110 protein-coding genes and 1 riboswitch (2 of these 111 running past the window's edge) are annotated in these 112,893 nt (G+C 60.7%); of the genes, 50 read left to right on the top strand and 60 right to left on the bottom strand.

The window, feature by feature from the left end; genetic code table 11:
• The 3 genes from BLL36_RS09620 to BLL36_RS09610 all read left to right on the top strand — a co-directional run.
• Nucleotides 1–946, top strand: partial view of a 2-hydroxyacid dehydrogenase gene (locus BLL36_RS09620; RefSeq protein ID WP_076951211.1) — the 3' portion only. The gene continues 20 nt to the left of window position 1, outside the view; only the last 946 of its 966 coding nucleotides appear in the window; its start codon lies off the left edge, out of view; its stop codon occupies nt 944–946.
• A gap of 30 nt (nt 947–976) precedes the next feature.
• Nucleotides 977–1,975 (top strand): class I SAM-dependent methyltransferase, encoded by a 999-nt coding sequence (locus tag BLL36_RS09615; RefSeq protein ID WP_076951210.1) that lies wholly within the window; start codon nt 977–979, stop codon nt 1,973–1,975.
• A gap of 50 nt (nt 1,976–2,025) precedes the next feature.
• Nucleotides 2,026–2,147: riboswitch (yybP-ykoY riboswitch) on the top strand.
• Nucleotides 2,148–2,235: 88 nt separating this feature from the next.
• Complete coding sequence (locus BLL36_RS09610) at nt 2,236–2,820, top strand: TMEM165/GDT1 family protein (RefSeq protein WP_076951209.1); 585 nt, start codon at nt 2,236–2,238, stop codon at nt 2,818–2,820.
• 94 nt (nt 2,821–2,914) lie between these two features.
• Here BLL36_RS09610 and BLL36_RS09605 read toward each other — a convergent pair whose 3' ends face one another.
• From BLL36_RS09605 to BLL36_RS09590, 4 genes are all read right to left on the bottom strand, one after another.
• Complete coding sequence (locus BLL36_RS09605; protein ID WP_076951208.1) at nt 2,915–3,733, bottom strand: M48 family metallopeptidase; 819 nt, start codon at nt 3,731–3,733, stop codon at nt 2,915–2,917.
• A gap of 489 nt (nt 3,734–4,222) precedes the next feature.
• A complete protein-coding gene (locus BLL36_RS09600) occupies nt 4,223–4,843 on the bottom strand; it encodes an SOS response-associated peptidase (RefSeq protein WP_076951207.1) in 621 nt (206 codons plus the stop codon).
• Between the two features lie 36 nt (nt 4,844–4,879).
• Nucleotides 4,880–5,140, bottom strand: coding sequence for a putative signal transducing protein (locus tag BLL36_RS09595; RefSeq protein ID WP_076951206.1), 261 nt, complete (start codon nt 5,138–5,140; stop codon nt 4,880–4,882).
• An 11-nt stretch (nt 5,141–5,151) separates the two neighbouring features.
• Complete coding sequence (locus BLL36_RS09590) at nt 5,152–5,334, bottom strand: CPXCG motif-containing cysteine-rich protein (RefSeq protein WP_076951205.1); 183 nt, start codon at nt 5,332–5,334, stop codon at nt 5,152–5,154.
• A gap of 133 nt (nt 5,335–5,467) precedes the next feature.
• Between BLL36_RS09590 and BLL36_RS09585 the strand changes: the two genes are divergently transcribed.
• Nucleotides 5,468–6,631: a 1-acyl-sn-glycerol-3-phosphate acyltransferase gene (locus tag BLL36_RS09585; protein ID WP_197678446.1), complete on the top strand. Its 1,164-nt coding sequence runs from the start codon at nt 5,468–5,470 to the stop codon at nt 6,629–6,631.
• 151 nt (nt 6,632–6,782) lie between these two features.
• Here the strand turns inward: BLL36_RS09585 and BLL36_RS09580 are convergent, their stop codons facing one another.
• The gene (locus tag BLL36_RS09580; RefSeq protein WP_076951203.1) at nt 6,783–7,040 is read right to left on the bottom strand and encodes a hypothetical protein; all 258 of its coding nucleotides are present in this window, start codon (nt 7,038–7,040) and stop codon (nt 6,783–6,785) included.
• A 183-nt stretch (nt 7,041–7,223) separates the two neighbouring features.
• Here BLL36_RS09580 and BLL36_RS09575 point away from each other — a divergent pair, with 183 nt between their 5' ends.
• The gene (locus BLL36_RS09575) at nt 7,224–7,433 is read left to right on the top strand and encodes a hypothetical protein (protein ID WP_076951202.1); all 210 of its coding nucleotides are present in this window, start codon (nt 7,224–7,226) and stop codon (nt 7,431–7,433) included.
• 57 nt (nt 7,434–7,490) lie between these two features.
• On the opposite strand, the gene BLL36_RS09570 is transcribed toward BLL36_RS09575, so the two are convergent.
• Nucleotides 7,491–8,078 carry a YajG family lipoprotein gene (locus tag BLL36_RS09570; protein ID WP_076951201.1) on the bottom strand — a complete coding sequence of 196 codons (588 nt, stop codon included), beginning with the start codon at nt 8,076–8,078 and terminating at the stop codon, nt 7,491–7,493.
• Nucleotides 8,079–8,272: 194 nt separating this feature from the next.
• Between BLL36_RS09570 and BLL36_RS09565 the strand changes: the two genes are divergently transcribed.
• Both BLL36_RS09565 and mqo read left to right on the top strand, forming a co-directional pair.
• Nucleotides 8,273–8,506, top strand: a complete 234-nt coding sequence (locus BLL36_RS09565) for a hypothetical protein (protein ID WP_076951200.1) — start codon at nt 8,273–8,275, stop codon at nt 8,504–8,506.
• 724 nt (nt 8,507–9,230) lie between these two features.
• Entirely contained in the window at nt 9,231–10,760 is a 1,530-nt protein-coding gene (mqo, locus tag BLL36_RS09560) for a malate dehydrogenase (quinone) (RefSeq protein WP_076951199.1), read from the top strand.
• 100 nt (nt 10,761–10,860) lie between these two features.
• On the opposite strand, the gene BLL36_RS09555 is transcribed toward mqo, so the two are convergent.
• From BLL36_RS09555 to BLL36_RS09540, 4 genes are all read right to left on the bottom strand, one after another.
• The gene (locus tag BLL36_RS09555; RefSeq protein WP_076951198.1) at nt 10,861–11,148 is read right to left on the bottom strand and encodes a PA4642 family protein; all 288 of its coding nucleotides are present in this window, start codon (nt 11,146–11,148) and stop codon (nt 10,861–10,863) included.
• A gap of 190 nt (nt 11,149–11,338) precedes the next feature.
• Nucleotides 11,339–11,827, bottom strand: a complete 489-nt coding sequence (locus BLL36_RS09550; protein WP_076951197.1) for a hypothetical protein — start codon at nt 11,825–11,827, stop codon at nt 11,339–11,341.
• A gap of 35 nt (nt 11,828–11,862) precedes the next feature.
• Entirely contained in the window at nt 11,863–12,330 is a 468-nt protein-coding gene (locus BLL36_RS09545; RefSeq protein ID WP_076951196.1) for a WbuC family cupin fold metalloprotein, read from the bottom strand.
• Nucleotides 12,331–12,333: 3 nt separating this feature from the next.
• Entirely contained in the window at nt 12,334–12,891 is a 558-nt protein-coding gene (locus BLL36_RS09540) for a hypoxanthine-guanine phosphoribosyltransferase (RefSeq protein ID WP_034102221.1), read from the bottom strand.
• 163 nt (nt 12,892–13,054) lie between these two features.
• Between BLL36_RS09540 and upp the strand changes: the two genes are divergently transcribed.
• On the top strand, nt 13,055–13,693 hold the full coding sequence (gene upp, locus BLL36_RS09535; protein ID WP_076951195.1) for a uracil phosphoribosyltransferase: 639 nt from the start codon (nt 13,055–13,057) through the stop codon (nt 13,691–13,693).
• Nucleotides 13,694–13,695: 2 nt separating this feature from the next.
• A complete protein-coding gene (locus BLL36_RS09530) occupies nt 13,696–14,970 on the top strand; it encodes a uracil-xanthine permease family protein (protein ID WP_076951194.1) in 1,275 nt (424 codons plus the stop codon).
• A gap of 126 nt (nt 14,971–15,096) precedes the next feature.
• On the opposite strand, the gene hisC is transcribed toward BLL36_RS09530, so the two are convergent.
• The 10 genes from hisC to BLL36_RS09480 all read right to left on the bottom strand — a co-directional run bounded on the left by hisC (nt 15,097) and on the right by BLL36_RS09480 (nt 23,135).
• Nucleotides 15,097–16,149 (bottom strand): histidinol-phosphate transaminase, encoded by a 1,053-nt coding sequence (hisC, locus tag BLL36_RS09525; protein ID WP_076951193.1) that lies wholly within the window; start codon nt 16,147–16,149, stop codon nt 15,097–15,099.
• 3 nt (nt 16,150–16,152) lie between these two features.
• Nucleotides 16,153–17,472, bottom strand: a complete 1,320-nt coding sequence (hisD, locus tag BLL36_RS09520) for a histidinol dehydrogenase (RefSeq protein ID WP_076951192.1) — start codon at nt 17,470–17,472, stop codon at nt 16,153–16,155.
• Nucleotides 17,473–17,598: 126 nt separating this feature from the next.
• Nucleotides 17,599–18,234: an ATP phosphoribosyltransferase gene (gene hisG / locus BLL36_RS09515; RefSeq protein WP_076951191.1), complete on the bottom strand. Its 636-nt coding sequence runs from the start codon at nt 18,232–18,234 to the stop codon at nt 17,599–17,601.
• 222 nt (nt 18,235–18,456) lie between these two features.
• On the bottom strand, nt 18,457–19,722 hold the full coding sequence (gene murA / locus BLL36_RS09510) for a UDP-N-acetylglucosamine 1-carboxyvinyltransferase (RefSeq protein ID WP_076951190.1): 1,266 nt from the start codon (nt 19,720–19,722) through the stop codon (nt 18,457–18,459).
• A 24-nt stretch (nt 19,723–19,746) separates the two neighbouring features.
• A complete protein-coding gene (locus tag BLL36_RS09505) occupies nt 19,747–19,986 on the bottom strand; it encodes a BolA family protein (protein WP_003188597.1) in 240 nt (79 codons plus the stop codon).
• A gap of 114 nt (nt 19,987–20,100) precedes the next feature.
• Nucleotides 20,101–20,406 (bottom strand): STAS domain-containing protein, encoded by a 306-nt coding sequence (locus tag BLL36_RS09500; RefSeq protein WP_076951189.1) that lies wholly within the window; start codon nt 20,404–20,406, stop codon nt 20,101–20,103.
• Nucleotides 20,403–21,050, bottom strand: coding sequence for an MlaC/ttg2D family ABC transporter substrate-binding protein (locus BLL36_RS09495; RefSeq protein WP_076951188.1), 648 nt, complete (start codon nt 21,048–21,050; stop codon nt 20,403–20,405). The genes BLL36_RS09500 and BLL36_RS09495 overlap by 4 nt, the downstream gene beginning before the upstream one ends.
• Before the next feature lie 11 nt (nt 21,051–21,061).
• Nucleotides 21,062–21,529 (bottom strand): outer membrane lipid asymmetry maintenance protein MlaD, encoded by a 468-nt coding sequence (gene mlaD / locus BLL36_RS09490; protein ID WP_076951187.1) that lies wholly within the window; start codon nt 21,527–21,529, stop codon nt 21,062–21,064.
• Complete coding sequence (gene mlaE, locus BLL36_RS09485; RefSeq protein WP_076951186.1) at nt 21,529–22,326, bottom strand: lipid asymmetry maintenance ABC transporter permease subunit MlaE; 798 nt, start codon at nt 22,324–22,326, stop codon at nt 21,529–21,531. The genes mlaD and mlaE overlap by 1 nt, the downstream gene beginning before the upstream one ends.
• Nucleotides 22,326–23,135, bottom strand: coding sequence for an ATP-binding cassette domain-containing protein (locus BLL36_RS09480; protein WP_076951185.1), 810 nt, complete (start codon nt 23,133–23,135; stop codon nt 22,326–22,328). The genes mlaE and BLL36_RS09480 overlap by 1 nt, the downstream gene beginning before the upstream one ends.
• A gap of 308 nt (nt 23,136–23,443) precedes the next feature.
• On the opposite strand from BLL36_RS09480, the gene BLL36_RS09475 reads away from it, so the two are divergent.
• The 10 genes from BLL36_RS09475 to BLL36_RS09430 all read left to right on the top strand — a co-directional run bounded on the left by BLL36_RS09475 (nt 23,444) and on the right by BLL36_RS09430 (nt 30,467).
• On the top strand, nt 23,444–24,418 hold the full coding sequence (locus BLL36_RS09475) for a KpsF/GutQ family sugar-phosphate isomerase (RefSeq protein ID WP_076951184.1): 975 nt from the start codon (nt 23,444–23,446) through the stop codon (nt 24,416–24,418).
• The gene (locus BLL36_RS09470; RefSeq protein ID WP_076951183.1) at nt 24,419–24,943 is read left to right on the top strand and encodes a KdsC family phosphatase; all 525 of its coding nucleotides are present in this window, start codon (nt 24,419–24,421) and stop codon (nt 24,941–24,943) included.
• Nucleotides 24,944–24,951: 8 nt separating this feature from the next.
• Entirely contained in the window at nt 24,952–25,524 is a 573-nt protein-coding gene (gene lptC, locus BLL36_RS09465) for an LPS export ABC transporter periplasmic protein LptC (RefSeq protein WP_076951182.1), read from the top strand.
• Nucleotides 25,511–26,044, top strand: coding sequence for a lipopolysaccharide transport periplasmic protein LptA (gene lptA / locus BLL36_RS09460; RefSeq protein WP_076951181.1), 534 nt, complete (start codon nt 25,511–25,513; stop codon nt 26,042–26,044). Before lptC ends, lptA begins: the two co-directional genes overlap by 14 nt.
• Nucleotides 26,044–26,769 (top strand): LPS export ABC transporter ATP-binding protein, encoded by a 726-nt coding sequence (lptB, locus tag BLL36_RS09455; protein ID WP_003171806.1) that lies wholly within the window; start codon nt 26,044–26,046, stop codon nt 26,767–26,769. Before lptA ends, lptB begins: the two co-directional genes overlap by 1 nt.
• A gap of 198 nt (nt 26,770–26,967) precedes the next feature.
• A complete protein-coding gene (locus BLL36_RS09450) occupies nt 26,968–28,461 on the top strand; it encodes an RNA polymerase factor sigma-54 (RefSeq protein ID WP_076951180.1) in 1,494 nt (497 codons plus the stop codon).
• 76 nt (nt 28,462–28,537) lie between these two features.
• On the top strand, nt 28,538–28,843 hold the full coding sequence (gene hpf / locus BLL36_RS09445) for a ribosome hibernation-promoting factor, HPF/YfiA family (RefSeq protein ID WP_057724572.1): 306 nt from the start codon (nt 28,538–28,540) through the stop codon (nt 28,841–28,843).
• A gap of 10 nt (nt 28,844–28,853) precedes the next feature.
• Entirely contained in the window at nt 28,854–29,318 is a 465-nt protein-coding gene (ptsN, locus tag BLL36_RS09440) for a PTS IIA-like nitrogen regulatory protein PtsN (RefSeq protein ID WP_076951179.1), read from the top strand.
• 2 nt (nt 29,319–29,320) lie between these two features.
• Nucleotides 29,321–30,178: an RNase adapter RapZ gene (gene rapZ, locus BLL36_RS09435; protein ID WP_076951178.1), complete on the top strand. Its 858-nt coding sequence runs from the start codon at nt 29,321–29,323 to the stop codon at nt 30,176–30,178.
• Nucleotides 30,179–30,194: 16 nt separating this feature from the next.
• Entirely contained in the window at nt 30,195–30,467 is a 273-nt protein-coding gene (locus BLL36_RS09430) for an HPr family phosphocarrier protein (protein ID WP_076951177.1), read from the top strand.
• 119 nt (nt 30,468–30,586) lie between these two features.
• Here BLL36_RS09430 and BLL36_RS09425 read toward each other — a convergent pair whose 3' ends face one another.
• The 6 genes from BLL36_RS09425 to pmbA all read right to left on the bottom strand — a co-directional run bounded on the left by BLL36_RS09425 (nt 30,587) and on the right by pmbA (nt 35,840).
• Nucleotides 30,587–31,480, bottom strand: coding sequence for a ZIP family metal transporter (locus BLL36_RS09425; protein WP_076951176.1), 894 nt, complete (start codon nt 31,478–31,480; stop codon nt 30,587–30,589).
• A 32-nt stretch (nt 31,481–31,512) separates the two neighbouring features.
• A complete protein-coding gene (locus tag BLL36_RS09420) occupies nt 31,513–32,124 on the bottom strand; it encodes a superoxide dismutase (RefSeq protein ID WP_076951175.1) in 612 nt (203 codons plus the stop codon).
• A 1-nt stretch (nt 32,125) separates the two neighbouring features.
• Complete coding sequence (locus BLL36_RS09415; RefSeq protein WP_076951174.1) at nt 32,126–32,554, bottom strand: hypothetical protein; 429 nt, start codon at nt 32,552–32,554, stop codon at nt 32,126–32,128.
• 27 nt (nt 32,555–32,581) lie between these two features.
• Nucleotides 32,582–33,958, bottom strand: a complete 1,377-nt coding sequence (locus BLL36_RS09410; RefSeq protein WP_076951173.1) for a class II fumarate hydratase — start codon at nt 33,956–33,958, stop codon at nt 32,582–32,584.
• Nucleotides 33,951–34,346 (bottom strand): FagA protein, encoded by a 396-nt coding sequence (locus tag BLL36_RS09405; RefSeq protein WP_076951172.1) that lies wholly within the window; start codon nt 34,344–34,346, stop codon nt 33,951–33,953. The genes BLL36_RS09410 and BLL36_RS09405 overlap by 8 nt, the downstream gene beginning before the upstream one ends.
• A 147-nt stretch (nt 34,347–34,493) precedes the next feature.
• Entirely contained in the window at nt 34,494–35,840 is a 1,347-nt protein-coding gene (gene pmbA / locus BLL36_RS09400) for a metalloprotease PmbA (protein ID WP_076951171.1), read from the bottom strand.
• Nucleotides 35,841–35,948: 108 nt separating this feature from the next.
• Here pmbA and yjgA point away from each other — a divergent pair, with 108 nt between their 5' ends.
• Entirely contained in the window at nt 35,949–36,470 is a 522-nt protein-coding gene (gene yjgA, locus BLL36_RS09395) for a ribosome biogenesis factor YjgA (RefSeq protein WP_076951170.1), read from the top strand.
• 45 nt (nt 36,471–36,515) lie between these two features.
• On the opposite strand, the gene tldD is transcribed toward yjgA, so the two are convergent.
• From tldD to mreB, 8 genes are all read right to left on the bottom strand, one after another.
• Nucleotides 36,516–37,958, bottom strand: a complete 1,443-nt coding sequence (gene tldD / locus BLL36_RS09390; protein ID WP_076951169.1) for a metalloprotease TldD — start codon at nt 37,956–37,958, stop codon at nt 36,516–36,518.
• A gap of 16 nt (nt 37,959–37,974) precedes the next feature.
• Nucleotides 37,975–38,823: a carbon-nitrogen hydrolase family protein gene (locus BLL36_RS09385; RefSeq protein ID WP_076951168.1), complete on the bottom strand. Its 849-nt coding sequence runs from the start codon at nt 38,821–38,823 to the stop codon at nt 37,975–37,977.
• A gap of 48 nt (nt 38,824–38,871) precedes the next feature.
• Nucleotides 38,872–42,687 carry a YhdP family protein gene (locus BLL36_RS09380; RefSeq protein WP_076951167.1) on the bottom strand — a complete coding sequence of 1,272 codons (3,816 nt, stop codon included), beginning with the start codon at nt 42,685–42,687 and terminating at the stop codon, nt 38,872–38,874.
• A gap of 76 nt (nt 42,688–42,763) precedes the next feature.
• Nucleotides 42,764–44,221: a ribonuclease G gene (gene rng, locus BLL36_RS09375; protein ID WP_076951166.1), complete on the bottom strand. Its 1,458-nt coding sequence runs from the start codon at nt 44,219–44,221 to the stop codon at nt 42,764–42,766.
• Nucleotides 44,222–44,292: 71 nt separating this feature from the next.
• Nucleotides 44,293–44,889, bottom strand: coding sequence for a Maf family protein (locus BLL36_RS09370; protein ID WP_076951165.1), 597 nt, complete (start codon nt 44,887–44,889; stop codon nt 44,293–44,295).
• 51 nt (nt 44,890–44,940) lie between these two features.
• Nucleotides 44,941–45,429, bottom strand: coding sequence for a rod shape-determining protein MreD (gene mreD, locus BLL36_RS09365; protein ID WP_076951164.1), 489 nt, complete (start codon nt 45,427–45,429; stop codon nt 44,941–44,943).
• Nucleotides 45,429–46,565 carry a rod shape-determining protein MreC gene (gene mreC, locus BLL36_RS09360; RefSeq protein WP_076951163.1) on the bottom strand — a complete coding sequence of 379 codons (1,137 nt, stop codon included), beginning with the start codon at nt 46,563–46,565 and terminating at the stop codon, nt 45,429–45,431. The genes mreD and mreC overlap by 1 nt, the downstream gene beginning before the upstream one ends.
• Nucleotides 46,566–46,705: 140 nt before the next feature.
• Complete coding sequence (mreB, locus tag BLL36_RS09355) at nt 46,706–47,743, bottom strand: rod shape-determining protein MreB (RefSeq protein ID WP_002555108.1); 1,038 nt, start codon at nt 47,741–47,743, stop codon at nt 46,706–46,708.
• Nucleotides 47,744–47,953: 210 nt separating this feature from the next.
• Here mreB and gatC point away from each other — a divergent pair, with 210 nt between their 5' ends.
• From gatC to BLL36_RS09320, 6 genes are all read left to right on the top strand, one after another.
• The gene (gatC, locus tag BLL36_RS09350) at nt 47,954–48,241 is read left to right on the top strand and encodes an Asp-tRNA(Asn)/Glu-tRNA(Gln) amidotransferase subunit GatC (protein WP_010213142.1); all 288 of its coding nucleotides are present in this window, start codon (nt 47,954–47,956) and stop codon (nt 48,239–48,241) included.
• A gap of 16 nt (nt 48,242–48,257) precedes the next feature.
• Nucleotides 48,258–49,709 carry an Asp-tRNA(Asn)/Glu-tRNA(Gln) amidotransferase subunit GatA gene (gene gatA / locus BLL36_RS09345; RefSeq protein ID WP_076951162.1) on the top strand — a complete coding sequence of 484 codons (1,452 nt, stop codon included), beginning with the start codon at nt 48,258–48,260 and terminating at the stop codon, nt 49,707–49,709.
• Nucleotides 49,710–49,719: 10 nt separating this feature from the next.
• A complete protein-coding gene (gene gatB, locus BLL36_RS09340; protein ID WP_076951161.1) occupies nt 49,720–51,165 on the top strand; it encodes an Asp-tRNA(Asn)/Glu-tRNA(Gln) amidotransferase subunit GatB in 1,446 nt (481 codons plus the stop codon).
• Between the two features lie 157 nt (nt 51,166–51,322).
• On the top strand, nt 51,323–51,694 hold the full coding sequence (locus BLL36_RS09330; protein ID WP_076951160.1) for a septal ring lytic transglycosylase RlpA family protein: 372 nt from the start codon (nt 51,323–51,325) through the stop codon (nt 51,692–51,694).
• Between the two features lie 58 nt (nt 51,695–51,752).
• Nucleotides 51,753–52,799: a calcium/sodium antiporter gene (locus BLL36_RS09325; protein ID WP_197678474.1), complete on the top strand. Its 1,047-nt coding sequence runs from the start codon at nt 51,753–51,755 to the stop codon at nt 52,797–52,799.
• A complete protein-coding gene (locus BLL36_RS09320; RefSeq protein WP_076951158.1) occupies nt 52,796–53,179 on the top strand; it encodes a carboxymuconolactone decarboxylase family protein in 384 nt (127 codons plus the stop codon). Before BLL36_RS09325 ends, BLL36_RS09320 begins: the two co-directional genes overlap by 4 nt.
• A 109-nt stretch (nt 53,180–53,288) precedes the next feature.
• Here the strand turns inward: BLL36_RS09320 and BLL36_RS09315 are convergent, their stop codons facing one another.
• A complete protein-coding gene (locus BLL36_RS09315; protein WP_076951157.1) occupies nt 53,289–54,230 on the bottom strand; it encodes an AEC family transporter in 942 nt (313 codons plus the stop codon).
• Between the two features lie 306 nt (nt 54,231–54,536).
• Here BLL36_RS09315 and BLL36_RS09310 point away from each other — a divergent pair, with 306 nt between their 5' ends.
• From BLL36_RS09310 to BLL36_RS09300, 3 genes are all read left to right on the top strand, one after another.
• Nucleotides 54,537–55,136 (top strand): GNAT family N-acetyltransferase, encoded by a 600-nt coding sequence (locus BLL36_RS09310; protein ID WP_076951156.1) that lies wholly within the window; start codon nt 54,537–54,539, stop codon nt 55,134–55,136.
• A 127-nt stretch (nt 55,137–55,263) separates the two neighbouring features.
• Complete coding sequence (locus BLL36_RS09305) at nt 55,264–56,028, top strand: 1-acyl-sn-glycerol-3-phosphate acyltransferase (RefSeq protein ID WP_076951155.1); 765 nt, start codon at nt 55,264–55,266, stop codon at nt 56,026–56,028.
• On the top strand, nt 56,025–56,750 hold the full coding sequence (locus BLL36_RS09300; protein ID WP_076951154.1) for an HAD-IB family phosphatase: 726 nt from the start codon (nt 56,025–56,027) through the stop codon (nt 56,748–56,750). The genes BLL36_RS09305 and BLL36_RS09300 overlap by 4 nt, the downstream gene beginning before the upstream one ends.
• Here the strand turns inward: BLL36_RS09300 and garD are convergent.
• The 4 genes from garD to kdgD form a co-directional block, all read right to left on the bottom strand.
• Nucleotides 56,743–58,296, bottom strand: coding sequence for a galactarate dehydratase (gene garD / locus BLL36_RS09295; RefSeq protein ID WP_076951153.1), 1,554 nt, complete (start codon nt 58,294–58,296; stop codon nt 56,743–56,745). The two genes, BLL36_RS09300 and garD, sit on opposite strands and share 8 nt — an antisense overlap.
• An 11-nt stretch (nt 58,297–58,307) precedes the next feature.
• Nucleotides 58,308–59,672, bottom strand: a complete 1,365-nt coding sequence (locus tag BLL36_RS09290) for an MFS transporter (protein ID WP_076951152.1) — start codon at nt 59,670–59,672, stop codon at nt 58,308–58,310.
• 178 nt (nt 59,673–59,850) lie between these two features.
• Entirely contained in the window at nt 59,851–61,296 is a 1,446-nt protein-coding gene (locus tag BLL36_RS09285; protein ID WP_076951151.1) for an aldehyde dehydrogenase family protein, read from the bottom strand.
• Nucleotides 61,297–61,349: 53 nt separating this feature from the next.
• The gene (gene kdgD, locus BLL36_RS09280) at nt 61,350–62,261 is read right to left on the bottom strand and encodes a 5-dehydro-4-deoxyglucarate dehydratase (RefSeq protein ID WP_076951150.1); all 912 of its coding nucleotides are present in this window, start codon (nt 62,259–62,261) and stop codon (nt 61,350–61,352) included.
• Between the two features lie 319 nt (nt 62,262–62,580).
• Here kdgD and BLL36_RS09275 point away from each other — a divergent pair, with 319 nt between their 5' ends.
• On the top strand, nt 62,581–62,772 hold the full coding sequence (locus tag BLL36_RS09275) for a hypothetical protein (protein ID WP_076951149.1): 192 nt from the start codon (nt 62,581–62,583) through the stop codon (nt 62,770–62,772).
• 9 nt (nt 62,773–62,781) lie between these two features.
• Here BLL36_RS09275 and BLL36_RS09270 read toward each other — a convergent pair whose 3' ends face one another.
• The 8 genes from BLL36_RS09270 to rplM form a co-directional block, all read right to left on the bottom strand.
• Nucleotides 62,782–63,531 (bottom strand): FadR/GntR family transcriptional regulator, encoded by a 750-nt coding sequence (locus BLL36_RS09270; RefSeq protein WP_076951457.1) that lies wholly within the window; start codon nt 63,529–63,531, stop codon nt 62,782–62,784.
• Nucleotides 63,532–63,689: 158 nt separating this feature from the next.
• Nucleotides 63,690–64,109 (bottom strand): ClpXP protease specificity-enhancing factor, encoded by a 420-nt coding sequence (locus BLL36_RS09265; protein WP_076951148.1) that lies wholly within the window; start codon nt 64,107–64,109, stop codon nt 63,690–63,692.
• A 17-nt stretch (nt 64,110–64,126) separates the two neighbouring features.
• Nucleotides 64,127–64,744, bottom strand: coding sequence for a glutathione S-transferase N-terminal domain-containing protein (locus BLL36_RS09260; protein WP_027604841.1), 618 nt, complete (start codon nt 64,742–64,744; stop codon nt 64,127–64,129).
• 149 nt (nt 64,745–64,893) lie between these two features.
• Nucleotides 64,894–65,670 (bottom strand): cytochrome c1, encoded by a 777-nt coding sequence (locus tag BLL36_RS09255; RefSeq protein ID WP_076951147.1) that lies wholly within the window; start codon nt 65,668–65,670, stop codon nt 64,894–64,896.
• The gene (locus BLL36_RS09250; protein ID WP_003171746.1) at nt 65,670–66,881 is read right to left on the bottom strand and encodes a cytochrome b; all 1,212 of its coding nucleotides are present in this window, start codon (nt 66,879–66,881) and stop codon (nt 65,670–65,672) included. The genes BLL36_RS09255 and BLL36_RS09250 overlap by 1 nt, the downstream gene beginning before the upstream one ends.
• Nucleotides 66,881–67,474, bottom strand: a complete 594-nt coding sequence (gene petA / locus BLL36_RS09245; protein WP_076951146.1) for a ubiquinol-cytochrome c reductase iron-sulfur subunit — start codon at nt 67,472–67,474, stop codon at nt 66,881–66,883. The genes BLL36_RS09250 and petA overlap by 1 nt, the downstream gene beginning before the upstream one ends.
• 266 nt (nt 67,475–67,740) lie before the next feature.
• On the bottom strand, nt 67,741–68,133 hold the full coding sequence (gene rpsI, locus BLL36_RS09240) for a 30S ribosomal protein S9 (RefSeq protein WP_003171743.1): 393 nt from the start codon (nt 68,131–68,133) through the stop codon (nt 67,741–67,743).
• A gap of 14 nt (nt 68,134–68,147) precedes the next feature.
• On the bottom strand, nt 68,148–68,576 hold the full coding sequence (rplM, locus tag BLL36_RS09235) for a 50S ribosomal protein L13 (protein ID WP_003171742.1): 429 nt from the start codon (nt 68,574–68,576) through the stop codon (nt 68,148–68,150).
• Between the two features lie 249 nt (nt 68,577–68,825).
• On the opposite strand from rplM, the gene BLL36_RS09230 reads away from it, so the two are divergent.
• On the top strand, nt 68,826–69,866 hold the full coding sequence (locus tag BLL36_RS09230) for an NADP(H)-dependent aldo-keto reductase (RefSeq protein ID WP_076951145.1): 1,041 nt from the start codon (nt 68,826–68,828) through the stop codon (nt 69,864–69,866).
• Between the two features lie 113 nt (nt 69,867–69,979).
• Here the strand turns inward: BLL36_RS09230 and BLL36_RS09225 are convergent, their stop codons facing one another.
• Complete coding sequence (locus BLL36_RS09225; protein WP_076951144.1) at nt 69,980–71,116, bottom strand: acyl-CoA dehydrogenase family protein; 1,137 nt, start codon at nt 71,114–71,116, stop codon at nt 69,980–69,982.
• 220 nt (nt 71,117–71,336) lie between these two features.
• Here BLL36_RS09225 and BLL36_RS09220 point away from each other — a divergent pair, with 220 nt between their 5' ends.
• A complete protein-coding gene (locus tag BLL36_RS09220) occupies nt 71,337–72,257 on the top strand; it encodes a GlxA family transcriptional regulator (RefSeq protein ID WP_178114970.1) in 921 nt (306 codons plus the stop codon).
• Nucleotides 72,258–72,396: 139 nt separating this feature from the next.
• Here the strand turns inward: BLL36_RS09220 and zapE are convergent, their stop codons facing one another.
• From zapE to BLL36_RS09205, 3 genes are all read right to left on the bottom strand, one after another.
• The gene (gene zapE, locus BLL36_RS09215; RefSeq protein WP_076951142.1) at nt 72,397–73,491 is read right to left on the bottom strand and encodes a cell division protein ZapE; all 1,095 of its coding nucleotides are present in this window, start codon (nt 73,489–73,491) and stop codon (nt 72,397–72,399) included.
• A gap of 79 nt (nt 73,492–73,570) precedes the next feature.
• The gene (locus BLL36_RS09210; protein WP_076951141.1) at nt 73,571–74,923 is read right to left on the bottom strand and encodes a tryptophan--tRNA ligase; all 1,353 of its coding nucleotides are present in this window, start codon (nt 74,921–74,923) and stop codon (nt 73,571–73,573) included.
• 24 nt (nt 74,924–74,947) lie between these two features.
• Entirely contained in the window at nt 74,948–75,577 is a 630-nt protein-coding gene (locus BLL36_RS09205) for an alpha/beta hydrolase (RefSeq protein ID WP_076951140.1), read from the bottom strand.
• 147 nt (nt 75,578–75,724) lie between these two features.
• Between BLL36_RS09205 and BLL36_RS09200 the strand changes: the two genes are divergently transcribed.
• Nucleotides 75,725–76,162, top strand: coding sequence for a YhcB family protein (locus tag BLL36_RS09200; protein WP_017138275.1), 438 nt, complete (start codon nt 75,725–75,727; stop codon nt 76,160–76,162).
• 194 nt (nt 76,163–76,356) lie between these two features.
• On the opposite strand, the gene BLL36_RS09195 is transcribed toward BLL36_RS09200, so the two are convergent.
• The 3 genes from BLL36_RS09195 to BLL36_RS09185 all read right to left on the bottom strand — a co-directional run bounded on the left by BLL36_RS09195 (nt 76,357) and on the right by BLL36_RS09185 (nt 79,995).
• Nucleotides 76,357–78,081: an ABC transporter ATP-binding protein/permease gene (locus BLL36_RS09195; protein WP_076951139.1), complete on the bottom strand. Its 1,725-nt coding sequence runs from the start codon at nt 78,079–78,081 to the stop codon at nt 76,357–76,359.
• Between the two features lie 98 nt (nt 78,082–78,179).
• Complete coding sequence (locus BLL36_RS09190) at nt 78,180–78,740, bottom strand: response regulator transcription factor (RefSeq protein ID WP_003171731.1); 561 nt, start codon at nt 78,738–78,740, stop codon at nt 78,180–78,182.
• Nucleotides 78,733–79,995 carry an ATP-binding protein gene (locus tag BLL36_RS09185; RefSeq protein ID WP_076951138.1) on the bottom strand — a complete coding sequence of 421 codons (1,263 nt, stop codon included), beginning with the start codon at nt 79,993–79,995 and terminating at the stop codon, nt 78,733–78,735. The genes BLL36_RS09190 and BLL36_RS09185 overlap by 8 nt, the downstream gene beginning before the upstream one ends.
• A gap of 205 nt (nt 79,996–80,200) precedes the next feature.
• Between BLL36_RS09185 and BLL36_RS09180 the strand changes: the two genes are divergently transcribed.
• The 10 genes from BLL36_RS09180 to BLL36_RS09135 all read left to right on the top strand — a co-directional run bounded on the left by BLL36_RS09180 (nt 80,201) and on the right by BLL36_RS09135 (nt 93,610).
• Complete coding sequence (locus BLL36_RS09180; RefSeq protein WP_076951137.1) at nt 80,201–80,914, top strand: SIMPL domain-containing protein; 714 nt, start codon at nt 80,201–80,203, stop codon at nt 80,912–80,914.
• Between the two features lie 90 nt (nt 80,915–81,004).
• The gene (locus BLL36_RS09175; protein WP_076951136.1) at nt 81,005–82,606 is read left to right on the top strand and encodes an ABC transporter substrate-binding protein; all 1,602 of its coding nucleotides are present in this window, start codon (nt 81,005–81,007) and stop codon (nt 82,604–82,606) included.
• 258 nt (nt 82,607–82,864) lie between these two features.
• Nucleotides 82,865–84,493 (top strand): ABC transporter substrate-binding protein, encoded by a 1,629-nt coding sequence (locus BLL36_RS09170; RefSeq protein ID WP_076951135.1) that lies wholly within the window; start codon nt 82,865–82,867, stop codon nt 84,491–84,493.
• A gap of 364 nt (nt 84,494–84,857) precedes the next feature.
• Nucleotides 84,858–86,402: an ABC transporter substrate-binding protein gene (locus BLL36_RS09165; RefSeq protein ID WP_394329481.1), complete on the top strand. Its 1,545-nt coding sequence runs from the start codon at nt 84,858–84,860 to the stop codon at nt 86,400–86,402.
• A 171-nt stretch (nt 86,403–86,573) separates the two neighbouring features.
• Nucleotides 86,574–87,971: an OprD family outer membrane porin gene (locus tag BLL36_RS09160; RefSeq protein ID WP_076951133.1), complete on the top strand. Its 1,398-nt coding sequence runs from the start codon at nt 86,574–86,576 to the stop codon at nt 87,969–87,971.
• An 81-nt stretch (nt 87,972–88,052) separates the two neighbouring features.
• Nucleotides 88,053–89,651, top strand: coding sequence for an ABC transporter substrate-binding protein (locus tag BLL36_RS09155; RefSeq protein ID WP_076951132.1), 1,599 nt, complete (start codon nt 88,053–88,055; stop codon nt 89,649–89,651).
• Between the two features lie 76 nt (nt 89,652–89,727).
• A complete protein-coding gene (locus tag BLL36_RS09150) occupies nt 89,728–90,738 on the top strand; it encodes an ABC transporter permease subunit (RefSeq protein ID WP_003171721.1) in 1,011 nt (336 codons plus the stop codon).
• Nucleotides 90,739–90,748: 10 nt separating this feature from the next.
• Complete coding sequence (locus BLL36_RS09145) at nt 90,749–91,660, top strand: ABC transporter permease subunit (RefSeq protein ID WP_076951131.1); 912 nt, start codon at nt 90,749–90,751, stop codon at nt 91,658–91,660.
• A 10-nt stretch (nt 91,661–91,670) separates the two neighbouring features.
• On the top strand, nt 91,671–92,639 hold the full coding sequence (locus BLL36_RS09140) for an ABC transporter ATP-binding protein (protein WP_076951130.1): 969 nt from the start codon (nt 91,671–91,673) through the stop codon (nt 92,637–92,639).
• Entirely contained in the window at nt 92,639–93,610 is a 972-nt protein-coding gene (locus BLL36_RS09135) for a peptide ABC transporter ATP-binding protein (protein ID WP_076951129.1), read from the top strand. Before BLL36_RS09140 ends, BLL36_RS09135 begins: the two co-directional genes overlap by 1 nt.
• Nucleotides 93,611–93,806: 196 nt before the next feature.
• On the opposite strand, the gene BLL36_RS09130 is transcribed toward BLL36_RS09135, so the two are convergent.
• Together BLL36_RS09130 and BLL36_RS09125 are read right to left on the bottom strand one after the other, a co-directional pair.
• Nucleotides 93,807–94,052 carry a hypothetical protein gene (locus tag BLL36_RS09130; protein ID WP_090219927.1) on the bottom strand — a complete coding sequence of 82 codons (246 nt, stop codon included), beginning with the start codon at nt 94,050–94,052 and terminating at the stop codon, nt 93,807–93,809.
• Nucleotides 94,053–94,497: 445 nt separating this feature from the next.
• Nucleotides 94,498–96,081 (bottom strand): peptide chain release factor 3, encoded by a 1,584-nt coding sequence (locus BLL36_RS09125; protein WP_076951128.1) that lies wholly within the window; start codon nt 96,079–96,081, stop codon nt 94,498–94,500.
• 359 nt (nt 96,082–96,440) lie between these two features.
• On the opposite strand from BLL36_RS09125, the gene BLL36_RS09120 reads away from it, so the two are divergent.
• From BLL36_RS09120 to BLL36_RS09095, 6 genes are all read left to right on the top strand, one after another.
• Nucleotides 96,441–97,130: an ABC transporter permease gene (locus BLL36_RS09120; protein ID WP_178114967.1), complete on the top strand. Its 690-nt coding sequence runs from the start codon at nt 96,441–96,443 to the stop codon at nt 97,128–97,130.
• Between the two features lie 19 nt (nt 97,131–97,149).
• Nucleotides 97,150–98,046, top strand: coding sequence for a glycine betaine ABC transporter substrate-binding protein (locus BLL36_RS09115; RefSeq protein ID WP_076951126.1), 897 nt, complete (start codon nt 97,150–97,152; stop codon nt 98,044–98,046).
• Between the two features lie 11 nt (nt 98,047–98,057).
• Complete coding sequence (locus BLL36_RS09110) at nt 98,058–98,711, top strand: ABC transporter permease (RefSeq protein WP_076951125.1); 654 nt, start codon at nt 98,058–98,060, stop codon at nt 98,709–98,711.
• Entirely contained in the window at nt 98,708–99,865 is a 1,158-nt protein-coding gene (locus BLL36_RS09105; RefSeq protein WP_076951124.1) for an osmoprotectant ABC transporter ATP-binding protein OsmV, read from the top strand. The genes BLL36_RS09110 and BLL36_RS09105 overlap by 4 nt, the downstream gene beginning before the upstream one ends.
• A gap of 447 nt (nt 99,866–100,312) precedes the next feature.
• Nucleotides 100,313–101,476, top strand: coding sequence for a type III PLP-dependent enzyme (locus tag BLL36_RS09100; RefSeq protein WP_049710035.1), 1,164 nt, complete (start codon nt 100,313–100,315; stop codon nt 101,474–101,476).
• Between the two features lie 127 nt (nt 101,477–101,603).
• Nucleotides 101,604–104,129 (top strand): PepSY domain-containing protein, encoded by a 2,526-nt coding sequence (locus BLL36_RS09095; RefSeq protein ID WP_076951123.1) that lies wholly within the window; start codon nt 101,604–101,606, stop codon nt 104,127–104,129.
• Nucleotides 104,130–104,263: 134 nt separating this feature from the next.
• Here the strand turns inward: BLL36_RS09095 and BLL36_RS09090 are convergent, their stop codons facing one another.
• The 4 genes from BLL36_RS09090 to ptsP form a co-directional block, all read right to left on the bottom strand.
• On the bottom strand, nt 104,264–105,805 hold the full coding sequence (locus tag BLL36_RS09090) for an alkaline phosphatase D family protein (protein ID WP_076951122.1): 1,542 nt from the start codon (nt 105,803–105,805) through the stop codon (nt 104,264–104,266).
• Nucleotides 105,806–106,186: 381 nt separating this feature from the next.
• A complete protein-coding gene (locus BLL36_RS09085) occupies nt 106,187–107,893 on the bottom strand; it encodes a PTS fructose-like transporter subunit IIB (protein WP_076951121.1) in 1,707 nt (568 codons plus the stop codon).
• A gap of 11 nt (nt 107,894–107,904) precedes the next feature.
• Complete coding sequence (gene pfkB, locus BLL36_RS09080; RefSeq protein ID WP_076951120.1) at nt 107,905–108,825, bottom strand: 1-phosphofructokinase; 921 nt, start codon at nt 108,823–108,825, stop codon at nt 107,905–107,907.
• Nucleotides 108,826–111,684 carry a phosphoenolpyruvate--protein phosphotransferase gene (gene ptsP / locus BLL36_RS09075; protein ID WP_076951119.1) on the bottom strand — a complete coding sequence of 953 codons (2,859 nt, stop codon included), beginning with the start codon at nt 111,682–111,684 and terminating at the stop codon, nt 108,826–108,828. It abuts the gene before it with no gap.
• 292 nt (nt 111,685–111,976) lie between these two features.
• Between ptsP and cra the strand changes: the two genes are divergently transcribed.
• Nucleotides 111,977–112,893, top strand: the 5' portion of a protein-coding gene (gene cra / locus BLL36_RS09070; protein ID WP_076951118.1) for a catabolite repressor/activator. Its footprint extends 79 nt past the window's final position; the window shows 917 of its 996 coding nt (coding positions 1–917); the start codon lies at nt 111,977–111,979; its stop codon lies beyond the right edge, outside the window.

Here is a 112,893-nt window from a genome sequence, read left to right as displayed (position 1 = left end):
CGTCTTCCTTGATCACCCGTCCCTGGACCTGGGGGACCTTGACCTCAGCGAGCTGCGCGACAGCCTCGGCGAGCTGCAGTTGTTTTCGGACACCACCGCGCAGAACGTGGCCGAACGCCTTCAAGGCGCCCAAGTGGTCATCAGCAACAAAATCCCGCTCACCGCTGAAACCCTGGCGGCCTGCCCGGCACTCAAGCTGATCCTGGTGTCGGCCACCGGCACCAACAACATCGACCTCGACGCCGCCCGCGCCCATGGCATCACCGTGAGCAACTGCCAAGGCTACGGCACGCCCTCGGTGGCACAGCACACGATCATGCTGTTGCTCAACCTGGCAACGCGCTTGCAGGATTATCAACGGGATGTGAACGCCGGCAAGTGGCAGCAGGCGAAGCAGTTCTGCCTGCTGGACCACCCGATTGTCGAGCTGGAGGGCAAAACCCTCGGCCTGCTCGGCCACGGTGAGCTGGGCAGCGCCGTGGCGCGCCTGGCCGAAGCCTTTGGCATGCGCGTGCTGCTCGGCGCGATCCCCGGGCGCCCTGCCCGCGCTGATCGCGTGCCGCTGGATGAACTGCTGGCGCAGGTCGACGCGCTGACCTTGCACTGCCCGCTCAACGAACACACCCGCGGCTTTATCGGCGCCCGTGAACTGGCGCTGCTCAAGCCTGGCGCGTTTGTGGTCAACACCGCACGCGGCGGCTTGATCGACGAGCAAGCCCTGGCGGATGCGTTGCGCAGCGGCCACTTGGGCGGCGCGGCGACCGATGTATTGAGCGTGGAGCCACCAGTCAACGGCAACCCGCTGCTGGCCGGCGATATCCCACGGCTGATCGTCACCCCGCACAGCGCCTGGGGCAGCCGTGAAGCGCGCCAGCGCATCGTCGGCCAACTGGCCGAAAACGCCCGAGGCTTTTTCAGCGGCGCCCCGCTGCGCGTCGTGAGTTGATAAACTGCGCCCCTTTTCAAGGAGCAGACCATGGATCCGCGCAGTGAAGTACTGCTTCGCCAGGCCGAACTTTTTCAGGGCAAGCTGCTGCTGGTGGGTTTGCCTGCCGACGACTTGCTGGGGCGCTTGCCCAACGCTCGCGGCTGGTGCTGGCATGCCGGCGACCAGGCGGCGCTCGACGCCCGCTTCCCGGAGCGCAGCCAGTTCGGCGTGAATGTGCCCGAGCGCGAGTTTGACGCGGCGGTGATCTTCCTGCCCAAGTCCAAGGACCTCACCGACTACCTGCTCAATGCCGTGGCCGCGCGCCTGCCCGGCGCCGAGCTGTTCCTGGTGGGCGAGAAAAAAGCCGGCATCGAAAGCGCCGCCAAGCAGATGAGCCCGCTGGGTAAACCGCGCAAGCTCGACAGCGCGCGGCATTGCCAGCTGTGGCAGACTACCGTGGCCAACGCTCCGCAGGCGGTCGAGCTGGAGAGCCTGGCACAGGTCTTCGAAGTGCCCCTGGCCGAAGGCCCTTTGAAAGTCGTGAGCTTGCCGGGCGTGTTCAGCCACGGCCGTCTGGATCGCGGCACCGAGTTGTTGCTGCAGCATCTGGACAAGCTGCCCAGCGGCCATCTGCTGGACTTCGGTTGCGGTGCCGGCGTGCTGGGGGCTGCGGTCAAGCGGCGCTACCCGCACAACACCGTCACGATGCTGGATGTGGATGCGTTCGCCGTCGCCAGCAGCCGCCTGACCCTGGCCGCCAACGGTCTGGAAGCCGAAGTGCTGACCGGTGATGGCATTGACGCAGCACCGCAGGGTCTGAATGCGATTCTGACCAACCCACCGTTCCATGTGGGCGTGCACACCGACTATTTCGCCACAGAGAATCTTCTGCGAAAAGCCGGCAAACACCTGGCAAAAGGCGGCGAACTGCGCTTGGTCGCGAACAGTTTCCTCAAGTACCAGCCCTTGATCGAGGAGCACTTGGGCATCTGCGCAATCAAGGCAGAAGGCAACGGTTTTCGCATCTACCGGGCCAAACGCGGCTGAGGCCCGTTTGAAAAAGAACGCTTGCCGAACGGGTTTTGCCTAGGCAGAATCCGCTCCGTCCTAGGGGAGTAGTCTCCCACGAGCGCCACGCTCGTCCGGCATACGTCAACATACTTGGTCAACAGACCATGGCGTATGCGACCCAGGAGTCCGCACAGACGGACCGGGGTTTGACAAGACCTATGACACGCACACCTTACCCGGGGCGGGAAGGCTGTACGTGTCATAGCCGTGTCGACCCGCCCCTGGAAACCTACCTGATGCTGGATTCACTGCTCGTTCCCACCGCAATCGTTGCCTTGGCCGAAATCGGCGACAAGACGCAATTGCTCGCGCTCATCCTGGCTGCTCGCTTTCGCAAACCCTGGCCTATCATCGCCGGCATCGTTGCCGCGACCCTGGCCAACCATGCGGCCGCCGGTGCCGTGGGGGCCTGGTTCGGAAGCTTCTTCTCGGATGCGGTGTTGCATTGGATCCTCGCAGCCAGCTTCTGCGCCACGGCGCTGTGGACCCTGGTGCCGGACAAACTCGACGAGGATGAAGCCAGTACCAGCCGCAAATTCGGGCCGTTCCTGACCACGTTGATCGCGTTTTTCCTCGCCGAAATCGGTGATAAGACGCAGATTGCCACCGTGATGCTGGCGGCGCAGTACCCAGAGCTGTGGCTGGTGATTATCGGGACGACCGTGGGCATGTTGATTGCCAACGTGCCGGTGGTATTGGCGGGGAATTTTGCGGCGGAGAAATTGCCGTTGACCTTGATCCGTAGACTCGCGGCGACCGCGTTTTTCATTCTGGCGGTTGTAGCGGTGTACAAGGCCATGCAAAGCAGCGGGTGGATCTAAGGCGCTCATGAGCACAGTTCTGTAGTGAGCGGGCTTGCCCCGCGCGAGGCAAGCTCGCTCACTACAAAAATCCAGCCATGTGCTTATCGGTGGATCAGGATTTTTTGGCCTGCTGGTACAGCGGCATCACTTTAGGAATCGCCGCCTGCAACGAGGCAATCCGGCTGTCGGACGCCGGGTGCGTGCTCATGAACTCCGGTGGCGAACCTTCCGAAGCCTTGGCCATCTTGTTCCACAGCGTGATCGCCGCGTTCGGGTTGTAGCCGGCGCGGGCCGACAGCTCCAGGCCGATCAGGTCGGCTTCGTTTTCGTTGCTGCGGCTGTTGGGCAAGGTCATGCCGTAGTTGGCCACGGTATCGGCCAGCGCCAGGCTGTCCTGGCCGAGGCCGAACAACGCGCCGGCACCCTGCTTGGCCATCTCGATCCCGTACGCCTTGGACATGGCTTCACGACCATGTTCACGCAAGGCGTGGGCGATTTCATGGCCCATCACCGCCGCCAGTTCGTCATCGGTCAGCTTGAGGTTATCGATCAAGGCGCTGTACACGAAGATCTTGCCGCCAGGCCCGCAGTTGGCGTTCATCTCGTCGCTCTTGATCAGGTTCACTTCCCATTTCCACTGCGCCGCATCGGGGCGGAAGGTGGGCGCCTGGGCGATCAGCCGCTTGGCAATGGCCTGCACGCGCTTGGCGTTGGCGCTGGTCTTGTCCAACTGGCCCTTGCTGCTGGCTTCGCCCAGGGTCTGCTGGTAGGACTGTGCATACATCTGGTCGACTTCCTGACTCGACAGCATGCTGAACATGTACTGCTTGCGCTCGACCCCAACGGCGCCGCCGCTGGTGGTATTGACCGACTGACACCCGGCCAGCAGCATCGCCGCAACCAACCCACTTATCACCAATGACTTCTTCATGAACACGCTCCCTGAAAACATGGCGGGTATCGTAGGCGTAGATTTGTATCGGCGCCAGATACACCTGATGTTTAAACGCTGATTTTCGGATACATCTCACTGATCAACTGGCGCAACGGCAGCGGCGATTGATCTACCTGTTCTAAGGCTCCGGTTTTTTTGGCTGCCCGAGGGCCCTATCGCAGCATGGGTATCTACACAACTTTCAACGACTGAAAAGTATCCCTGTAGTGAGCGGGCTTGTCCCGCGCTGGGCTGCGAAGCAGCCCCAAACCAGACGATCTGGTTTCATCTGGAACACTGCGGTGTCCTTATTGGGGCGGCTTCGCCACCCAGCGCGGGACAAGCCCGCTCACTACAAAGATGTGTAGATACCTATGCCTATCGCAGGCAAGCCAGCTCCCACATTTGACCCGTGTTCACAGATCGAAAGGTGGGAGCTGGCTTGCCTGCGATGAGGCCGGTCGACTCAGCGAAAAACCCATTGATTCAAGCCGGTGTCAGGCACTCCGGCCCATTGAGCTTGGGATCATTGACCATGTTGGCCAGGACCCGCTCGCGCAGCGCAGCAGGCTCGCTGGCCAGCAAGCCTTGCAACACCGGCAGCGGCGTCTCGGGATCGAGCCAGGCTTGCTGCCCGGCCGCGTCCAGAATCAGTGGCCGGCGCTGGCTCTGCGCCGCTTGCGTCACCACCGCCGTGCTCAACCACACCTGTTCCTGCACCGGATACGCTTCCCAGATCGCCGCAAAAAACAGCGTGGAGCCCTCCCCCGGTGTGAGCCAGTACGGGCGTTTGCGCTGGGTGCCACGCCATTCGTAGAAGCCGTTGGCCGGCAGCAGGCAACGGCGCTGGCGGAATGCTTCGCGGAACATCGGTTGTTCGGCCAGGGTTTCGGCGCGGGCGTGGGCCGGCGTGCGCGAAAGATCCGTCAACCACGGCGGCGTCAGGCCCCAGCGAGCACGGGCCAGGGTGCGCTGGCCGTCGCTGGCGCGCTGGATCAGCACCGAATCATTCGGGGAGATGTTCCACTGGGCCTGCTGATCGGCCGGAAAACCCGGCAAGGCCGCAAAGGCGGGGTTCCAGCGAAACAGGGCATAACGTCCACACATGGGGCAACACGACTCTTGGGTAAACCGACGGACAGCCTAACAGACCAGCACGTCGGGGAAGCTGTCGGGTTCATCGCCCGGCACGGGTTGCGCGCCGATGTAGGCGGTGATCAATTCGCGGGCGTAGGCGGCCTGATCGTTGTCCACCTCCAGGCCCAGCAGGCCGAAGATGGGCAACTCGCCGGTGCCGCCGAGCAAATGGCGACCCACCAGATGCGCCTCGATCCCTTCGCTGGCGAGCATCTGTTGCAGCAGCTCGCCCTCCATCAGGTTTTCCGGTTCGTAGATTCGCTGCATCGGCGTACCTGTTATTCGTTTTCGCTTCGGGTTTCGAGCATCCACTCTTCGCCATGCACTTGCAGATCGAACGTGATGGGGCGGCAGCACACCTGGCAGTCTTCTATATAGACTTGGTCCCCACCAGACAAATCCACCGTGGTTTCGACCTGTTCACCACAATAAGGGCAATCGTACGTAGCAGTTTCCAGCATCGCAGCCTCCAAGGTGACTTGTGCGTATAATCGCCGGTCTATTCACAGGGTTATCGTTCGGCTGAGCCCATTACTCAGGCGCACCCTGGCATTTACTTCTACTTACCCTAGCCGTTTCTAACAAGAGAGCATGATGGGCGAATTCGATACCATCCGACCTTACAACGACAGCGAAGTCCCGGCAGTGCTGGCACGTCTGTTCAGAGACCAGGCCTTTCTGGACATCCTGACCCACTTCCGCTTCCCGCGCTTTGCCGGCGCCCTGGGCTGGCTGCTCAAGCCGATGATCGCCCGAAAACTGCGCCGAGAATTCGCCGGCGTCACCACCGTGGCCACGCTGCAGGACAAAGTCGAATACTACGTCGATCACACCATTGACCGCGCGACCGACGGGGTGACCTACACCGGCGTCGAGCAGCTCAAGTCCGGTACCGCTTACCTGTTCCTGGCCAACCACCGCGATATCGTGATGGACCCGGCCTTCGTCAACTACGCGGTGTACCACGCCGGCCTGCCGACGCCAAGGATCGCCATCGGTGACAACCTGCTGCAAAAACCGTTTGTCAGCGACCTGATGCGCCTGAACAAGAGCTTCATCGTGCACCGCTCGATCACCGGGCGGAAGGAAAAGATGGCAGCGTTCAATCTGCTGTCGGCCTACATCAACCATTCGATCCGCAACGATTGCCAATCGATCTGGATCGCCCAGGCCGAAGGGCGCGCCAAGGATGGGGACGATCGCACTGAGTCGGCGATCCTCAAGATGTTCCACGTCAGCCGCAAGGATGAGCCGTTCGCCGAGGTGATCCAGTCGTTGAACCTGACGCCGGTTTCCATCAGCTACGAGTACGACCCCTGCGATACCGCCAAGGCACGCGAGCTGTATATCCGCGCCACAACGGGCACTTATTGCAAGGCACCGGGTGAGGATGACGTGAGCATCGCCCTTGGCATCACCGGCTACAAGGGAAGGGTTCACATCAACTTCGCACCGCCGATCACCGAGCGTTTCGAAGACACCAAGCTGTTGGCCGTGGAAATGGACCGGCAGATTCTCGGCGGTTACCGCCTGTTCCCGGTGCATTACCTGGCGTATGCACAATGGAGCGATGCCGACCCGCAATTGCAGGTGCCGACGGCGGCCGAAGTATTCCCGGCGGATGAACTGGCCAAGGCAAAGGCGGAATGGGAGCGTCGACTGGAGGAATGCCCGGCTGAACACCGGCCGTTCCTGGTGGTGCAATATGCAACGCCGGTGCGCAATCAATATCGGGTTAAAGCCGGAATCCCGTTGTAAACACCGATTAAAAATGTGGGAGCGGGCTTGTGTGGGAGCTGGCTTGCCTGCGATAGCATCACCTCGGTATATCTGATAGACCGAGGCGTCTGCATCGCAGGCAAGCCAGCTCCCACATGAAGCCTGCTCCCACATTTGTTTAGCAGTGTTTTTACAGGTGGGTGCTAAGCCAGGAAGTGGCCAATGCCAGCGCCAGGCACGCAAACCCGACGCGATAAGCCAAGCGATGCGCCCGTTCGGTGCGCACATCCAGGAACAACATCGGCTGGTCGATCGCGCGGTCTTCGCTTTGCGCGCTCAGGTCGGCCATCGCGCGCTGTTCGCGCAGGCGGGTAATGAACAGCAGCGCCGCCCCAGGGCAGGCCACCGCTAAAGCAACAACATTGATCAACAGTGCGGGCAACGCCATCGCAAACCTCGGTAACACAGTGTCTGGGTATCGGTTCAGATACAAACCTGAACGATAGTGGCCTCCGGCGCCTGAAACACTCCCTCCCCCATTGACGACAACTGTATCCAGTAATTTACAGCGTCACCTGAACGTCACCTTAACAGTCCACTCTGTTGCCCTTCGACGCTTTAGGAGCTTGTCATGCTGCACGCGCAAAACCAGGATCGGTTGTACCTGATCGCCCAGAGCGATGAGCAAGAGGCGCTGATCGGCGGCCTGGCGTTCAACGTGCAGGACCGCCACTGGCTGGTGTATTGCGCCCTTGGCGGGCACCAACATGCGGACTTGCCGGAGACCGATCTGTTGACGGGGGTGAGCCTGCTGGATTTCTGTATCGACACCGCCGCGTAAAACTGCAGGCGAAAAAAAACCGGGCTCATCACTGAGCCCGGTTTTTTACAGGATCGATTATTGCGCGCTGAGCAGCGAACCGATGCTTGGGTCCTTGAACAGACGGGTCAAGGCGTCACTCAGGACATCGCTGACCAGCTTGGTGTTGGTGTCCTGGTTCGGCGACATGCCGAAACGCTGGTTCAGCGACGCTGCGTAGCGACCGCTGTAACGGCGGGTACCGGCGGAGACGTCGGATTTGAAGGTCGCGCCGATGGAGGCTTCGGTCACGTACAGGCCTTCTTTAGGCGACTGGTACTTCAATTCGGCCAGGGTGACCGTCAACTGCGGCGCGCCCGGCGCGTTGGGGCTGGGCGTGAACCCCAGCAAGCGCACGGCAGCTTCAGCCTGGGCCTGCAGCTTGGGCAGCACGTCCTGAGCGTTCACCGAAATCAGCGCAGTCTCCGGGTACAGTCCGCCGCGCGAACCGAGCGTAGGCGATGGACGACCATCCACCACACGCACCGACACCGGCTGGCCGTGGCCCACGGGGGCAAGTTGCGTGGTGATCTTCGGCTCCGGGGTCAGTTGTTGCGGGCTGTTGGCGCAGCCAACCAGGGTCAAACTGGTCACAGTGATCAAACCGAACAACAGGCGTTGCAACATGCTCTTCTCTCCAGAAATCAGGTACCGACAGGCCGGCAGTATAGCGGGGCGCCACTGCGGGGAACCAGCATCAGTTACAACCTGTGACCCCTTCCCTCGGGAGCGGTTCGATGTCACCGATATGTCACACCCGTTACATGGGCCCGTCATGCTGGGCAGGCATGCTTGACCTTAATTTCAGGAGGCTGATCACTATGCATTTTCTCTGGTCATTGTTCGCGCGCAAGCCCGCCCTTCGTCAGTTCGCCCTGCTCGATGCGCAAGGCCGTTGCCAGGCCTTCAAAGAATGCCGCCAACCTCCCGCAGGCGAGGGCTGGGTGGAAATCGATGAAATTCGCTTGAGCTGGATGCACCATCCGCTGCCGGCCCGTGCCCGTGTCAGCCCACGCCCTGCGCGGTCGCAACGGCACCAGCCGTTGGCCGCCTGACCGAACACCTAATAAAAGTCATAAAACACGCCCATTTCCCTGGCGTTCTTCGCTACAATCTCCCCCCGATTATAAGGACGTCTCCTGATCGGGCCTCGCAGCATCGTTAATGCCCCGGCATTAACCCCAAGAATCGCCCACAGAGAGCCGCCCACACAGATCGAGTGAAGCTGGCGCGCTTGCTGTATTCCTTGCAAACCACCCGCCTTTACCGAATCTGCCAGAGCTGCCATTGCGCTCGGCCACTTGAGTTGTTTGCCCGTTTTGCCGTGTCGGCAAAGGTGTTGCGGGCCAGGTGCCAGACGGGGGCAGCCCTTTTTTGAGGTTCACGTCTTCAAAAGAGCGTGAAAAAAACGGGTATTCACAACTTCACAAGAGTGTGGCGAGCAAATGAATAGTTTGGCGTTTGTACAAGCACCATCAGCGTCTGGAACAGCCCAACCCCACAGGACCGAGTACGCCTCGACAACCGGAGCTTGAGCCTGTCCGCTACGGATTGATTGCATGAATCGCACGCTTTGACCATAAGTCGAATTGCCACAGGCGCCCATGAATGCGTTCATAGGCAGATTAGCTGGCAGCAAGCGTGCGCTGAACATGCAAAGATTGCGAATCGGACATGGCGATCCTGGCCATGGGTAACCTGGGGCAACACGTGAACCGCCCCGTCACTCCTGGCAGCCATGCCGTCAATTTGGTGCTGCAGATTTTGGAGACGCGTTAAATGGCGCATAACGAAGCAGTCGACGTCGTACTGGTAGGGGCCGGCATCATGAGTGCCACCCTGGCCGTACTGCTCAAAGAGCTCGACCCCGGCCTCAAGCTGGAAGTCGTTGAGCTGATGGATTCGGGTGCCGCGGAAAGTTCCAACCCGTGGAACAACGCCGGTACCGGCCACGCCGGGCTGTGTGAGCTGAACTACACACCCCAGGGCGCCGATGGCTCCATCGACATCAAGAAAGCCGTGCACATCAACACCCAGTTCGAGGTGTCGAAGCAGTTCTGGGCGTACCTGACCAAAAAGGGCACTTTTGGCTCGTCCAAGTCCTTTATCAGCCCGGTGCCGCACCTGAGCTTCGTGCAGGGTGAGAAAGGCGTGGATTTCCTCAAGAAGCGCTTTGAAACCCTCAGCCGGCACCACGCGTTTTCGGACATGCACTACACCGAAGACCGTAGCGAGATGGCCGAGTGGATGCCGCTGATGATGCCGGGTCGCCCGCTTGATGAAAAAATCGCCGCCACCCGTGTCATGAACGGTACCGACGTCAACTTCGGCGCCCTGACGATTCAGCTGCTCAGCCACCTGACCAGCTCGGCCGATGCCCAGGTCAAATACTGCAAGCGTGTCACGGGCCTCAAGCGCAACGGCGCCGGCTGGACCGTCAGCATCAAGGACGTCAACAGCGGCAACAGCCGTGAAGTGGATGCAAAATTCGTGTTCCTGGGCGCCGGTGGGGCGGCGCTGCCGCTGCTGCAAGCCTCGGGCATCGAAGAAAGCAAAGGTTTTGGCGGCTTCCCGGTCAGCGGACAATGGCTGCGTTGCGACAACCCGGAGGTGGTCAAGCACCACCAGGCCAAGGTCTACAGCCAGGCCGCCGTGGGTTCGCCGCCGATGTCCGTCCCCCATCTGGACACCCGCGTGGTGGATGGCAAGAAATCCTTGCTGTTCGGGCCATACGCCGGTTTCACCACCAAGTTCCTCAAGCACGGCTCGTTCATGGACCTGCCGCTGTCGGTTCGCGCCGGCAACATCGGCCCCATGCTCGCCGTGGCCCGCGACAACATGGACCTGACCAAGTACCTGGTCAGCGAAGTGATGCAGTCGATGGAACAGCGCCTGGAATCCCTGCGTCGCTTCTACCCTGAGGCGAAAGCCGAAGATTGGCGCCTGGAAGTGGCCGGCCAACGGGTACAGATCATCAAGAAAGACCCGAAAAAAGGCGGCGTGCTGCAATTCGGCACCGAACTGGTGGCGGCCAAGGACGGCTCGCTGGCGGCACTGCTGGGCGCGTCCCCGGGTGCTTCGGTGACCGTTTCGATCATGCTGGAACTGATTGAGCGCTGCTTCCCGGAAAAAGCCGCAGGTGAATGGGCGGCCAAACTGCACGAGATCTTCCCGGCCCGGGAGAAAGTCCTGGAGACGGATGCCGAGCTGTATCGCAAGATCAACACGCAGAACAACATCAGCCTGGAACTTGTAGGAGCGAGCTTGCTCGCGAAAAACGTTAACGATGACGCAGCGCGCCTGGTTTAACGCGCTGTTCTCAGGTTCTTCGCGAGCAAGCTCGCTCCCACAGTGAAAGCGAAACGCCCCGGACTCTTGCGAGAACGGGGCGTTTTTTATGGCTGCGGAATCAGCCGCGAGCGTTGTCGATCAGCTCGATGTACTCAGCGGCGTTGCGCTGGTCCCTGATCAGGTCGACAAACGTCTGGCCTTGCTCATCCTTGCCGTCGAGGTCCAGGCCGGCTTCCTTGAAAAAGCCCAGGAAACGCTCGAAATCGTCGATACGCAGGCCACGGTAGGCCTTGATCAGTTTGTGCAGGGAAGGTGAGGTTGCGTCGACCGGCTCGAAGTTCAGGAACAACTTGATCTGATCGTCGCCGATTTCGTCGCCAATCACCTGTTTCTTATCTTTACGCATTACCGACTCCAGCCTGCAAACATTACACGGAGCAGCAGTTTACCTGCGGCGCGCAAGCTTCGGAAGCGACGCAGACCCCATGTGGGAGCGGGCTTGCTCGCGAATGCGGTGGGTCATCCAACTTATCTTTAACTGATACACCGTATTCGCGAGCAAGCCCGCTCCCACATTTGCTTATTCTGGGTTCTTGCTACCGTGCGCGAACAGAGCCGGTATGCAGGTCCGCCCAAATATGCCCATTGGCATAACTGAGAAACTGTACATACACCGCGTCATTGCGCAGCAAATCAACGATGACTCGGTATTGGGCAACGGGGTAAGACAAGGTCAAGGTTTTGCTCTTGTCGTCGTACACCGGCTTTTTCAGGCTTTTGCTCTCGGCGTCAAAATTGAGCACAACCTGGCTGATGGTCGCGCCCTTGTTCAGGGACTTGCCCTTGAGGCGGATCACCAGCGGCGAGGTCACCGGGATCGGTTGCTGGTTGGACTGGCGCTGGTTGCCCACCACCACCGCGTACTCGGTGACCTGCAGCAATTGCTGCTGGTCAGGGGTTTCGGTACGCAGGGTGAGGTCGTCGGGCGGCAGGAACTGGCTGTGCATCAGCGCCGGGGCGGCGGCCAGGGGCAAACTCAGGGTCAGCGCCAGGGCGGCGCAGGTGCGTATCAAAAACAGGTTCATGGGCCGCTCCGTGCGAGATAGCCCAGCACTGTAGCTCAATCGAACTGGGCGAGCATCCAGCGTTGATACTCGGCCACGCCCGCATCGCCTTCACGCGGCGCCCACTCAGCCAATTCACCCTCGCCTACCGGACGATAAGGCCCGGCCTTGCATTCGAACATCACGGTGTCAGGCGCCAGCACCACCAGGCCGTGAAACACACCGGGCGGCAGATCGACGCCGGAACATTCACCGCCCGCCTGCATCACGCGCCTGGCGAGCACTTCGCCGGTTTCGCTGAACACCAGCAAGCCCAGGCTACCCTGGAGCACCAGCAAGGTTTCGGCTTTGTCCACGCTCAGGTGCCGATGCGGCGGCACATAGGTGCTGGGTTGCAGGCCCACGGCCAGGCGGTGGCACGGCTCGTCCATCTGGTGGAAATTGTGGTGATGCCGGCTACGGGGGCTGGCGGCCGCTTTCTCGGCCAGCTCGGCAAACAACGTCTGATCAAGAAAGCGGGTCATGGTTTACATCCCTTTGACGGCGAAGATGCCATTGGCGTTGCGCCAGTAACCTTTGTAGTCCATGCCGTAACCGAAGATGTAGCGGTCAATGCACGGCAAGCCAACGTAATCGGCCTTCAGGTCCGGGCGCGCCTTGCGGTCGTGGTCTTTGTCGATCAGCACGGCGGTGTGCACTTTACGCGCACCGGCGTGTTTGCAGAAGTCGATGATCGCGCCCAGGGTGTGGCCTTCGTCGAGGATGTCGTCGATGATCAGCACGTCGCGATCGATGAACGAGACTTCCGGCTTGGCTTTCCAGAACAGGTCGCCGCCAGTGGTTTCGTTGCGATAGCGGGTGGCGTGCAGGTAAGACGCCTCCAGCGGGAATTGCAGATGAGTCAGCAATTTACCGGCGAAAATTAAACCACCGTTCATCACACAGAAAACCACTGGGTTGGTGTCCGCCATTTCGCGGGTGATGTGTGCGCCGACCTTGGCGATCGCTTCTTCGACTTGCGCTTCGGTGTACAGGCAGTCAGCCTCGCGCATGATTTGACGGATATGCTCGAGATCAGCGGACATGGCGCTCTCCAAGGGGTGCTGTGGCAAGAAAAGCGGGCGAAGGTACGCTTCTCATGCGCTCCGAGCAAGCCTTTATGGACTAACGTAGGTGATGTCTATAGGACAACACCCTCGGATAGATTAATCTAGGCCGGTTTTTTTGCCCGCCGCCGGAGCCTTTCCCATGCCCACTCGCGAGATCCGCCACCCGCTGATCCGACACAAGCTCGGCCTTATGCGCCGCGCCGACATTAGCACGAAGAATTTCCGTGAGCTTGCTCAGGAAGTCGGAGCGTTGCTCACTTACGAAGCCACCAAGGATCTGCCCTTGGAAACCTACGATATTCAAGGCTGGGCGGGCACCGTCCAGGTCGAGAAAATCGCCGGTAAGAAGATCACCGTCGTGCCTATCCTGCGCGCCGGTATCGGCATGCTCGAAGGCGTCCTCAGCCTGATCCCGGGCGCCAAGGTCAGCGCCGTGGGCGTGGCCCGCAATGAACAAACCTTGCAGGCCCACACCTACCTGGAAAAACTCGTCCCGGAAATCGATGAGCGCCTGGCGATGATCATCGACCCGATGCTCGCCACCGGCAGTTCCATGGTCGCCACCATCGACCTGCTGAAAAAAGCCGGCTGCAAGGACATCCGCGCCATGGTGCTGGTGGCGGCGCCCGAAGGCATTGCCGCCGTCGAGAAAGCCCACCCGGACGTGCAGATCTACACGGCGTCCATCGACGAACGCTTGAACGAACACGGCTACATCATCCCAGGCCTTGGCGATGCCGGTGACAAGATCTTCGGCACCAAGCAGAAGGACGGTTGAGCATGCAGGATGAATTCAACGACCCGCTTTGGCGCCAGATCCTGTCTGGCGCACAAATGCTCTTCGTGGCATTTGGCGCGCTGGTGTTGATGCCGCTGATCACAGGCCTTGATCCAAACGTCGCACTGTTCACCGCGGGCCTGGGCACCTTGCTGTTCCAGGTGGTGACCGGGCGCCAGGTGCCGGTTTTCCTGGCGTCGAGCTTTGCCTTCATTACCCCGATCATTCTCGCCAAGGACCAGTTCGGTCTGGCGGCGACCATGGGCGGGGTGATGGCGGCCGGGTTCGTCTACACCTTCCTCGGCGCGGCGGTGAAGATCAAAGGCACCGGTTTTATCGACCGGCTGCTGCCGCCGGTGGTGATCGGGCCGGTGATCATTTCCATCGGCCTGGCGATGGCGCCGATCGCCGCGAACATGGCAATGGGCAAGTCCGGCGACGGTGCCGAGCTGATTCATTACCAGACCGCCATGATGATCTCGATGCCGGCGCTGCTCACTACCTTGATCGTCGCGGTATTCGGCAAGGGCATTTTCCGCCTGGTGCCGATCATTTCCGGCGTGCTGGTGGGTTTTGCCATGGCGTTCTACTTTGGCGTGGTCGACACGGCGAAGATCGCCGCCGCGCCCTGGTTCGCCCTGCCCCACTTCACCGCGCCGGAATTCAACTGGCAGGCGATCCTGTTTATCGTCCCGGTGGCCCTGGCCCCGGCGATCGAACACATTGGCGGTGTGATTGCGGTGGGCAGCGTGACCGGTCGCGACTACCTGAAGAAGCCCGGCCTGCACCGTACCCTGCTGGGTGACGGCATTGCCACCACGGCCGCCGGCCTGTTTGGCGGCCCACCGAACACCACCTACGCCGAAGTGACCGGTGCGGTGATGCTGACCAAGAACTACAACCCGAAGATCATGACCTGGGCGGCGGTGTTTGCCATCAGCCTGGCGTTTATCGGCAAGTTCGGCGCATTGCTGCAGAGCATTCCGGTGCCGGTGATGGGCGGGATCCTGTGCCTGCTGTTCGGTTCGATTGCGGCGGTGGGCATGAACACCCTGATCCGCCACAGGATCGACCTCGGCGAGGCGCGCAACCTGGTGATTGTGTCGGTGACGTTGGTATTCGGGATTGGCGGTGTGCTGGTCGGTACCGGCGACGGCCCGGATGATTTCGGCCTCAAGGGCATCGCCCTGTGTGCGGTGGTGGCGATCGGGTTGAACCTGCTGCTGCCGGGCAATGATGGCTGGAAGACCAAGAAGCCGGATGAGCCGTTGCTCTAACTAACCCAATGCAAATCAGTGTGGGAGCTGGCTTGCCTGCGATAGCGATGTAACAGGCGACATATCTGTCGTTTGATACACCGCTATCGCAGGCAAGCCAGCTCCCACATTTTGTTTCGGCGTCTTTTAAAGCTCACCCAGCCCATCGATCAACGCCTGGTTCTGCTCCGGCGTACCGATGCTGATCCGCAGGAACTGCGCAATCCGCGCCTGCTTGAAGTGCCGCACAATCACCCCTTGCTCACGCAACTTGGCCGCCAGGCCGGCGGCGTCGTGCCGTGGGTGACGCGCGAAGATGAAATTGGCCGCCGACGGCAACACTTCAAAGCCCTTGGCCTCAAGCTGAGCGACTAGCGTGTCGCGGCTATCGATAACCAACCGGCACGTTTTCTCGAAATACTCACGGTCGTCGAACGCGGCCGCCGCGCCAGCAATCGCCAGGCGATCCAGCGGATAGGAGTTGAAGCTGTTCTTGACCCGCTCCAGCGCCTCGATGAGGTCCGGGTGGCCCACGGCCAGGCCTACGCGCAAACCGGCCAGTGAGCGCGATTTGGACAGCGTCTGGGTCACCAGAAGGTTGGGGTAGCGGTCCACCAGGCTGATGGCCGTCTCGCCACCGAAGTCGATGTAGGCTTCATCCACCACCACTACCGAATCCGGGCTGGCCTTGAGGATCTGCTCCACCGCGTCCAGCGCCAGCACGCAGCCGGTCGGCGCGTTCGGGTTGGGGAAGATGATCCCGCCGTTGGGCTTGGCATAGTCTGCCACGCGGATCTGGAACTGTTCGTCCAGCGGCACCGGGTCGGACGTGATGCCGTAGAGGCCGCAATAGACCGGATAGAAGCTGTAGCTGATATCCGGAAACAGCAGTGGCAAATCGTGCTGGAACAGGCCGTGGAAGATGTGCGCGAGGACCTCGTCGGAACCGTTGCCGAGGAACACTTTGCCGGCGTCGATCCCGTAATACCTGGCCACCGCCTGCTTGAGCAGGTCGCTGTTGGGGTCAGGGTACAGGCGCAGGTTGTCGTTCAACTCGGCCCGCATCGCGGCCAACGCCTTGGGCGAAGGGCCGTAGGGGTTTTCGTTGGTGTTGAGCTTGACCAGTTTGGTCAGTTTCGGCTGCTCGCCGGGTACGTAAGGCACGAGATCCTTGACGAAGGGGCTCCAGAATTTGCTCATGTCTCAGTTCCCCTCTTCAAGGATGCGGTATTCGGCGCTGCGGGCGTGGGCGCTCAGGGACTCGCCGCGGGCCAGGACCGATGCGGTCTTGCCCAGCTCGGAAGCGCCTTGTGGCGAGCAGAAGATAATCGACGAGCGCTTCTGGAAGTCATACACCCCCAGCGGCGACGAGAACCGCGCGGTGCCGGAGGTCGGCAGCACGTGGTTGGGGCCCGCGCAGTAGTCGCCCAGGGCTTCGCTGGTATGACGACCCATGAAGATCGCGCCGGCGTGACGAATCGACGGCAGCCAGGCTTGCGGGTCAGCCACGGACAATTCCAGGTGTTCCGGGGCGATACGGTTGGCCACTTCGATAGCCTGGTCCATGTCCCGCACCAGGATCAACGCGCCACGGGCATTGATCGACTTTTCGATGATTTCGGCGCGATCCATGGTCGGCAGCAGCTTGTCGATGCTGGCGGCCACCTTGTCGAGGAACTCGGCGTCGGGGCTGACCAGGATCGCCTGGGCGTCTTCGTCGTGCTCGGCCTGGGAAAACAGGTCCATGGCGATCCAGTCCGGGTCGGTCTGGCCATCGCACACCACCAGAATTTCCGACGGGCCGGCGATCATGTCGATCCCAACTTGGCCAAACACGTGACGCTTGGCGGTGGCGACGTAGATGTTGCCGGGGCCGACCACTTTGTCGACCTTCGGCACGCTTTCGGTGCCGTAGGCCAGGGCTGCGACCGCCTGGGCGCCACCGATGGTGAAGACCCGGTCGACACCGGCGATGCAGGCAGCCGCGAGCACCAGTTCGTTGATTTCACCGCGCGGGGTCGGCACGACCATGACCACTTCGGTCACGCCCGCCACTTTGGCCGGGATCGCGTTCATCAGCACCGACGAGGGGTATGAGGCTTTGCCACCCGGCACGTACAGGCCCGCACGGTCCAGCGGCGTGACCTTCTGGCCCAGTACGGTGCCGTCGGCCTCGGTGTAGCTCCAGGAGTCCTGTTTCTGTTTTTCGTGGTAGCTGCGCACTCGCGCGGCCGCCACTTCCAAGGCTTCGCGCTGCGGCGCAGTGATGCGCGTCAGCGCCAGTTCCAGGCGTTCACGGGGCAGGATCAGGTCGGACATGGACTGGACGTCCAGGCCGTCGAACTGGCGGGTGAAGTCCACCAGCGCCGCGTCACCGCGTTCGCGCACAGCCTTGATGATGTCGAGTACGCGCAGGTTGACCGAATCGTCGGACACGCTTTCCCAGCTCAGCAGATGATCCAGATGATGGGCGAAATCCGGATCGGCAGCGTTGAGTCGGGCAATTGCAGTGGACGTGGTCATAGCGAGGGCCTCATAGGATTGGCAAAAACTCAGGCGCCCTAAACTACCGTTCGCTCCGCTTGGGCACCTGAGAATTCTGGCTATGAGGCGGATAGACGGGCGCAGCTTGTGGGCTACGCGGGTGAGTCAACCGCGGTGTCGACACTCTACTGCGGTGCGCAGGGTGTCGATCAACGCCTGGATACGGGCGTGTTGCATTTTCATCGAAGCTTTGTTGACGATCAGGCGGGAGCTGATGTCGGCAATGAAATCCTGGGGTTCCAGGCCATTGGCGCGCAGGGTGTTGCCGGTGTCGACCACGTCTATGATCTTGTCGGCCAGGCCGATCAGCGGCGCTAGCTCCATCGAGCCGTAGAGCTTGATGATGTCGACCTGACGGCCTTGCTCGGCGTAGTAGCGCTTGGCAACGTTGACGAACTTGGTGGCCACGCGCAGGCGCCCTTTTGGCTCGACGTCGCCGACACGGCCGGCGGTCATCAGCTTGCACAGGGCGATACGCAGGTCCAGCGGCTCGTACAGGCCCTGGCCGCCGTATTCCATCAATACGTCTTTGCCGGCCACGCCCAGGTCGGCCGCGCCATGTTCAACATAGGTCGGCACGTCGGTAGCCCGTACGATCAACAGACGAACGTCGTCCTGGGTCGTGGGGATGATCAGCTTGCGGCTCTTGTCCGGATTCTCGGTTGGCACGATGCCCGCTTCAGCCAGAAGCGGCAAAGTGTCGTCAAGGATGCGGCCCTTGGACAGTGCGATGGTCAACATGGGAAACGTCAATCCTTCATCAGGCTATTGCTGCCTGGTCGCATACGGCGCCAGACACAGATCGAGGCCATTACAGCCTCGATTTGAAACAAATTCAGCATACCGCCCGTTGCTTGTAGTGAGCGGGCTTGCCCCGCGCTGGGTTGCGTAGCGACCCCCAAAACGGGACTGCTGCGCAGTCCAGCGCGGGGCAAGCCCGCTCACTACAATGACAGTGTTCGGCTAGCCCGGTACGCGGCGGATTTTGGCGCCGAGCATCTGCAGTTTCTCTTCGATGCACTCATAACCACGGTCGATGTGGTAGATGCGGTCGATCAGCGTATCGCCTTCGGCAATCAGCGCCGAGATCACCAGGCTGGCCGAAGCCCGCAGGTCGGTCGCCATGACGGGCGCGCCCTTGAGTTTTTCGGTGCCGGTCACGATGGCGGTGTTGCCTTCGACCTGGATCTTCGCGCCCATGCGATGCAGTTCATACACGTGCATGAAGCGGTTTTCGAAGATGGTTTCGATCACCGCACCGGTGCCTTCGGCAATTGCGTTCAGGGAAATGAACTGTGCCTGCATGTCGGTCGGGAACGCCGGGTACGGAGCGGTACGCACGTTAACGGCCTTAGGCCGCTTGCCGTGCATGTTCAATTCGATCCAGTCTTCACCGGTAGTGATTTCGGCACCGGCTTCGCGCAGTTTTTCCAGGACTGCTTCCAGGATGGTCGGATCGGTGTCCTTGACCTTGACGCGGCCACCGGTGACGGCGGCGGCAACCAGGTAGGTACCGGTCTCGATGCGGTCGGGCATCACCTTGTAGGTTGCGGTGTGCAGACGCTCGACACCATCGATGGTGATGGTGTCGGTGCCGGCACCGGAAACCTTCGCGCCCATGGCGTTCAGGAAGTTGGCCAGGTCAACCACTTCCGGCTCGCGCGCAGCGTTTTGCAGCACGCTGCGGCCTTTGGCCAGGGCAGCGGCCATCATGATGTTCTCGGTACCGGTCACGCTGACGGTATCAAAGAAGAAGCTCGCGCCACGCAGGCCGCCTTCCGGCGCCTTGGCCTTGATGTAGCCGCCTTCGACGTCAATGACTGCGCCCATGGCTTCCAGGCCACGAATGTGCAGGTCCACCGGACGCGAGCCGATGGCGCAACCGCCAGGCAGTGCAACTTCGGCTTCGCCGAAACGCGCCACCATCGGGCCGAGCACCAGGATCGACGCACGCATGGTTTTCACCAGTTCGTACGGGGCGATCAGGGTCTTGATGGTGCGTGGATCGATTTCAACCGAGAGCTTTTCGTCGATCACAGGCTCGATGCCCATGCGACCGAACAGCTCGATCATGGTGGTGATGTCGTGCAGGTGCGGCAGGTTGGCCACGGTCACCGGGCCATCACACAGCAGGGTCGCTGCCAGGATCGGCAAGGCGGAGTTTTTTGCACCGGAGATGCGAATCTCGCCATCAAGGCGGGCACCGCCGGTAATAATCAATTTATCCATAAGAACTCTCGACGCCTTGGGGGCTCAGGTGCGCTCGGCCCAGGCCGCGCGGCTGAAAAATTTCATAGTGACCGCATGGATGCTGCCATCGGTGATCCACGGGTTCAAATGGGCATAGATCTGCTGCTGACGCTTGACGGGGCTAAGTGCCGCCAGTTCATCGCTAATCACGTTCAGCTGGAAGTTGCAGCCTTCGCCTTCAACTTCTACGGTCGTTTCCGGCAGCTTTCCTTCAAGAAAGCTCTTAACTTCTAGGGCCTGCATGCTCAACCTCTATCGGCGCCCAGTGCGCGCGGGTCGCACATCATACAAAAAAGCCCCGCGCCTGCGAACCCCGCATGGCAGGACTCTGACGGGGGGCTTCTCTAATAATGTGTATTAAGGATGCATCAACAACTCGTTCAAGCCGGAAACCTCGGCAATTTCGCGCATGTCTTCCGGCATTGCGCGGATGCTGACCGGTTTTTTGGCTGCTTGCGCGTCACGCATGAAGCACAGTAGCAGCGATAAACCGACACTGCTGGACTTGGTCACCGCCGAACAATCCAGCACCAACGCAGGCGCAGTGCTGGTCTTGATCAGTGCCTGGCCCTGCTTGCGCAGGCCGGGCCCGGTGCGGTAATCCAGCACGCCACTGATGAACAGCTCGCCTGCGTCGCCGAGACGAACGGCCGACTCGGTCATTGCGCGGGCTTCCCGGCAGCTTTATCGGTTTCTTCCTTGGCTTTGGCGACTTCGCCGGCCCAACCGTTGATGGTTTTGTCCAGGTCGTTGCCATTGCGCTGCATGGCATCGGCGAACTGGTCACGGAACAGCTTGCCAATGTTGATGCCGTTGATGATCACGTTACGCAGCTTCCACTCGCCGTTGACCTTCTCCAGCGTGTACTGCACAGGGTAGACGGCGCCGTTGTTGCCCTTGACGCTCATGTTCACGCTGGTGCGATCACCTGACTCATCGCCGGCGGGTGCGACGGTAATGCCCTGGTTGTTGTACTCAAGCAGCGCGTTTCCGTAGAACTGGAACAGGCCTTTCTTGAAGTTTTCCTGGAAGGTCTGCATCTGCGCAGGCGTTGCCTTGCGCGAATACTTGACCGTCATGATGCTGCGCGAGATGCCCTCGGCATCGACCACCGGGCCAACAATCGTGTTGAGCGCGTTGTAGAACTGGGTTGGATCCTGTTTGTACTTTTCCTTGTTGGCTGACAGGTCAGCCAACATCTTGTTGGTCGTGTCCTGCACCAGTTCGTGTGCAGAACCTGCTGCGTTGGCCATCAAAGGCAGCGCTGCAAGCAGTACCAGGAGGCCACGTCGCAAGGTAGAGATCATGTACAGATTCCTCATTTGGCGTCTTTATTGACCGTATTAAGCAGGAATTTACCGATCAGGTCTTCAAGCACCAGCGACGACTGTGTGTCGTGGATTGTCGAACCATCCTTGAGCAGGGCTGTTTCCCCGCCCACGCTGACACCGATGTATTTCTCGCCCAGCAAACCCGCGGTGAGGATAGATGCAGTGGAGTCGGTCGGCAGGTTATCCACCTTCTTATCCAGTTGCATGGTCACTCGACCGGTGAAGCTGTCGCGGTCCAGATCGATTGCCGTGACCTTGCCGATCGTTACACCGGCCATGGTCACCTTAGCTCTGACAGTCAAACCGGCGATATTGTCGAAGTACGCGTAAAGTTTATAAGTATCGGCGTTGGGGCTGGCCGACAGGCCGCTGACTCGCAGGGCCAATAACAGTAAAGCCAGGATGCCAGCCAGCAAGAAAAGGCCGACACCGATTTCCACAGTGCGGTTTTGCATCAGAAATCTCCAAACATCAAGGCGGTCAAAATGAAGTCAAGGCCCAGTACCGCCAGCGAGGCGTACACAACGGTCTTGGTGGTGGCGCGACTGATCCCTTCTGAGGTGGGTTCACAGTCGTAGCCTTGGAATACGGCGATCCAGGTCACTACAAAGGCGAAGACGATGCTCTTTATGATGCCGTTGAGCACGTCACCGCTGAAGGTCACGCTGTTTTGCATGTTGCCCCAGTAGGAGCCGTCGTAGACGCCCAACCAGTCAACCGCCACCCACGAACCGCCCCAGATACCCACCACGCTGAAGATCATCGCCAGCAGAGGCAGGGAAATGAAGCCGGCCCACAGGCGCGGCGCAACAATATACTTGAGCGGGTCCACGCCAATCATTTCCAGGCTGGACAATTGCTCGGTGGACTTCATGTTGCCGATTTCGGCGGTCAGCGCAGAACCGGCGCGACCCGCAAACAGCAATGCCGTAACCACCGGCCCGAGTTCGCGCAACAGCGTCAGGGCGACCATCTGCCCAACGGCCTGCTCCGAACCGTAGCCGGAAAGGATATTGAAGCCCTGCAACGCCAGCACCATGCCGATGAAGATACCCGACACCACAATAATGACCAGCGACATCACGCCAACTGAATGCAGCTGCTTGATCAGCAGGCCAAAACCGCCGCCAATGCCACCACGGCCAAGCAAGGCGTGAAACAGGAAAATCGTCGAACGGCCCAGCACTTCGACAACGTCGATGCCCGAGCGACCGAAAAGGCGAACCTTCTCGATGAGAGATGTCTTGCGCATCAGCGCTTCCCCAGAAGATCTGAGCGGTAATCCGCTGCCGGAAAGTGAAAAGGCACAGGGCCATCGGGATCGCCGGTCATGAATTGGCGAATGCGCGGGTTGTCGGCGTTCATCAGTTCCTCGGGCGTGCCCTGGCCCAGCACCTGGCCATCGCCCACTACATATAGGTAATCGGCAATGCTCGCGGTTTCTGCAAGATCATGGGACACCACGATGCTGGTAATGCCCAGCGCATCGTTGAGCAACCGGATCAGACGCACCAGCACGCCCATGGCGATGGGATCCTGACCGACAAAGGGCTCGTCGTACATGAGTATCTGCGGGTCGAGGGCGATGGCACGCGCCAGGGCGACACGACGCTTCATGCCGCCGGACAGTTCGTCGGGCATCAGGTCGATGGCACCGCGAAGGCCTACGGCCTGCAATTTCAGCAACACAATGTCACGAATCATTTCATCAGGCAGCTGGGTATGCACCCGCAACGGAAAGGCCACGTTCTCGAACACATCGAGGTCGGTGAACAGTGCGCCACTCTGAAAGAGCACACCCATGTGCTTGCGCGCGTCGAACAGATCGCTGCGCGATAGGGTCGGCAGGTTCTGGCCGTTGACCCACACTTCGCCGGCGCTGGGGCGCAATTGCATGCCCATCAGGCGCAACAGGGTGGTCTTGCCGCTGCCGGAAGGCCCCATGATGCCCGTGACCTTGCCGCGGGGAATGCGGATATCGACATTATTGAAGATGCTGCGCGTCCCGCGCTTGAAGGAAAGTCCCTTCAGCTCGACCGCGTAGGCGTTATCGGCACTCATCTAAACTCCTTGGGATGCAGCCTCTCACTCAGACACCACGCTTGCGACAAACGTTTGCAACGTTTGTGCAATAGCTGCGCATTAGTTGCCGCATGGGCAGGGCGGACCGAACTGGCGGCGAACTATATCACTGCTGGTACAAGGCGCCCAAGGCCGGAACAGCGCTAGTTCGGATTGAAGACAAGGAAAAAACGTTGCTTGAGATGAATCTCAAGCGCATCGCGCATAAACCCTGACGAACTTGCGTGAGGGAATTGATCATTACCGTTATAATCGCCGACTTTTCGTCAGGCTATACGATTCCAGACATGAGCCAATCCAGCGACCTTATCCAATCCGCGCAACGCACCATCCGCCTCGAGCTTGAAGCCGTGGAAGGCTTGCTGGCCCATATCGACGCAGATTTCGTACGCGCCTGCGAGATGATTCTGGCCAGCAAGGGCCGCGTGGTCGTGGTCGGCATGGGCAAGTCGGGTCACGTCGGCAACAAGATCGCCGCCACGCTGGCCAGCACCGGGACCACCGCGTTCTTCGTGCACCCGGCCGAGGCCAGCCACGGCGACATGGGCATGATCACCAAGGATGACATCATCCTGGCCTTGTCCAACTCCGGCACCACCAACGAAATCGTGACCCTGCTGCCGCTGATCAAGCGCCTGGGCATCCAGATGATCAGCGTCACCGGCAACCCGGAGTCGACGCTGGCCAAGGCCGCCGAAGTGAACCTCAACGTTCACGTGGCCCACGAGGCCTGCCCGCTGAACCTGGCGCCGACCTCCTCCACCACCGCCGCGCTGGTCATGGGCGATGCCCTGGCCGTGGCGCTGCTGGAAGCCCGTGGGTTTACCGCTGAGGACTTCGCGTTTTCGCACCCGGGCGGCGCCCTGGGCCGTCGTTTGCTGTTGAAAGTCGAAAACGTCATGCACTCGGGCGATGAACTGCCCCATGTCCAGCGCGGCACGTTGCTGAAGGACGCGCTGATGGAAATGACCCGCAAGGGCCTGGGCATGACTGTAATCCTGGAAGCCGACGGACGCCTGGCCGGCGTATTCACCGACGGTGATTTGCGCCGCACCCTGGACCGCGCCATCGATATTCACACCGCCACCATTGATGCGGTGATGACGCCCCACGGCAAGACCGCTCGCCCTGAAATGCTCGCAGCCGAAGCATTGAAGATCATGGAAGACCACAAGATCGGCGCATTGGTGGTGGTCAATAGTGACGACCGTCCGATTGGCGCCCTGAACATGCACGACTTGCTGCGTGCGGGAGTGATGTAGATGAGCAGCGACCTGTTGCAACGCGGCAAGAACATCAAGCTGGCGATTTTCGACGTTGACGGCGTGCTGACCGATGGCCGCCTGTATTTTCTCGAGGACGGCAGCGAATTCAAGACCTTCAACACCCTCGACGGCCTGGGCATCAAGATGCTGATGGCGGCGGGCGTGCAAACGGCGATTATCAGCGGCCGGAAAACCCCGGTTGTGGAACGCCGCGCACAAAACCTGGGAATTGCTCACCTGTATCAGGGCCGCGAGGATAAACTGGTGGTCCTGGACGAGCTTCTTGGCCAACTCAACCTAAGCTATGAGCAGGTCGCCTACCTGGGCGACGACCTTCCCGACCTGCCGGTGATTCGCCGTGTGGGCCTGGGCATGGCCGTCGCCAATGCGGCGGCGTTTGTTCGCGAGCACGCCCATGGCATCACCACCGCCCGTGGCGGTGAAGGCGCCGCCCGCGAGTTCTGCGAGCTGATCCTGCGTGCCCAGGGCAGCCTTGAAGCGGCCAACGCCGCCTACTTATAGAGCGTTTTATGCTGAGCAAAAAGATTCGCAACTTCCTGCTATTCGGGGTCATCGCCGCGCTGTTCCTGGCGGTGGGCTACTGGAATATCAGCCCGGAGCGCTTTCTCGACCAGCCTGCCGCGCAGGTTGACGAAGGCGCTATCGACTATTACGCCACTAATGCCAGGAGCGTGCAGTTCCTGCCCGATGGCAAGGTGCAATACGAAATGACCTCGGATAAGGTCGAGCATGTCAAAGCCAGTGAAATCACGCTGCTGACCAACCCCGACATGAACATTTACCGCGGCACCGAGTTCCCGTGGCACGTCACCAGCAAGCGTGGCGAGGTCAACCCGGACGGTACCGAGGTGGAACTGATCGACTCGGTGCGCATCGCGCGCACTGATGATAAAAAACGTGAGACCGTGATTACCAGCAGTCGCATGACCGTATTCCCGCAGAAGCAATATGCGCAGACCGAGCAAAACGTTAGAATCGACGGCGCTGGCGGTGTATCGACTGGCAAGGGAATGAAAGCGTATTTGAAAGAAAGCAGGATACACCTGCTATCGAACGTAAGAGGACAGTATGAGGCTCGTTAAAACTCTCCCTATTTTGCTCGGCCTGGGCGCAGCACTGGGAAGCGTGAGCGCCTGGGCTCTGCCGAACGATAGCCAGCAGCCGATCCACATTTCGGCTGACGATGCGCAACTGGACGATAAGCAAGGCGTCGCCACCTATACAGGCGGCGTGATCATCACCCAGGGCTCGATGAAGATCACCGGCAACACGGTGACACTGACTCGCACGCAGTCCGGCGACATCGACGTGGTGACCTCGGTAGGCAATCTGGCTTACTTCGAACAGAAGCAAAAGGCTGAAGATCCTGGCCCGATGAAGGGCTATGGCAAGACCATCCAATATCATGCGCAGCAAAATCGCATCGTTCTGATCGACCAGGCCAAGGTACTGAGTGCTGACGGTAACTCCACCGAAGGGGAGAAGATCGTTTACAACACCCAGACCCAGGTTGCGCAGGCGGGCCGCGCCAACGGCACCAAGGTCAGCGCGCCACGCCCACGCATCGACATGGTCATCCAGCCGAAGAAGAAGGCCGAGTAATGGCAACCCTGAAAGCCCAGCATCTGGCCAAGGCCTATAAAAGCCGTCAGGTCGTGCGCGACGTCAGCCTGTCGATCGACAGCGGCCAGATCGTCGGTTTGCTTGGCCCCAACGGCGCCGGCAAGACCACCTGCTTCTACATGATCGTCGGCCTGGTCCAGGCGGACCAGGGTCGTGTATTGATCGATGACCTGGACGTGAGCCACCAGCCGATGCACGGCCGTGCCCGCGCCGGTATTGGCTACCTGCCGCAGGAAGCGTCGATCTTTCGCAAACTGTCGGTCGCCGACAACATCATGGCCATCCTCGAGACCCGCAAGGAACTCGACCGTGACGGCCGCCGCAAGGAGCTGGAAAGCCTGCTGCAGGAATTCCACATCAACCACATTCGCGACAACCTCGGCATGAGCCTCTCCGGTGGTGAGCGTCGTCGTGTGGAAATCGCCCGCGCCCTGGCCACCGCACCCAAGTTCATCCTGCTGGACGAACCGTTTGCCGGCGTCGACCCGATCTCGGTGGGCGATATCAAGCAGATCATCCATCACCTCAAGGCCAAGGGCATTGGCGTGCTGATCACCGACCACAACGTCCGCGAGACTCTCGATATCTGCGAAACCGCGTATATCGTCAACGATGGCCAGCTGATCGCCGAAGGCGATTCCGCCACCATCCTGGCCAACGAACTGGTCAAGGAAGTGTACCTGGGTCATGAGTTCCGCCTGTAAGCCGGCCTGTCTGAAAAAGGCGGTGAAAGGCCGTTTGCCAAGGTGCGCGGGAGTCAATGAAAACCTCCGGATTTTTATTGTTACCGCGCTCTAGGCAAAGCCCCCGATATCAGGCATATAATTTGCTTATGTTTGGCGCTCACGCGCCCTGTCGTGGATGGCGCATTGCGCCGGCGAATAAGGTGTTAAGCCCCTGCCATGAAACCATCGCTAGTCCTGAGAATGGGCCAGCAGCTGACGATGACACCGCAGCTGCAACAGGCCATCCGCCTGCTCCAATTGTCGACCCTGGACCTGCAACAGGAAATCCAGGAGGCCCTGGAGTCCAATCCGATGCTCGAACGCCAGGAAGAAGGCGACGACTTCGATAATGCAGACCCACTGGCCGACAACATCGAGCAAAAACCCAATTCCGACGTGCAGGAACCCTCCTACCAGGAGACCGCCCCCACGGTGGACAACCTTGAGGAAGGCGACTGGAACGAACGCATTCCCAACGAGCTTCCCGTCGATACCGCCTGGGAAGACGTCTACCAGACCAGCGCCAGCAGCCTGCCCAGCAATGACGATGACGAGTGGGACTTCACCACCCGCACGTCGGTTGGCGAGAGCTTGCAGAGCCATCTGCTGTGGCAATTGAACCTTGCACCGATGTCGGACACCGATCGCTTGATCGCCGTGACCCTGATCGACTGCATCAACAATCAAGGCTACCTGGACGAGACCCTAGAGGAAATCCTCGAGGCGTTCGACCCGGAGCTGGACATCGAACTGGACGAAATCGAAGCCGTCCTGCACCGCATCCAGCAATTCGAGCCCGCCGGTATCGGCGCGCGCAATCTCAGCGAATGCCTGTTGCTGCAACTGCGCCAGCTGCCGGCCAAGACCGCCTGGCTCGCCGAGGCCCAGCGTCTGGTCACCGATTATATCGACCTGCTGGGCAGCCGCGACTACAGCCAGTTGATGCGCCGCATGAAGCTCAAGGAAGACGACCTGCGCCAGGTTATCGAGCTGGTACAGAGCCTCAACCCGCGCCCCGGCTCGCAGATCGAATCCAGCGAGGCCGAATACGTAGTCCCCGACGTGATCGTGCGCAAGGACAACGAGCGCTGGCTGGTGGAGTTGAACCAGGAGTCGGTGCCGCGCCTGCGGGTCAATCCGCAATATGCCGGTTTCGTGCGCCGCGCCGATACCAGCGCCGACAACACCTTCATGCGTAACCAGCTGCAGGAAGCGCGCTGGTTCATCAAGAGCCTGCAGAGCCGCAACGAAACCCTGATGAAAGTCGCCACCCAGATCGTGGAGCACCAGCGCGGTTTCCTGGAATACGGCGACGAAGCGATGAAGCCGCTGGTGCTGCATGACATCGCCGAGGCGGTAGGCATGCACGAATCAACGATTTCCCGGGTAACAACGCAAAAATTCATGCATACCCCACGGGGTATATATGAGCTGAAATACTTTTTCTCCAGCCATGTGAGCACCTCCGAAGGCGGCGAATGCTCGTCCACGGCGATCCGCGCGATCATCAAGAAACTGGTTGCCGCGGAAAATCAGAAAAAGCCATTGAGTGACAGTAAGATCGCTGGTTTACTGGAGGCACAAGGCATTCAGGTCGCCCGTCGAACCGTCGCCAAGTACCGCGAGTCCCTAGGGATCGCGCCTTCCAGCGAGCGTAAGCGTTTGATGTGACGGGCGGGCCGCAGCGTTCCAGTGGCAGGTATTCCTTACCTGTCGCTTTATGCACTGGCAACGAAGGAGAAGCTGTATGCAAGTCAACATCAGTGGACACCATGTAGAAGTCACCCCTCCAATGCGCGAATACGTCGAGCAGAAGCTGAAGAAGCTTGAAGGACATTTCGACAAGATCACCAATGTGCAGGTCATCATGAAGGTCGATAAGCTTCAGCAGAAAATCGAGGCGACCCTTCAGATTCCCGGTGGCGAAGTGGTTGCTAACGCCGAGCATGAAGACATGTATGCATCGATCGACTTGCTCACCGACAAGCTTGACCGCCAACTCAAAAAGCATAAGGAAAAGAATCTGCACCTGATGCAAGGTACAGGTCGTTAACTCTCCCCCCATGATCCGACTTGAAACCATCCTGACCCCCGGCCGTTCCCTTGTGAACGTGCCGGGCGGCAGTAAAAAGCGCGCCCTCGAACAAATTGCCAACCTGATCAGCAGCCAAGTGCCTGAACTGGAGATGCAAGATGTCTTCGAGGCCCTGATTGCCCGTGAAAAACTCGGTTCCACCGGTTTTGGCAACGGCATCGCCATTCCTCACTGCCGCCTCAAAGGTTGCGAGACACCGGTCAGCGCGCTGCTGCACCTGGACGCTCCTATCGATTTCGACGCCATCGATGGTGCACCGGTCGACCTGCTGTTCGTACTGCTGGTCCCGGAAGCCGCCACCGATGCACACCTGGAACTGCTTCGGCAGATCGCCAGCATGCTCGACCGCAAGGAAGTACGCGACAAGCTGCGCAGTGCCAGCAGCAACGAGGCGCTGTACCAGGTTGTCCTGGATGAACAGAACGGGCAGTAACCATGCGTTTGATCATCGTCAGCGGCCGTTCCGGCTCGGGTAAAAGCACTGCCCTCAACGTCCTTGAGGACAACGGTTTCTACTGTATCGACAACCTGCCCGCCGGCCTGCTGCCGGAACTGGCCGAGCGCGCGCTGATCCACACGGAATTGGCGCAGCCGCTGGTCGCGGTGTCGATTGACGCCCGCAATCTCCCAAGCCACCTCTCTCGGTTCCCCGAACTGCTTGAGGAGGTGCGCGCCAAACACATCCATTGTGACGTGTTGTACCTGGACGCCGACGAAGAGACCCTGCTCAAGCGCTTCTCCGAGACCCGCCGGCGTCACCCTCTGAGCAGCGCCCAGCGTTCGCTGGCCGAAGCCATTGAGGACGAAACCAAGCTGCTGGGGCCGATCATTGACCTGGCCGACCTCAAGATCAACACCACCAGCCTTAACCTTTACCAGTTGCGCGATGCCATAAAGCTGCGCCTGTTGAACCAGCCGGAGCCGGGCACGGCGTTTCTCGTGGAGTCGTTTGGCTTCAAGCGAGGCATGCCGGTGGATGCCGACCTGGTATTCGATGTGCGCTGCCTGCCAAACCCCTACTGGAAGCCGGAGCTGCGTGAACAATCCGGTTTGGACCAGCCGGTGGCCGATTACCTGGCCGCGCAACCGGATGTAGAAGAGATGTTCCAGGACATTTCCAGCTACTTGCTCAAATGGCTGCCGCGCTTCGCCGCCAGTAATCGGGCCTATGTCACCATTGCCATCGGCTGCACTGGCGGTCACCACCGCTCCGTCTACCTGACGGAGCGCCTGGGCCAGGTGCTGCAAAAAACCCTCAAGAACGTCCAGGTCCGCCACCGCGACCTTAGCTGAAAGGAACACACCCGCGATGCCCGCTCGTGAAATTGAAATCATCAACAAGCTGGGTTTGCACGCCCGGGCCTCGGCCAAGTTCGTCGGCGTCGCCGGCCAGTTCCCCTGCCAGATCCGCGCCGGGCGCACCCCGGACGCCATGGTCGACGGCAAGAGCATCATGGCCATGATGATGCTGGCGGCCGGCAAGGGCACCAGGATTCACTTGAAGACCGAAGGCGAGCAGGAAGACGAAGCGATGGCCGCACTGGTGGCGCTGATCAATAACTACTTCGACGAAGGCGAATAACCCTCTACTGTAGGAGCGAGCTTGCTCGCGAAAAACGCACAGGCACCCGGTTAAACCAGAATGCCCGCGTTATCGTTTACGTTCTTCGCGAGCAAGCTCGCTCCTACAAAAAGCACGAATCAGCCCAGCGCAGTATCCATCACCATCATCAGGCAAAAACCGATACACAGCCCAAGGCTGGCGAGCTTTTCGTGACCATTGCGCCGCGATTCAGGAATGACTTCATGGGTCACCACCAGCAGCATCGCACCTGCGGCAAGGGCCAGGCCCAAAGGCAGCAGCACCTCGGCCAGGCTTACCAACCACGCGCAGAGTACAGCGAACACCGGCTCCACCAGACCTGACGCAGCACCGATCAGGAACGCCTTGACCCGTGACATCCCCGCCCCGGCCAATACCAGCGCAATCACCAGGCCTTCAGGCACATCCTGCAACGCAATGCCCATCGCCAGGCTATCGGCATCCGGCATTCCGCCACCGGCGGAGACGCCCACCGCCATGCCTTCCGGAATGTTGTGGGCGATGATGGCAAACACGAACAGCCAGATGCGCGGCGGGATCACCGGTTTGTCTGGCGTGCCCACCAGCATTTCCGGGCTGGCACCGGAGACCTGGCGGTCAACCAGGTACAGCCCGAATGCTCCGAGCATAATGCCCAAACAGATCAAGCCACTGGCGCCCCAGGGCGCCAGTCCCAGGCTCTCAGCCGCGCTAATGCCTGGCACGATCAGCGAGAACGCCGTCGCCGCCAGCATCACCCCGGCACCAAAGCCCAGCAACGTATCGCTCAGCGCTACCGGCATGCGCCGGATGACCAGCACCGGAACGGCACCGAGCGCCGTGCCGAGCGCGCATATGGCCCCGCCCTGCAGGGCGCGCAGAATACGCGGCTCCAGGTCCAGCCAAGCCAGCCCGTGGGCCACCAGCAATGCAGAACCTGCCAATAGCAGCAGCGAGCCAAACGCATAACGAAACATTCGCCCGCTGCTGATCGCCAGTGTTTCAGTGCCCATAGTCGGCCTTAGATCTTGTTATGAGGTTGAAGTCAGGCAACAGCGGCCTGATAGCGCGCGGCAACTTCCGGCCAGTTGATAACACTGTAGAAGGCATTGATGTATTCGGGGCGGCGGTTCTGATACAGCAGGTAGTAGGCGTGCTCCCAGACGTCCAGGCCGAGGATCGGCGTATTACCGTTCATCAGCGGACTGTCCTGGTTACCGCTGCTTTCCACCACCAGGGTCTTTTGCGGGGTGACGCTCAGCCACGCCCAGCCGCTGCCGAAACGGGTCAGGGCCGCCTTGGTGAATGCTTCCTTGAAGCTGTCGAATCCACCCAACTGCTCGTCGATCGCCTTGCCCAGCTCGCCCTCGGGTTTACCGCCGCCCTTGGGCGACATCACCGCCCAGAACAACGAATGGTTGGCGTGGCCGCCACCTTGGTTGATCACCGCAGCGCGCATTTTTTCCGGCAGCTGCTGCACGCTGGACACCAGCTTCTCCACCGGCCAGCCCGCAAACTCGGTGCCTTCTACGGCCGCGTTGAGGTTGTTGATGTAGGTCTGGTGGTGCTTGGTGTAGTGGATCTCCATGGTCTGCGCATCGATATGCGGTTCCAGGGCGTCGTAGGCGTAAGGCAAGGCAGGCAAGGTGTAAGTCATCTCAATGTGCTCCGTAGTGGGAAGTGGTCGGTTGCACCGCAGCGCCACCCAGCAAGCGATGGGTGCGCGGGTACTCACCGTGATCGCTGATGAAGTTCAACAGCTCGACGTAAGTCTTGCTGCTCTGACGCAGGGCTGCTTCGCGCAATTGCGGGCTCAACCGCGAGTCCTGCATGGTTTGCAGCAGGCGCTGGTGGATCGCACAGAGGTATTCGGCGCTCTCTTCCGGCTGGTTCAGGCGCAGGTGCAGATCCGCCAGGTTGTGATGGGAAATGACGCAGGCCGCCACTGCTTCGTCGGCGTCCGCCCAGCGTTCGAACAACACTTGGGCCAGGGCCAGGGCTTGCAAGTAGGCCTCGCGAGCATCCACCAGTTCGCCCGCCATAAAACAGCGATTGGCCCGTTCGATCGTACGTTTCCAGTGCTCCATGGTGAGCCTCCAAAGCAGGGTCGGTGATTACACGCCACCAGCCGTGAGCTTTTCCGGATCCAGCAGGATTTCCAGTTGGCTGCGCGGCAAGTCGGTGTGCTCGAGGGCGACATCAATCACCGGGCGGCCCTGCTGATAGGCCGTCTTGGCAATCTCGGCAGCCTTTTGGTAACCGATGATCGGATTGAGTGCGGTGACCAGGATCGGGTTGCGCGATAACGCCTCCTTGAGCTTGGCTTCATTGACCTTGAAACTGGCAATGGCCTTGTCTGCCAGCAAACGGCTGGCATTGGCCAGCAATTGGAGACTGCTGAGCAGGTTCTGGGCGATGATCGGCAGCATCACGTTCAGCTCGAAATTGCCAGACTGGCCGGCGACGGTGATCACCGTATCGTTGCCGATGACCTGCGCGGCGACCATGGCGGTCGCTTCCGGGATCACCGGGTTGACCTTGCCGGGCATGATCGAGGAGCCCGGTTGCAGGGCTTCGAGTTCGATTTCACCGAGGCCGGCGAGCGGGCCGGAGTTCATCCAGCGCAAATCGTTGGCAATCTTCATCAGCGACACGGCGGTGGCCTTCAACTGGCCGGAGACGGCAACGGCGGTGTCCTGGGAGCCGATCAGCGCAAACAGGTTCTTGCCTGGGGTGAAGGTCACGCCGGTCAGGGTGCTCAATTGCTGGCTGAAACGCGCGGCGAACTGCGGGTGTGCGTTGATTCCGGTGCCGACCGCCGTGCCGCCCTGGGCCAGCGCTTGCAGGCTTGGCAGCAGGTCCTGCAAGTGCCCGATGTTGGCCTTGAGCTGCTGCGCCCAGCCGTTGAGCACCTGGCTCATGCGCACCGGCATGGCGTCCATCAGGTGCGTGCGGCCGGTCTTGATGAACGGGTGGACCTCTTCGGCTTTTTGCTCGATCACCTGAACCAGGTGCAGCAAGGCCGGCAGCGTATGCTCATGCAGCACCAGCGCGGCACTGACGTGGATAGTGGTCGGAATGATGTCGTTGCTGCTTTGGCCGCAGTTCACGTGATCGTTGGGGTTTACCGGCTCGCCCAGCAAACGGGTCGCGAGGGTCGCAATCACCTCGTTGGCATTCATGTTGGAGCTGGTGCCGGAACCGGTCTGGAAGATATCCACCGGGAAGTGCCGCATGAAATCACCTTCGAGCAAACCTTGGGCGGCATCGACGATAGCCTTGCCCTGCCCTGCGCTGATTTGCTCGAGGTCGACGTTGACCTTGGCGGCGGCGGCCTTGGCCAGGATCAATGCGCGAATGAATTGCGCCGGCATGGGTTGATGACTGATCGGGAAATTGTTTACCGCGCGCTGGGTCTGGGCGCCGTACAAAGCCTCGGCGGGCACCTGCAGTTCGCCCATGCTGTCGCGTTCGATACGGGTATTACTCATCGGAGGATCCTTGGACCAGGTCAGTAACGGAAAGGGAAGGCAGCAATTGGCACGTAGCCAATTGCCAGGCGAAGGTCTGCCAGCGCTTGAGGCGGCAGGCACAGTGGGAGAGCTTTTCCAGATCGCGCAGTGGGCGCCAGGCCTGATCCAGGCACATGGAACGCCAATGCCAGGGCAACGCGATATCGCTGGCGGTATCGAGTAGCAGACGGAACGAGGTTTCAGCGATCGTCCACGGATGGGTGGCGGTGCAACACGCCAGGTAGCGGCCCTCACTGAGGTAGTGTTCGATCAGGCGCGGCTCGTCGGGCTCGAGGCCGCAACGAATCTGGCGACTCATCCAGCGCCAGCTCTCAAGATAAGGATCCTCATGCAGGACAGGCTTCATGATCCACACTCATTCGGTAATGAGATTTATTATTAAATGATATTAAGAATCAAAACAAGGGTGGCGTGATAATCCCTTGTCACACACGCAAAAAGAAAGGCGCGCCATCTTTAAGATGGCGCGCCTTTGGGTGAAGCGCTGGAAGGATCAGCTACCGGCGACGGTCATCCGCTCGATCAACACCGAACCTGTGCGAATGTTGCTGCGCAGTTCCAAGTCATTACCCACTGCAACGATCTGCCTGAACATGTCGCGCATGTTGCCGGCGATGGTCACCTCCTGGACGGCAAACTGAATCTCGCCGTTTTCCACCCAGAAACCCGCGGCACCACGGGAGTAATCACCCGTGACCATGTTCAAGCCATGGCCCATCAATTCGGTCACCAGCAGGCCACGCCCCATGCGCCGCAACAGGGCGGCCTGGTCTTCCTCGCCATGGGTGACGAACAGGTTGTGCACGCCGCCGGAATTGGCAGTGCTTGGCAGGCCGAGTTTGCGGCCGGAATAGGTGCTCAATACGTAGGAAACCAACTCGCCGTTCTCGACGAAAGGCTTCGCGTAAGTCGCCAGGCCATCGCCGTCGAACGATGTGCTGCCCATGGCGCGCATCAGGTGGGGGCGTTCGTCAATGGTCAGCCACTCTGGAAACAGTTTCTGGCCGATCGCACCCTCGAGGAACGACGACTTGCGGTACAGGTTGCCACCGGAAATCGCCCCCAGGAAACTGCCGAACAACCCACCGGCCAACTCTGCGGAAAACAGCACCGGCACTTCACAGGTTGGCACCGGGCGGGCGCCCAGCCGACTCGCCGCACGTTGCGCGGCACGCTGGCCAATGCTGACTGGGTCAGCGAGCAGGTCGCCCTGGCGGTTCACGTCGTACCAGTAATCGCGCTGCATCTGACCATTGGCCTCGGCGATCATTACACAGCTCAGGCTATGGCGCGTGGAAGCATAACCGCCGATAAAACCATGGCTGTTGCCGTACACGCGGCAACCCTGATGGGTACTCAACGTGGTGCCATCAGCGTTCTTGATGCGGGCATCGGCGTCGAATGCCGCCGCTTCGCAGACCAAAGCCTGCTCGATGGCCTGCTCTGGCGTGATGTCCCAAGCGTGGAACAGATCGAAATCCTGCAGGTCCTGGGCCATCAGCGCCTTGTCGGCCAAGCCTGAGCTTTCATCTTCGGAGGTGTGCTTGGCGATGGCCAATGCAGCGGCCACGGTTTCGCGGATCGCCTCCGGGCCGCTGGCCGAGGTACTCGCCGACCCTTTGCGCTGCCCTACATACAAGGTGATGCCGAACCCTTGGTCGCGATTGAACTCAACGGTTTCCACTTCCCGCTGACGGACCGACGTCGACAGCCCTTGCTCCAGCGACACCGCCACTTCACAGGCGCTGGCCCCCTGGCGCTTGGCCTCGGCAAGGATCTGCTCGACTTGTTCCTGCAGTGCCGGTAACGCTTGCGGACCGACGCTTTGGGCTGCACTCATGGTTTTCTCCACTCAAATTCTGCTTTCGGTTAAGGCCATCGAGCGACCGGGCCGGACAAGCGGCCCCCGACTGGTTATCATGGCGGCGTTTCTTTGCGGACTGCCACCATGGTTGATTCTTACGACGACTCCCTCGATGGGGAGAAAAGCAAAACCCAGGTCAAACGTGAGCTGCATGCTCTGGTTGACCTCGGCGAGCGCCTTACAACGCTCAAGAAGGATTTGATTGCAAAACTGCCGTTGACCGACGAAATGCGCCGGGCTTTGGCGGATGCGCCCAAGCACACCGCGAATATCGCGCGTAAACGGCACATCATGTTTATCGGCAAACTGATGCGCGATCAGGACACTGACGCCATTCTGGCCTTGCTTGATCAAACCGATGCCTCCACTCGCCAGTACAACGAACGCTTCCATAACCTGGAGCGTTGGCGTGACCGCCTGATTGAGGGCGATGACGCCGTGCTGGAGAAATTCGTGCTGGACTATCCGGATGCGGACCGCCAGCAACTGCGCTCCCTGATCCGTCAGGCCCAGCATGAGCAGGCGCATAACAAAGCGCCGGCCACCAGCCGTAAAATCTTCAAATACATCCGAGAGCTGGACGAGACTCAACGCGGTCTGCGCTGATCCTCTTCCGTGGGTGGCGGTCTTCGCCACCCGAAGCTCCACGGTTTACGAGCCCGTGCCACCCACGGTGATCGCATCAATCTTCAGCGTTGGCTGGCCGACACCCACCGGCACCGACTGCCCATCCTTACCGCATGTGCCCACGCCGCTGTCCAGCGACAGGTCGTTGCCGACCATCGACACCTTGCTCATTGCTTCCGGGCCGTTACCGATCAACGTTGCCCCTTTGACCGGCGCGGTAATCTTGCCGTCTTCGATCAGGTATGCCTCGCTGGTGGAAAACACGAACTTGCCGCTGGTGATATCCACCTGGCCGCCACCGAGGTTGGCGCAGTAGATGCCGCGCTTTACCGAAGCGATGATTTCCGCCGGATCGCTTTGGCCACCGAGCATGTAGGTATTGGTCATGCGTGGCATCGGCAGGTGCGCATAAGATTCGCGGCGGCCGTTACCGGTGCGGGCAACCCCCATCAGGCGAGCGTTGAGCTTGTCTTGCATATAGCCCTTGAGCACGCCGTTTTCGATCAGGGTGGTGCACTCGGTTGGCGTCCCCTCATCATCCACGCTCAGCGAGCCACGACGCCCGGCCAGGGTGCCGTCATCGACGATAGTGCAGAGCTTGGACGCAACCATTTCGCCCATGCGCCCGCTGTAGGCCGAACTGCCCTTGCGGTTGAAGTCCCCTTCCAGGCCATGCCCGACCGCTTCGTGCAGCAGCACACCGGACCAGCCCGAACCCAGCACTACCGGCAGGGTACCCGCCGGTGCCGGAATCGCTTCCAGGTTGACCAGCGCCTGGCGCAGCGCTTCACGGGCATACCCCATGGCGCGGTCATCACTGAGGAAATAACGGTAGTCGGTACGCCCGCCGCCGCCATGGCCGCCGCGCTCGCGATGGCCGTTCTGTTCAACGATCACACTCACGTTGAAACGCACCAGCGGCCGTACATCCGCCGCCAGACCGCCATCGGTGGACGCCACCAGGATACGTTCCCACACACCGGCCATGCTCACGGTGACCTGCTGGATACGCGGGTCCAGGGCACGGGTGGCCGCGTCGACACGCTTGAGCAGCTCGACCTTTTCCGCGCGGCTGATCACTTCCAGTGGGTTATCCGGTGCGTACAGCTGGGCCACGTCCTGGGTGCTGAATGCCTGCACCGTGCCGTTTTGCCCGGCGCGCGAAATCGAGCGCGCGGCACGCGCCGCCAAGCCCAAGGCTTCCAGGGTGATCGCGTTGCTGTAGGCGAAGCCGGTTTTCTCGCCGGATTGCGCGCGCACGCCGACGCCCTGATCGAGATTGAAACTGCCTTCCTTGACGATCCCGTCTTCCAACGACCAGGACTCGGAGATCTGGCCCTGGAAATACAGATCGGCCGCGTCAATGCCCGGCCCGGCCAGATCGCCGAGCACGGTTTGCAGACTTTCGATGGTCACGCCACCGGGTGCCAGGAGGTGTTCACTGACTGAGGACAACAACTCGCTCATAGGTATGGCCTTAAATTCATCGTTCCGAAGCAGGCCGCTGTGCGCCCTGCGAGAAAAAGCGCCGATGGTTGACCACCGGCATGCGCGCCCGAATCGACGCCTGTTCACTGCTATCGCGCTCGGCCAACAACACCGCTTCGCCTTTGTCCTGTTGTGCCAGCACGCGCCCCCACGGGTCGACAATCGCCGCGTGCCCATGGGTTTCCCGGGGGCCCGGATGCACACCGCCCTGGGCGGCCGCCAGCAGGTAGCACTGGGTTTCAATGGCCCGTGCACGCACCAGCACATCCCAATGCGCGGCGCCGGTCACGGCCGTAAACGCCGAAGGTGCGCTAATCAATTGCGCCCCCGCCGCACGCAACTCGCTGTAGAGCTCGGGGAAGCGCAGGTCGTAACATACCGTCAGCCCCAGGCGGCCGACCGGTGTATCCGCGACCACCACGTTGCCCCCGAAAGCATAGTCATCAGACTCGCGATAGCGACCTCGAGCGTCCGCCACATCGACATCGAACAAATGCAGCTTGTCGTAACGGGCAACGGTCTCGCCGCGATCATCAACCAGCAGCGAGCAGGCATTGGGCTTGGCGTGCGGTTGATCCTCGGGTGGCAACGGCAAAGTACCGGCGACTATCCATAAGGTGAGGTCGCGGGCGGTCTGTTTCAACCATGGCAGGATCGGGCCGTCGCCCAGCGCTTCGGCGCGGCCGATATCGGCCACATCGCGACGGCCCATGGCGGCGAAGTTTTCCGGCAGCACCGCCAACTTCGCACCACCCGCCGCCGCTTGCTCCATCAGACGGCGGGCCTGGGCCAGGTTGGCCAGCACGTCGCTCTGGCTGACCATTTGAATTACCGCAAAGGACATGGGCCGACACTCCCTGAAGGATAGGTGGCCATGCTACTCCACAGGCTCTCAGTTTGGCTTTTCAAATGGCTTGTCGAAGGTGATTTTCGGGTCTTTCCATGGGCCTTCCACCTTGTATTGCACGCTGGCGAAGCGCGCAACACGGTCACCGATCAGCTTGTCGATCAGGAACAACGCACCGCCAATCGCCGGCGCGCCCACGATCAGCGCGGCGATCGGCAGGTTATTGGTGACCGGCAGGGTGACCAGCAGCTTGGCGTCAACCCGGTCGGCGACCAGGTCCAGGGTGCCGTTGAGCTCCAGGTTGGTCGATGGCCCGGTCATGGTGATCGGTTCACGGGTCACGAACACACCGTCACTGGCGGCCAGCAAGCCTTTGACCCGGTCATAGCTCAAGCCCTTGCCGAGCAAGTCGGAAAAGTCCAGGCGCAACCGTCGCCCGATGGAGTTGAAGTTCAGCAGGCCGAACACCCGCAGGGCCTGGGCACCGCCTTCCACCTCCACGAACTGACCGTTGCGAAAGGCCGCGTCCAGGCTGCCCGAGAAGCGCTTGGGCCCTACATAGGCCGGCGAACCCGGCCAGCGACCATCCACGTCCAGGTGGAAATCCTGGCTGGTGACGGTCGGTGCATAACCCCACCCCTTGAGCACATCACCAATATTCTTGCCGTCCAGGCGGCCCTTGTACCAACTGCCGCTGGCGCCCGCTGCGCCCTCCCAACCACCGGCCCCCTTGAGCTGCATGCCCTTGAGGCCCAGGTCCAGGTTAGTGAACGCCAGGCCCTTGGCGGTCGGGCGGATTTTCAGCGACCAGGCGCCGACCAGGTCCGGGCCTTGGAACAACTGGTCAATGGCGATATCCAGCGCCGGAATATCCTTCGGATCGATGCTCGCCAATGGGTCCGGAGCGTTTTCGTCCGCCTGCACCGTCGGGTCCACCGCCGGCAGTTTCACGTATTGCAGGTTGATCGCAATCGGTGCGCCCTTGGCGTCCGGCAGGTTGACCGTGCCCTTGGCCTGCTGGCTGTCGAACTGCAAGCCCCACGCCGCCTGCTTACGGTCCAATTGCAAGTTCACCCGATCAAACTGGGTGCCGAAACCGGTCAGCTTGCCCACCTTGAAATCGGCGCCGCTGAGCAATTGCTTGGCACTGCCGCCAGGATCGTTCCCGGCATACTGGTTGACGAGCTTTCTCCAGGGATCGATATCCAGTTCCGACAGCACGCCGCGAATACGCAAGCCCCTGGCACCTGGCAGCACCGCATCGCCATCACCGAGGAACAGCTCTCCCCGGCCATCATTGAATTTGTCCGGCGGCGCGGCAAAAGTAAAATTCGCCAATTCGCCGTAATCGAACCAATAACGGCGCTCGGCGCCCTGCAGAGTCATGCGAAATACGCTGTCACGGCCCTGGCTGGCTGGCATGCCGAACGGCGCGGGCAAATCCACCGCCACGCCCTTGAGGTTCGAGCTGACCATCAGTTGGCTGTCGGCGCCGCTCAGGTCCAGTTGCAACTGGTAGGGAATATCACCGGAGGCCGGCAACGGCTGAGTGACGTTCAGCCAGTCCGTCAGCCGCTTGACCGTTACCTGGCCCTTGGCAACCACGCGCGTGCTGACAGTGCCCGGCTTGCCGTCGGCAAAGATCTGCGCGGTGATCGGCCGGTCGAACGCCTGGGCCGTGATGTTCTGGCCACTGAGGCCCTTGGTGCTGTCAAAGCGGAAATCGCCCTTGAGCTGGGTCAGGTCAAGGGTGGGCTCCGCCAGTTGCAGGCGCGCCTTATCGGTCTTGAAGTCCACCACGATCTTCGGCTCGGCGCCCTTGGCCAACGGAATATCCAGGTCGAGATTGCCTTGCAGGTCGCCCTCGCCCTTCCAGCCGGCAAAGGTCGATGCCGTGCCGATCGGTGCTTCCTGGAGGATCTTCAGGCCATCGCCCAAACCGCCGGCAAAACCACCCGTCAGCAACAGATGGCTGTCCTTGCCGGCAGGCGCGTGGGGAATATTGACGTAGATGTCCTTGACCTTGGTGTCGAGCAACTGGCCCTTGCTCGCCAGGATGCGTACGCCGCTCTCCTCGACGAACACTTCACCGTTGACCTTGCTCACATGGGGCCAGCCCGGCTGGAACGCCAGCTCGGCGTCATGCACCTTGAAAAACAGGCTGATATTGCGCGAAGCCCGCAACGCGTCGTGGTTCAGCGAGCCCTGGTACTGGAAGAAGCCCTGGTCCACCGCGCCCTTGAGAATCGCCGTGCGCAACCATTCATCGAGTGCCGGGCTCAACACCGCCGGCAGGTACTTGGGGGTGAAGCGCCCGTCGCCATCGACCATGCCGACGCGCAGGTCCATGTAGTCTTCCTGGCTATGGTCGAAATGCAGGCGAATCAGGAAGTCGGCGGCGATCTTGCCCTCCTCGCCCAGCACCTTGATATACGGGGCGATCAGGGTGAAGCCTTGCTTGTCCAGCTTCCAGGTCAGGCGTGCATTGGCCTGCAGGTACTGCCAGGGCTTGGCGAAGATCGGGTCAAGGTGCAGGGAGAAGTCTTTGCTGTCCATGCGCAACTCGCCATGGCCCAGGTCGCCACTGATACTGCCCGATACGTTACGCGCGGCCGGCGCGCCAGAGTAGGCATCAAAACCGATGCGCTCGAGGTTGGCGGCGAAGCTGACTTTTTGATCGGTGGTGTCTTGAGGGCGAAAGTCCACCAGCACATTACGCAGCAGGCCGGTGGCCTTGAGGTGCTCGATGGTTTTGGCGAAACCTTCCGGCAGCGGCGCCAAGGCATTGAGCAGTGGCGTGAGCGGCGTGAGGTCCAGGCGGTCGGCCTGGAGCTTCCAGACTTCCTGGTCCTTGTCGCTAGCCAGGGTCTGCTGGAGTTGCAGGCGGGATTCCCAACGGGTTTCCCCCAGGTTCATCGCCAGGGAGTCGAACAGCACCTTGAGGCCGGTGTCGCTGCGCTGCAGGTAGGCGGTGAGCGCAAGGTTTTCGATGTGCACAGGCTTGCGCTCGGCGTAACGGCCTTTGACCTGAGGCGAGTTGAGGCGCACCACTGCGCTTTGCACGGTGCCTTTGGCCCAGGTCAGCCAGAATTCGCCACCGGCCTTGAACTGGCTGAGTGTCCACTGCTGGGTCAGCTTGGCCGGGATCCACTTGGCCCAATCGCTTTGCGGCAGGCTCAGGTAGGCCTGGACTTCGCCGTCCCGCCACTGGCTGGCGCGAATACGCGTGCGCAGGCTCAAGGCGAGCGGCTGGCCATCGGGCAGGGTCAAGCGCGCGTCCAGACGCTGGCGGGTCATGCCGGTGTGCAGGCTCAGCCCGACATACGTCAGCGTCACGGGTGCCTGGTCAAACGGTTGCAACGTGACTTGGCTGTCGAGCAGCGACACACGCTTGACCCGCTGCATGCGCATGAGCAACTGCTCCGGGTCCAGCGGCTGGTCGTCGCGCATCGGCAGGCCCTGAAGGGCCCACTTGCCGTCCTTGTCTTCCTTGACGCTGAGCTGCAAGCCACTGACTTGCAAATGCGCAATGCGCACTTCGCGAGCCATGAGGCTGGCCCAGATATCCGGCACCACTTCGACCTGGTCCAGGCGCAGGGCACTGCTGCCCTCGCCCACCATCACGTCATGGGCGAGCAATACCGGGGCGAAGCCGCTCCAGCGGCCTTCAAGACTGCCGATGTGCAGGGGCATGTCCACCGCAGCCTGGGCCTTGGCTTCGACTTCCCCACGGTATTCGGCCACCAGCGGGGTCAATTCACGACCCAGGCTCACATACACGGCCGCCAATACCAGCAGCAAGGCGCAGAGGCCCAGGCCCCAACGGGTCAAAGCGGCAAAAAAGCGTATCAGACGCTCCATGTCAGGCGACCCTCAAGGCGGTAGTCGGACGGCAGATCACGGTCTGCCCGTCGCGTAAAAGGAAAACGATTGGGGATCAGAGCAGCACCACGTCGTATTGTTCCTGGGAATACATGGTTTCGACCTGGAAGCGAATCGTGCGCCCGATAAACCCCTCCAGCTCGGCAACGTTGCCGGACTCTTCGTCCAGCAGCCGATCCACCACTTTCTGGTTGGCGAGTACTCTATAACCTTCGGCCTGATAGGCTCGCGCCTCTCGTAGGATTTCACGGAAAATCTCGTAGCAAACCGTTTCCGGCGTCTTCAATTTACCGCGCCCCTGGCAACTGCTGCAGGGCTCGCACAGCACCTGTTCGAGGCTTTCGCGGGTGCGCTTGCGGGTCATCTGCACCAGGCCCAGCTCGGTTATGCCGATGATGTTGGTCTTGGCGTGATCGCGTTCCAGCTGCTTTTCGAGAGTACGCAGCACCTGGCGTTGGTGCTCTTCGTCTTCCATGTCGATAAAGTCGATGATGATGATGCCGCCCAGGTTGCGCAGGCGCAGCTGGCGGGCAATCGCGGTAGCCGCTTCGAGGTTGGTCTTGAAGATCGTCTCTTCAAGGTTGCGATGACCGACGAACGCGCCCGTGTTGACGTCAATGGTGGTCATGGCTTCCGCCGGGTCCACCACCAGATAGCCGCCGGACTTGAGTGGTACCTTGCGTTCCAGGGCTTTCTGGATTTCATCTTCGACGCCATACAGGTCAAAGATCGGCCGTTCGCCAGGGTAATGCTCCAGGCGGTCGGCAATTTCCGGCATCAGCTCGGCGACAAACTGCGTGGTGCGCTGGAAGGTTTCCCGCGAGTCGATACGAATTTTTTCAATCTTCGGGCTGACCAGGTCGCGCAGTGTGCGCAGGGCCAGGCCCAGGTCTTCGTAAATGACGCTTGGCGCGCTGATGGTCTTGATCTGCACGTCGATCTGGTCCCACAACCGGCGCAGGTAACGGATGTCCATCAGGATTTCATCGGCGCCCGCGCCCTCCGCGGCGGTGCGCAGGATAAAACCACCGGCCTCCTTGATGCCTTCGGCGGCTACGCAATCGCTGACCACCTTCTTGAGGCGTTCTCGCTCGGCTTCGTCTTCGATCTTCAGGGAAATGCCAACATGGGCGGTGCGCGGCATGTAGACCAGGTAGCGCGACGGAATCGACAGCTGCGTGGTCAGGCGCGCGCCCTTGGAACCGATGGGGTCCTTGGTGACTTGCACCACCAGGCTCTGCCCTTCGTGCACCAGGGCGCTGATGCTTTCGACCGCCGGGCCTTCGCGCAGGGAAATTTCCGAGGCATGGATAAACGCGGCTCGGTCCAGGCCGATATCGACGAAGGCAGCCTGCATCCCCGGCAACACGCGCACCACCTTGCCCTTGTAGATGTTGCCGACGATCCCGCGCTTCTGGGTGCGCTCCACGTGGACTTCTTGCAGAACACCGTTCTCTACCACCGCCACGCGCGATTCCATCGGCGTGATATTGATTAGAATCTCTTCACTCATGGCTGGGTCTCGTTCAGGCGTTTTCACAATAGTGACCGATCGCTTAAGGCTGGGCGCTTAAGTAGAGGCATTCAGCGCACGGTTAGGTTTTGCCAACAGGGTATGCCGAATTGGCCGAGCAGTTGCGCGGTTTCGCACACTGGCAGGCCGACCACGGCGGAATAACTGCCATTGAGGCCGGCAACAAACACTGAACCCAGTCCTTGAATAGCATAGCCGCCCGCCTTGTCCTGGGGCTCGCCACTGTGCCAGTAGGTTGTCGCTTCCTCGGCAGTAATCCCCCGAAAAAACACACGACTGCTCACGCATCGGGTTTCACAGCGCTGGCCATCCGTGACGGCAATGGCGGTCAGCACCTCATGCTCACGCCCGGCTAACGCCATTAACATCGCCAGGGCATCGGCCTGGTCCACCGGTTTGCCGAGGATCCGGCCATCGACGATCACCGCCGTATCAGCCCCAAGCACACAGGCGCCGACAGTGTGTTCAAGCGCAGCAAAACCTGCCGCAGCCTTGCCGCGCGCCAAGCGCTCGACGTAGGAAACGGCGGATTCGTTTGTAAGAGGGGTTTCATCAATAGCGGCGCTGACCACAGTGAAGGGCACACCGATCTGGGTCAGCAGTTCACGCCGCCTCGGGGAGCCCGAGGCCAGGTATAGCGAATTCATTGCAGACTCTCCCTGTAGGGTTCGATAACCAGGCAGAGCCTCGCAATCCATTCAATTGATCTTATAGCGACGACGTAAACCACGCAGGCCGAAGCTGATCCATGGCCACAGCAAGGCGCTGACCAGGGCCGGCAATACCAGCGCGAGCGTAGGCTGACGATTACCGGTCAACGCGCTCAGCCAGAGCTGAACAAGCTGCGCCAGGCCGAAGATCACCAGGATCACCAGGCACTGCTGCCACATCGGGAACATGCGCAGGCGCTGCTGCAACGACAGCACCAGGAAGGTAATCAGGGTCAGGATCAACGCGTTCTGGCCCAGCAAGGTGCCATACAACACGTCTTGCGCCAAACCCAGGAACATGGCGGTGACCATGCCGACTTTATGCGGCAGGTTCAACGACCAGAAGGCCAGCAGCAAGGCCAGCCAGAGCGGGCGCAGGATTTCCATGAATTGTGGCAGTGGCGAGACGCTGAGCAGCAGGCCGACGGCGAAGGTCAGCCAGACGATCCAGCCATTGCGCGAATGAGTACCGGCCATTATTCCTCCCTCTGCCGCGTGGTTGCCGGGGCGGTCGCTGGGCGCGCGGCCGGGGCGGCAGCAGGCGGTTTAGCCGCCGGCGTGGTGGTGGCAGGCGTCGACGCGGGAGGTTTGGTCGCGGCAGGTTTGACGGGGTGCGCCGCCGGTTTGACGGGCGTCACGGCAGGCGCGCCCACTGCCGGGGTCACCGCAGGTGTGGCCGGTGTTCCCGGGGCAGGCTTGGGTACAGTGGAAGGAATGATCGGCGCAGTGCCGTTCTTCTTGTCTTCCGCTTCCTGGGCCTGGGCGGCGTCGTTGGCGCGCTCTTCCGGGGTGCGGTTGTCGCTGAACACCAGCAGCAGGTAGCGGCTGCGGTTCAAGGCGGCGGTAGGCACGGCGCGCACAATGGCGAACGGCTGACCGGAATCGTGGATCACTTCCTTCACCGTCGCCACCGGGTAGCCCGCCGGGAAACGCTGACCCAGGCCGGAGCTGACCAACAGGTCGCCTTCCTTGATGTCGGCGGTATCGGCCACATGCCGCAATTCCAGGCGCTCTGGGTTGCCGGTGCCGCTGGCAATCGCGCGCAGGCCGTTGCGGTTGACCTGCACCGGAATGCTGTGGGTCGTGTCCGTGAGCAGCAATACCCGCGAGGTGTACGGCATCAGCTCGACCACCTGGCCCATCAGGCCGCGGGCATCGAGCACCGGCTGGCCGAGGACCACACCGTCGCGCTCACCCTTGTTGATGATGATGCGATGGGTAAAGGGGTTCGGGTCCATGCCGATCAACTCGGCCACTTCGACCTTTTCGTTGACCAGCGCGGAAGAATTGAGCAACTCGCGCAGGCGAACGTTCTGCTCGGTGAGGGCCGCGAGCTTTTGCATGCGCCCCTGCAGCAGCAGGTTTTCGGTCTTGAGTTTTTCGTTCTCGGCAACCAGCTCGGTGCGGCTGCCGAATTGGCTGGCCACGCCCTGGTACAGACGTTGCGGCAGGTCGGTGATCCAGTAAGTCTGCATCAGCACCAGCGACATCTGGCTGCGCACCGGCTTGAGCAGCGCAAAGCGGGCATCGACCACCATCAGCGCGACCGAAAGCACGACCAGCACCAACAGGCGCACGCCCAATGAGGGGCCTTTGGCGAAAAGCGGTTTAATAAGCCGCTCCTCCCAGGCAAATGTTCTCTTTATTCATACGGCATCTAACCGGCCCGGATGCAGATTGAAGAAGATAAACGCCAGCAGGCAGCACTGCAAAGTGCTGCCTGCGGGCGAAACATGGGCAAACCCGCAACGACTTATTCGCTGGAGAGCAGGTCCATGGTGTGTTTATCCATCATTTCCAGTGCACGGCCACCGCCACGGGCGACGCAGGTCAGCGGGTCTTCGGCAACGATCACCGGCAGGCCGGTTTCCTGGGCCAGCAGCTTGTCGAGGTCGCGCAGCAAGGCGCCACCACCGGTCAGTACCAGGCCACGTTCGGCGATGTCGGAGGCCAATTCCGGCGGCGATTGCTCCAGGGCGCTCTTCACCGCCTGAACGATGGTGGCCAGCGACTCTTGCAGGGCCTCCAGCACTTCATTGGAGTTCAGGGTGAAGGCACGTGGCACGCCTTCGGCCAGGTTGCGGCCGCGAACATCGACTTCGCGCACTTCGCCGCCCGGGTAGGCGGTACCGATTTCCTGCTTGATGCGCTCGGCGGTGGACTCGCCGATCAGGCTGCCGTAGTTACGACGCACATACGTGATGATCGCTTCGTCGAAGCGGTCGCCGCCCACGCGCACGGATTCGGCATACACCACACCGTTCAGGGAGATCAGGGCGATCTCAGTGGTACCACCACCGATATCCACCACCATCGAACCGCGTGCTTCTTCAACCGGCAGGCCGGCACCGATCGCAGCGGCCATCGGCTCTTCGATCAGGAACACTTCACGGGCACCGGCACCGAGGGCCGATTCGCGGATGGCGCGGCGCTCCACCTGGGTGGACTTGCAGGGAACGCAGATCAGCACACGAGGGCTGGGCTGCAGGAAACTGTTTTCGTGAACCTTGTTGATGAAGTACTGCAGCATCTTCTCGCAGACACTGAAGTCGGCGATCACGCCGTCTTTCATCGGACGAATGGCAGCAATATTGCCTGGTGTACGGCCGAGCATGCGCTTGGCCTCGGTGCCGACGGCAACGACACTTTTCTGATTACCATGGGTCCGAATGGCCACAACCGATGGCTCATTCAGGACGATACCGCGCTCGCGCACGTAAATAAGGGTGTTGGCAGTGCCCAGGTCAATGGAAAGATCGCTGGAAAACATGCCACGCAGTTTCTTGAACATGGGAAAGGGACCCTAGGCAACGCGTGGGTAAAAAAGTGCGGCAAACTCTAACAACGACAGGGATTTTGGGCAAGGCGCCAATGTGCTAAATTGGCCGACTTTCTGTGCACCCAACCCCACAATCGCGGCCGTGAGACCGTAGAAATGCGGTAGTGTTCCGACAATCTAACACACGGATAGCCTCCGTTCTGTTTTCCACTGGAGATTCCCATGACGCTTGAACGCTCCGACGTGGAAAAAATCGCGCATCTGGCCTCGCTTGGCCTCAATGATGCCGATCTTCCACAGACCACCGCAGCCCTGAACAGCATTCTCGGGCTGGTCGACCAGATGCAGGCCGTGAATACCGACGGCATCGAGCCCCTGGCTCACCCGCTGGAAGCCAGCCAGCGCCTGCGCGCAGACGTCGTGACCGAAAGTAATAATCGCGAGGCCTACCAGTCCATCGCGCCAGCGGTCGAAAACGGCCTGTACCTGGTTCCGAAAGTCATCGACTAAAGGGAAAGAGCCTGCAATGCATCACATGACTCTGGCCGAGATCGCCCGCGGTCTCGCCGACAAAAAGTTTTCTTCCGAAGAGCTGACCAAGACCCTGCTTGCGCGCATCGCCGAGCTCGATCCAAAGGTCAACAGCTTCATCAGCCTCACCGAGGAGCTGGCCTTGAGCCAGGCCAAGGCCGCCGACGCACGTCGCGCCAACGGTGAAAATGGCGCACTGCTGGGCGCCCCCATCGCCCACAAAGACCTGTTCTGCACCCAGGGCATTCGCACCAGCTGCGGCTCGAAGATGCTCGACAACTTCAAGGCACCCTACGACGCCACCGTGGTGTCCAAGCTGGCCGCCGCCGGCGCCGTGACCCTGGGCAAGACCAACATGGACGAGTTCGCCATGGGTTCGGCCAACGAGTCGAGCTACTACGGCGCGGTGAAAAACCCGTGGAACCTTGCGCACGTACCCGGCGGCTCGTCCGGTGGATCGGCCGCCGCAGTGGCCGCGCGCTTCCTGCCGGCCGCCACCGCCACGGACACCGGCGGCTCGATCCGCCAGCCTGCCGCGTTCACCAACCTCACCGGATTGAAGCCGACCTACGGTCGCGTTTCCCGCTGGGGCATGATCGCCTACGCCTCCAGCCTCGATCAGGGCGGCCCGCTGGCGCGCACCGCCGAAGACTGCGCGATTTTGTTACAAGGCATGGCGGGTTTCGATAAGCAGGACTCCACCAGCATCGACGAGCCCGTGCCGGACTACAGCGCAGCCCTGAACACCTCGCTCAAGGGCCTGCGCATCGGCGTGCCGAAGGAATATTTCAGCGCCGGTCTCGACCCGCGCATCGCCGAACTGGTGCACAACAGCGTCAAGACGCTGGAAGGCCTCGGTGCCGTGATCAAGGAAATCAGCCTGCCGAACAACCAGCACGCGATTCCCGCTTACTACGTGATCGCGCCGGCGGAAGCCTCTTCCAACCTGTCGCGTTTCGACGGCGTGCGTTTCGGCTATCGCTGTGAAAACCCCAAAGACCTCAACGACCTGTACAAGCGTTCCCGTGGCGAAGGTTTCGGGGCCGAAGTACAACGCCGGATCATGGTCGGTGCCTATGCCCTCTCGGCCGGCTACTACGACGCTTACTACCTCAAGGCGCAGAAGATCCGCCGCCTGATCAAGAACGACTTCATGGCTGCCTTTGAAGAAGTTGACGTGATCCTCGGCCCTACCACGCCGAACCCGGCCTGGAAGATCGGCGCCAAGACCGGCGACCCGATCGCCGAGTACCTGGAAGACCTGTACACCATCACCGCCAACCTCGCGGGCTTGCCGGGCTTGTCCATGCCCGCCGGTTTCGTCGACGGCCTGCCGGTGGGCGTGCAATTACTCGCCCCGTATTTCCAGGAAGGCCGCCTGCTCAATGTGGCGCACCAGTACCAGTTGAACACTGACTGGCACACCCGCATCCCTACCGGCTTCTGAGGAGAACACTATGCAATGGGAAGTTGTGATCGGGCTGGAGATTCATACCCAGCTCGCCACCCAATCGAAGATTTTCTCCGGTAGTTCCACCACGTTCGGCGCAGGCCCCAACACCCAGGCCAGCCTGGTGGACCTGGGCATGCCCGGCGTGCTGCCGGTGCTGAACCAGGAAGCAGTGCGCATGGCGGTGATGTTCGGCCTGGCGATTGACGCCGAGATCGGTCAGCACAACGTGTTCGCGCGCAAGAACTACTTCTACCCGGACCTGCCCAAGGGCTACCAGATCAGCCAGATGGAGCTGCCGATCGTCGGCAAGGGCTACCTGGATATCCCCCTGGAAGACGGCACCATCAAGCGCGTTGGCGTCACCCGCGCGCACCTTGAGGAAGACGCCGGCAAGAGCCTGCACGAAGAATTCCCGGGCGCGACCGGCATCGACCTGAACCGTGCCGGCACGCCGCTGCTGGAGATCGTCTCCGAGCCCGACATGCGCAGCGCCAAGGAAGCCGTGGCCTACGTCAAGACCATCCACGCCCTGGTGCGCTACCTGGGCATCTGCGACGGCAACATGGCCGAAGGTTCGCTGCGTTGCGACTGCAACGTGTCGATTCGCCCCAAGGGCCAGGCCGAATACGGCACGCGCTGCGAGATCAAGAACGTCAACTCGTTCCGCTTCATCGAGAAGGCGATCAACTGCGAAGTGCGTCGCCAGATCGACTTGATCGAAGACGGCGGCAAGGTCATCCAGCAAACCCGCCTGTATGACCCGAACAAAGACGAAACCCGCGCCATGCGCAGCAAGGAGGAAGCCAATGATTACCGTTACTTCCCGGACCCGGACCTGCTCCCGGTGGTGCTGGAGGATTCGTTCCTCAACGACATCCGCGCCACCCTGCCGGAATTGCCGCAACAGAAACGCGAGCGCTTCCAGGCGCAGTTCGGCCTGTCGGTCTACGATGCCAGCGTCCTGGCCTCCAGCCGCGAGCAAGCCAATTACTTCGAAAAGGTCGTGAGCATTGCCGGTGATGCCAAACTGGCGGCCAACTGGGTGATGGTCGAGCTGGGCAGCCTGTTGAACAAGCAGGGCCTGGAAATCGACGAGGCCCCGGTGTCCGCCGAGCAACTGGGCGGCATGCTGCTGCGCATCAAGGACAACACCATCTCCGGCAAAATCGCCAAGACGGTGTTCGAAGCGATGGCCAGCGGCGAAGGCAGCGCGGACGAGATCATCGAAAAGCGCGGCCTCAAGCAAGTCACCGACAGCGGCGCGATCTCGGCCGTACTCGATGAAATGCTCGCGGCCAACGCCGAGCAGGTCGAGCAATACCGCGCGGCGGACGAAGCCAAGCGCGGCAAGATGTTCGGCTTCTTTGTCGGCCAGGCGATGAAGGCCTCCAAGGGCAAGGCCAACCCGCAACAGGTCAACGAATTGCTGAAAAGCAAGCTCGAAGGCTGATAGCAATGAATGGTCCGGGCGGAAATTTCACTTCCCACCCGGATACCCTGTGGGAGCTGGCTTGCCTGCGATTGCATCACCTCGGTGCTCCTGAGACACCGGGTCGTCCGCATCGCAGGCAAGCCAGCTCCCACATTTGTTATGGGGCACCTTGAACATGAAGCATCTACTTGGCCTTTTGGCCCTGTTCGCCCTGCTGACCGGCTGCGCCAGCGGTGTCATCGACCCCAACGGCTACGATGAAACCGGCACCGCCTCCTATTACGGCGCCAGACACCATGGCAAACGTACCGCCAGTGGTGAACCCTTCAACCAGAACGCCTTGACCGCCGCCCATCGGCGCTTGCCCTTTGGCACCCAGGTCAAGGTCACCAACCTGAACAACGACAAATCCGTGGTGGTGCGCATCAATGATCGCGGCCCGCATACCCGTGGGCGCCTGATCGATCTTTCACGCAAGGCCGCCGAGCAGCTGGGTATGATCGGCAGCGGTACGGCACGCGTGCGCGTACAAGCCATGAGTAACTGACAATGGAGCCCTGGCCATTTTCGGACTGACCGCCCTCTCCCCCTGGAGCCTGCTGGAACTGGCCGGCGGCCTTTTGCTGCTGATCGTCGGCGCCGAAATCCTGGTGCGCGCCGCCGTGCGTCTGGCCGCGAGCCTCAAGGTGCGGCCGCTGATCATCGGGCTGACGATCGTCGCCTTCGGCAGCAGCGCCCCGCAGATGACTGTCAGCCTGCAGGCCACCCTGGCCGGCAATACCGATATCGCCGTGGGCAGCGTGATCGGCAGCAGCATCTTCAACATCCTGGTAACGCTGGGCCTGTCGGCGTTGATCATTCCGCTGCGGGTCTCGCGGCAACTGGTGCGCCTGGATATTCCGGTGATGATCCTCGCCGGGTTGCTGGTGTTCATTCTTGCCGCCAATGAAGAGCTCACCCCGGTCGACGGCCTGTTGCTGCTGGTTGCCTTGGTCGCCTACCTCGGCGTGCTGCACTACCAGACTCGCCATTCCCGGCGCCCACGCACGCTGGACACGGTGGCCCGGGCGCCCTGGTTGAGCAGCGTGCTGCTGATGCTCGGCGGGTTGCTGATCCTGGTGCTGGCCGGGCATTTGCTGCTGGGCGCGGCGGTCGATGTGGCGAGCGATCTGGGCCTGTCGGAGCGCGTGATCGGCCTGACGCTGATCGGCGTCGGCACGTCGCTGCCGTGCCTCGCCACGTCGTTGATCGCCGCCCTGCGCGGCCAGCGGGAAATTGCCGTGGGCAACGTGATCGGCAGCAACCTGTTCAACCTGCTTGGCGTATTGGGACTGACCGCGCTGCTTGCGCCCTCGCCACTCTCGGTCTCGCCCAACGCGCTGGATTTCGACCTGCCGGTGATGCTTGGCGTGGTACTGCTGTGCCTGCCGGTGTTCTACACCGGCTACCGCATGACCCGCGCCGAAGGCCTGGTGCTGCTGGGCCTGTATCTGGCGTACGGGCTGCACGTGATGGCTTTCACCACCGGCATGCCGCTGGCCAACAAGCTTGAACAGCTGATGCTGTATTACGTACTGCCAGTGCTGGTGGCTTTCCTGTTGTTCAGCACGCTGCGAGCCTGGCGCCGTCAACACAAGAGGGAATCGCAATGACCGATCAGAAAAAGCCCGGGGTTGAAATGCGTCGCCAAGTCATGGGCGATGTGTTCGTCGACCGCGCCCTGGGCAATGCCACCGAATTCACCCAGCCGCTGCAGGATTTCGTCAATGAGCATGCCTGGGGCAGCGTATGGAACCGCGAAGGCTTGCCGCTGAAGACCCGCAGCCTGATCACCCTCGCCGCCCTGACCGCGCTCAAGTGCCCGCAGGAGCTGAAGGGGCACGTGCGCGGCGCGTTGAACAATGGATGTACGGTGGAGGAGATTCGCGAAGCACTGCTGCATTGCGCGGTATATGCGGGCGTGCCGGCGGCGATTGATGCGTTTCGGGCGGCGCAGGAAGTGATTGAGGCGTATCAGGCAGAACTGCAGTGACTGTCAGGTAGCTATCGCAGGCAAGCCAGCTCCCACACTTGAATGTGTTCACAACTCTGAATGTGGGAGCTGGCTTGCCTGCGATTGGCCCTTGAGGGCGCTGAAAATCTCAGATCCAGCCACCGGCCTGCAACACGAAGATCCCAATATTGGTGGTCACCGCCGCCATCAGCGTGGTGATCACAATAATCGCCGCCGCCAGCTCATGATTCCCTTCGGCCGCCCTGGCCATCACAAAGCTGGCTGCGGCCGTCGGCGCACCGAAATATAGGAACAGAATCCCCAGCTCCGGCCCACGGAACCCTAGCAGCCAAGCGCCCACCGTGGCGACCACCGGCAACCAGACCATCTTCATCAGGCTCGCGCTCAGCGCCATCTTGCCGCTCTTGCGTAGCGCCGCCAGGGACAACGTGCCGCCAATACAGATCAATGCCAGCGGCAAGGTGGTGTCGGCGAGGTACTGCATGGATTTTTCCAGCCAGCCCGGCAGGCCGATCTGAAAATAGGCGAACGGCGCCGCCAGAAACACGCTGATGATCAGCGGATTGGCCACCACACTCTTGAAGATGCTCCACGGATCGGACTTGATCACCGGGCTGTACACCGCCAGCACGATAGTCGATAGCGTGTTGTAGAACAGAATCACCAGCGCCGCGAGGATCGCGCCGAGGGAAATACCGTAGTCGCCATACATGCTGGCAGCCAGTGCAAGGCCGATCACGCCATTATTGCCGCGAAACGCGCCCTGGGTGTAGATGCCCCGGTCTTCGCGCTTGCAGCGAAAAATCGCCCAGCCCCAGGCCAGGGCAAAACTCACCAGCGTGGCGATGGAAAAGTAGATCAGCAGGCCCGGCTTGAGCGCCGAATGCAGGTCGGCATGCAGGATGCCCAAAAACAGCAACGCCGGCATGGTGACGTTGAACACCAGGGACGATGCCGTATGAATGAAGTTGTCGTTGATCCAGTTGATGCGCTTGAGCAGCACACCGAGGAACAGCATCGCGAACACCGGCGCGGTGATGGTGAGCGTCGTAAGGAAAATGGCGAGCATGCTGTATCAGCCTTGAGTCCTGTTATCAGGGAGCCGTAATAATAGAGCACTGGGGTGCGCGGCTGACATTTCATTTAACAATAGGTCTGCAAATAAAAACCAAAACAGGGAACTGGATTCATTTGTAGGATGTAACTCAGGGTTCTTGGCTAAGCTCAGCCCATCCCACAAAACTCTACACGAGCTCCTACACACCGATAAGAATCTACGCCTCTGTTTCATCGACATCCCCCCTGAAAATCCCCCCTGTAACATTTTAATAATCCAGCAGCGAACCATCATGTGTTCGAAACACAAGGGGTGACTATGCGTAGATCCTTCAGTCAATTGCACAACGTGCATATCAGGAGCTGGGACGATCAGGACATTGAGGGCTACACCGATCTGCTCGGTGACCCTGAAACGATGAAGTTCATTTCGGCAGGCACTACGCGGGGAAGGGAAGCCGCCGCCAATGAGATTTCAATATTCACAAAAGAGCTTACCGAACAGAACTGGTCACGCTGGGCTGTGAGCCTGGGTCTGGAAGGACCATTCATTGGTTATGCAGGATTTGCAAAAAAAGACTATGGCGTCAACTTCGGCAACCGCTTCCTGAAAAAGTACTGGGGCACACCCTACCCCTTTATTGCGATTCACTTGGCACTCGAATACGGTTTTCAATACTTGGGGTTTGAGCAGATCTACACACTTACCAATATCAATCACTACCGTGCGCTGGAAATGAACAGAGCATTTCTGCATATGCCAGAGGTCGCGGGAGAAGTGATTGATACCGCTTACGGTCCCCACCTGAAAATTGATCTTACACGTGAGCGATTCCAGGAAATAACGCCTGCGAATCTTGAACGCATCACACGGTTCTCGCGCCGAATGAAAAAACCTGAACACGCCAAGTCAGCTTAACGAAAACCATCACTGAGTATTCGGTCCCTTGAAAACCCAACCGGCTCCAGATCGCCCCTTGCAGTCCGTAGCGGACCTATGTAGTCGAGAAACGTGGACTTACCCCAGTTTCCTCAGGAAACTTTACATGCCCTTCGGCTATACCCTGGCCGTCCTTCGCATCTTCCTGATAGTTGTGCTGAGCCTTATCGCCTGGCCGCTTCCACTTTCCGTCAAGCGCGTCATGTACCGAGGTATTCTCTGGATAATAGGCCTCAGGATCAGATGCGCACTTACAACGCGACAAATCGCAACACTTACCGATGGTTGTGTGGTGGCCGCCAATCACGTAAGCGTTATTGATCCGTTCGCCATACTGGCAATGCCTGGCGCAACACTTGTGGCCTCCAGCGGCTACAACAAGGTTATCAGCCTCACTGCATTCCTTTTGATCAAATGCGCGGGCGGTCACTTCTGGAACGGTGCAGATAAGAAGACGTTTTCGCTCAATCTTCGTAACCTGCGAACCAGCCGCCAAGGCACCGCCCTTTACACCAATCCCGAAGCAACTATTAACAATGGCCGTGGTTTGTATCGCTTCCGCCCCGGGCTGCTGAGCCGCGGATTGCCTGTGGTACCACTGGCTGGACGCCTGATTCTCCCCTTTGGCCTGGTCGCAAGCCCCCTTCACGCCTCAGGGCTGGCGTGCTTCCTGCGCCTGCTGGCCATGCCTTGGATGATCGCCGAAATGACCTATCTGGAGCAGGTCGAACGCAAGGAAGACCAAAGCGGCCAAGCATTTTCCGACCTGATACAAGCACGCATCGCCGAACACCTGGGCATCGCTGCAACGCGGTGGACACGAGAAGACAAACACCACTACCGCCGAATAGATGCGCAGGCACACCGATGACAACGCCCCGCGATACGCACGTCATTTTCGACTTCGACCAGACCCTGGTAAACCACGAAAGCACGCTGGAGATCGTCAAGTCGGCCATTGGTGAACGTCCGAATGCCCAGCCAATGCTGGAGCAACTGCAACTCATCACGGCCAAGGCTTTTTCGGGCAAGGCCAGCCTCTGGGAAATACTGTCTGTGATGAAGATGATCCCGTATATCCGCAAACATCATATTCAGCGTTACGTCGACACGATCATTGGCAGCCTCGACCCCTCCCTGGAGCAGACAATGCACAACCTGCAACGAGAGGGCACGCACCTTTACATCCTCTCGGGAGGCTACGCAGAGTGCATCGCCCCCATTGCTCGCTCACTGAATATCGAAGCCCAAAATGTCATCGCCAACCGTCTTTTCTGGGCCGGTTCGCGAGCAATGTGCCCCAGGCCGTCGCCGCTGATAAACCCCGGCAGAGGCAAGAGCAGAATCGTGCAGCAGTGGCGCAAGGAAGGTCGGCTGACGGGTCGAGCCCTGATAGTCGGAGATGCCAGCTCCGACTATCAGGTGTATGCCAACGGTTGGGTGGACGGTTTTGTTTGTGCTGACTATTACACGAAGCAACCAATGCCCGAGATGTCCGGGCATATCCTTCGAGCTGACACTCCCAGGCAGGTTCACGCTCACATCCAGACATTGATGAACGAGCGTTCCTGGCGTGACGACAGGCCTAGGTGATTGGCGCGGGGTTGAACAAGGTGATGTCGTTATGCAGCTTGTGATGCTCCGCCCACGTCTGCTTCCTGCCGCTGGCTACGTCCAGGTAGAAGTGGAACAACTCCCAGCCCAGTTCCTCGATGCTCGCACGCCCGGTGGCGATGCGCCCGGCGTCGATATCGATGAGGTCCGGCCAGCGTTGCGCCAGTTCAGTGCGCGTCGACACCTTCACCACTGGCGCCATCGCCAGCCCGTACGGCGTGCCACGCCCGGTGGTGAACACATGCAAGTTCATCCCCGCCGCCAGTTGCAAGGTGCCGCACACAAAGTCACTGGCCGGTGTCGCGCAGAAAATCAGGCCCTTGCCCTTGAAGCGCTCGCCGGGGCCCAGTACGCCGTTGATCGCGCTGCTGCCGGACTTGACGATGGAGCCCAGGGACTTCTCGACGATGTTCGACAACCCGCCCTTCTTGTTGCCCGGCGTGGTGTTGGCGCTGCGATCGGCCTCGCCCTTGGCCAGGTAACGGTCGTACCAGTCCATTTCCCGCACCAACTCTTCGGCAACTTCCTTCGTCTCTGCGCGAGAAGTCAGCAAGTAGATGGCGTCACGCACTTCGGTGACTTCGGAGAACATCACCGTCGCCCCGGCTCGCAGCAGCAAGTCCGAGGCATAACCCAGCGCCGGGTTGGCGGTGATGCCGGAGAACGCATCACTGCCGCCGCACTGCATGCCAAGGATCAGCTCGGACGCCGGCACGGTCTCGCGGCGGCGCTGATCGAGCTTCTTCAAGCGCACCTCGGCCAGTTCCATGATCTGCTCGATCATTTCGGTAAAGCCGTGGCTGGAGTCCTGCAACCGGTACAACCACGGCTCGCTCAGGTCGACCGAGTTGTCGTTGTCATGCATCACCTGCCCGGCCTGCAATTTCTCGCAGCCCAGGCTGATCACCAGCGCTTCGCCGCCCAGGTTCGGGTTGCGAGCCAGGTTGCGCACGGTGCGGATCGGGATGTAGGCATCCGTCGCAGTGATCGCGACCCCGCAACCGTAGCTGTGGGTCAACGCCACCACGTCATCGACGTGCGGGTATTTGGGCAGCAACTCGTCCTTGATGCGCTTGACCGCATGGTCGAGCACGCCGGTCACACACTGCACCGTGGTGGTGATGCCGAGGATATTGCGCGTGCCAACCGTGCCGTCGGCATTACGGTAACCCTCGAACGTGAACCCTTCCAGCGGCGCCTGGGCCTGCGGCACTTCGGTGGACAGCGGCAAGCTGTCCAGCGGCGGCGCGGTGGGCATGCGCAACTGGTCTTCCTGTACCCAACTGCCGCGCGGAATCGGCGCCAGGGCATAACCGATGGTCTGGCCGTAGCGAATAATCTCACCACCCTCGGGGATATCTTCCAGGGTCACCTTATGACTCTGGGGGATGAAATCCACGGTCACCAGGCCGTCCGGGAACTCGGTCCCGGCCGGCACGCCCTGGTCATTGACCACGATCACCACATTGTCGCGCTCGTGCAAACGAATCGAGCGCGGCGAGTCGGCATGTTCAATCAACTGCATCACGGTGCCTCTCAGGAATGCGCTTCGGTTAGGTTGCTCAACTCTGGCCCCTTGCTTGGCGGCTCTTTGAGTACTACACGCTTGATCGGGCCGACGATGACCAGGTAGCTGAACACCGCCACCAGCGCGTTGGCGCCGACGAATACCAAGGCCCACTTGAACGAGCCGGTGGTGCTGATGATGTAGCCGATCACGATTGGCGTGGTGATCGAAGCCAGGTTACCGAAGGTGTTGAACAGGCCGCCACTGAGACCGGCGATTTGTTTTGGCGACGTGTCGGACACCACCGCCCAACCCAGTGCGCCAACGCCTTTGCCGAAGAAGGCCAACGCCATGAAGCCCACTACCATCCATTCAACGTCGACGTAGTTACACGCAATAATGCTGCTGGAAACCAGCAGGCCAGCGATGATCGGCGCCTTGCGCGCGAAGGTCAGCGAATGCCCCTTGCGCAGCAGATAGTCGGAGATCACACCGCCGAGCACCCCGCCGATAAAGCCGCAGATCGCCGGCAGCGAAGCGATGAAGCCGGCCTTGAGGATGGTCATGCCACGGTCCTGCACCAGGTACACCGGGAACCAGGTCAGGAAGAAATACGTGATGCCGTTGATGCAGTACTGGCCCAGGTAAACGCCGAGCATCATGCGGTTGGTCAGCAACTGACGGATGTAATCCCACTTCGGACCGTCGGTTTTCTTATCCTTGCCCTTGTCCTGGTCCATGTCGACCATCGCGCCATTGGCGGCGATGTGATTGAACTCGGCCTCGTTGATCATCGGATGCTGGCGCGGGCTGTGGATCACTTTCAGCCAGATCAGCGAAAACACGATACCGATCACGCCCATCACGATAAACACGTGCTGCCAGCCGAAGCGGTAGACGATCCAGCCCATCAACGGTGCGAACAACACGGTGGCGAAGTACTGCGCCGAGTTGAAGATCGCCGATGCCGTGCCGCGCTCGGCGGTAGGAAACCAGGCCGCCACGATGCGTGCGTTACCTGGGAAGGAAGGCGCTTCGGCCAGGCCCACCATGAAGCGCAGCATGAACAGCGCAACCACGGCGGTGGAGATACCGAATTCACCCACATAGCCTTGCAGCACGGTGAACAGGGACCAGGTGAAGATGCTCAGGGCATAGACTTTTTTCGAGCCGAAGCGGTCCAGCAGCCAGCCACCGGGAATTTGCCCGGCCACGTAGGCCCAACCGAATGCGGAGAAGATATAACCGAGGGTGACCGCGTCGATGCCGAGGTCTTTTTGCAGGCTGGAGCCCGCGATGGCGATAGTAGCCCGGTCGGCGTAGTTGATCGTGGTCACCAGAAAAAGCATGAGCAGGATCAAATAGCGGACATGGGTCGGCTTGGTCGCTTGCATGTAGAAGTACTCCCACTAATTATTTTTTTTGCGGGTAATGTTTATGTCTTGCTGGGTGCCCCCCCCTGTAGGAGCGAGCTTGCTCGCGAAAAACTCACAAGCACTGCGGGCATCCTGAATGCTCGCGTAATCGTTGACGTTCTTCGCGAGCAAGCTCGCTCCTACAGTGAAACGGGTACTACGAGCCGATGTAGCTGGTCTTCACCACGGTATAGAACTCTTGCGCATAGCGACCTTGCTCACGCGAGCCGTAGGAGGAGCCCTTGCGGCCACCGAACGGCACGTGATAATCCACGCCGGCGGTGGGCAGGTTGACCATCACCATCCCGGCCTGGGAGTGGCGCTTGAAGTGGTTGGCGTACTTGAGCGACGTGGTGGCGATACCCGCCGACAAGCCGAACTCGGTGTCATTGGCCATGGCCAGCGCCGCCTCGTAGTCCGCCACGCGCACGACGTTGGCCACCGGGCCGAAGATTTCTTCGCGGCTGATGCGCATCTCGGCTTCGCTGTCGGCAAACAGCGTCGGCGCCAGGTAGTAGCCCTCGGTGTCGCACGTCACCAGGCCGCCACCGCTGACCAGCCGCGCGCCTTCGCCTTGGCCGATCTCGATGTACTTCATGTCCTGGTCCAACTGGGCCTGGGAAACCACCGGGCCGATGTCGGTGCCGCTTTTGAGCGCGTGGCCGACCTTGATCGACTTCATGCGCTCAGCCATGGCCGCGACAAACTGGTCGTGGATACCGGCGGTGACGATCAGGCGGCTGGAGGCGGTGCAACGCTGGCCGGTGGAGTAGAACGCGCTCTGTACGGACAGCTCGACAGCCTGCTTGAGGTCGGCGTCGTCGAGGATGATCTGCGGATTCTTGCCGCCCATCTCCAACTGCACTTTGGCCTGGCGCGACACGCAGCTGACGGCGATCTGGCGACCGACACCGACGGAACCGGTAAAGCTGATGCCATCGACCTTCGGGCTGTTGACCAGCACATCGCCGACCACGCGACCGCTGCCCATCACCAGGTTGAACACACCGGCCGGGAAGCCGGCGCGGGAAATGATTTCCGCCAGGGCCCAGGCGCAGCCAGGCACCAGTTCAGCCGGCTTGATCACCACACAGTTGCCGTAGGCCAGGGCCGGGGCGATCTTCCACGCGGGAATGGCGATAGGGAAGTTCCACGGGGTGATCAAACCGACCACGCCCAGGGCTTCACGGGTGACTTCGACGTTGACGCCCGGACGTACCGACGGCACATAGTCGCCCGACAGGCGCAGGCATTCACCGGCGAAGAACTTGAAGATGTTACCGGCGCGGGTCACTTCGCCGATGGCTTCGGGCAGGGTCTTGCCTTCTTCACGGGCCAGCAGGGTGCCGAGTTCTTCGCGGCGCGCGAGGATTTCACTGCCGACTTTATCCAAGGCATCGTGACGCGCCTGGATCCCGGAGGTGGACCAGGCCGGGAATGCGGCACGCGCAGCGTCGATGGCAGCATTGACCTGAGCAACATCCGCCTTGGCGTACTCGCCAATGACATCGGACAACTCCGACGGGTTGAGGTTGACGCAGTAGTCGGCACCGGCCACCCATTGGCCGTTGATGTAGTTTTCAAAACGTTGGGCTTGGGACACGAATCTTCTCCTGACGCAAAAGGCCGCTGATTGCTCAGCGGCCTTATAGATAGTTATTGCGGGCCTTGCTTGTCGATCAGCGCGGCCAGGGCTTCGTATTCTTCCGGCAGCAGGTCGGTCAGCGGCGTACGCACGGGGCCGGCGTCATAACCTGCGATTTTCGCACCGGCTTTGACGATGCTCACGGCGTACCCGGCCTTGCGGTTACGAATGTCCAGGTACGGCAGGAAGAAGTCATCGATGATCTTGCCGACGGTGGCGTGATCTTCGCGAGCGATCGCGTGGTAGAAGTCCATCGCGGTTTTCGGGATGAAGTTGAACACCGCCGAGGAATACACCGGCACGCCCAAGGCCTTGTAGGCAGCGGCGTAAACCTCTGCGGTCGGCAGGCCGCCAAGGTAGCTGAAACGGTCGCCGAGGCGACGGCGGATCGACACCATCAACTCGATATCACCCAGGCCATCCTTGTAGCCGATCAGGTTCGGGCAGCGCTCGGCCAGGCGTTCCAGCAGCGGCGCGGTCAGGCGGCAAACGTTGCGGTTGTAGACCACAACGCCGATCTTGACCGACTTGCACACGGCTTCAACATGGGCGGCAACGCCGTCCTGGCTGGCTTCGGTCAGGTAGTGCGGCAGCAACAGCAGGCCCTTGGCACCGAGGCGCTCGGCTTCCTGGGCATACTCGATAGCCTGGCGGGTCGCACCGCCCACGCCGGCCAGGATCGGCACGCTGGTGGCGCAGGTATCGACGGCGGTTTTCACCACCTGGGAGTATTCGCTGGCGGCGAGGGAGAAAAACTCACCGGTGCCGCCGGCAGCGAACAAGGCGGTGGCGCCATACGGGGCCAGCCATTCCAGGCGCTTGATGTAGCCCGCCTGGTGAAAATCACCTTGGGCATTGAAATCGGTCACGGGGAAAGACAGCAGACCGTGGGAAAGGATGGACTTCAGTTCTTGTGGATTCATTATTCGAACACCCTGGGTAAAGACTTTCTGTCGAAAGGTTATTGTTGGTTTGATGATGTCGTACGTCATCGTACAACTATAAAAAGATTCGTCAACTGCAAATCGTCAGTCTTCACTTTTGGGGGGTGTTGAGTCGTGTCTGTATGAGCCTGGAAATCCGTCGGGAGAACGAGCGGGAACATGCGGACCTGTTAAGCCGTTCGTCAGGACTGTGAATTCTGACAGTATCGCCACATTTGCGGCCGACCTAACGTGACTGGGCCCGCACTAGGCGTGCGGGTACTTACTCACATTTCTTCCTGCTCAATGAGGTTAAATCATGGCGACTAAAATCGCGGCCAAATTCAAAAGCCCCAACAAGAACAGCACCTCAAACGTCGACATCAGCGAGCTGCCCAATAAAGGCGACCACATCAACCAAGATGGGCATCTTTTTGTCGTCACGAAAAAAACGTTTTACTCAGAGAACGATGTGGTCACCGGTGTTGAGTTCGAACTGGATCCAGCCTGACAAGCTTTTCTAGGAGCGCTGCGCCTCCGCCTCTTCATGGGCATGGCGCAGCCTCTCCCGACTATTTGTCAAATGCAGCCGCATCGCCGCCCGCGCCGCATCCGAATCTTGGCGCGCAATCGCCTCATAAATTTCTTCGTGCTCGCGGCTCAGGCGCCCCATGTAGTGCTGCTGGTCATCATGGGCCAGGCGCGCCGAATTCAGGCGGGTGCGCGGAATAATGCTGGTGCCCAGATGGGTCATGATGTCGGTGAAGTAGCGGTTGCCGGTGGACAGTGCAATTTCCAGGTGGAACGCAAAGTCGGAGGCCACCGCATCGCCTGCGTGCGCCGCGCTTTCATTCAGGGCATCGAGTGCTGCACGCATGGCGGCCAGTTGTTCGTCACTGCGGCGCAAGGCGGCCAAACCGGCGGACTCCACTTCCAGGCTGATCCGCAATTCCAGAATCGCCAGCACATCCCGCAAGGTCACCACCGTGGCCGGATCGATGCGGAAACCGCTTGGGCTTGGCGTATCCAGCACAAAGGTGCCGATACCGTGCCGCGTCTCCACCTGCCCCGCCGCCTGCAAGCGTGAGATGGCTTCACGCACCACGGTTCGGCTGACCCCATGGGCCTCCATGATCGCCGACTCGGTGGGCAGTTTGTCGCCACGCTTGAGCTGGCCGTCGCGGATCTGTTCGGACAACACCGTGACCAATTCCTGGGCAAGGCTGCGGCGCTTGCGGGGAAGACGAGGGGCGGTGGCGGCGTTATCCATGGTGATCCATTTTTCTCGGCGAACTTGAGCACGCATCATAGCCCATGGCTGTTGTACGATCACCGTCCAGGCACGACTTTCATGCATATCCTGCGCGCAAAAAAATACCCCGACACAGGTCGAGGCATTTTTTTGGCCCGCTCCGAGGAGAACGCCGGTTATTTCACCACTTTCAGGCTCGGCCGGCCGCTGGGACGCGGTGGCTCGGAGTCCGGCGGCGGCAGATCGTCGCCGTCTGTACTTTCGACCGTTTCGTCATCCTCGAAAGGTGACTCCAGATCGAACACCATGCCCTGGCCGTTTTCCCGGGCGTAAATGCCGAGGATAGCGCCAATTGGCACGTACAGGGTGTGCGGCACACCGCCGAAACGCCCTTCGAAGCTTACCGCTTCGTTGTCCATGTGCAGGTGGCGCACGGCGCTGGGCGATACGTTCAATACAATCTGCCCGTCACTGGCAAAACCCTGCGGTACCTGAACCGCAGGAAATTCGGAATTGACCAGCATGTGCGGGGTGCAATCGTTGTCCACAATCCACTCATAGAGCGCGCGGACCAGGTAAGGTCGACTGGAGTTCATCAGCGGCTCCTTAAGCCTTAGCGCATATCGCGTTCGACGCCAGACAGACTCGCCTGGAAAGCCTCACGCGCAAACTGGCGCTCCATGTAATCAAGCAGCGGCTTGGCCGGCCGCGGCAGTTCAATACCCAGAATCGGCAAGCGCCAGAGTATCGGTAATAGGCAGCAATCCACCAAGCTTTGTTCCTCACTGAGGAAAAAAGGTTTATCGGCGAACAACGGCGAAACGCCGGTCAGGCTTTCGCGCAATTCCTTACGCGCCTGCACCCGTGCGGCTTCTTTGCTGCGCGTATCCAGAATCAAATCCACCAACCCGCACCAGTCACGCTGGATCCGATGGATCAGCAGGCGGCTGTTGGCGCGTGCCACCGGGTACACCGGCAGCAAAGGCGGATGCGGGTAACGCTCATCCAGATATTCCATCACCACGGTTGACTCCCACAACGCCAGGTCACGATCGACCAGGGTGGGCAAGCTGCCGTAAGGGTTCACTTCGATCAGCTTCGGCGGGTGACGACCCACCTCCACACTGATGATCTCGGCGCTGACACCCTTCTCTGCGAGCACGATGCGTACTCGGTGGGAATAGTGGTCGGCGGGGTCGGAGTAACAGGCCAACCGGTTGGTCACGCCCATGGCGGTCCTCCTCGCTTGTTGAAATTATCGAAAGCTCAAAAACGAGCGCGCCCAGAGAGCACCTCTGCAGCATCCGGTACAACCAGATCGCTACGTATTCAGAGATGCCGCTGGGCGCGCAAGATTAACAGCAATTGCTTACGGTTGGATCAATGCACATCCTTCCAGTATTCGCGTTTGAGCAAGTAGGCGAATACGAAGAAGAAGGCCAGGTACAACAACACATAGGTACCGATGCGCTGGTGCTGCAGTTTGACCGGGTTGGCCGAGTAGGCCAGGAAGGTCACGAGGTTCTTGACCTTCGCGTCGAACTGCTCGTCTGTCAACGAACCTGGGGTTTCTATCTTCAGTTGATCGCACGCTTCATGGGTCAAAGGCGTGCCGGTCAGCGGATCGTATTGCTTCTTGCCGTCTTCAACGACCTGGATCTGCTTACATCCTACCACTTGCTTGCCTTGCAGGCCGACCAGAACGTTAGGCATGCCGACATTCGGGAACACGCGGTTGTTCACGCCATAGGGGCGCGCCGGGTCTTCGTAGAAGGATTTCAGGTAGCCATAGAGCCAGTCGGTGCCGCGCACACGCGCCACCAGGGTCAAGTCCGGCGGTGCCGCGCCGAACCAGGTCTTGGCGTCGGCAGGCTTCATGCCGATGTTCATGTGGTCGCCGATCTTGGCGCCGGTGAATACCAGTTTCTCCAGCATCATTTCATGCGGGATGCCGAGGTCGTCGGCCACACGCTCGTAACGCTGGAACTTGGCGCTATGGCAGCCCATGCAATAGTTGGCAAAGGTGCGTGCACCGTCCTGCATGGCGGCTTTGTCCGACACGTCGATATCGACTTTTTCCAGCTCCGCGCCGTGCTCGGCAGCGAAAGACAGCAGCGGCAGCGCCGCAAGCATCAATGCAACGAATAACTTTTTCATCAGCCAGTCACCCTTTCCGGAACCGGTTTGGTCTTCTCGAGCCGGGTGTAGAACGGCATCAGAATGAAGTAGGCGAAGTACAGGAAGGTGCAGACCTGCGACAGCAATGTCCGCTCAGGGGTCGGCGCCAGTACGCCCAGCACGCCCAGGATCACGAACGCAATGCAGAACACCCACAGCCAGATCTTGCTCAGCCAGCCTTTGTAGCGCATGGACTTGACCGGGCTGCGGTCGAGCCAAGGCAACACGAACAGCACCGCAATGGCCGCGCCCATGGCGATTACGCCCATGAGCTTGTCGGGAATCGCCCGCAAGATCGCGTAGAACGGCGTGAAGTACCAGACCGGTGCGATGTGCTCGGGTGTCTTGAAGGCGTTGGCCTGTTCGAAGTTGGGCTTCTCCAGGAAATAACCGCCCATCTCCGGGAAAAAGAACACGATCGAGCAGAACACGAACAGGAACACCACTACGCCGACGATGTCTTTGACGGTGTAGTAAGGGTGGAAGGGAATGCCATCCAGCGGGATGCCGTTTTCGTCCTTATGCTTCTTGATGTCCACGCCATCCGGGTTGTTGGAACCCACTTCGTGCAGCGCCAGGATGTGCAACACCACCAGGCCCAGAATCACGATGGGCAAGGCCACCACGTGCAAGGCGAAGAAGCGGTTCAGGGTGATGCCCGAGATCAGGTAGTCACCCCGGATCCACTGGGTCAGGTCATTGCCGATCACCGGGATCGCACCGAACAGCGAGATGATCACCTGGGCGCCCCAGTAGGACATCTGGCCCCATGGCAGCAGGTAACCCATGAAGGCTTCGGCCATCAGCGCCAGATAGATCAGCATGCCGAAGACCCATACCAGTTCGCGGGGCTTCTGGTACGAGCCGTAGAGCAAGCCACGGAACATGTGCAGGTAGACGACGATAAAGAACGCCGACGCGCCCGTGGAGTGCAGCAGGCGCAGGATCGAGCCGTACTCGACGTCACGCATGATGTACTCGACGGAAGCAAACGCCTCTTCCGCCGAAGGGGTGTAGCTCATCGTCAGCCAGACACCGGTAACGATCTGGTTGACCAGCACCAGCAGTGCCAGGGAGCCGAAGAAGTAGAAGAAGTTGAAGTTTTTTGGAGCGTAATATTTGCTGAGATGGTCTTCCCACATTTTAGTGGCGGGGAAGCGCGCATCCACCCAATCCATGAACTTGCTCATCACGCGTTCTCCTTGTCGAGACCAATGACAATGATCTCGTCAGATTCGTAGTTGTGCGGAGGAACCGGCAAGTTCAAAGGCGCAGGCTGGGACTTGTAGACGCGGCCGGCGAGGTCGTAGTGGGAGCCGTGGCAAGGGCAGAAATAGCCGCCGACCCAATCCTTGCCCAAATCCACAGGGGCCACTTCCGGGCGGAAAGTAGGCGAGCAACCCAGGTGAGTGCAGAGACCGACCAGCAGCAGGATCTCCGGCTTGATCGAACGTGCTTCGTTCTTGGCGTAGGCGGGTTGGTCGGATTTCTCGGATGTGGGGTCAGACAACTGGCCCTCGATCTTCTTGAGATTCCCCAGGATTTCCTCGGTACGACGAACAATGAACACCGGCTGGCCGCGCCATTCAGCAATCATCTGCTGGCCTGGCTCGATCTTGCTGACATTCACCTTCACCGGTGCACCTGCGGCTTTCGCCTTGGCACTGGGAAACCATGACCCCACGAACGGGACCGCAGCCCCCACCGCTCCTGCAGCACCCACCACGGATGTGGCTGCTACCAAGAAGCGACGCCGGCCTGCATTCACGCCGTCATTGCTCATTCAGTCCTCTCCCATCAGCTTTTTGGCCTGTTAAATCAGGCGTCTACTAAGTATTGAATCTTTGCTTATAAAAATTTTGCCGAATGGTAATGAAAAGCCCCACGTATGACAAGGGAATTGCCCGGCGCTCAGCCCCCAGGCCTTGTAGTATAGGGGGTCTACGGATGTGGCAAGTTGTCACGGCGATTTTTATGCATAAATCGCAGGCAATAAAAAACGCCCAGCTCCATGAGGAGGCTGGGCGTTTTTGTGGAACGTAAAGCGAATTAACGCTTCGAGTACTGCGGACGCTTACGCGCTTTACGCAGACCGACTTTCTTACGTTCAACTTCACGGGCATCACGAGTCACGAAGCCAGCTTTGCGCAGAGCGCCACGCAGGGTTTCGTCGTACTGCATCAGCGCGCGAGTGATACCGTGGCGGATTGCGCCAGCTTGACCACTTACACCGCCACCGATAACAGTGACGTAGATGTCGAACTTTTCAACCGTCTCGGTCAGTTCCAGCGGCTGACGAACTACCATGCGGGCAGTTTCGCGGCCGAAGAAGTTGTCCAGAGTGCGGTTGTTGATCGAGATGTTACCAGTGCCCGGACGCAGGAAAACGCGTGCGGTTGCGGTTTTGCGACGGCCAGTGCCGTAATTTTGAGTCGCCGACATAATGAACTATTCCGTTAAAACTTCAGTTCTTGGGGCTGCTGAGCAGCATGAGGGTGTACAGCGCCCGCATAGACTTTCAGCTTGCGAAACATATCGCGACCCAGTGGGCCCTTAGGCAGCATGCCTTTGACCGCGATTTCGATCGGGGCTTCAGGCTTCTTGGAGATCAGGCCTTCAAAGTTGGAAGACTTGATACCGCCTGGGAAACCGGAGTGACGGTAGTACATTTTGTCTTGCGCTTTGTTGCCGGTAACACGTACCTGCTCAGCGTTGATGATCACGATGTAGTCACCGGTGTCAACGTGAGGGGTGTACTCAGGCTTGTGCTTGCCACGCAGACGGCTGGCGACTTCAGTGGCCAGACGACCCAGGGTCTGACCAGCGGCGTCGACGACAAACCAGTCGCGCTGAACTGTTTCCGGTTTTGCAGTAAAAGTTGTCATTCTTTAATAGCCTCAGGGGCCGCCCTGTAAATTAGACGGCGGATCTTACTGAATAGTGCTTACTTTGACAAGGTCAAAGGCAGCCGGATACAGACGCTATCGGGGGCTCGGGTCAGCGCGTCCGTTCAACGGCAAGATTCTTCGGCAGGCGGCGCATCACTTCCACTGCAGAAAGAGGTGGGCAATTATGCAGATTGCGAAAAAAAATTCAACCTGCTTTTATGATTGTTTTCCCTGAAGGAGTACCCGATGGATTATCGACAGCTGGGCCGTACGGATCTGAACGTGAGCGCGATAGCCCTGGGCACCATGACCTGGGGTGAACAGAACAGCGAGGCAGAGGCCTTCGCGCAGATCGAACGGGCCAAGGGTGCGGGGATCAACTTCCTCGACACGGCCGAAATGTACCCGGTGCCGCCCAAGGCCGACACCTATGCCACCACCGAGCGCTACATCGGCAATTACTTCAAGAGCCGTGGCGACCGCGCCGACTGGATCCTCGCCAGCAAGATCGCCGGCCCCGGCAACACCATCGACTACATCCGCGACGGCTACCTGCGCCACAACCGCAAGCACATCGCCCAGGCACTCGACGCCAGCCTCCAGCGCCTGCAGACCGACTGGATCGACCTCTACCAGCTGCACTGGCCGGAGCGCAGCACCAACTTCTTCGGCCAATTGAGCTACAAGCACAAGGACGAAGACGACCTCACCCCGCTCGAGGAAACCCTCGAGGCGCTGGATGAGCAGGTCAAGGCCGGCAAGATCCGCCATATCGGCCTGTCCAACGAAACGCCGTGGGGCACCATGAAGTTCCTGGCCCTGGCCGAAGCCCGTGGCTGGCCCCGCGCGGTGTCGATCCAGAACCCCTACAACCTGCTCAACCGCAGTTTCGAAGTGGGCCTGGCGGAAGTCGCAATACGTGAACAATGCGGTCTGCTGGCCTATTCGCCGCTGGCGTTCGGCATGCTCAGCGGCAAGTACGAAGGCGGCGCACGCCCAGCCAAGGCACGCCTGACCGAATACAGCCGCTTCAGCCGCTACTTCAACCCGCAGTCGGAAGCGGCGTGCAGCCGTTACGTGGCGCTGGCACGCGAACATGGCTTGGACCCGGCGCAGATGGCGTTGGCGTTTGTCACGCAGCAGCCGTTTGTGACCAGCAATATCATTGGCGCGACGTCGCTTGCGCAGTTGGACAGCAATATTGCCAGTGCCGAGCTGACATTGTCGAAAGAGGTGTTGGAAGGGATTGAGGCGATCCAGAAGGATCATCCGAATCCTGCGCCTTGATTGATTTTTAGATCGCTATCGCAGGCAAGCCAGCTCCCACATTGTGATGTGTGAATACGGTCAAATGTGGGAGCGGGCTTGCCCGCGATGAGGCCCTCAGCAACCACACAAGATCAAAGCGCCCGCGCAATGATCTCCTTCATGATCTCATTGGTCCCCGCATAAATGCGCTGCACCCGCGCATCCGCCCAGGCCCGGGCAATCGGGTATTCCCACATGAAGCCGTAGCCGCCGTGCAGCTGCACGCACTCATCGAGCACCTTGCACTGCAGGTCGGTGGCCCAGTACTTGGCCATCGCCGCCGTGGGCACGTCCAGCTTGCCGTCCAGGTGCAATGCCATGCACTGGTCGACGAACACCCGCCCAATCTGGATCTCGGTGGCCATCTCCGCCAACTTGAAGCGCGTGTTCTGGAAGTCGGCAATCGCCTTGCCGAACGCCTTGCGCTCACGGGTGTATCCCAAGGTCCATTGCAGCGCCGCCTCGGCGGATGACAAGGCGCCAATCGCCACCGTCAAACGTTCCTGGGGCAACTCCTGCATCAGATAAGCGAAGCCCATGCCCGCCTGGCCCAACAGGTTTTCCCTGGGCACACGCACGTCCTGGAAGAACAGTTCCGACGTGTCCTGGGCCTTCATGCCCACCTTCTCCAGGCGCTTGCCCTTGGCGAAGCCGGGCGTGTCGGCTTCCACCAGGAACAGGCTGATGCCCTTCGCGCCCGCCTTGGGATCGGTCTTGGCGACCACGATCACCAGGTCGGCCAGGTAGCCATTGGTGATAAACGTCTTGGAGCCGTTGATCACATACTCGTCGCCGTCCAGCACGGCAGTCGTCTTGACCCCTTGCAGGTCGGAACCCGCCCCCGGTTCGGTCATGGCAATGGCCGTGACCATCTCGCCGGAAATCAACTTGGGCAGGTAGTGGTGCTTCAGCGCCTCGCTGCCGTAATGCAGGAGGTAGGGCGCCACAATGTCCGAGTGCAGGGAAAAACCGATGCCGGTCAGGCCCAGCCGGCTGATCTCTTCGATCACCACCGCGCTGTACAAAAAATCCGCGTCCAGCCCTCCGTATTCTTCCGGCAGGTGGGAACACAACATCCCCGCCTCCCCCGCCTTGCTCCACAAGCTGCGGTCGATATGGCCTTGTTTCTCCCATTGAGCATGGAACGGCGCGGCGTCTTTTTCGAGAAAGGTACGCACGCTTTCGCGGAAAAGTTCGTGTTCCGGGCTGAACAAGGTTCTGGGAATCATGGGTCACCTGCGTGGATTGTCGGACAAAAACCAGCCCACAGAGACTATGCCCTGAGGGCATCACAGGACACTGGACACATGCGACAAAAAATAAGACGATCCAGCCGTCTGGTGACCACTTTCCCCTATAAGAATAAATGAAATTATGTCTAACCAAATCTCCACGCCCCTGCGGCGCGTCAGCATTTTGGCCATTGATCGGGTATTCGCTTCGACCCTCATGCAAGCCAAGGATTTCTTCCACCTCGCCAGCCTGCGTTACGGCAAGCAACAAGGCCTGGGCCTGACCCCTGCATTTGAAACGCGCCTGGTCAGCCCCGACGGAAAGTCGGTGCGCAGTTTCAGCGATGTGATCATGCCGGTGGACGGCGGCCTGGAAGACGCCGACATCATCGTGTTGCCGGCGTTCTGGGATGACTTCGATGCCTTGTGCACACACTACCCGCAAGTGCTGCCGTGGCTGCGTGAACAGCATGCACGCGGCGCCGTGTTATGCGGCGAAGCCACCGGGGTGTTCTGGCTGGCCGAAGCCGGCTTGCTCGATGGCAAGGAGGCGACCACCTATTGGCGCTTCTTCAACGCCTTCAGCGAACGCTTCCCCAAGGTGCAACTCAACCAGGACAAACACCTCACCGACGCCGACAACCTGTATTGCGCCGGCGGCACCACCTCGGCATGCGACCTCTATATCTACCTGATCGAGCGCTTCTGCGGCGCCAACATCGCCCAGGCCGTGGCCCGCGACATTCTCTACGAAGTGCAGCGCAGCTATTCGCCGGGGCGCATCGGGTTTGGCGGGCAGAAGCTGCACCAGGATGTGATCATCCTGCAGATCCAGCATTGGCTCGAAGAGCATTTCGCCGACAAATTCCGCTTCGAAGATGTCGCCCGGGAACACGGCATGAGCATCCGCAACTTCATGCGCCGCTTCCAGACCGCCACCGGCGACAAGCCGCTGCATTACCTGCAACGGCTGCGCATCGAGACGGCCAAGGGACTGCTTTCGGGCAGCCGCAAGAGCATCAAGACCATCAGCTACGAAGTGGGTTACGACGACGCGAGCTTTTTTGCGCGGCTGTTCAGGCAGCACACGGAGTTGTCGCCGAACCAGTATCGGCAGCAATTCCAGCAGGCGGCCTGACCTCAGGCAAACACAAAGCATTGTGGGAGCTGGCTTGCCTGCGATGGCGGTGTATCAGCCGGCAAATAAGTCGACTGATACACCGCCATCGCGGGCAAGCCCGGCTCCCACAGTGGATCTCCAGGGCTCTGGAGTGTGATTAAGGCTTGTGCCCGCGCGACAGAAACTCGTGGGACTGCATTTCCAGCAAGCGGCTCAACGTGCGCTGGAACTCGAAGTTCAAACGCCCCCCCGTGTAGAGGTCCTTGAGTTCGACTTCGGCCGAGATGATCAGCTTGACGTTGCGGTCGTAGAACTCGTCGACCATGTTGATAAAGCGCCGCGCGATGTCGTCGGTGGTGACGCTCATCTGCTCCACGCCGCTGAGGATCACCGCGTGGAAGATCTTGCCCAGTTCGATGTAGTCGTTCTGGCTGCGCGGGCCGTCGCACAGTTGGCGGAATTCGAACCAGGCCACGTCATCGCAGGTGCGCAACGCGATGATTTCGCGGTTCTCGATCATCAATTTGTCGTTTTCCACGGCCTGGGTGCACTCGGGCGTCAAGGCGCGGAAGCTTTTTTTCAGGCTTTCGTGGGCCGCTTCGTTGAGCGGGAAGTGGAACAGCTCCGCTTGTTCCAGGTGACGCAGGCGGTAGTCGACGCCGCTGTCGACGTTAACGATCTCGGTGTTCTGCTTGATCAGCGCAATCGCCGGCAGGAAGCGTGCGCGCTGCAGGCCGTCCTTGTACAAGCCGTCCGGCACGATGTTCGAGGTGGCGACCAGGGTCACGCCGTTCTTGAACAGCTCTTCCATCAGGGTGCCAAGGATCATGGCATCGGTGATGTCGGAGACGAAGAACTCATCGAAGCAAATCACCCGCGCTTCGTCGGAGAAACGCTTGGCGATGATGGTCAGCGGGTTTTTCTCGCCCGGCAGGGTCTTCATCTCTTCGTGCACGCGCTTCATGAAGCGGTGGAAGTGGGTGCGGACCTTTTCCTTGAACGGCAGCGCTTCGAAGAAGGTGTCGACCAGGTAGGTCTTGCCACGGCCGACGCCTCCCCAGAAGTAAAGGCCCTTGACCGGCGTGTGGTCTTTCTTGCCAAACAGCTTGCTGAACATCCCCGGCTTGCTTTGCGAGGCCGCGACCAGGTCGTCGTACAGGCGCTGCAAATGACGCACCGCGTTTTCCTGGGCAGCGTCATGGAAGAATTCAGGGCGTTTCAGATCAGCTTGATATCGTTCTAGGGGCGTCATAATTTCGTTAGCAAGGCAACAAAAACGGGCCGTCACTGTAACGACGGCCCCGGATAATGGCAATCAACCCTTGGTCGGGTTAATCCTCGGAAGGGGCCAACGCGATACGCAAGGCGGCGATGGCGGCATCGCGGGAGGCGCTGTCGGCGAACTCGGCGCTGTCGGCCACAACGGCATCGTCCAGCCACACATTGAAGCTCTGGGCTTGGGTGCGAATGTCCAAATGACCGCTTTGCAATTGCTTGGTCACCGCGCCCGCCGCTTTGCCGTCGGCGAAGTTGCGCGAAAGCAGCAATTGCTCGCCGTCAGCAGCCAACAGGCGGAAGCGGAAGCTGCCGTCGTCTTCACGGAAACTCACGAAGCGCGCAGCTTTCGCGGCTTTCTTCTTGGTAGCGACCGGCGCCGCAGCCTGGTTGACGAACGAACGCAGGCCCACGGCTTCACGCAGCTCGGCCAGGAACGGGGCCGCCACCGCACGGGCTTTTTTCGCGCCGACCAGCAGCAGGTCTTCCATGTCCGATGGGCGCGACATCAGTTGGTGATAACGCTCGCGGGCTTCGCCCAACTGGCCATCGAGCAGCTGGAACAGACGACTCTTCGCCTCGCCCCAGCCCAGGCCTTGCAGCAGTTCGCCACGGAATTCTTCTTCCTGGGCCTTGCTGGCAAACGCCTGGTACAGGGTGAACAGGTGCGAGTTGTCCGGGTCCTTGGCTTCGCCCGGCGCGCGCGAGTCGGTGACGATCCGCGAGATCGCCTCTTTCATGTCCTTGGCGCTGGTGAACAACGGGATGGTGTTGTCGTAGCTCTTGGACATCTTGCGGCCGTCCAGGCCCGGCAAGGTGGCGACGCTTTCTTCGATCAACGCCTCAGGCATGGTGAAAAATTCTTTGCCGTTGCCAAACAGGTGGTTGAAGCGCTGGCCGATATCACGGGCCATTTCCACGTGCTGGATCTGGTCGCGACCGACCGGCACTTTATGCGCGTTGAACATCAGGATGTCCGCCGCCATCAGCACCGGGTAGCTGTACAGCCCCATGGTGATGCCCGCGTCCGGGTCTTCGCCGGTCTCGACGTTCTTGTCCACCGAGGCCTTGTAGGCGTGGGCGCGGTTGAGCAGGCCCTTGGCGGCCACACAGGTCAGCAGCCAGGTCAGCTCGGGGATCTCGGGGATGTCTGACTGGCGATAGAACGTCACCCGGTTCACATCCAGGCCACCGGCCAGCCAGGTCGCGGCGATTTCCATGCGCGAGCGCTGGATGCGCTGCGGGTCATCGCATTTGATCAGGGCGTGGTAGTCGGCCAGGAAGTAGAAGGAGTCGGCATTGGCGTCTTCGCTGGCAAGGATCGCCGGGCGGATCGCACCGGCGTAGTTGCCCAGGTGGGGCGTGCCGGTGGTGGTGATGCCGGTGAGGATACGGGTACGCGTCGTCATGGGTAATCGCTTATCAGACTGCTGTCAATTCGAGAGGCGCGGCAGCACCAGATCCTTGAGATCGGTGAGCTTGCCATGGAAAAAGTGCCCGCATTCTGCCACTTTCAGCAGCTCATGGGGGCGATTCAAGGCCGCGGACCAGTCGTAGACCAGCTGCGGGTCGACCACTTCGTCGGTTTCCGGCTGGATCAGAGTCAACGGGCAGCCCTGGGGAAGCGCGTCGGTATCGCGCAGACGCATCACAGCTGCCGCAATCATGAACACATGGGACAGTTTTTCGCCCTTGGCTTCCAGACGGCCACCGAGGCTGGCGGCTACGTAACCGCCAAAGGAAAAGCCGAGCAAGGTGATCGGCAGGTCGGGGTGTCTTGCCCGTAGCCAGGCGGCGGCGGCTTCGGCATCGTCGACTTCACCGGTACTCATGTCATGGGAACCGGCACTCGCGCCGACGCCACGATAATTGAAACGCAAAGTAATCAATCCGGCATCGCGGGCGGTGCGTTGCAGGGTCGAGACCACTTTATTGAGCATGGTCCCACCCTGCACCGGGTTAGGGTGACAGATCAGCGCCAGGCCACGTGGCTCGGGGTGATCCAGGTACAGGGCTTCCAATTGGCCCACCGGGCCATCGATCAAAACAGGGGCTTCACGCATGAGCAAGAGATGAACTCCGTGACCTCTCAAAGGGTCGACTCGTCTAGCTAAAAGTCTGTGCATGGCATCATTGCGAGGTTAATCGCGGTATACAGCGCAGGTCCGAGCCGTTAACGTAAAGCAAAGCCGTTTATAGAGGAAGGACTCGTGGAACACTCGCTCTTAGTTTGGTTGTTGCCGACTCTTGCCCTGGTTGCCGGTGTCGCCATTGGATTCCTGGTTGCTCGCCTGCTGCCGAATGCCGCGCCTAACCGCACGCAGCGTCAGCTGGATGACATCCAGGAACGTTTTGACAGTTATCAGAACGAAGTTGTTACCCACTTCAACAGCACCGCGACCCTGGTCAAGAAGCTCACCCAGAGCTACCAGGAAGTACAGGATCATCTCGCCGATGGCGCCAACCGCCTGGCGCTCGACGACATCACCCGCCAGCGTCTGCTGGCCGCGCTGCATTCCGATGCACCGCAAGCGCCACGGGAACGCCTCACCCCTCCCCGGGAAAACCAGGAGCCTCCACGGGACTACGCGCCAAAAACGCCGAACGCCCCAGGCATGCTGGATGAGCATTACGGCTTGAAGAAGTAAGGCGCTTCAAGCAACACAAAAAGCCCGGCTGATCGATGATCAGCCGGGATTTTTTTGGGCAGGTACTTAAGAACACCTTAGATCCATTGTGGGAGCTGGCTTGCCTGCGATGGCGGTGTGCCACTTGATACACCTGCTACTGACACACCGCCATCGCGGGCAAGCCCGACTCCCACATTGAACCGCGCATGGTTTTAAGTCATTTGCTGTTCCTGCAACCACCCACCATCAATCCGCACATGCCGCCCATGAAAGCGCTTGAGGCTGCTGCGATGCCCGACGCTGACAATGCTCAGCCCCGGCAACTCATCGATCAGCGCCTGGTACAGCGTCGCTTCATCCTCTTCATCCATCGCCGACGTCGCTTCGTCCATGTACAGCCACTGCGGCGCAAACAGCAAGGCGCGGGCGAAGGCCAGGCGTTGCTGTTCACCCGGCGAGAGCATGCGTTGCCAGTGATTGGCTTCATCCAGCCGACCCGCCAGATGCGGCAGGCGGCAAGTTTGCAGGACCTGTGCATAACGTTCCGCCGGATAGACGTCTTCGTCCTGTGGATAACTCAACACCGCCTTCAGCGTGCCAATCGGCAAATACGGCTTCTGCGGCAGGAACAGATAGCGCGCCGCCGGCAAGCGGATGCTGCCGTGCCCCGCAGGCCATAAATGGCCCATCGCGCGCAATAAGGTGCTTTTACCGCTGCCGGAACGCCCACTGAGCATCAGGCGCTCACCCGGCTCCACACACATGTTGGCGTCCGTCAGCAGGTGACGACCATCGGCCACGTTCAAGCCCAGCCCCTGCACCACGAGGCGATCGCCCTGCGCGTGCACATCGATAGTCGCCGGACGTTGCTCGTTGTCGTTCATGGCCTGCTGGAAGCTGAGCAGGCGATCACTGGTTGCGCGCCAGGCGGCCAGGTCGGTGTAGGCGCTGATGAACCAACTGAAGTTGCCCTGCACATTGCCGAACGCCGAGTTGATTTGCATCAGCTCGCCCAATTCGATCTTGCCCGCGAAATAGCGCGGCGCCGCCACGATAAAGGCGAAGACGATCGCAATCTGTTCGTAGCCGGCGGTAAAGAACGTCAGGCGCTTGGACACTTTCATGATGTCCCAGTAGTTATGCCAGACCTTGCCGAACCGCGCGCTCAAACGCTGCTTTTCGTTCGGTTCGCCGTTGTACAGGGCGATGCTTTCGGCATTCTCCCGCACCCGTACCATGGAAAAACGCAGATCCGCTTCAAACCGTTGTTGCTGGTTGCTCAGCCCGATCAAGCGACGACCGATCAGATGGGTCAACCAACTGCCGACACCGGCGTAGAGCAATGCGCACCAGAACATGTAGCCGGGGATGGTGATGCCGAATACGTCAATGCTGCCCGACACGCCCCACAGGATCACGGAGAACGACACCAGGCTGACGACATTGCGCAACAGCCCGAGGCCCAGGCCCAAGGTGTTTGAGGTGAAGCTGTTGAGGTCTTCGGAAATGCGCTGGTCCGGGTTATCGGTGTAACCGCCCTGCTCCAGCTGGTAGAAGTTCTTGTGGTCGAGCCACCGCGCAAAATGCTTCTCGGTAAGCCAGGCGCGCCAGCGAATGGTCAGCATCTGCGTCAGGTACAGGCGGTACACCGCGCCAAGAATGGCCACCGCCGCGATACCGCAGAAATAGCCGATCAATTGCCAGAAGGCCGCCGTGTCCTTCTTCTCCAGGGCGTTGTAGAAATCCTTGTACCAGTGGTTGAGCCACACCGAAATCGCCACGCTGAACAGTGACAGGGCGATCACTGTGCCAAGCAACAACCAGGCCTTGCCCTTCTCTTCACTGCGCCAATACGGTGTGATCATCGCCCAGGTTCGGCGGAAAAACCGCCCACGCACAGCATCGTTGACCGCGGAGTACTCAGCGTTCTGATTCATCGTTCAGGCTCGGTAGGAAAACTTACAGGCGTTCGAACCGATCATAGGGGATCGGTTCATGGCGCCGTACGGCCTGAAGCAGACTGTTCAGCTTAGGTTCAGCGTCGTACCGGACGCTTTTGCAGTTTGCGCTGCAAGGTACGGCGGTGCATGCCCAGGGCGCGGGCGGTGGCGGAGATATTGCCTTCGTGCTCGGTCAACACACGCTGGATGTGTTCCCACTGCAGGCGGTCCACCGACATCGGGTTTTCCGGCACCAGGGTGTCGAGGTCGGCGTGCTCGGAGAGCAAGGCGGCCAGTACGTCGTCGGCGTCCGCCGGTTTGCACAAATAGTTGCAGGCGCCCCGCTTGATGGCTTCGACGGCGGTGGCAATGCTCGAGTACCCGGTGAGGATGACCACGCGCATTTCCGGGTCGAGCTCCAGCAATTTGGGCAGCAGCACCAGGCCGGAGTCGCCGTCCATTTTCAGGTCGAGCGCGGCGTAGTCCGGCAGGTCGGCCTGGGCGATGGTCAGGCCTTCCTCGGCAGACCCTGCGGTGCTCACGCGAAAACCGCGACGGCTCATGGCGCGAGCCATCACGCGGGTAAAGGTGGCATCGTCATCTACCAGCAACAGGTGCGGCAGTTCTTCGCCTTCGACTTGGATCTCGTCACTCATCGATATCTCCTCGTGCGACACGGGGCAGGCGCAGCTCGGTGAGCGTGCCACCTTCCTCATGACTATAGAGCTTCACTGAGCCGCCCGCGCGGGTCACGCTGGCCTTGCTCAAAAACAGGCCGAGGCCGAAGCCTTTGCCCTTGGTGGTAAAAAAGGGTTTGCCGATTTGCTCGGCGATGGCCAACGGCACGCCCGCGCCGTGGTCACGAATACTGATGGTCACGTCCTCGGCATCCCAATCCAACTCTACGCCAAGGCCCTCGGGGCAGGCGTCGGCGGCATTGTTCAGCAGGTTGAGCAGGGCCTGGGTCAGATCCGGTGGCGGCGCCATGCGCGGCACGGTGCCCTGGCCCAGCAGATGAAAACGGTAACTGGCTTCGGGGCGCATCAAGTGCCAACGGTTCAGCGCTTCGTCGAGCCACTGGGTCACGTCCTGCATCTCGACGGCCAGGCGGCGATTGGCCTCGGCAGCGCGTACCAGTTGCTGCAAGGTCTGCTTGCACTGCTTGACCTGTTCCTGCAACACGCCCAGGTCATCCTGCAGGGCCGGGTCGTGATGGTCCTGGGTCATTTCCTTGAGCAGCACGCTCATGGTGGCCAACGGCGTCCCCAATTCATGGGCGGCGCCGGCGGCCTGGGTGGCGACGGCCAGCAGTTGTTGGTCGCGCAGGCCCTCTTCACGGCGAATGGCGCGCAGTTCTTCCTGGCGGCGCAGCTCTTCGGCCATGCGCGCGGCGAAGAAGGTGATCACGGCGGCAGACAGCGCAAAGCTCAACCACATGCCGTAGATCTGCAGGTTTTCCCGGGCGATCGGGAAGGTTTGCAGCGGATAGAACTGCGCCAGCAGCAGGGTATACAGGGTCAGGGCGATGCCCGACAGCACCACCGAGTAACGCCACGGCAAGGTCACGGCGGCGATGGTCAGTGGCACCAGATAATAAGAAACAAACGGATTGGTGGAACCGCCGGAGAAATACAGCAACACACTGTGGATAAACAGGTCGCAGGCCAATTGCAGGGCGTATTCCAGTTCGGTGACCGGCCACGTGGTGCGCAACCGGATGGCGGTGAACACGCAAAGCACGATGGAGAACCCGAGGGTCACGCCCAGTTGCAGCCACGGCAGGGGCAGCAGGTCGAACCAATAGGCGAGCCCGACGGAGCCGGCTTGTGCGGCCAGGACCAGGGTTCGAATGAACGTCAGGCGCCAGAGGTTCTGGCGGGTGGCGGAAGTCAGTTTTACGGCGGCGAGCATGAGCTCTCCCGGTGAGCGCTGCAGGCGGATCGGCAGGAGTATAAACGAAGCCGGCCTGCTGGCACGGCGCGTGTGGCTCTTTGCCGCAGGCCCGGCGAACGACCGTTCGTCGGCGACGCTACAAGCTGTAGGTAATGTGTAAACCCGAAGAACCCGACGCCACCGTCTACAGTCTTAACCAGCACTCACATCCCAAGGAGCTCTCATGCCTCGTTTCATTCGCAGCGCAGCCGTCATCGCCCTCAGCACCAGCGTCCTGGCCAGCCTTCCCGCCGTGGCCGCCGATGAGCTGCATTACAACCAGATTTCCCTGCGCGCCGAGGCCAGCCAGGAAGTGGCCCGCGACAAGATGATCGTCACGCTGTACACCGAGTCCCAGGACAGCGACCCGGCCAAGCTCGCCGCCCAAATCACTGAAACGATGAACAAGGCCCTCGGCCAGGCCCGTGAAGTCAAAGCCGTGACCCTGCGCCAAGGCAGCCGCAACAGCTACCCGATCTACGATAACAAGAACCAGAAGATCACCGGCTGGCGTGAGCGTGCCGAACTGCGCCTGGAAAGCGCGGACTTCCCGGCGCTGTCCAAGCTCACCGGCGAACTGCTGACCACCCTGAAGATGGACAACATGGACTTCGCCATTGCCGACGCCACGCGTAAATCCAGCGAGGATGCGCTGCTCAAGGATGCGGTTGCCGCCTTCAAGGCACGCGCGCAACTGGCCACCGATGCGTTGGGGGGCAAGGGTTACAAAATCGTCAATCTGAACTTCAACACCAATGGTTACCCACAGCCGTTTGCCCGAGGCGGGGCGATGATGATGAAAGCCCAAATGGATTCAGCGCCGACGCCTGAAGTAGAAGCCGGCACCAGCCAAGTCAGCATGAGCGCCGATGGCGTGATCGAAGTGCTGATGCAGTGACCCCTACCTGACAGACCTGAACGGCGTTACCCTCGGTGGCGCCGTTTTCGTTTGGGCAGCTTATGTATGCCTGCCACTTCAGGGGTCTTTATGGAAAGAATCGCCTTAAAACCGCTCATCCTCGCCGCCGGCCTCCTGGCCTTCATGCCGCTGTCCCAGGCGGCCAGCACCCTGGTCTACTGCTCCGAAGCCAGCCCCGCCGGGTTCGACCCCAGCCAGTACACCAGCGGCACCGATTTTGACGCGTCCGCCGAAACCGTATTCAACCGCCTGACCCAGTTCAAGCGCGGTGGCACCGAAGTCGAACCTGGCCTGGCGACGCGCTGGGAAGTGTCCGAGGAGGGCCTGGCGTATACGTTCCACCTACGCGAGGGCGTCAAGTTCCACACCACCGAGTACTTCACCCCTACCCGCGACTTCAACGCCGATGACGTGCTGTTTACCTTCAATCGCCTGCTCGATGCGCAAAGCCCGTTTCGCAAGGCCTACCCCTCCGAGTCGCCGTATTTCACCGATATGGGCTTGAACACCACGATCAAGAATGTCGACAAACTCGACGATCACACCGTGCGCTTCAACCTCAATAACGTCGATGCGTCATTCGTGCAAAACCTGGCCATGAGCTTCGCCTCGGTGCAATCGGCCGAATACGCCGCGCAATTGCTCAAGCAAGGCACCGCGGCCGACATCAACCAGAAGCCGGTGGGCACCGGGCCATTTGTGTTCAAGCGCTACCAGAAGGATTCGCAGATCCGGTACGTGGCCAATAAAAGCTACTGGAAACCCGAGGATGTGAAGCTCGACAACCTGGTGTTCGCCATCACCCCGGATGCCGCATCGCGCCTGCAAAAGCTCAAGGCCGGCGAATGCCAGGTCAGCGGCTACCCGCGCCCCGCCGATATCGAGGTGATGAAGCAGGACCCGAATCTGCGCGTGCTGCAGCAAGCCGGTTTCAACCTGGGCTTTCTGGCCTACAACGTGACCCACCCGCCGCTGGACCAGCTCAAGGTGCGCCAGGCGCTGGACATGGCAATCGACAAGCCGGCGATCATCAAGGCCGTGTACCAGGGCGCCGGGCAATTGGCGCAGAACGCCCTGCCCCCTGCGCAGTGGTCTTATGACCCGACCATCAAGGACGCGCCACACGACCCGACCAAGGCTCGGGCGCTACTAAAAGAAGCAGGGGTTGCACCCGGTACCACCATCAACCTGTGGGCGATGACCGTACAACGCGCGTCCAACCCGAACGCGCGCATGTCCGCGCAGATGATCCAACAGGATTGGGAAAAAGTGGGCATCAAGGCCAACATCGTCAGCTATGAGTGGGGCGAATACATCAAGCGCGCCAAAAACGGCGAGCACGATGCGATGATTTACGGCTGGACCGGCGACAACGGCGACCCGGATAACTGGCTGGGCGTGCTCTACAGTTGTGCCGCGGTCAAGGGCAGCAATTACGCCAAATGGTGTAACCCGGCCTACGACAAGCTCGTACAGCAAGCCAAAGTCAGCAACGACCGCGAGCAGCGCATCAAGTGGTATCAACAGGCGCAGCAAATCCTTAAAGAACAAGTACCTATAACGCCTATTGCGAACTCGACGGTTTTCCAGCCGCTGCGCAAGGAAGTCAAGGACTTCAAGATCAGTCCGTTTGGGCTGACGCCGTTCTACGGCGTGAGTCTAGATAAGTAACAGCCACGCCCCAACCGAGTGCACTAGACGCCTCGGCTGGGGCTTTTTGGTGCGAAGCGTGCACCGAAAAAACCCTCGAAATATGCGCAAATATGTCAAAACTTTCATAATTGCGACATTCCTGTACGTTCGTACCACTGTTTGCCCCTGGCAACGGTTCAACATCTTGCAATGGGTATGGCGCCTGCATAAGTATCCGCAGGCCGACTCACGAGGTCGCCCTCACCACCAAAAATGACAACAAATCATGAGGCCAACATGCTTAAACACGCAGTCCTTCCGCTCTTAGTTAGCGCTGGCCTTATGGCCGCAGCCCCTTTCGCCCATGCGGCGACTAACCTGGTGTTCTGCTCCGAAGGGAGCCCGGCCGGTTTTGATCCAGGCCAGTACACCACCGGAACAGACTTCGATGCTTCGGCCGAAACCATGTTCAACCGCCTGACCCAGTTCGAGCGCGGCGGCACCGCCGTGATTCCTGGGTTGGCCACCAGCTGGGACGTGTCCCCGGATGGCTTGACCTACACCTTCCACCTGCGTGATGGCGTCAAGTTCCACACCACGCCGTACTTCAAGCCGACCCGTACCTTCAATGCCGATGACGTGCTGTTCACGTTCAACCGCATGATCAACAAGGACGATCCGTTCCGCAAAGCCTACCCCACCGAGTTCCCGTACTTCACGGACATGGGGATGGACACCAACATCAAGAACATCGAGAAAGTCGACGCCAACACGGTCAAGTTCACCCTTGGCACCGTGGACGCCGCTTTCATCCAGAACCTGGCGATGAGCTTCGCGTCGATCCAGTCGGCTGAATATGCCGCGCAACTGCTCAAAGATGGCAAACCTGCCGACATCAACCAGAAGCCGATCGGCACTGGCCCGTTCGTGTTCAAGAGCTACCAGAAAGATTCCAACATTCGCTACACCGGCAACAAGGACTACTGGAAACCTGAAGATGTGAAGATCGACAACCTGATCTTCGCCATCACCACCGACCCGTCGGTGCGTATCCAGAAGCTCAAGAAAAACGAATGCCAGATCACCCTGTTCCCGCGTCCGGCCGACCTCAAGGCGCTGGGCGAAGACAAGGACCTGAAACTGCCGCACCAGGCCGGTTTCAACCTGGGCTACATCGCCTACAACGTGATGGACAAGGTCAAGGGCAGCGACCAGCCAAACCCGCTGGCCGACCTGCGCGTACGCCAGGCGCTGGACATGTCGGTGAACAAGCAGCAGATCATCGACTCCGTGTACCAGGGCGCCGGTCAGTTAGCCGTCAACGCGATGCCGCCGACCCAGTGGTCGTATGACACCACCATCAAGGATGCCAAGTACGACCCTGAGAAAGCCAAGTCGCTGCTCAAGGAAGCCGGCATCAAGGAAGGTACCGAAATCGTTCTGTGGGCCATGCCGGTTCAGCGTCCGTACAACCCGAACGCCAAGCTGATGGCTGAAATGCTGCAGAACGACTGGAAGAAGATCGGTCTCAACGTGAAAATCACCAGCTACGAGTGGGGCGAGTACATCAAGCGCTCCAAGGGTGGCGAAAACCAGGCGATGATCATTGGCTGGAGCGGCGACAATGGTGATCCGGACAACTGGCTGAACGTGCTGTTCGGCTGCGACTCACTGCAAGGCAATAACTTCTCCAAATGGTGCGACAAGAAATTCGATGGCATCGTGAAAGAAGCCAAGGCCACATCGGATGTCGCCAAACGCACCGAGCTGTATAAGCAGGCGCAACATATCCTCAAAGATGCTGTCCCGATGACACCTATCGCGCACTCGACGGTGTATCAACCCATGCGCTCCACCGTGCAGGACTTCAAGATCAGCCCGTTTGGCTTGAATTCCTTTTACGGCGTGAGCGTAAGCGGCAAGTAAGAAGCCCTGGCGGCGACGTTTCATAACGTCGCCGTTATTGCATCCGCCTGGCCCGTAGGAAACAGACCACGCCCGCAATAGTTGCGTCCTACAGCAACGAACTGCGATCCGTGTCTCCGTTGCCTACAAGGTCAATCCGATTTGGTGCATTTACTGCCAGGTCCGCGACCCCTAACGTCGTAGGACAGCAGATGTACCTACTACGGAAAGGCACTTGCTGCGTGTGGGATCAGTGATGTCGCCCTGGCCGATTGCCAGGGCGGTTGCTCGCTGATGACAACTACAAACAAGGATCGGGATCGTCATGCGCCATACCACCGTTCTATCCGCAATTTTCGGCACCAGCCTGCTGGCTGTGGCCACGATGGGCCAAGCCGCCGACAAGCAGAGCCTGGTGTTCTGCTCCGAAGGCAGCCCGGCCGGTTTCGATACGGCGCAATACACCACCGCCACCGATAACGATGCGGCCGAGCCGCTGTACAACCGCCTGGTCGAGTTTGAAAAAGGTGCAACCAATGTGGTGCCTGGGCTGGCAACCAAATGGGATATTTCCGACGACGGCCTGACCTACACCTTTCACCTGCGCGAAGGGGTGAAATTCCACAGCAACAAGGAGTTCAAGCCAACGCGGGATTTCAATGCCGACGATGTGCTGTTCACCTTCAACCGCATGCTTGACCCCGACCATCCGTTTCGCAAGGCCTACCCCACCGAGTTTCCGTACTTCAACGGGATGAGCCTGAACAAGAACATCGCCAAGGTCGAGAAAACCGACCCGCTCACCGTGGTCATGACCCTGAACACGGTCGACGCCGCGTTCGTGCAGAACATCGCCATGAGCTTTGCCGCGATCCTGTCGGCCGAATACGCCGAGCAGCTGCTCAAGGCCGGCAAGCCGAGCGACATCAACCAGAAGCCGATCGGCACTGGCCCGTTCGTGTTCCAGCGCTATCAGAAAGATTCGCAGATCCGTTACGTGGGCAACAAACAGTACTGGGACCCGAGCCGGGTCAAGCTCGACCAGTTGATCTTCGCGATCAACACCGACGCCTCGGTACGCGTGCAAAAACTCAAGGCCGGCGAATGCCAGGTGACCCTGCATCCGCGCCCGGCTGACGTCGATGCGCTCAAGGCCGACCCTAAACTGCAACTGCTGACCAAGCCAGGCTTCAACCTCGGCTATATCGCCTACAACGTGCGCCACAAGCCGTTCGACCAGCTCGAAGTGCGCCAGGCGCTGGACATGGCGGTGAACAAGCAGAGCATCCTGAATGCCGTGTACCAGGGCGCGGGGCAACTGGCGGTCAACGCCATGCCGCCGACGCAGTGGTCCTATGACGACAGCATCAAGGACGCGGCCTATAACCCGGAGAAAGCCAAGGAATTGCTCAAGGCCGCCGGCGTAAAGGAAGGCACCGAAATCACCCTGTGGGCGATGCCGGTACAGCGCCCGTACAACCCCAACGCCAAGCTGATGGCCGAGATGCTGCAAAGCGACTGGGCCAAGATCGGCCTCAAGGTCAAGATCGTCAGCTACGAGTGGGGCGAATACATCAAGCGCACCAAGAACGGTGAGCACGATATCAGCCTGATCGGCTGGACCGGCGACAACGGTGACCCGGACAACTGGCTAGGCACCCTCTACAGCTGCGACGCCATCGGCGGGAACAACTACTCCATGTGGTGTGACCCGGCGTACGACAAGCTGATCAAGCAAGCCAAGGTCGTCACCGACCGCGAACAACGGACTGTTCTGTACAAACAGGCGCAGCAATTGCTCAAGCAGCAGGTGCCGATCACGCCAGTCGCCCACTCGACGGTCAACCAGCCGTTAAGCGCCAAAGTCGAAGGCTTCAAAGTGAGCCCCTTCGGCCGCAACGTGTTCTCGGGCGTCAGCATTACCCCATAAGAAAATAACCGGATTGCAGGAGAGCGACGTTGGCTCTCCAGCAAACGTGCAGCCATTTATTAGGATTTTTCCTACGGCAAACGTTTGCATAGCTTGAAAAGAGTTACACACCCAATAGTCGGATCACCAAAAAAGACCGGCATTAAAAAGAGAACCAAAGGAGCTTCACACATGAAACTGAGCAGCAAAGCGCTTCTGGCCCTGGCCATCAGCAGCATCACGGCCACCGCCTACGCTGAACCCGCCAGCCAGGACTTCGTTCCGACCACACTGGCCGGCACCAGCGCGCAAAGCGAGGCCAAGGGCTTTATTGAAGACTTCAGCCTGGGCGGCACCACGCGTAACTGGTATTCCCATGAAAGCAAGTACCGTGGGGGCAACTTCGAGTACAAGAAGCACGGCCAGACCCTGACCGACCGTAACCGTACCAACTGGGTACAGGGCACCATCATTAACGCCAGCTCGGGTTTCACTCAGGGCACCGTGGGCGTCAAGACTGAATTGGCGGTGTATAACGCCGTGGTTCTGGACCGCAGCAAGCGTGACATCAAGGGCGGTTCCAACCGCACCCTGGCTGACTCCGACGGTGATGCAGTCGGTCAATGGAGCAAATTGGGCCTGGCCAACGTGCAGTTCCGCGTATCGAACACCACTTTGACCGCCGGTCGCCAGAATTTCAGCAGCGGCATCGTGGACACCATCGGGAACCGTGCACTGCCATCGAGCTTCGAAGGTGTGAGCTTCAACAGCGAAGAGTTCAGCAACCTGTCGTTCCAGGGTGGCGTGTTTGACCGCGTTTCGCCACGTACCGAACAGAGCCTGTCGAAATTCCGCAGTGAATACGGTAATGGCACGCAGGAGACCGACAAGGTGTCCACTCTGGGCCTGAACTACCAGCCGCTGAAAAGCCTGAAGGTCAGCGTCTTCGGCGCCAACGTGAAGGACTTCTGGAACCAGTACTACTTCGGCGCAACCCATGAGTTGGGCGACGCTCAGCAACTGGCGCTGACCACCGGCTTCAACTACTACAAGACTGTCGATGAAGGCAAAAAAGAGATGGGGGAAATCGACAACGATACCTTCTCCCTGTCCCTGGGCCTGGCCCACCAGGCCCACAGCCTGACCTTCTCCTACCAGCAAGTGAACGGTAACGAGTACTTCGACTACCTGCACGAAACCAACGGCATCTACCTGGCCAACTCCCTGACCTCTGACTTCAATGGTCCGAACGAGAAGTCCTTCCAGGTCGCCTACGGTATCAACATGGCCGAATATGGCGTGCCAGGCCTGAAGTTCAACGTTTACTCGGCACGTGGTTGGGACATCGATGGCACCCACTACACCGGCAACAATGGTCGAGCCAAGTTCGCCTACGACGGCATCCAAAAGCAAGACGGCGAAAAACACCAGGAATACGGTGTAGGCGCCTCTTACGCCATTCAGAGCGGCGCTCTCAAGGCCACTACCGTGCGCGCAACATACGTTGAGCACCGTGGCAGCGAGTTCCAGTCCGACGGCAGCATCAAAGAGTTCCGTCTGGTTACCACTGTCCCGTTCAACATTCTTTAATTAGCGCCAGGTAAACGGCGGGCTCAGGACGAGCCCGCCGTCTACGTTTTTACTGGTCCCATCGATTGCAGAGGGTTCCGAATGAAAATGCTCCCGCTACAAGCCGCCATGGCTGCCGCGCTGTTGAGCGTGGCGATCGGCGTTTCGGCCAAACCACTGGTGGTCTGCACCGAAGCCAGCCCGGAAGGTTTTGACCCGGTCCTGTACACCACGGCCGTGACCGCTGACGCCGCTGCTGAAACCATGTTCAACCGCCTGGTGGACTTCAAGCCCGGCACCACCGAAGTCGTTCCCGCGCTGGCCAAGGCCCTGCCCGAGATCAGCGCCGATGGCCTGACTTACACCTTTCACCTGCGTGACGACATCAAGTTCCACACCACCGACTATTTCAAACCCACGCGCAACCTGAACGCCGACGACGTGCTTTGGAGTTTCCAGCGCCAGCTGGACCCGAATCACCCGTGGCATAAAAAGTCCCTCGTGGGCTACCCGTACTTCGAAAGCATGGGCTTCAAGGAACTGCTCAAGAGCGTAGAAAAGACGGACGATCACACCGTCGTTTTCACCCTGACCCGTCCTGAAGCACCGTTCCTGGCCGACCTGGGCATGGCATTTTCTTCAATCCATTCGAAGGAATACGCCGACCAGTTGCTCAAGTCCGGCAAGACCGATGACCTCAACGCCAAGCCCATCGGCACGGGCCCGTTCATCTTCATCCGTTATCAAAAAGACGCCCAGGCGCGGTTCAAGGCCAACCCTGACTACTTCCGCGGCAAACCGGCAGTCGATCCGCTGATCCTGGCGATCAGCACCGATAACAACGTGCGCCTGCAGAAGCTCAAGGCCAACGAATGCCAGATCGCGTTGTTCCCCAAGCCGGATGACATTCCAAGTATCAAGAAAGACCCGAACCTGAAAGTCGATGAACTGGCGGCGATGACCACCAGTTACACCGCGTTGAACACCACCCACAAATACATGAGCGATGCGCGGGTACGCCACGCGATCAACATCGCGTTCGACAAGGCCGGTTATACCGAAGCCCTGTTCGGCAAAGGCAATGCAGTGGTGGGTACCGGCCCTTATCCGCCGACCCTGCTGGGTTTCAATGACAAACTGAAAAACCCGCCCCGCGACCTGGACAAGGCACGCGCCCTGCTCAAGGAAGCCGGCGTACCGGAAGGCACCGAGTTCACCCTGTTCACCCGTAACGGCGGCGGCCCGACCAACCCGAACCCGATGCTCGGCGCCCAGCGCATGCAGGCGGATCTGGCGCAGATTGGCCTGAAGGTGAATATCAAAGTCATGGAATGGGGCGAGATGCTCAAGCGTGCTAAAAACGGTGAGCACGACATGGTTTCGGCCGGCTGGGTAGGTGATAACGGCGACCCGGATAACTTCCTCACGCCAAACCTGAGTTGCGATGCTGCGAAAAACGGCGAAAACTACGCACGCTGGTGTAACAAAGAGTTTCAAGACTTGATCGACAAGGCCCGCGCCATCGCTGAACCCGGCCAGCGCGCCGCACTCTATGAACAGGCACAGGACGTTTTCGACAAGGACCAACCATGGCTTCCCATGGCTTACCCGAAACTGTTCACCGCCATGCGCAAGAACGTAGAAGGCTTCACCCAAAGCCCTCTGGGTACAAATAACTTCGCCACCACCCAGGTGAAGTAAATAAGAAAAACGCTCGGCGCCGTCGCTATTGACGGCGCCGGACCTGCCTAACCGGCTGATTGAGGTACACCACAAGATGTTTAGTTTTATTGCCCGCCGACTGGGGTTATTGATCCCCACGTTCTTCGGCATCACGTTGCTGACGTTTGCGTTGATACGCATGATTCCTGGCGACCCCGTAGAAGTCATGATGGGCGAACGCCGCGTCGACCCCGAGATGCACGCACAGGCAATGGAGCGCCTTGGCCTTAACAAGCCGTTGTATGCGCAATACCTGGACTACGTCGGCAAGCTCGCCCAGGGCGACCTTGGCGAATCGCTGCGTACCCGTACCAGCGTGTGGACCGAATTCACCGCCCTCTTCCCGGCGACCCTGGAACTGTCCATGGCCGCCCTGTTGTTCGCCGGTATCCTGGGCCTGCTGGCCGGGGTGATCGCGGCCTTGAAGCGAGGATCCCTGTTCGACCACGGGGTGATGGGCATCTCCCTGGCGGGCTATTCGATGCCGATCTTCTGGTGGGGCCTGATCCTGATCATGTTCTTCTCGGTCAGCCTGGGCTGGACCCCGGTGTCCGGGCGCATCGACCTGCTCTACGACATCGAGCCGCGCACCGGCTTCATGCTGATCGACACCCTGCTGGCTGACGAGCCGGACGCCTTCTGGGACGCACTGCACCACCTGATCCTGCCGGCCATCGTGCTCGGCACCATCCCGCTGGCGGTGATCGCGCGCATGACCCGCTCGTCGATGCTCGAAGTGCTGCGCGAAGACTACATCCGCACCGCCAAGGCCAAGGGCCTGTCGCCGGCGCGGGTGGTGTTCGTGCACGGCCTGCGTAACGCGTTGATCCCGGTACTGACCGTGGTCGGCCTGCAAGTCGGCACCCTGCTGGCCGGTGCGGTATTGACCGAGACCATCTTCTCCTGGCCCGGCATCGGCAAATGGCTGATCGAAGCCATTGGCGCGCGGGACTACCCGGTGGTGCAAAACGGCATCCTGCTGATCGCCTGCCTGGTGATCCTGGTGAATTTCGTGGTGGATATCCTCTACGGCTTCGCCAACCCACGCATCCGTCACCAGCGCTGAGATCATGACCATGACCACACCTACTCAAGTGTCAGCAGTCGATCAAAGCCTGCTGTACCCGTCCCCGTACAAAGAATTCTGGCAAGCCTTCTCCAAGAACAAAGGCGCGGTTGCCGGCCTGTTGTTCATGTTGCTGATCGTGTTCTGCGCGATCTTCGCGCCGTGGGTTGCACCGCATAACCCGAGCGAGCAGTACCGCGACTTCCTGCTGACTCCGCCGGCCTGGCTGGAGGGCGGGCAGATCCAGTTCCTGTTGGGTACCGACGAACTGGGCCGTGACTTGCTCTCGCGCCTGATCCAGGGTTCGCGCCTGTCGCTGCTGATCGGTTTGTCGTCGGTGGTGATGTCGCTGATCCCGGGCATCCTGCTGGGCCTGTTCGCCGGGTTCTTCCCGCGTTTGCTCGGCCCGACCATCATGCGTTTGATGGACATCATGCTGGCCCTGCCCTCGCTGCTGCTGGCCGTGGCCATTGTCGCGATCCTCGGCCCTGGCCTGATCAACACCGTGATCGCCATCGCCATCGTGTCGTTGCCGTCCTACGTGCGCCTGACCCGCGCCGCGGTGATGGGCGAACTGAACCGTGACTACGTGACCGCCGCCCGCCTTGCCGGCGCCGGTTTGCCGCGCCTGATGTTCATCACCGTGCTGCCTAACTGCACGGCGCCGCTGATCGTCCAGGCCACCCTGAGCTTTTCTTCGGCGATCCTCGATGCCGCCGCGTTGGGCTTCCTGGGCCTTGGGGTACAACCGCCAACCCCTGAGTGGGGCACCATGCTGGCTTCGGCCCGTGACTACATCGAACGCGCCTGGTGGGTGGTGAGCCTGCCGGGTCTGACCATTTTGCTCAGCGTGCTGGCAATCAACTTGATGGGCGACGGCTTGCGCGATGCGCTGGACCCGAAACTCAAGAACGCCGCCTGAGGAGATTCCCATGTCACTGTTAGAAATCAAGAATCTCAACGTGCGCTTCGGCGACAAGACTGCCGTGCCGGTGGTCGATGGCCTCGACATTTCGGTCGACAAAGGCGAAGTCCTGGCGATCGTTGGCGAGTCGGGCTCGGGTAAATCCGTGACCATGATGGCGCTGATGGGCCTGATCGAGCACCCCGGCATCGTCACCGCCGACGCGCTGAACTTCGACGGCAAGGACATGCTCAAGCTGAGCAACCGCCAGCGTCGCAAGATCGTCGGCAAAGACCTGGCGATGGTGTTCCAGGACCCGATGACCGCGCTGAACCCCAGCTACACCGTGGGATTCCAGATCGAGGAAGTGCTGCGCCTGCACCTGAAAATGTCCGGCAAGCAAGCGCGCAAGCGTGCCATCGAGTTGCTGGAAAAAGTCGAGATCCCGGGCGCTGCCAGCCGTATGGATGCTTACCCGCACCAACTGTCCGGCGGTATGAGCCAGCGTGTGGCAATCGCCATGGCAATTGCCGGCGAGCCGAAGTTGCTGATCGCCGACGAACCGACCACCGCCCTGGACGTGACCATCCAGGCGCAGATCATGGAACTGCTGCTGGCCCTGCAGAAAGAACAGAACATGGGCCTGGTGCTGATCACCCACGACCTCGCGGTCGTGGCGGAAACCGCCCAGCGCGTGTGCGTGATGTACGCCGGCCAAGCGGTGGAAGTCGGCCAGGTGCCGCAGTTGTTCGACATCCCGGCACACCCGTACAGCGAAGCGTTGCTCAAGGCGATTCCCGAGCACAGCCTCGGCGCCACGCGCCTGGCCACGCTGCCGGGCATCGTTCCCGGCCGTTATGACCGCCCGCAAGGTTGCCTGCTGTCGCCACGTTGCCCGTACGTACGCGACAACTGCCGCAGCGAGCGCCCAGCGCTTGATCCGAAAACCAACAGCCTGGCGCGCTGCTTCTACCCCTTGAACCAGGAGGTGGCGTAATGGCCGTCGTTCTTACCGCCCGCGACCTGACCCGGCACTACGAAGTGTCCCGTGGCCTGTTCAAGGGCCATGCGCTGGTACGCGCGCTCAATGGTGTGTCGTTTGAACTGGAAGCCGGCAAGACCCTCGCCGTGGTCGGCGAGTCGGGTTGCGGCAAGTCCACCCTGGCGCGTGCGTTGACGCTGATCGAAGAGCCGTCTTCGGGCTCGCTGAAAATCGCAGGGCAGGAAGTCGCCGGCGCCGACAAGGCCCAGCGCAAGCAATTGCGCAAAGACGTGCAGATGGTGTTCCAGAGCCCGTATGCCTCGTTGAACCCACGGCAGAAAGTCGGTGACCAGCTCGGCGAGCCGCTGCTGATCAACACCAACCTGTCCGCCGCCGAGCGCCGCGAGAAAGTGCAGGCGATGATGAAGCAAGTGGGCCTGCGCCCCGAGCATTACCAGCGCTACCCGCACATGTTCTCCGGCGGCCAGCGACAGCGTATCGCCCTGGCCCGCGCGATGATGCTGCAACCCAAGGTGCTGGTGGCCGATGAACCGACCTCGGCGCTCGACGTATCGATCCAGGCCCAGGTGCTCAACCTGTTCATGGACCTGCAGCAGGAGTTCAACACCGCCTACGTATTCATCTCCCACAACCTGGCCGTGGTGCAGCATGTGGCCGATGACGTGATGGTGATGTACCTCGGCCGCCCGGTGGAAGTCGGCCCCAAGGAAGACATCTACGCCCGCCCGCTGCACCCGTACACCCAGGCGCTGCTGTCGGCCACCCCGACCATTCATCCGGATCCGAACAAGCCGAAGATCAAAATCGTCGGCGAGTTGCCCAATCCATTGAACCCGCCATCGGGTTGCGCGTTTCACAAGCGCTGCCCGTATGCGACGGCGCGGTGCAGCACCGAGGAACCGCAGTTGCGGCCGTTGGATAACCGCCAGGTTGCGTGCCACTACGCGGAGCAATTCGTCGCCTGAAGATCGTTCCCACGCTCTGCGTGGGAATGCATCACGTGACGCTCCGCGTCACACGACGGGACGCAGAGCGTCCCAGGCGGCATTCCCACGCGGAGCGTGGGAACGATCATTGCGTGATGTAGCGTTCTACAGCCCTTCCCGTCAGGTTGCGCATCAGCCTGGCGGGAGGGGCTTCTTTTTGGGTGGGCGCCGCGCCTCAGGTTTCGCCGTCGTCGAAGGTTTCACTGTCTTCGCCTTCGTTGACGGGATTTTCCGGATCCTTGACGTCTGAAGGCTGGGGCTGCGGTTTCCAACTGCCGGAGTTGACCTCTTGCTGCTTTTTCTTGGTGACGGGGCCGGTGTCTTTCCATTGGGGTGTTCCTGCGCCTGCCTGCGCTGGAAGGGTGGTCAGCGCAAAGGTCACAAGCAAAGCCAGGTGGAGGGCGTAGTGAATATTTCGCACGGTGGTCTCCTTCACAGTCGATGGATGAACGCTAGACCCGATACCGGGTTAGCGCCAATCTCCAACCTGATGGAGATCAATATGTAGGAGCTGGCTTGCCTGCGATAGCGGTGGATCAGCCACCATAGGCTGGCTGCCAGACCGCTATCGCAGCATAGGTAGCTACACAACCTTCAAAGGCAAACAAATCTCCCTGTAGTGAGCGGGCTTGTCCCGCGCTGGGCTGCGAAGCGGCCCCAAACCAGGCGAATTGGTTTTTTCTGAAACTGCGCGGTGCCTTTGTTGGGGCGGCTTCGCAGCCCAGCGCGGGACAAGCCCGCTCACTACAAAAATGTGTAGATACCTATGACTATCGCAGGCAAGCCAGCCCCCACACTGACCGAGGCGCGCCCATGAAAAAGGGCGAAGCCATCACAGCTTCGCCCTCTCATATATCGCTCAGACCTTAGTGATGCTCACGCGTCGCGCGGAATTTCACATCCGGCCAACGCTCTTCCATCAACGCCAGGTTGACCCGCGTCGGCGCCAGGTAGGTCAAGTGCCCACCGCCGTCGATCGCCAGGTTTTCCACGGCCTTGTTGGAAAACTCTTCGAGCTTCTTCTTATCGCTGCAGTCGATCCAGCGCGCGGAGTACACGGTGATGGGCTCGTAGGAGCATTCGACCTTGTATTCCTCTTTCAAACGGCTGGCGACCACATCGAACTGCAGCACACCGACGGCGCCGAGGATGATGTCGTTGCTGCGTTCGGGGAAGAACACCTGGGTGGCGCCCTCTTCCGCCAACTGCTGCAAGCCTTGGCGCAGTTGCTTGGACTTGAGCGGGTCGCGCAGGCGTACGCGGCGGAACAGTTCCGGGGCAAAGTGCGGGATACCGGTGAAGCCCAGCGCTTCGCCTTCGGTGAAGGTGTCGCCGATCTGGATGGTGCCGTGGTTGTGCAGGCCGATGATGTCACCGGCGTAGGCCTCTTCGAGCTGTTCACGCTCGGAGGAGAAGAACGTCAGGGCGTCGCCGATGCGCACGTCCTTGCCGGTGCGCACGTGGCGCATCTTCATGCCTTTTTCGTAGCGGCCGGAGCAGATGCGCATGAAGGCGATGCGGTCGCGGTGCTTGGGGTCCATGTTCGCCTGGATCTTGAACACGAAACCGGTGAACTTCTCTTCAATCGGCTCGACGGTGCGCTCGTTGGCCACACGGGCCAAGGGTTTGGGTGCCCAATCCACCACGGCGTCGAGCACGTGGTCGACGCCGAAGTTGCCCAATGCAGTGCCGAAGAACACCGGGGTCAGTTGACCGTCGAGGAACTCCTGCTGATTGAATTCATGGCAGGCACCCTGCACCAGTTCCAACTGGTCGACGAAGCGGTCGTACTCGTCACCCAGGTGGGCGCGGGCTTCGTCGGAGTCGAGCTTTTCGATGATTTTCACATCGGTGCGTTCGTGGCCATGGCCGGCGGTGTAGACAATGATGTAGTCGTCGGCCAGGTGGTACACGCCCTTGAAGTCGCGGTAGCAACCGATCGGCCAGGTGATCGGCGCGGCCTTGATCTTCAGGACGGCTTCGATTTCATCCAGCAGCTCGATCGGGTCGCGGATGTCGCGGTCGAGTTTGTTGATGAAGCTGACGATGGGCGTGTCACGCAGCCGGCACACGTCCATCAACGCGATGGTGCGTGGCTCGACGCCTTTACCGCCGTCCAGAACCATCAGCGCCGAGTCCACCGCGGTCAGGGTGCGGTAGGTGTCTTCGGAGAAGTCTTCGTGGCCCGGGGTGTCGAGCAGGTTGACCATGTGGTCGCGATACGGGAATTGCATGACCGACGTGGTAATGGAAATACCCCGTTGTTTTTCCATCTCCATCCAGTCGGAGGTGGCATGGCGGTCGGATTTGCGCGACTTCACCGTGCCGGCCACCGCGATCGCCTTGCCCATCAGCAACAGCTTCTCGGTGATGGTGGTTTTACCGGCATCGGGGTGGGAAATAATGGCGAAAGTGCGGCGTTTCGCGACTTCGGCGGCCTGGTGGGTCATGGGAAATCGCCTGGCAGGTGAGTCAAAAAAGGGCGGCGAGTATAGCGCAAACCGGGCGTGCCGGACCACCGTTCACCCGTTTGGGGGTGGCTAAATGCGGCCAAGTGTGGAACCTTTTAAAAGGTGGAGACGTCCATTCCCCTGCCAACGCACTCGTAACAGGGGCTGAAAAATCAGCAAGTTAGCCTGACGGGGCAGCGCTTATGGCTCGAACTCATGCCGCTTTTGACGGCATTGGCGAGCTGCATTTCGCGACCATATTCCGCTGACAGCCAGCCATGGCATGCCACGCGGGAATGTGTTCGTCGACAGAAGAAAAAAGGAGTCCGCCTGTGGCTATTCGCTATGGCAAAGGGCTTATGGGAGGCGCGGTTGTCGTCGCGCTCCTGGCCCTGCTGGTCCACTGGATCGGCATCAATACGATCGAACTGTACCGCGACGATTTAGTGTTTTACCTGCAAGCTCATCTGATCCTGGTTCTTGTCTCCATGCTGGCGGCCCTCGTTGTGGGTATCCCCGCCGGTATCCTGCTCAGCCGGCCGAACATGGTCGGGCGCGCAGAACGCTTCATGCAGATCTTCAACATCGGCAACACCATTCCTCCCCTGGCCGTACTGGCCATCGCCCTCGGTGTCCTCGGCATCGGCAGCGGCCCGGCGATCTTCGCGCTGTTCCTCGCTTCCCTCCTGCCCATCGTGCGTAACACCTACGAAGGCCTGAAAAACGTCCAGGGTTCCCTGAAAGAAGCCGCCACCGGCATCGGCATGACGCCGCGCCAGGTGCTGTTGCGCGTGGAACTGCCCAACGCCGTGCCGATCATCATCGGTGGCGTGCGCGTGGCCCTGGCGATCAACGTCGGTACCGCACCGCTGGCGTTCCTGATTGGCGCCAACAGCCTGGGCAGCCTGATCTTCCCCGGCATCGCCCTGAACAACCAGCCGCAATTGCTGCTCGGCGCCGCGTGCACCGCGCTGCTCGCCTTGTTGCTTGACGGCCTGGTGACCCTGGCCAGCCGCCTCTGGCTGGAACGCGGGTTGCGTGCGTCTTAAGGCCTGCATAGGAATTCACATGAAAAAGCTAAGCTTGATATTAGGCTGCGTCCTGCTGTTTGCAGGCATCGCGCAGGCCGCTGAAAAACCGGTGATCCGCATCGGCGCGCGGGTGTTCACCGAACAGACCCTGCTCGCCGAGATCACGTCCCAGTACCTGCGCACCAAGGGCTATGACGCCCAGATAACCGGCGGCCTGGGCAGCAACCTGGCGCGTAGCGCCCAGGAAAGCGGGCAATTGGACCTGCTCTGGGAATACACCGGGGTTTCTCTGGTGGCCTACAACCATATCGACGAGAAACTCGACAGCGAACAGTCCTACGCACGGGTTAAAGAAATCGACGCGAAAAAAGGCCTGGTCTGGCTCTCGCCGTCGCGCTTCAGCAACACCTACGCCCTGGCCTTGCCCGATAACGTCGCCAAGGAATTCCCGCACATCAACAGCATCAGCGACCTGACCCAAGCCCTGGCGGAAAAAACCAAGGGCACGCGCCTGGTCGCCCTGGACACCGAGTTCGCCAACCGTTCCGACGGCATGGGCGGCATGGTCAAGCTGTACGACATGAATCTGACCCGCAAGAACACCCGGCAGATGGACGCGGGGCTGGTTTACACCGCGCTGCGTAACGGCCAGGTGTTTGCCGGCCTGGTCTACACCACCGACGGTCGCCTCAACGCCTTCAAACTGAAGCTGCTGGAAGACGACAAGCACTACTTCCCGGACTACACCGCCGCGCCGGTGATCCGCCAGGCCTATCTCGACCAGCATCCGCAACTGGCGGCTGAACTCAAGCCGCTGGCCGATCTGTTCGACGACAACACCATGCGCGAGCTGAATGCGCGGGTCGACGTCAACCATGAAAGCCCGTCCGCTGTTGCCGCCGATTTCCTGCGCCAGCATCCGATCAATCAATAAGAGGAAAAGACATGGAATTTCTGAACGCCTTTTCCCATCTTGATTGGGCCCAAGTCCTGCACCTGACCTGGCAGCACATTACGCTGGTCGGCATTGCGGTCATCCTGGCAATCCTCGCAGGCGTGCCCCTGGGCGTGCTGATGACCCGCTTCCCGACCTTGGCCGGCCCGCTGCAAGCCAGCGCCACGGTGTTGCTGACCGTACCCTCCATCGCCCTGTTCGGCCTGCTGTTGCCGTTCTACTCAAAGTTCGGCCAGGGCCTGGGGCCGATGCCGGCGATCACCGCCGTGTTCCTCTACTCCCTGTTGCCGATCATGCGTAACACCTACCTGGCCCTCACCGGCGTGGAACCGGGTATTCGCGAAGCCGCCAAAGGCATCGGCATGACCTTCGGCCAGCGCCTGCGCATGGTCGAGCTGCCGATTGCGGTGCCGGTGATCCTTGCCGGCGTACGTACCGCCGTGGTGATGAACATTGGTGTGATGACCATCGCCGCCACCATCGGCGCCGGTGGCCTGGGTGCACTTATTCTGGCTTCCATCAGCCGCAGCGACATGTCGATGCTGATCGTCGGCGCCGTGCTGGTCAGTCTCCTGGCCATCTTCGCCGACCTGCTCTTGCAATGGCTGCAACGCTCGCTGACTCCAAAAGGATTGCTCAAATGATCGAACTTCAAAACCTGACCAAGACGTTTCAAAGCAACGGCAAGACTGTGTCCGCCGTCAACGACGTAAGCCTGACCGTCAACGAAGGCGAAATTTGCGTATTCCTGGGGCCTTCGGGCTGCGGCAAGAGCACCACGCTGAAAATGATCAACCGCCTGATCAAGCCGACCTCGGGCAAGATCCTGATCAACGGCGAAGACACCACCGACCTCGACGAAGTGACCCTGCGTCGTAACATCGGCTATGTGATCCAGCAGATCGGCCTGTTCCCCAACATGACCATCGAAGAAAACATCGTGGTCGTGCCCAAGCTGCTGGGCTGGGACAAGCAGAAATGCCACGACCGCGCCCGTGAGTTGATGAGCATGATCAAGCTGGAACCCAAGCAGTACCTGCATCGCTATCCGCGTGAACTGTCCGGCGGCCAGCAACAGCGGATCGGCGTGATCCGTGCGCTGGCGGCGGATGCACCGCTGCTGCTGATGGACGAACCGTTCGGCGCGGTCGACCCGATCAACCGCGAGATGATCCAGAACGAGTTCTTCGAGATGCAACGCGCGCTGAACAAGACCGTGATCATGGTCAGCCACGACATAGACGAAGCCATCAAGCTGGGCGACAAGATCGCGATCTTCCGCGCCGGCAAGCTGCTGCAGATCGATCATCCGGACACCCTGCTGGCGCACCCGGCCGATGAATTCGTCAGCAACTTCGTGGGCCAGGACAGCACGCTCAAGCGCCTGCTGCTGGTGAAGGCCGAAGACGCGGCGGACAACGCGCCGTCGGTGAGCCCGGAAACCCCGGTGGCCGAAGCGCTGGAACTGATGGACGAACTGGACCGTCGCTACGTGGTGGTCACCTGTGCCGAGAACAAGGCGCTGGGTTACGTACGACGTCGCGATCTGCACCGTCAGACCGGTACGTGCGGCCAGTACCTGCGCGAGTTCAACGCCACGGCGGCGTATGACGAGCATTTGCGCATCCTGCTGTCGCGCATGTATGAATTCAACCGTTCGTGGTTGCCGGTGATGGATGCGGAGCGGGTGTTCCTCGGGGAAGTCACACAGGAATCGATTGCCGAGTACCTGAGTTCCGGTAAGTCGCGCGGGGGCAAGACCAGTATTGTTTCGCCTGCCGAGACTGCACAGGCCTGATAGACCGCTATCGCGGGCAAGCCCGGCTCCCACCCTGGAGTGCATTTAGCTGTTGGAATGCATTCCCCTGTGGGGGCTGGCTTGCCTGCGATGAAGCCAGCGCAAACCCTCCTGATTTGCCCCGCCCGGGGAACATCATTCCGTCACACCGGTCGGTTACATAAGTAGCTGCACGCGGTCGCGCGACGAACGCGTGCAAAAACGCGACATTTTTAGTTGATCCCACGCCCATCAAGCCCTAAAGTTCGCGCCGAACGTCCATGCTGGAAACGATCCATCCGGCTCAAGTACTGACGACGAGACAGCAAGGCCAAGGGAAGCAGTCATTCCCATGGCCTTTTTGCTTTCGGCGACATGCCTTGGGAAGTAGGCGAACCAAAGTGGGGATACGGAGGACGTTCATTTGCACCCATTGATCAATCCAGTTTGCCCTTAGGAGTCTCCAGCATGTCGATCAACGTCGAAGATTATTTCGCGCGCGCCACCTTTGACAAAATGAAGGCGTTCGCCGACAAACAGGAAACCCCGTTCGTGGTGATCGACACCGCGATGATCAGCCAGGCCTACGATGACCTGCGCGCCGGTTTCGAATTCGCCAAAGTCTATTACGCGGTCAAGGCCAACCCTGCCGTCGAGATCATCGACCTGTTGAAAGACAAGGGTTCGAGCTTCGACATCGCCTCGATCTACGAGCTGGACAAGGTCATGGACCGTGGCGTCAGCGCCGACCGTATCAGCTACGGCAACACCATCAAGAAATCCAAGGACATCCGCTACTTCTACGAGAAAGGCGTGCGCCTGTTCTCCACCGACTCCGAAGCCGACCTGCGCAACATCGCCAAGGCCGCGCCGGGTTCGAAAGTGTATGTGCGCATCCTCACCGAAGGCTCGACCACGGCTGACTGGCCGCTGTCGCGCAAGTTCGGCTGCCAGACCGACATGGCCATGGACCTGCTGATCCTGGCCCGTGACCTGGGCCTGGTGCCGTATGGCATTTCGTTCCACGTCGGTTCGCAACAGCGCGACATCAGCGTGTGGGACGCGGCGATCGCCAAGGTCAAAGTGATCTTCGAACGCTTGAAGGAAGAAGACAACATCCACCTCAAGCTGATCAACATGGGCGGCGGCTTCCCGGCCAACTACATCACCCGTACCAACAGCCTGGAAACCTACGCCCAGGAGATCATCCGTTTCCTCAAGGAAGACTTCGGCGACGACCTGCCGGAAATCATCCTGGAGCCGGGCCGTTCGTTGATCGCCAACGCCGGCATCCTGGTCAGCGAAGTGGTGCTGGTGGCGCGCAAGTCGCGTACTGCCGTCGAGCGTTGGGTATACACGGACGTGGGCAAGTTCTCCGGCCTGATCGAAACCATGGACGAAGCCATCAAGTTCCCGATCTGGACCGAGAAGAAAGGCGAGATGGAAGAAGTGGTCATCGCCGGTCCTACCTGCGACAGCGCCGACATCATGTACGAAAACTACAAGTACGGCCTGCCGCTGAACCTGGCGATCGGTGACCGCTTGTACTGGTTGTCGACCGGCGCGTACACCACCAGCTACAGCGCGGTTGAGTTCAATGGCTTTCCGCCGTTGAAGTCGTTTTACGTATAAACGCAACGGCAAGCAAAAGCCCACGACCTGTCGTGGGCTTTTTTGTGCTTAAAAGGAATGTTTCTCGACAAGGCACGGCATAATGCGCGCCCTGTCCTACATATTCAGATAGACGAGGCCGTCAGACGTGTTGAAGAAAACCCTGTTCCAGTTGCACTGGTTCTTCGGCATTACCGCCGGACTGGTGCTGGCCTTGATGGGGATCACCGGGGCTGCGGTCTCGTTTCAGGATGAAATACTGCGCGCGCTGAACCCGAGCGTGCTGAGCGTGGAGAAACGCGAAGCCGGGGTACTGCCGCCTGCCGAACTGGTGCGCAAGCTGGAGGCCAGCGCAGGCCAGACCGTCTCACGGCTCTGGGTGGAAAGCGAAAGCGGCAACGCCGCGCGGGTGCTCTTCACCTCAGCGGCGGGTGAGCCGCGCGCCCCGTTGCGCTACTTCGACCCCTACACCGGCAACTTCGTGGGCGAGGTCGTTGGCCAGGACCTGTTCGAGTTTATCCTGCAGTTTCATCGTTTCCTGGTCATGGGCGAAACCGGCCGGCAGATCACCGGCGCCTGCACGCTGATCCTGGTGTTCTTCTGTCTGTCCGGCTTGTACCTGCGCTGGCCGCGCCAAGTGGCGAGTTGGCGAGCCTGGTTGGCCGTGGACTGGCGTAAGAAGGGCCGCAGCTTCAACTGGGACCTGCACTCGGTGTTCGGCACCTGGTGCCTGCTGGCCTACCTGCTGTCGGCACTGACCGGCCTGACCTGGTCCTACGATTGGTACAGCCAGGGCCTGATCCGATTGCTCGCCGACGCGCCACAGAACGAACGGGTGCGCAAGCGCGGCCCGACGCCGGAGGGCGCGGCGCAAGTGGCCAACTACGACGCGATCTGGAGCAGCATCTACAGCAACGCCGGCCCAGGCTTGAGCGCCTATAACATCCGCATGCCAGCCGTCGCCGGGCAACCGGCCACCGTCTACTACCTGCTGAAAGATTCGCCCCATGATCGCGCCGTGAACCAGATCAATCTGGATCCGGCCACCGGCGAGGTCACTGCCCACGACAGGTATGCCAGCAAGTCACTCGGTTCCCGGCTGCTGACCAGCGTGTACGCGCTGCACACTGGCAGTTACTTTGGCCTCGCGGGGCGGATCATTCTCACGCTCAGCTCGGTGCTGATGCCCTTGTTCTTTATCACCGGCTGGTTGCTGTACCTGGACCGTCGGCGCAAAAAACGCCAGGTGCGTGATGCGCGTAAAGGCCTCACGCCCCACACCTGCGATGCCCCTGCCTGGCTGATCGGTTTTGCCAGCCAGAGCGGTTTTGCCGAGCAATTGGCCTGGCAGACCGCCGGCCAATTGCAGGCGGCCGGTTTGCCGGTGAAGGTGCAGCCTTTGGGCAGCGTCAGCCAGGACGACCTGCGCCAGTCGGAAAATGCGCTGTTTGTGGTCAGCACCTTCGGCGACGGCGAAGCCCCGGACAACGCCCGTGGTTTTGAGCGCAGCGTGCTCGGGCAGGACCTGTCGCTCAAGGGCCTGAACTACTCGGTGCTGGCACTGGGCGATCGCCAGTACGAACACTTTTGCGGCTTTGCCCGACGCCTGAGTTTCTGGCTGACCAACCAGGGTGGCAACCCGTTGTTCGCCCCCGTGGAAGTGGACAGCGGCGACACCACGGCGCTGCTGCACTGGCAACAGCAGCTCGGGCAACTGACCGGCCACGCACCCGCAGCGGCCTGGCCGATTGCACAGTATGAAAACTGGACACTGAGCCAACGCCGCTTGCTCAACCCCGGCAGCAGCGGCTCGCCAGTCTATCTGCTCGGCCTCAGCTCGCCATCGCCACACCGTTGGCACGCTGGCGACCTGGTGGAAGTGCTGCCACGCAATTGCGCCTGGGCCATCGAACACTTCCTCGAAGGCCTGGGCCTGGCCGGCAGCGACGGCGTACTGATCGACGGCATGCCGCAGACGCTCGACCAGGCCCTGGCCACGCGCCAACTGCCGGACAACCGCGCCCATCTGGTGGGTCTGCACGCTCAGGCCCTGGCAAACGCGCTGGTGCCCCTGGGCATGCGCGAATACTCCATCGCCTCGATCGCAAGCGAAGGCGTGCTGGAGCTGATCGTACGCCAGGAACGCCATCCCGACGGCAGCCTGGGTGTGGCCAGCGGCTGGCTCACCGAGCACGCCGCCCTGGGTTCGAGCATCAGCCTGCGCCTGCGCCGCAACAGTGGTTTCCACCTGCCGGACGCCCCGGCGCCGCTGATCCTGGTGGGCAACGGCACCGGCCTGGCCGGCCTGCGCAGTTTGCTCAAGGCACGCATTGCCGACGGCCAGCAGCGCAATTGGCTGCTGTTTGGTGAACGCAATATCGCCCATGACTTCCTGTGCCAGGACGAGCTGCAAGGCTGGTTGGCCAGCGGTGATCTGGCGTTGCTGGACCTGGCGTTTTCCCGCGATCAGGCGGAGAAAATCTACGTGCAGGACCGCCTGCGCGAATCAGCCGAGGTGTTGCGCAAGTGGCTCAACGAAGGCGCGGCGATTTACGTGTGCGGGAGTTTGCAGGGGATGGCGGCCGGGGTGGATCGGGCGCTGGTGGACATAGTGGGGAGCGAGGCCGTGGAGCGGTTGATCGAACAAGGTCGCTATCGCCGGGATGTGTATTGATACTTTTGTTAGCGCTGAAGACCCCATGTGGGAGCGGGCTTGCTCGCGAATGCGGCGTGTCAGTCACTTGTGATGTAACTGACCCATCGCATTCGCGAGCAAGCCCGCTCCCACAGTTTTGATCGCATTCCAAATCAGGTGGGTTGCAGTTTTTGCTCGAACACCGAGACGCCATCCAAGTCGCGCAAAATCACGGTCAACTCCGCCGTCTGCCCATCAATCTGCACCTCGCCAAAAAACTGAAACCCCGCAAACGGTGAACTGTTCTGCGCCGGTGGCGCTTTTTCGAACACCACCTGCGGCCCGAAGGTCTTATCCAGCGGATTGGGCCCAAAACTCCCCGCGTTCAGCGGCCCGGCGACAAACTCCCAGAACGGCTCGAAATCCTGGAAGGCCGCGCGGTCCGGGTGGTAATGATGCGCCGCGCAGTAGTGCACATCCGCCGTCAGCCACACATGGTTGCGCACCTGTTGTGCCCTTAGAAAGCCCAGCAATTCGGCGATTTCCACCTCACGGCCTTGCGGCGCACCCGGCTCGCCGTTGGCGATCGCCTCCCAGCGCGGCACGCCGGGGCTCACTTCGCCGTCGGGCACGCCAAGGCCGATGGGCATGTCGGCGGCGATGACTTTCCACTGCGCCTGGGAGGCTTTGAGTTCGCGCTTGAGCCAGTCCAGTTGCTCGCGACCGAGGAAGGCTTTCTCAGCGCCCAGGTTGTCATCGTTGGGCCCGCGATAGCTGCGCATGTCGAGCACGAACACATCCAGCAGCGGGCCATAGCCGAGCTTGCGATAGATCCGCCCGCCGCCGTCGGCGCTTTGCCGACGCATCGGCGAGTACTCCAGCCACGCCTGGCGCGCGCGGCCCACCAAGGTGTTGATGTCCTTGACCTGGTAGCGCTCATCGAGCTGCTTGCTCGGCGACCAGTTGTTCACCACTTCATGGTCGTCCCACTGCCAGATCTGCGGCACTTCGGCGTTGAAGCGACGCACGTTTTCATCCATCAGGTTGTAGCGGTAGTTGCCGCGATAGTCGTCGAGGGTCTGCGCGACTTTGCTCTTGGCTTCGGTGGTGATATTGCGCCAGATGCGCCCGCCTTCGGTGGCCAGTTGCGCCGGCACCGGGCCGTCGGCGTAGATGGTGTCGCCGCTGTGGATAAAAAAGTCCGGCAGGCGCAGGCGCATGGCTTCGTAGATGCGCATGCCGCCGATGTCCGGGTTGATGCCGAAGCCTTGGCCGACCGTGTCGCCGCTCCACACAAAACGGATGTCGCGGCGCTGTTGCGGCACGCTGCGCAAGTGGCCGAACCAGGGTTCGCTGGGGATGCCGGTCTGGGCATCTTCGAAGTGCACGCGGTAGAAAATCGCCTGGTCGGTGGGCAGCCCGGTGAGTTCGACGCGGGCGGTAAAGTCAGTGCGGTTGTCGGCCAGGGGCGAGACGAATCGGCGGGGGTTGCTGAACGCGCTGCGGGTGTCCCACTCCACCACCATGCGCGCCGGGCGGTCGCTGCGGCTCCAGATCATGGCGCGGTCGCCGAGCAGGTCACCGGACTGCACGCCGTCGGTGAGTTGCGGCCGGTCCTTGACCGAGGCGATCACCGCCGGCGCCAGGCCCGGCAGTAACAGACCGGCGCCAACGGCTTGCATCACGCGGCGACGGCCAAGATCGAAGTGGCTCATGCGGGTGCCCTCTTGAGGATCAAAAGGGAGACTTAAGCATGTGCGCATGAATCAGAGATGACACTACCCTGTGGGAGCTGGCTTGCCTGCGATAGCCATAGGTATCTACACAACTTTCAAAGGCTGACAAATTTCCCTGTAGTGAGCGGGCTTGTCCCGCGCTGGGTGGCGAAGCCGCCCCAATAAAGACGCCGCGGGGTTTCAGACAAACCCAATTCGCCTGGTTTGGGGCCGCTTCGCAGCCCAGCGCGGGCGGTGCGACGATTCGCCAAGCCCGCTCACTACAAAAATGTGTAGATACCCATGCTGCGATAGCGGTGTATCAGTAACAAATGTGCAAGCTGACCCACCGCTATCGCAGGCAAGCCAGCTCCCACATTTTTACGCGGGTGTGACCGCCAGCTCCACCGCTTCCGGCCGCTTGATCAGCGCATACACCAGCCCGGTCAGCAGGCTACCGGCGACAATCGCCAGCAGGTACAGCAGCGCGTGGTTCATCGCATTCGGAATCACCAGTACAAACAAGCCGCCATGGGGCGCCGCCAGTTTGCAGCCGAAGTACATCGACAGGGCACCGGTCAAGGCGCCGCCGGCAATGCTGGCCGGGATCACGCGCAGCGGGTCCTTGGCGGCAAACGGAATCGCGCCCTCGGAGATAAAGCACATGCCGAGGATCATCGCCGCCTTGCCCGCCTCACGCTCAGTCTGGGCGAACTTGCGTCGCGCCAGGAACGTGGCGATGCCCATGCCAATCGGCGGCACCATGCCGGCCGCCATGGTCGCCGCCATCGGCGCGCCACTGGACGCCGCCAGCAACCCGACGGAAAACGCATACGCCGCCTTGTTGATCGGCCCGCCCAGGTCGACACACATCATGCCGCCCAACAGAACACCCAGCAGCACTGCGTTGGTGGTGCCCATGGTGGCAAGGAAGTCGGTGAGGCCGGTAAGCATGCGCGCCACAGGCGGGCCCACCAGATAGATCATCGCCAGGCCCGTGAACAGGCTCGCCAGCAACGGAATGATCAGGATCGGCTTGAGCGCCTCCAGGCTCTGGGGCAACTTCACCGCGCGCGTGATCAGCTTGACGCAGTAACCGGCGAGGAAACCGGCGAAGATCCCGCCAATAAACCCCGCCCCCAAGGTGCCGGCCAGCAAGCCGCCGATCATGCCGGGCGCAATGCCGGGACGGTCGGCAATCGAGTAGGCGATGTAACCCGCCAGCAACGGCACCATCAACATGAATGCGCGGTCACCCACGGTTTTCAGCGCCGCCGCCAGGGTGCCTTCCTGTTCAAATGCGTGGATGCCGAACACGAACGACAGGGCAATCAACAACCCGCCCGCCACCACCATCGGCAACATGAACGACACGCCCGTAAGCAAATGCTTGTACACGCCGGTCTTTTCTTTCTTGGCCACCGCACCGCCGGCTGCGCTCTCCACCGCACCTTCGGCGAGGGCCTTGTTGAGCGTGGCTTCGGATTGCTTGAGGGCAATGCCGGTGCCGCAGCGGTAGATCTTCTTGCCGGCAAAGCGCTCGGTGGCGACTTCGATATCGGCCGCCAGCAACACCACGTCGGCGTCGGCGATGGCTTGCGGGCTCAACGGCGTGCGCGCCCCCACCGAGCCCTGGGTCTCGACCTGCAAGTCGTAGCCCAAGCGCTTGGCCGTCTGCTGCAAGGCTTCGGCGGCCATGAACGTGTGGGCCACACCGGTAGGGCATGCGGTAATCGCAACGATACGCGGCGCCTGCTTGGCCGCCTCCTGCGGTGCCACATACACCTGCGCCTCTTCGGCGCCGCGACGCAACACTGCGTCAACGTCCGCCAACGCCTGGGCCGGAGTAGTCTGGAACACGCGCTTGCCGACAAACCGCTGCATATCTACCGGCGTGCTGCTGACCAGCAGCACCCATTCGGCGTCGTCGAGGGTGGCCTGGGACAGCTGGCGTTCCGGGCGCTGCACATCCACCACTTCAACACTGGTGTGCAGGCCCATGCGCTGTGCGGCGGCGTCCAGCAAGCGGGCGCACAGCACACTGGTGACCATGCCGTTCGGGCAGGCGGTAACAATGGCTAACTTCATCACAAACCCTCTTATTGTTCTGTCAGCGTGCGTATTTGGACGCCGCTTTCGAGGCGCGCCAATTGCGCGTCATCGCCGATACCAAAGCCAATCTGCGTCACCGCCATCGCGGCAATCGCCGTGGCGCGGCGCAGGGTGTGCTCCGGTGTATCGCCACTGAGCAAACCGTGCAGCATCCCGGCCAGCAGCGAGTCGCCGGCGCCTACGGTACTGGCCACCTCCACCTTGGGCGGCGTGGCATGCAGCGTTGCACCCGAGCTGTACCAGGTCACGCCCGCGGCACCGTCGGAAACCACCACATGTTCCACGCCCTGTTGATGCAGTTGATTGATTGCATCGGTGGGGTTACCAAGGACTTCGGCCAGCTCTTCGGTGTTGGGCTTGACCAGCCACGGGCCGGCCAGCAGACCCGCGCGCAACGCTTCGCCGCTGGTGTCCAGGGCGACTTTCAAGCCGAGGTCTTTCAACTGTTGCAGCATTGCTTGAAACCACTGCGCACTGACGCCGCGCGGCAAGCTGCCGGCGACCACCACCGCATCGAACTCAGGCCCGATGCTCGCGATCATCTTGAGCAAGTCCTTTTGTGCCCGCTCACTCACCAGCGGCCCTGGCGCATTGATATCGGTGACCCGGCCATCCTGTTCGGCAATCTTGATATTGCTGCGGGTTTCGCCGGGCACGCGGATGAACGCGTCGCCAAAGCCGCGACGGGCGATCAGCGCATCGAACGCCTCGGGGTTCGCCGCACCGAGAAAACCGCCCACGCTCAGGTGATGGCCGAGGTCTGCCAAGACCTGCGCCACGTTCACACCCTTGCCGGCGGCATGGGTCAGCAGGGTTTCGCTGCGATTGACTGCGCCGGGTTCAAGGTGCGGCAGGCGCACGGTCAGGTCCAACGCCGGGTTCAGCGTCAGGGTCAGGATATGTGCCATCTACACGGCCTCCACTAGGGCACGCACTTCGGCGGGCGAGCCCACCGCGAGTGCTTTTTGCGCCAGGCCCTGGGCCTGGCTCAGGCTGAATTCGCGCACGCGCGCCTTCACTTCGGGAATGCTGCGGGCCGACACGCTCAACTCATCCACACCCAGGCCGATCAGCACCGGCACCGCCAGCGGGTCCGCCGCCAGCTCACCGCAAACACCGACCCATTTGCCATGGGCGTGAGCGGCGCGCACGGTGATGTCGATCAGTTGCAGGACCGCCGGGTGCAAGCCATCAGCTTGGGCGGACAAGGTCGGGTGACCACGGTCGATGGCCAGGGTGTACTGGGTCAGGTCGTTGGTGCCGACGCTGAAGAAGTCCACCTCCTTGGCCAGCACCGGCGCAAGCAAGGCGGCCGATGGTACCTCGATCATGATGCCCAGTTGCAGGTCCGCCACCGGGATTTCCAGGCGCAGGCGCTCGGTCATGTCGCGGGCCGCACGCCATTCATCAACGCTGCCGACCATGGGGAACATGATGCGCAGCGGGCGGTTGTCCGCCGAACGCAGCAGTGCGCGCAATTGCGCTTCCATGATCTGCGGGCGTTGCAAGGTCAGACGAATGCCGCGCACGCCGAGGAAGGGGTTTTCCTCCTCGGCAATCGGCCAGTAAGGCAGCGGTTTATCGCCGCCCACATCAAGGGTGCGCACCACCAGCGGACGACCGCCAAGGCCGTCAAGAACGCGGCGGTACTCGGCTTCCTGGGTGGCTTCGTCCGGCGCTTGCGGGTGAGCCATGAAAATCAGTTCGGTGCGCAGCAAGCCAATGCCTTCGGCCCCCTGCTCCACCGCGCCGGCGACACCGGCGCTTTCACCGATGTTGGCGAACACTTCCACGGCGTGGCCGTCGCGGGTCAGCGCCGGTTCATGGCGCTGCTTGGCGGCGGCCTGCAGGCGTTGTTCGCGGGTATCGCGCTCGACCGTGGCGCGTTGCAGGGTGGCGGCGTCGGGGTCCACATGCAGGCGGCCGCGCTGGCCGTCGAGCAGCAGTGGCGTGCCGGAGGCCAGCAGCAAGACCGCCGGGCCGGCGCCGACCAGGGCCGGAATGCCAAGGGCACGGGCGACGATGGCACTGTGGGCGGTAGCGCCACCACGGGCGGTGAGAATGCCGGCCACGCGCGCGGGATCAAGCCGCGCAACGTCGGACGGGCCGACTTCGTCCATCACCAGGATGTAAGGCTCGCCGGGTTCCGGGGCGGTTTCAACACCGCACAGTTGCGCCAATACCCGGCGGCCGATATCCCGCAGGTCGGCGGCGCGCTCGGCGAGCAAGGCATCCTGCAGCGACTCCTGTTGCTTGGCGGCCGCTTCGATCACACTCATCCACGCCGCTTGCGCGCTCTCCCCCTGCTTGAGGCGGGTGTCGACTTCATCGGTGAGTTCCGGGTCGTCGAGCATTTCCTGGTGGGTGATGAAAATTTCGCGGATGGCCTTGGCGGGGTTGCGTTCGATCAGGCCCTGGATATCCCGACGCACCTCGGCCAGGGCGCTTTGCAGGCGCTGGCGTTCAATCGCCGAGGACTCGCCACGCAGCGGGTATTCGAAGACTTGCTGAACCTGGATATGCGCAGGGCCGATGGCAATGCCCGGCGCGGCGGCGATGGCCTGGACCTGGCTACCGGCCTGCGGCGCGCTGAGCAGCGGCTCGATATCGAGCACTTGCGGCTGTTCGCTCAGGGTCGGCAGCGGCTCGACGTCTTCACCGAGGCCTTCTTGCACCGCGGCCAGCAACGCGGGCAGTGCGTCATCGGCAATCGTCGGCTCGGCGACAAATTCCAGCACCTGGCCACGCCGCGCGCCGAGGCTCAGCAGCTTGCTCAGGCTTTTGACCGACACCGCGCCCACCGGGCCATCGACGATGCGCACGCGGATATCGCCTTCAAAGCTTTTCGCCAATTGCGCCAGGATCTTCGCAGGGCGCGCATGCAGGCCGTGGGCGTTGGCCAGGGTGATGCGCGCGCTGGGCCAATCCGGCGGCAGTTCGCCGCCCAGCACTTCGAGCACCGCGCGGCTGCTGGTGGCGCGGCCGAGTTCCTGGCCGCGACCCTCAATCAGCAAGGCGCACAGGCGTTCCAGCAGCGTCTGGTGGGCCTCACCGAGGCTAGCCAGGCAGAACAGGCCATTGAGCGGCTGGCCGAGGTAGCGCATGGGCTTGTCCGGGGTGACGAACGCCAGGCCCGGACGCTTGACCGTTTGCTCGCTGTGCAACCACCACAGGCCATCGCCCAGGGGCAGCGCGTCGACCTGCTGCAACACGGCGGCGAAACCGTTGCTCACACAATCGGCCTGGCGCAACAGCCGTGCGCCGCGCCATACCAACTCTTCGAAGTCATCGGCGGACACGCCCAGGCTGATCATCTGCGCATCCAGCGCCAGTTCCTGCGGCGCGCCCTGCAGCAATTTCAGCAGCGCTTCGGCCGTTCCGGCACGGCGCAGTGCCTGGCCCAGGTCGGTTTCGCCGAGTGCACGGGTGAGCAGTTGCAGCAGGCGCAGGTGTTCGTCGGATTTGGCGGCAATGCCGATGGCCAGGTACACGATCTGGCCGTCGCCCCAGTCCACCCCTTCGGGGAACTGCAGCAGGCGCACGCCGGTGGAGAATACCTGGTCGCGGGTTTCGGGGGTGCCGTGGGGGATGGCGATACCTTGGCCGAGAAAAGTCGAGCCTTGGGCTTCACGGGCTTGCAAGCCGCTCAGGTAACCCTCGGCGACCAGGCCGTCGGCCACCAGTTTTTCAGCGAGCAGGTGCAAGGCAGCAGATTTATCCACAGCCACCTGGCCCATGGAAATCTGCTCTACAGTGAGCTCAAGCATGCCGTTCTCCTAGTTAGTGCGGTCGTGCACTAGGTATTGTTTTAAACAAACAGTGTAAGGGGTGTTCAAAATAACTGACCGAGCAGTCGATGGGCAGTAGCCACTCAGTCGCGAACGTCGTAAAAATACGCTGGCTGAAACGTTTAATCTAGATTTTATGGAAGACTACGCGTTAATTGCGCATCCTTGAAGGACCACTCGGCGATTGAGCCAGGACATAAGTCGCGTACAGGAATCGGTTACGATTGGACAAAATGTCGGGGCGAGCTCCAGAAAACAAGGAAATCCCGGTTTGAAACTCAGTGATATCGCACGCCTGGCCGGTGTGTCCGTGACCACCGCCAGCTACGTCATCAATGGCAAGGCCGAACAGCAACGCATCAGCAATGCCACCGTCGAACGGGTGCGTGCTGTTGTCCAAGCCCATGGCTTTACCCCCAACCCCCAGGCCGCCGGGCTGCGCAGTCGGCATACGCGCACCTTGGGGTTTATCCTGCCCGACCTGGAAAACCCCAGTTACGCACGCATCGCCAAGCTCCTGGAGCAAGGCGCACGGGCGCGCGGCTATCAGTTGCTGATCGCCAGTTCGGATGACGACGCCGGCAGCGAGCGCCAATTGCTGCAACTGTTCCGCGCGCGGCGCTGCGATGCGTTGTTTGTGGCCAGTTGCCTGCCGGCCAGCGATGACAGTTACCGCGAACTGCAAGCCAAGGGTTTGCCGGTGATTGCGATCGACCGGGAGATGGCGTCGGATCAGTTTTGCTCGGTGGTCAGCGACGACCGCCAAGCGTGCCAGCAATTGACCAGCAGCCTGCTGCAACCGCTGCCCAAGCAGATCGTGCTGATCGGCGCACGGCCCGAGCTGAGCATCAGCCAGGCGCGTGCCGCCGGTTTCCGTGAAGCCCTCCAGGGTTTCACCGGCGAGGTAATCGTCGAACACGGCGAAGCCTTCAGCCGGGACTGCGGCCGACAGTTGATGGAGCAGCTTCTGCATCAATTGGGGCATTTGCCTGACGCGCTGGTCACTACCTCCTACGTGCTGCTGCAGGGTGTGTTCGATGCGTTGCATGACTTCCCGCTCAAATCGCGCCCGCTGCGCCTGGGCACCTTTGGTGATACCCAGTTGCTGGATTTCCTGCCGCTGCCGGTCAACGCCATGGCCCAGCAGCATCAGTTGATCGCCGATACCGCTCTGCGCCTGGCCCTGGC

This window comes from Pseudomonas cedrina subsp. cedrina (assembly GCF_001983175.1).
GTDB lineage: Bacteria > Pseudomonadota > Gammaproteobacteria > Pseudomonadales > Pseudomonadaceae > Aquipseudomonas > Aquipseudomonas cedrina.
This window is presented reverse-complemented; position numbering and strand designations above follow the sequence as displayed.

What these genes read in the sequence shown, in the direction of transcription:
- BLL36_RS09615 (WP_076951210.1), top strand. Translation starts at nt 977, where the DNA reads ATGGATCCGCGCAGTGAAGTACTGCTTCGCCAGGCCGAACTTTTTCAG.
- BLL36_RS09610 (WP_076951209.1), top strand. Translation starts at nt 2,236, where the DNA reads ATGCTGGATTCACTGCTCGTTCCCACCGCAATCGTTGCCTTGGCCGAA.
- BLL36_RS09605 (WP_076951208.1), bottom strand. Translation starts at nt 3,733, where the DNA reads ATGAAGAAGTCATTGGTGATAAGTGGGTTGGTTGCGGCGATGCTGCTG.
- BLL36_RS09600 (WP_076951207.1), bottom strand. Translation starts at nt 4,843, where the DNA reads ATGTGTGGACGTTATGCCCTGTTTCGCTGGAACCCCGCCTTTGCGGCC.
- BLL36_RS09595 (WP_076951206.1), bottom strand. Translation starts at nt 5,140, where the DNA reads ATGCAGCGAATCTACGAACCGGAAAACCTGATGGAGGGCGAGCTGCTG.
- BLL36_RS09590 (WP_076951205.1), bottom strand. Translation starts at nt 5,334, where the DNA reads ATGCTGGAAACTGCTACGTACGATTGCCCTTATTGTGGTGAACAGGTC.
- BLL36_RS09585 (WP_197678446.1), top strand. Translation starts at nt 5,468, where the DNA reads ATGGGCGAATTCGATACCATCCGACCTTACAACGACAGCGAAGTCCCG.
- BLL36_RS09580 (WP_076951203.1), bottom strand. Translation starts at nt 7,040, where the DNA reads ATGGCGTTGCCCGCACTGTTGATCAATGTTGTTGCTTTAGCGGTGGCC.
- BLL36_RS09575 (WP_076951202.1), top strand. Translation starts at nt 7,224, where the DNA reads ATGCTGCACGCGCAAAACCAGGATCGGTTGTACCTGATCGCCCAGAGC.
- BLL36_RS09570 (WP_076951201.1), bottom strand. Translation starts at nt 8,078, where the DNA reads ATGTTGCAACGCCTGTTGTTCGGTTTGATCACTGTGACCAGTTTGACC.
- BLL36_RS09565 (WP_076951200.1), top strand. Translation starts at nt 8,273, where the DNA reads ATGCATTTTCTCTGGTCATTGTTCGCGCGCAAGCCCGCCCTTCGTCAG.
- mqo (WP_076951199.1), top strand. Translation starts at nt 9,231, where the DNA reads ATGGCGCATAACGAAGCAGTCGACGTCGTACTGGTAGGGGCCGGCATC.
- BLL36_RS09555 (WP_076951198.1), bottom strand. Translation starts at nt 11,148, where the DNA reads ATGCGTAAAGATAAGAAACAGGTGATTGGCGACGAAATCGGCGACGAT.
- BLL36_RS09550 (WP_076951197.1), bottom strand. Translation starts at nt 11,827, where the DNA reads ATGAACCTGTTTTTGATACGCACCTGCGCCGCCCTGGCGCTGACCCTG.
- BLL36_RS09545 (WP_076951196.1), bottom strand. Translation starts at nt 12,330, where the DNA reads ATGACCCGCTTTCTTGATCAGACGTTGTTTGCCGAGCTGGCCGAGAAA.
- BLL36_RS09540 (WP_034102221.1), bottom strand. Translation starts at nt 12,891, where the DNA reads ATGTCCGCTGATCTCGAGCATATCCGTCAAATCATGCGCGAGGCTGAC.
- upp (WP_076951195.1), top strand. Translation starts at nt 13,055, where the DNA reads ATGCCCACTCGCGAGATCCGCCACCCGCTGATCCGACACAAGCTCGGC.
- BLL36_RS09530 (WP_076951194.1), top strand. Translation starts at nt 13,696, where the DNA reads ATGCAGGATGAATTCAACGACCCGCTTTGGCGCCAGATCCTGTCTGGC.
- hisC (WP_076951193.1), bottom strand. Translation starts at nt 16,149, where the DNA reads ATGAGCAAATTCTGGAGCCCCTTCGTCAAGGATCTCGTGCCTTACGTA.
- hisD (WP_076951192.1), bottom strand. Translation starts at nt 17,472, where the DNA reads ATGACCACGTCCACTGCAATTGCCCGACTCAACGCTGCCGATCCGGAT.
- hisG (WP_076951191.1), bottom strand. Translation starts at nt 18,234, where the DNA reads ATGTTGACCATCGCACTGTCCAAGGGCCGCATCCTTGACGACACTTTG.
- murA (WP_076951190.1), bottom strand. Translation starts at nt 19,722, where the DNA reads ATGGATAAATTGATTATTACCGGCGGTGCCCGCCTTGATGGCGAGATT.
- BLL36_RS09505 (WP_003188597.1), bottom strand. Translation starts at nt 19,986, where the DNA reads ATGCAGGCCCTAGAAGTTAAGAGCTTTCTTGAAGGAAAGCTGCCGGAA.
- BLL36_RS09500 (WP_076951189.1), bottom strand. Translation starts at nt 20,406, where the DNA reads ATGACCGAGTCGGCCGTTCGTCTCGGCGACGCAGGCGAGCTGTTCATC.
- BLL36_RS09495 (WP_076951188.1), bottom strand. Translation starts at nt 21,050, where the DNA reads ATGATCTCTACCTTGCGACGTGGCCTCCTGGTACTGCTTGCAGCGCTG.
- mlaD (WP_076951187.1), bottom strand. Translation starts at nt 21,529, where the DNA reads ATGCAAAACCGCACTGTGGAAATCGGTGTCGGCCTTTTCTTGCTGGCT.
- mlaE (WP_076951186.1), bottom strand. Translation starts at nt 22,326, where the DNA reads ATGCGCAAGACATCTCTCATCGAGAAGGTTCGCCTTTTCGGTCGCTCG.
- BLL36_RS09480 (WP_076951185.1), bottom strand. Translation starts at nt 23,135, where the DNA reads ATGAGTGCCGATAACGCCTACGCGGTCGAGCTGAAGGGACTTTCCTTC.
- BLL36_RS09475 (WP_076951184.1), top strand. Translation starts at nt 23,444, where the DNA reads ATGAGCCAATCCAGCGACCTTATCCAATCCGCGCAACGCACCATCCGC.
- BLL36_RS09470 (WP_076951183.1), top strand. Translation starts at nt 24,419, where the DNA reads ATGAGCAGCGACCTGTTGCAACGCGGCAAGAACATCAAGCTGGCGATT.
- lptC (WP_076951182.1), top strand. Translation starts at nt 24,952, where the DNA reads ATGCTGAGCAAAAAGATTCGCAACTTCCTGCTATTCGGGGTCATCGCC.
- lptA (WP_076951181.1), top strand. Translation starts at nt 25,511, where the DNA reads ATGAGGCTCGTTAAAACTCTCCCTATTTTGCTCGGCCTGGGCGCAGCA.
- lptB (WP_003171806.1), top strand. Translation starts at nt 26,044, where the DNA reads ATGGCAACCCTGAAAGCCCAGCATCTGGCCAAGGCCTATAAAAGCCGT.
- BLL36_RS09450 (WP_076951180.1), top strand. Translation starts at nt 26,968, where the DNA reads ATGAAACCATCGCTAGTCCTGAGAATGGGCCAGCAGCTGACGATGACA.
- hpf (WP_057724572.1), top strand. Translation starts at nt 28,538, where the DNA reads ATGCAAGTCAACATCAGTGGACACCATGTAGAAGTCACCCCTCCAATG.
- ptsN (WP_076951179.1), top strand. Translation starts at nt 28,854, where the DNA reads ATGATCCGACTTGAAACCATCCTGACCCCCGGCCGTTCCCTTGTGAAC.
- rapZ (WP_076951178.1), top strand. Translation starts at nt 29,321, where the DNA reads ATGCGTTTGATCATCGTCAGCGGCCGTTCCGGCTCGGGTAAAAGCACT.
- BLL36_RS09430 (WP_076951177.1), top strand. Translation starts at nt 30,195, where the DNA reads ATGCCCGCTCGTGAAATTGAAATCATCAACAAGCTGGGTTTGCACGCC.
- BLL36_RS09425 (WP_076951176.1), bottom strand. Translation starts at nt 31,480, where the DNA reads ATGGGCACTGAAACACTGGCGATCAGCAGCGGGCGAATGTTTCGTTAT.
- BLL36_RS09420 (WP_076951175.1), bottom strand. Translation starts at nt 32,124, where the DNA reads ATGACTTACACCTTGCCTGCCTTGCCTTACGCCTACGACGCCCTGGAA.
- BLL36_RS09415 (WP_076951174.1), bottom strand. Translation starts at nt 32,554, where the DNA reads ATGGAGCACTGGAAACGTACGATCGAACGGGCCAATCGCTGTTTTATG.
- BLL36_RS09410 (WP_076951173.1), bottom strand. Translation starts at nt 33,958, where the DNA reads ATGAGTAATACCCGTATCGAACGCGACAGCATGGGCGAACTGCAGGTG.
- BLL36_RS09405 (WP_076951172.1), bottom strand. Translation starts at nt 34,346, where the DNA reads ATGAAGCCTGTCCTGCATGAGGATCCTTATCTTGAGAGCTGGCGCTGG.
- pmbA (WP_076951171.1), bottom strand. Translation starts at nt 35,840, where the DNA reads ATGAGTGCAGCCCAAAGCGTCGGTCCGCAAGCGTTACCGGCACTGCAG.
- yjgA (WP_076951170.1), top strand. Translation starts at nt 35,949, where the DNA reads ATGGTTGATTCTTACGACGACTCCCTCGATGGGGAGAAAAGCAAAACC.
- tldD (WP_076951169.1), bottom strand. Translation starts at nt 37,958, where the DNA reads ATGAGCGAGTTGTTGTCCTCAGTCAGTGAACACCTCCTGGCACCCGGT.
- BLL36_RS09385 (WP_076951168.1), bottom strand. Translation starts at nt 38,823, where the DNA reads ATGTCCTTTGCGGTAATTCAAATGGTCAGCCAGAGCGACGTGCTGGCC.
- BLL36_RS09380 (WP_076951167.1), bottom strand. Translation starts at nt 42,687, where the DNA reads ATGGAGCGTCTGATACGCTTTTTTGCCGCTTTGACCCGTTGGGGCCTG.
- rng (WP_076951166.1), bottom strand. Translation starts at nt 44,221, where the DNA reads ATGAGTGAAGAGATTCTAATCAATATCACGCCGATGGAATCGCGCGTG.
- BLL36_RS09370 (WP_076951165.1), bottom strand. Translation starts at nt 44,889, where the DNA reads ATGAATTCGCTATACCTGGCCTCGGGCTCCCCGAGGCGGCGTGAACTG.
- mreD (WP_076951164.1), bottom strand. Translation starts at nt 45,429, where the DNA reads ATGGCCGGTACTCATTCGCGCAATGGCTGGATCGTCTGGCTGACCTTC.
- mreB (WP_002555108.1), bottom strand. Translation starts at nt 47,743, where the DNA reads ATGTTCAAGAAACTGCGTGGCATGTTTTCCAGCGATCTTTCCATTGAC.
- gatC (WP_010213142.1), top strand. Translation starts at nt 47,954, where the DNA reads ATGACGCTTGAACGCTCCGACGTGGAAAAAATCGCGCATCTGGCCTCG.
- gatA (WP_076951162.1), top strand. Translation starts at nt 48,258, where the DNA reads ATGCATCACATGACTCTGGCCGAGATCGCCCGCGGTCTCGCCGACAAA.
- gatB (WP_076951161.1), top strand. Translation starts at nt 49,720, where the DNA reads ATGCAATGGGAAGTTGTGATCGGGCTGGAGATTCATACCCAGCTCGCC.
- BLL36_RS09330 (WP_076951160.1), top strand. Translation starts at nt 51,323, where the DNA reads ATGAAGCATCTACTTGGCCTTTTGGCCCTGTTCGCCCTGCTGACCGGC.
- BLL36_RS09320 (WP_076951158.1), top strand. Translation starts at nt 52,796, where the DNA reads ATGACCGATCAGAAAAAGCCCGGGGTTGAAATGCGTCGCCAAGTCATG.
- BLL36_RS09315 (WP_076951157.1), bottom strand. Translation starts at nt 54,230, where the DNA reads ATGCTCGCCATTTTCCTTACGACGCTCACCATCACCGCGCCGGTGTTC.
- BLL36_RS09310 (WP_076951156.1), top strand. Translation starts at nt 54,537, where the DNA reads ATGCGTAGATCCTTCAGTCAATTGCACAACGTGCATATCAGGAGCTGG.
- BLL36_RS09305 (WP_076951155.1), top strand. Translation starts at nt 55,264, where the DNA reads ATGCCCTTCGGCTATACCCTGGCCGTCCTTCGCATCTTCCTGATAGTT.
- BLL36_RS09300 (WP_076951154.1), top strand. Translation starts at nt 56,025, where the DNA reads ATGACAACGCCCCGCGATACGCACGTCATTTTCGACTTCGACCAGACC.
- garD (WP_076951153.1), bottom strand. Translation starts at nt 58,296, where the DNA reads ATGCAGTTGATTGAACATGCCGACTCGCCGCGCTCGATTCGTTTGCAC.
- BLL36_RS09290 (WP_076951152.1), bottom strand. Translation starts at nt 59,672, where the DNA reads ATGCAAGCGACCAAGCCGACCCATGTCCGCTATTTGATCCTGCTCATG.
- kdgD (WP_076951150.1), bottom strand. Translation starts at nt 62,261, where the DNA reads ATGAATCCACAAGAACTGAAGTCCATCCTTTCCCACGGTCTGCTGTCT.
- BLL36_RS09275 (WP_076951149.1), top strand. Translation starts at nt 62,581, where the DNA reads ATGGCGACTAAAATCGCGGCCAAATTCAAAAGCCCCAACAAGAACAGC.
- BLL36_RS09270 (WP_076951457.1), bottom strand. Translation starts at nt 63,531, where the DNA reads ATGGATAACGCCGCCACCGCCCCTCGTCTTCCCCGCAAGCGCCGCAGC.
- BLL36_RS09265 (WP_076951148.1), bottom strand. Translation starts at nt 64,109, where the DNA reads ATGAACTCCAGTCGACCTTACCTGGTCCGCGCGCTCTATGAGTGGATT.
- BLL36_RS09260 (WP_027604841.1), bottom strand. Translation starts at nt 64,744, where the DNA reads ATGGGCGTGACCAACCGGTTGGCCTGTTACTCCGACCCCGCCGACCAC.
- BLL36_RS09255 (WP_076951147.1), bottom strand. Translation starts at nt 65,670, where the DNA reads ATGAAAAAGTTATTCGTTGCATTGATGCTTGCGGCGCTGCCGCTGCTG.
- BLL36_RS09250 (WP_003171746.1), bottom strand. Translation starts at nt 66,881, where the DNA reads ATGAGCAAGTTCATGGATTGGGTGGATGCGCGCTTCCCCGCCACTAAA.
- petA (WP_076951146.1), bottom strand. Translation starts at nt 67,474, where the DNA reads ATGAGCAATGACGGCGTGAATGCAGGCCGGCGTCGCTTCTTGGTAGCA.
- rpsI (WP_003171743.1), bottom strand. Translation starts at nt 68,133, where the DNA reads ATGTCGGCGACTCAAAATTACGGCACTGGCCGTCGCAAAACCGCAACC.
- rplM (WP_003171742.1), bottom strand. Translation starts at nt 68,576, where the DNA reads ATGACAACTTTTACTGCAAAACCGGAAACAGTTCAGCGCGACTGGTTT.
- BLL36_RS09230 (WP_076951145.1), top strand. Translation starts at nt 68,826, where the DNA reads ATGGATTATCGACAGCTGGGCCGTACGGATCTGAACGTGAGCGCGATA.
- BLL36_RS09225 (WP_076951144.1), bottom strand. Translation starts at nt 71,116, where the DNA reads ATGATTCCCAGAACCTTGTTCAGCCCGGAACACGAACTTTTCCGCGAA.
- BLL36_RS09220 (WP_178114970.1), top strand. Translation starts at nt 71,337, where the DNA reads ATGCAAGCCAAGGATTTCTTCCACCTCGCCAGCCTGCGTTACGGCAAG.
- zapE (WP_076951142.1), bottom strand. Translation starts at nt 73,491, where the DNA reads ATGACGCCCCTAGAACGATATCAAGCTGATCTGAAACGCCCTGAATTC.
- BLL36_RS09210 (WP_076951141.1), bottom strand. Translation starts at nt 74,923, where the DNA reads ATGACGACGCGTACCCGTATCCTCACCGGCATCACCACCACCGGCACG.
- BLL36_RS09205 (WP_076951140.1), bottom strand. Translation starts at nt 75,577, where the DNA reads ATGCGTGAAGCCCCTGTTTTGATCGATGGCCCGGTGGGCCAATTGGAA.
- BLL36_RS09195 (WP_076951139.1), bottom strand. Translation starts at nt 78,081, where the DNA reads ATGAATCAGAACGCTGAGTACTCCGCGGTCAACGATGCTGTGCGTGGG.
- BLL36_RS09190 (WP_003171731.1), bottom strand. Translation starts at nt 78,740, where the DNA reads ATGAGTGACGAGATCCAAGTCGAAGGCGAAGAACTGCCGCACCTGTTG.
- BLL36_RS09185 (WP_076951138.1), bottom strand. Translation starts at nt 79,995, where the DNA reads ATGCTCGCCGCCGTAAAACTGACTTCCGCCACCCGCCAGAACCTCTGG.
- BLL36_RS09180 (WP_076951137.1), top strand. Translation starts at nt 80,201, where the DNA reads ATGCCTCGTTTCATTCGCAGCGCAGCCGTCATCGCCCTCAGCACCAGC.
- BLL36_RS09175 (WP_076951136.1), top strand. Translation starts at nt 81,005, where the DNA reads ATGGAAAGAATCGCCTTAAAACCGCTCATCCTCGCCGCCGGCCTCCTG.
- BLL36_RS09170 (WP_076951135.1), top strand. Translation starts at nt 82,865, where the DNA reads ATGCTTAAACACGCAGTCCTTCCGCTCTTAGTTAGCGCTGGCCTTATG.
- BLL36_RS09165 (WP_394329481.1), top strand. Translation starts at nt 84,858, where the DNA reads ATGGGCCAAGCCGCCGACAAGCAGAGCCTGGTGTTCTGCTCCGAAGGC.
- BLL36_RS09160 (WP_076951133.1), top strand. Translation starts at nt 86,574, where the DNA reads ATGAAACTGAGCAGCAAAGCGCTTCTGGCCCTGGCCATCAGCAGCATC.
- BLL36_RS09155 (WP_076951132.1), top strand. Translation starts at nt 88,053, where the DNA reads ATGAAAATGCTCCCGCTACAAGCCGCCATGGCTGCCGCGCTGTTGAGC.
- BLL36_RS09150 (WP_003171721.1), top strand. Translation starts at nt 89,728, where the DNA reads ATGTTTAGTTTTATTGCCCGCCGACTGGGGTTATTGATCCCCACGTTC.
- BLL36_RS09145 (WP_076951131.1), top strand. Translation starts at nt 90,749, where the DNA reads ATGACCACACCTACTCAAGTGTCAGCAGTCGATCAAAGCCTGCTGTAC.
- BLL36_RS09140 (WP_076951130.1), top strand. Translation starts at nt 91,671, where the DNA reads ATGTCACTGTTAGAAATCAAGAATCTCAACGTGCGCTTCGGCGACAAG.
- BLL36_RS09135 (WP_076951129.1), top strand. Translation starts at nt 92,639, where the DNA reads ATGGCCGTCGTTCTTACCGCCCGCGACCTGACCCGGCACTACGAAGTG.
- BLL36_RS09125 (WP_076951128.1), bottom strand. Translation starts at nt 96,081, where the DNA reads ATGACCCACCAGGCCGCCGAAGTCGCGAAACGCCGCACTTTCGCCATT.
- BLL36_RS09120 (WP_178114967.1), top strand. Translation starts at nt 96,441, where the DNA reads ATGGGAGGCGCGGTTGTCGTCGCGCTCCTGGCCCTGCTGGTCCACTGG.
- BLL36_RS09115 (WP_076951126.1), top strand. Translation starts at nt 97,150, where the DNA reads ATGAAAAAGCTAAGCTTGATATTAGGCTGCGTCCTGCTGTTTGCAGGC.
- BLL36_RS09110 (WP_076951125.1), top strand. Translation starts at nt 98,058, where the DNA reads ATGGAATTTCTGAACGCCTTTTCCCATCTTGATTGGGCCCAAGTCCTG.
- BLL36_RS09105 (WP_076951124.1), top strand. Translation starts at nt 98,708, where the DNA reads ATGATCGAACTTCAAAACCTGACCAAGACGTTTCAAAGCAACGGCAAG.
- BLL36_RS09100 (WP_049710035.1), top strand. Translation starts at nt 100,313, where the DNA reads ATGTCGATCAACGTCGAAGATTATTTCGCGCGCGCCACCTTTGACAAA.
- BLL36_RS09090 (WP_076951122.1), bottom strand. Translation starts at nt 105,805, where the DNA reads ATGAGCCACTTCGATCTTGGCCGTCGCCGCGTGATGCAAGCCGTTGGC.
- BLL36_RS09085 (WP_076951121.1), bottom strand. Translation starts at nt 107,893, where the DNA reads ATGAAGTTAGCCATTGTTACCGCCTGCCCGAACGGCATGGTCACCAGT.
- pfkB (WP_076951120.1), bottom strand. Translation starts at nt 108,825, where the DNA reads ATGGCACATATCCTGACCCTGACGCTGAACCCGGCGTTGGACCTGACC.
- ptsP (WP_076951119.1), bottom strand. Translation starts at nt 111,684, where the DNA reads ATGCTTGAGCTCACTGTAGAGCAGATTTCCATGGGCCAGGTGGCTGTG.